The organism is Micromonospora sp. CA-249363 (genome assembly GCF_050950185.1).
Taxonomy (GTDB): Bacteria; Actinomycetota; Actinomycetes; order Mycobacteriales; family Micromonosporaceae; genus Micromonospora.
In genome coordinates this window covers 5,586,624-5,700,411 of sequence record NZ_CP192020.1, presented here as the reverse complement: position 1 = coordinate 5,700,411, position 113,788 = coordinate 5,586,624, and the positions used below count along the sequence as shown (strand labels likewise).

General features: G+C 71.6%; 99 protein-coding genes, 2 tRNA genes and 3 rRNA genes (2 of these 104 only partly in view). 72 read left to right on the top strand and 32 right to left on the bottom strand.

The window, feature by feature from the left end; translation table 11 throughout:
* Positions 1–407, top strand: partial view of an ATP-dependent DNA ligase gene (locus ACQPZK_RS25340; protein ID WP_433535352.1) — the end only. It extends 1,186 nt beyond the left edge of the window; only the last 407 of its 1,593 coding nucleotides appear in the window; its start codon lies off the left edge, out of view; it ends in the stop codon at positions 405–407.
* 55 nt (positions 408–462) lie between these two features.
* Here the strand turns inward: ACQPZK_RS25340 and ACQPZK_RS25335 are convergent, their stop codons facing one another.
* Positions 463–1,284, bottom strand: a complete 822-nt coding sequence (locus ACQPZK_RS25335) for an SURF1 family cytochrome oxidase biogenesis protein (protein ID WP_433535351.1) — start codon at positions 1,282–1,284, stop codon at positions 463–465.
* A 173-nt stretch (positions 1,285–1,457) separates the two neighbouring features.
* Here ACQPZK_RS25335 and ACQPZK_RS25330 point away from each other — a divergent pair, with 173 nt between their 5' ends.
* Positions 1,458–2,855: a cobyrinate a,c-diamide synthase gene (locus ACQPZK_RS25330; protein ID WP_433535350.1), complete on the top strand. Its 1,398-nt coding sequence runs from the start codon at positions 1,458–1,460 to the stop codon at positions 2,853–2,855.
* Positions 2,852–3,421, top strand: coding sequence for a GNAT family N-acetyltransferase (locus ACQPZK_RS25325; protein ID WP_433535349.1), 570 nt, complete (start codon positions 2,852–2,854; stop codon positions 3,419–3,421). The genes ACQPZK_RS25330 and ACQPZK_RS25325 overlap by 4 nt, the downstream gene beginning before the upstream one ends.
* A 64-nt stretch (positions 3,422–3,485) precedes the next feature.
* Here the strand turns inward: ACQPZK_RS25325 and ACQPZK_RS25320 are convergent, their stop codons facing one another.
* Positions 3,486–5,618 (bottom strand): transglycosylase domain-containing protein, encoded by a 2,133-nt coding sequence (locus ACQPZK_RS25320; RefSeq protein WP_433535348.1) that lies wholly within the window; start codon positions 5,616–5,618, stop codon positions 3,486–3,488.
* A 122-nt stretch (positions 5,619–5,740) separates the two neighbouring features.
* On the opposite strand from ACQPZK_RS25320, the gene cobC reads away from it, so the two are divergent.
* From cobC to cobA, 3 genes are read left to right on the top strand one after another with little or no spacing between them, the layout of a single operon-like run.
* Positions 5,741–6,823 (top strand): Rv2231c family pyridoxal phosphate-dependent protein CobC, encoded by a 1,083-nt coding sequence (gene cobC, locus ACQPZK_RS25315; RefSeq protein ID WP_433539311.1) that lies wholly within the window; start codon positions 5,741–5,743, stop codon positions 6,821–6,823.
* A complete protein-coding gene (gene cobT / locus ACQPZK_RS25310; protein WP_433539310.1) occupies positions 6,823–7,914 on the top strand; it encodes a nicotinate-nucleotide--dimethylbenzimidazole phosphoribosyltransferase in 1,092 nt (363 codons plus the stop codon). The genes cobC and cobT overlap by 1 nt, the downstream gene beginning before the upstream one ends.
* A 31-nt stretch (positions 7,915–7,945) precedes the next feature.
* A complete protein-coding gene (cobA, locus tag ACQPZK_RS25305) occupies positions 7,946–9,202 on the top strand; it encodes a uroporphyrinogen-III C-methyltransferase (RefSeq protein WP_433535347.1) in 1,257 nt (418 codons plus the stop codon).
* Positions 9,203–9,522: 320 nt separating this feature from the next.
* Here the strand turns inward: cobA and otsB are convergent, their stop codons facing one another.
* Both otsB and ACQPZK_RS25295 read right to left on the bottom strand, forming a co-directional pair.
* Positions 9,523–12,084: a trehalose-phosphatase gene (otsB, locus tag ACQPZK_RS25300; protein WP_433539309.1), complete on the bottom strand. Its 2,562-nt coding sequence runs from the start codon at positions 12,082–12,084 to the stop codon at positions 9,523–9,525.
* A gap of 41 nt (positions 12,085–12,125) precedes the next feature.
* Positions 12,126–13,526 (bottom strand): alpha,alpha-trehalose-phosphate synthase (UDP-forming), encoded by a 1,401-nt coding sequence (locus ACQPZK_RS25295; RefSeq protein WP_355052272.1) that lies wholly within the window; start codon positions 13,524–13,526, stop codon positions 12,126–12,128.
* A gap of 329 nt (positions 13,527–13,855) precedes the next feature.
* Here ACQPZK_RS25295 and ettA point away from each other — a divergent pair, with 329 nt between their 5' ends.
* The 4 genes from ettA (at position 13,856) to ACQPZK_RS25275 (ending at position 17,407) form a co-directional block, all read left to right on the top strand.
* Entirely contained in the window at positions 13,856–15,532 is a 1,677-nt protein-coding gene (ettA, locus tag ACQPZK_RS25290; protein ID WP_433535346.1) for an energy-dependent translational throttle protein EttA, read from the top strand.
* Positions 15,525–15,971: an acyl-CoA thioesterase gene (locus ACQPZK_RS25285; RefSeq protein WP_433535345.1), complete on the top strand. Its 447-nt coding sequence runs from the start codon at positions 15,525–15,527 to the stop codon at positions 15,969–15,971. The genes ettA and ACQPZK_RS25285 overlap by 8 nt, the downstream gene beginning before the upstream one ends.
* Complete coding sequence (locus ACQPZK_RS25280) at positions 15,968–16,690, top strand: hypothetical protein (protein WP_433535344.1); 723 nt, start codon at positions 15,968–15,970, stop codon at positions 16,688–16,690. The genes ACQPZK_RS25285 and ACQPZK_RS25280 overlap by 4 nt, the downstream gene beginning before the upstream one ends.
* Before the next feature lie 132 nt (positions 16,691–16,822).
* Complete coding sequence (locus tag ACQPZK_RS25275) at positions 16,823–17,407, top strand: YbjN domain-containing protein (RefSeq protein ID WP_422736531.1); 585 nt, start codon at positions 16,823–16,825, stop codon at positions 17,405–17,407.
* Positions 17,408–17,443: 36 nt separating this feature from the next.
* Here ACQPZK_RS25275 and ACQPZK_RS25270 read toward each other — a convergent pair whose 3' ends face one another.
* From ACQPZK_RS25270 to ACQPZK_RS25260, 3 genes are all read right to left on the bottom strand, one after another.
* On the bottom strand, positions 17,444–17,833 hold the full coding sequence (locus tag ACQPZK_RS25270) for a globin (protein ID WP_433539308.1): 390 nt from the start codon (positions 17,831–17,833) through the stop codon (positions 17,444–17,446).
* 108 nt (positions 17,834–17,941) lie between these two features.
* The gene (locus ACQPZK_RS25265) at positions 17,942–19,321 is read right to left on the bottom strand and encodes an MFS transporter (RefSeq protein ID WP_433535343.1); all 1,380 of its coding nucleotides are present in this window, start codon (positions 19,319–19,321) and stop codon (positions 17,942–17,944) included.
* Positions 19,322–19,556: 235 nt separating this feature from the next.
* Positions 19,557–20,615, bottom strand: a complete 1,059-nt coding sequence (locus ACQPZK_RS25260; RefSeq protein WP_433539307.1) for a mechanosensitive ion channel family protein — start codon at positions 20,613–20,615, stop codon at positions 19,557–19,559.
* 267 nt (positions 20,616–20,882) lie between these two features.
* Between ACQPZK_RS25260 and ACQPZK_RS25255 the strand changes: the two genes are divergently transcribed.
* Positions 20,883–21,419 carry an HNH endonuclease gene (locus ACQPZK_RS25255; protein ID WP_074313833.1) on the top strand — a complete coding sequence of 179 codons (537 nt, stop codon included), beginning with the start codon at positions 20,883–20,885 and terminating at the stop codon, positions 21,417–21,419.
* Positions 21,420–21,436: 17 nt separating this feature from the next.
* On the opposite strand, the gene ACQPZK_RS25250 is transcribed toward ACQPZK_RS25255, so the two are convergent.
* Positions 21,437–23,023 (bottom strand): DUF6194 family protein, encoded by a 1,587-nt coding sequence (locus tag ACQPZK_RS25250; RefSeq protein ID WP_433535342.1) that lies wholly within the window; start codon positions 23,021–23,023, stop codon positions 21,437–21,439.
* 54 nt (positions 23,024–23,077) lie between these two features.
* Between ACQPZK_RS25250 and ACQPZK_RS25245 the strand changes: the two genes are divergently transcribed.
* Positions 23,078–23,857, top strand: a complete 780-nt coding sequence (locus ACQPZK_RS25245; RefSeq protein WP_433535341.1) for a TioE family transcriptional regulator — start codon at positions 23,078–23,080, stop codon at positions 23,855–23,857.
* On the opposite strand, the gene ACQPZK_RS25240 is transcribed toward ACQPZK_RS25245, so the two are convergent.
* From ACQPZK_RS25240 to ACQPZK_RS25230, 3 genes are all read right to left on the bottom strand, one after another.
* Positions 23,803–24,579: a class F sortase gene (locus tag ACQPZK_RS25240; protein ID WP_433539306.1), complete on the bottom strand. Its 777-nt coding sequence runs from the start codon at positions 24,577–24,579 to the stop codon at positions 23,803–23,805. The two genes, ACQPZK_RS25245 and ACQPZK_RS25240, sit on opposite strands and share 55 nt — an antisense overlap.
* A gap of 183 nt (positions 24,580–24,762) precedes the next feature.
* Positions 24,763–25,284, bottom strand: coding sequence for a hypothetical protein (locus tag ACQPZK_RS25235; RefSeq protein WP_433535340.1), 522 nt, complete (start codon positions 25,282–25,284; stop codon positions 24,763–24,765).
* A 222-nt stretch (positions 25,285–25,506) separates the two neighbouring features.
* Positions 25,507–25,944, bottom strand: a complete 438-nt coding sequence (locus ACQPZK_RS25230) for an Lrp/AsnC family transcriptional regulator (RefSeq protein ID WP_433535339.1) — start codon at positions 25,942–25,944, stop codon at positions 25,507–25,509.
* A gap of 146 nt (positions 25,945–26,090) precedes the next feature.
* On the opposite strand from ACQPZK_RS25230, the gene ACQPZK_RS25225 reads away from it, so the two are divergent.
* The 14 genes from ACQPZK_RS25225 (at position 26,091) to ACQPZK_RS25160 (ending at position 39,051) form a co-directional block, all read left to right on the top strand.
* Positions 26,091–26,993 (top strand): tryptophan 2,3-dioxygenase, encoded by a 903-nt coding sequence (locus ACQPZK_RS25225; protein WP_433535338.1) that lies wholly within the window; start codon positions 26,091–26,093, stop codon positions 26,991–26,993.
* Positions 26,994–27,007: 14 nt separating this feature from the next.
* On the top strand, positions 27,008–28,288 hold the full coding sequence (gene kynU / locus ACQPZK_RS25220; protein ID WP_433535337.1) for a kynureninase: 1,281 nt from the start codon (positions 27,008–27,010) through the stop codon (positions 28,286–28,288).
* Entirely contained in the window at positions 28,285–29,622 is a 1,338-nt protein-coding gene (locus ACQPZK_RS25215; RefSeq protein ID WP_433535336.1) for an FAD-dependent oxidoreductase, read from the top strand. Before kynU ends, ACQPZK_RS25215 begins: the two co-directional genes overlap by 4 nt.
* Positions 29,623–29,645: 23 nt before the next feature.
* Positions 29,646–31,127, top strand: a complete 1,482-nt coding sequence (locus tag ACQPZK_RS25210) for a 2-hydroxymuconic semialdehyde dehydrogenase (RefSeq protein WP_433539305.1) — start codon at positions 29,646–29,648, stop codon at positions 31,125–31,127.
* 14 nt (positions 31,128–31,141) lie between these two features.
* Positions 31,142–31,939: a 2-keto-4-pentenoate hydratase gene (locus tag ACQPZK_RS25205; protein ID WP_433535335.1), complete on the top strand. Its 798-nt coding sequence runs from the start codon at positions 31,142–31,144 to the stop codon at positions 31,937–31,939.
* Positions 31,936–32,868: an acetaldehyde dehydrogenase (acetylating) gene (locus ACQPZK_RS25200; protein WP_433535334.1), complete on the top strand. Its 933-nt coding sequence runs from the start codon at positions 31,936–31,938 to the stop codon at positions 32,866–32,868. Before ACQPZK_RS25205 ends, ACQPZK_RS25200 begins: the two co-directional genes overlap by 4 nt.
* A complete protein-coding gene (gene dmpG / locus ACQPZK_RS25195) occupies positions 32,865–33,929 on the top strand; it encodes a 4-hydroxy-2-oxovalerate aldolase (RefSeq protein ID WP_433535333.1) in 1,065 nt (354 codons plus the stop codon). Before ACQPZK_RS25200 ends, dmpG begins: the two co-directional genes overlap by 4 nt.
* A complete protein-coding gene (locus tag ACQPZK_RS25190; protein WP_433535332.1) occupies positions 33,926–34,699 on the top strand; it encodes a 2-keto-4-pentenoate hydratase in 774 nt (257 codons plus the stop codon). The genes dmpG and ACQPZK_RS25190 overlap by 4 nt, the downstream gene beginning before the upstream one ends.
* Positions 34,696–35,118 carry a RidA family protein gene (locus ACQPZK_RS25185; RefSeq protein WP_433535331.1) on the top strand — a complete coding sequence of 141 codons (423 nt, stop codon included), beginning with the start codon at positions 34,696–34,698 and terminating at the stop codon, positions 35,116–35,118. Before ACQPZK_RS25190 ends, ACQPZK_RS25185 begins: the two co-directional genes overlap by 4 nt.
* On the top strand, positions 35,115–35,639 hold the full coding sequence (locus tag ACQPZK_RS25180) for a 3-hydroxyanthranilate 3,4-dioxygenase (protein ID WP_433535330.1): 525 nt from the start codon (positions 35,115–35,117) through the stop codon (positions 35,637–35,639). The genes ACQPZK_RS25185 and ACQPZK_RS25180 overlap by 4 nt, the downstream gene beginning before the upstream one ends.
* Complete coding sequence (locus ACQPZK_RS25175) at positions 35,639–36,646, top strand: amidohydrolase family protein (protein ID WP_433535329.1); 1,008 nt, start codon at positions 35,639–35,641, stop codon at positions 36,644–36,646. Before ACQPZK_RS25180 ends, ACQPZK_RS25175 begins: the two co-directional genes overlap by 1 nt.
* A 175-nt stretch (positions 36,647–36,821) precedes the next feature.
* A complete protein-coding gene (locus tag ACQPZK_RS25170) occupies positions 36,822–38,288 on the top strand; it encodes an amidase (RefSeq protein ID WP_433535328.1) in 1,467 nt (488 codons plus the stop codon).
* Positions 38,289–38,336: 48 nt separating this feature from the next.
* Complete coding sequence (ctaJ, locus tag ACQPZK_RS25165; RefSeq protein ID WP_433535327.1) at positions 38,337–38,657, top strand: aa3-type cytochrome oxidase subunit CtaJ; 321 nt, start codon at positions 38,337–38,339, stop codon at positions 38,655–38,657.
* Positions 38,644–39,051, top strand: coding sequence for a DUF5130 family protein (locus tag ACQPZK_RS25160; protein ID WP_421472756.1), 408 nt, complete (start codon positions 38,644–38,646; stop codon positions 39,049–39,051). The genes ctaJ and ACQPZK_RS25160 overlap by 14 nt, the downstream gene beginning before the upstream one ends.
* Before the next feature lie 69 nt (positions 39,052–39,120).
* Here the strand turns inward: ACQPZK_RS25160 and ACQPZK_RS25155 are convergent, their stop codons facing one another.
* Complete coding sequence (locus tag ACQPZK_RS25155) at positions 39,121–39,684, bottom strand: Uma2 family endonuclease (protein ID WP_433535326.1); 564 nt, start codon at positions 39,682–39,684, stop codon at positions 39,121–39,123.
* An 83-nt stretch (positions 39,685–39,767) separates the two neighbouring features.
* Positions 39,768–42,317 (bottom strand): aminopeptidase N, encoded by a 2,550-nt coding sequence (gene pepN, locus ACQPZK_RS25150; RefSeq protein WP_433535325.1) that lies wholly within the window; start codon positions 42,315–42,317, stop codon positions 39,768–39,770.
* A gap of 221 nt (positions 42,318–42,538) precedes the next feature.
* Between pepN (ACQPZK_RS25150) and ACQPZK_RS25145 the strand changes: the two genes are divergently transcribed.
* The 4 genes from ACQPZK_RS25145 (at position 42,539) to ACQPZK_RS25130 (ending at position 45,725) form a co-directional block, all read left to right on the top strand.
* Complete coding sequence (locus ACQPZK_RS25145; RefSeq protein WP_433535324.1) at positions 42,539–43,165, top strand: mycothiol-dependent nitroreductase Rv2466c family protein; 627 nt, start codon at positions 42,539–42,541, stop codon at positions 43,163–43,165.
* Positions 43,166–43,347: 182 nt separating this feature from the next.
* Positions 43,348–43,881 carry a hypothetical protein gene (locus tag ACQPZK_RS25140; RefSeq protein ID WP_433535323.1) on the top strand — a complete coding sequence of 178 codons (534 nt, stop codon included), beginning with the start codon at positions 43,348–43,350 and terminating at the stop codon, positions 43,879–43,881.
* 89 nt (positions 43,882–43,970) lie between these two features.
* Complete coding sequence (locus tag ACQPZK_RS25135; RefSeq protein ID WP_433535322.1) at positions 43,971–45,170, top strand: DUF1015 family protein; 1,200 nt, start codon at positions 43,971–43,973, stop codon at positions 45,168–45,170.
* An 87-nt stretch (positions 45,171–45,257) separates the two neighbouring features.
* Complete coding sequence (locus tag ACQPZK_RS25130) at positions 45,258–45,725, top strand: ribose-5-phosphate isomerase (protein WP_433535321.1); 468 nt, start codon at positions 45,258–45,260, stop codon at positions 45,723–45,725.
* Positions 45,726–45,753: 28 nt separating this feature from the next.
* Here the strand turns inward: ACQPZK_RS25130 and ACQPZK_RS25125 are convergent, their stop codons facing one another.
* Positions 45,754–46,095 (bottom strand): hypothetical protein, encoded by a 342-nt coding sequence (locus ACQPZK_RS25125; RefSeq protein ID WP_433535320.1) that lies wholly within the window; start codon positions 46,093–46,095, stop codon positions 45,754–45,756.
* A 265-nt stretch (positions 46,096–46,360) separates the two neighbouring features.
* Between ACQPZK_RS25125 and ACQPZK_RS25120 the strand changes: the two genes are divergently transcribed.
* Complete coding sequence (locus ACQPZK_RS25120; protein ID WP_433535319.1) at positions 46,361–46,909, top strand: hypothetical protein; 549 nt, start codon at positions 46,361–46,363, stop codon at positions 46,907–46,909.
* A gap of 147 nt (positions 46,910–47,056) precedes the next feature.
* Here ACQPZK_RS25120 and ACQPZK_RS25115 read toward each other — a convergent pair whose 3' ends face one another.
* The gene (locus tag ACQPZK_RS25115; protein ID WP_433535318.1) at positions 47,057–49,207 is read right to left on the bottom strand and encodes a M14 family zinc carboxypeptidase; all 2,151 of its coding nucleotides are present in this window, start codon (positions 49,205–49,207) and stop codon (positions 47,057–47,059) included.
* A 155-nt stretch (positions 49,208–49,362) separates the two neighbouring features.
* Between ACQPZK_RS25115 and ACQPZK_RS25110 the strand changes: the two genes are divergently transcribed.
* The 4 genes from ACQPZK_RS25110 to ACQPZK_RS25095 all read left to right on the top strand — a co-directional run bounded on the left by ACQPZK_RS25110 (position 49,363) and on the right by ACQPZK_RS25095 (position 53,686).
* Positions 49,363–50,484: a hypothetical protein gene (locus tag ACQPZK_RS25110; RefSeq protein ID WP_433535317.1), complete on the top strand. Its 1,122-nt coding sequence runs from the start codon at positions 49,363–49,365 to the stop codon at positions 50,482–50,484.
* A 203-nt stretch (positions 50,485–50,687) separates the two neighbouring features.
* Positions 50,688–51,194: a SigE family RNA polymerase sigma factor gene (locus ACQPZK_RS25105; RefSeq protein WP_433535316.1), complete on the top strand. Its 507-nt coding sequence runs from the start codon at positions 50,688–50,690 to the stop codon at positions 51,192–51,194.
* Entirely contained in the window at positions 51,194–52,036 is an 843-nt protein-coding gene (locus tag ACQPZK_RS25100) for a hypothetical protein (protein WP_433535315.1), read from the top strand. Before ACQPZK_RS25105 ends, ACQPZK_RS25100 begins: the two co-directional genes overlap by 1 nt.
* 78 nt (positions 52,037–52,114) lie before the next feature.
* Entirely contained in the window at positions 52,115–53,686 is a 1,572-nt protein-coding gene (locus tag ACQPZK_RS25095; RefSeq protein ID WP_433535314.1) for a hypothetical protein, read from the top strand.
* Positions 53,687–53,977: 291 nt separating this feature from the next.
* On the opposite strand, the gene ACQPZK_RS25090 is transcribed toward ACQPZK_RS25095, so the two are convergent.
* A tRNA-Gly gene (locus ACQPZK_RS25090) sits at positions 53,978–54,051 on the bottom strand.
* Between the two features lie 319 nt (positions 54,052–54,370).
* On the opposite strand from ACQPZK_RS25090, the gene ACQPZK_RS25085 reads away from it, so the two are divergent.
* From ACQPZK_RS25085 to clpX, 5 genes are all read left to right on the top strand, one after another.
* A tRNA-Pro gene (locus ACQPZK_RS25085) sits at positions 54,371–54,444 on the top strand.
* Positions 54,445–54,561: 117 nt separating this feature from the next.
* The gene (gene tig / locus ACQPZK_RS25080; RefSeq protein ID WP_433535313.1) at positions 54,562–55,908 is read left to right on the top strand and encodes a trigger factor; all 1,347 of its coding nucleotides are present in this window, start codon (positions 54,562–54,564) and stop codon (positions 55,906–55,908) included.
* A 194-nt stretch (positions 55,909–56,102) separates the two neighbouring features.
* Positions 56,103–56,744: an ATP-dependent Clp protease proteolytic subunit gene (locus tag ACQPZK_RS25075; RefSeq protein ID WP_088988027.1), complete on the top strand. Its 642-nt coding sequence runs from the start codon at positions 56,103–56,105 to the stop codon at positions 56,742–56,744.
* A gap of 10 nt (positions 56,745–56,754) precedes the next feature.
* On the top strand, positions 56,755–57,417 hold the full coding sequence (locus ACQPZK_RS25070; protein WP_357133539.1) for an ATP-dependent Clp protease proteolytic subunit: 663 nt from the start codon (positions 56,755–56,757) through the stop codon (positions 57,415–57,417).
* A gap of 211 nt (positions 57,418–57,628) precedes the next feature.
* Positions 57,629–58,924 carry an ATP-dependent Clp protease ATP-binding subunit ClpX gene (gene clpX / locus ACQPZK_RS25065; protein WP_421472742.1) on the top strand — a complete coding sequence of 432 codons (1,296 nt, stop codon included), beginning with the start codon at positions 57,629–57,631 and terminating at the stop codon, positions 58,922–58,924.
* 27 nt (positions 58,925–58,951) lie between these two features.
* Here the strand turns inward: clpX and ACQPZK_RS25060 are convergent, their stop codons facing one another.
* Complete coding sequence (locus ACQPZK_RS25060; RefSeq protein ID WP_433535312.1) at positions 58,952–59,572, bottom strand: helix-turn-helix domain-containing protein; 621 nt, start codon at positions 59,570–59,572, stop codon at positions 58,952–58,954.
* Between the two features lie 41 nt (positions 59,573–59,613).
* Between ACQPZK_RS25060 and ACQPZK_RS25055 the strand changes: the two genes are divergently transcribed.
* Both ACQPZK_RS25055 and ACQPZK_RS25050 read left to right on the top strand, forming a co-directional pair.
* Entirely contained in the window at positions 59,614–60,447 is an 834-nt protein-coding gene (locus ACQPZK_RS25055) for an EamA family transporter (RefSeq protein WP_433535311.1), read from the top strand.
* A gap of 39 nt (positions 60,448–60,486) precedes the next feature.
* On the top strand, positions 60,487–61,284 hold the full coding sequence (locus tag ACQPZK_RS25050) for a carbon-nitrogen hydrolase family protein (RefSeq protein WP_433535310.1): 798 nt from the start codon (positions 60,487–60,489) through the stop codon (positions 61,282–61,284).
* 3 nt (positions 61,285–61,287) lie between these two features.
* Here ACQPZK_RS25050 and ACQPZK_RS25045 read toward each other — a convergent pair whose 3' ends face one another.
* Positions 61,288–61,512 (bottom strand): hypothetical protein, encoded by a 225-nt coding sequence (locus ACQPZK_RS25045; protein ID WP_433535309.1) that lies wholly within the window; start codon positions 61,510–61,512, stop codon positions 61,288–61,290.
* Positions 61,513–62,139: 627 nt separating this feature from the next.
* On the opposite strand from ACQPZK_RS25045, the gene ACQPZK_RS25040 reads away from it, so the two are divergent.
* The 3 genes from ACQPZK_RS25040 to rrf all read left to right on the top strand — a co-directional run bounded on the left by ACQPZK_RS25040 (position 62,140) and on the right by rrf (position 67,348).
* Positions 62,140–63,654 (top strand): 16S ribosomal RNA (locus tag ACQPZK_RS25040).
* Positions 63,655–64,032: 378 nt separating this feature from the next.
* Positions 64,033–67,143, top strand: a 23S ribosomal RNA gene (locus tag ACQPZK_RS25035).
* Between the two features lie 88 nt (positions 67,144–67,231).
* A 5S ribosomal RNA gene (rrf, locus tag ACQPZK_RS25030) occupies positions 67,232–67,348 on the top strand.
* The 16S, 23S and 5S rRNA genes sit together here, the layout of an rRNA operon.
* A gap of 247 nt (positions 67,349–67,595) precedes the next feature.
* Here the strand turns inward: rrf and ACQPZK_RS25025 are convergent.
* Positions 67,596–68,282, bottom strand: coding sequence for a hypothetical protein (locus ACQPZK_RS25025; RefSeq protein ID WP_433535308.1), 687 nt, complete (start codon positions 68,280–68,282; stop codon positions 67,596–67,598).
* Between the two features lie 69 nt (positions 68,283–68,351).
* Between ACQPZK_RS25025 and ACQPZK_RS25020 the strand changes: the two genes are divergently transcribed.
* The 3 genes from ACQPZK_RS25020 to ACQPZK_RS25010 are packed head-to-tail and all read left to right on the top strand — an operon-like array spanning position 68,352 to position 72,774.
* Positions 68,352–70,970, top strand: a complete 2,619-nt coding sequence (locus ACQPZK_RS25020; protein ID WP_433535307.1) for a valine--tRNA ligase — start codon at positions 68,352–68,354, stop codon at positions 70,968–70,970.
* The gene (locus ACQPZK_RS25015; protein ID WP_433535306.1) at positions 70,967–72,301 is read left to right on the top strand and encodes a bifunctional folylpolyglutamate synthase/dihydrofolate synthase; all 1,335 of its coding nucleotides are present in this window, start codon (positions 70,967–70,969) and stop codon (positions 72,299–72,301) included. Before ACQPZK_RS25020 ends, ACQPZK_RS25015 begins: the two co-directional genes overlap by 4 nt.
* Positions 72,298–72,774, top strand: coding sequence for a DUF4233 domain-containing protein (locus ACQPZK_RS25010; RefSeq protein ID WP_433535305.1), 477 nt, complete (start codon positions 72,298–72,300; stop codon positions 72,772–72,774). Before ACQPZK_RS25015 ends, ACQPZK_RS25010 begins: the two co-directional genes overlap by 4 nt.
* 22 nt (positions 72,775–72,796) lie before the next feature.
* Here ACQPZK_RS25010 and ACQPZK_RS25005 read toward each other — a convergent pair whose 3' ends face one another.
* A complete protein-coding gene (locus ACQPZK_RS25005; protein WP_433535304.1) occupies positions 72,797–74,281 on the bottom strand; it encodes a VOC family protein in 1,485 nt (494 codons plus the stop codon).
* Positions 74,282–74,423: 142 nt separating this feature from the next.
* On the opposite strand from ACQPZK_RS25005, the gene ndk reads away from it, so the two are divergent.
* Positions 74,424–74,849: a nucleoside-diphosphate kinase gene (ndk, locus tag ACQPZK_RS25000; protein WP_355248259.1), complete on the top strand. Its 426-nt coding sequence runs from the start codon at positions 74,424–74,426 to the stop codon at positions 74,847–74,849.
* A 12-nt stretch (positions 74,850–74,861) separates the two neighbouring features.
* Here the strand turns inward: ndk and sigJ are convergent, their stop codons facing one another.
* The 3 genes from sigJ to ACQPZK_RS24985 form a co-directional block, all read right to left on the bottom strand.
* Positions 74,862–75,737, bottom strand: a complete 876-nt coding sequence (gene sigJ / locus ACQPZK_RS24995) for an RNA polymerase sigma factor SigJ (RefSeq protein WP_433535303.1) — start codon at positions 75,735–75,737, stop codon at positions 74,862–74,864.
* The gene (locus ACQPZK_RS24990; RefSeq protein ID WP_433535302.1) at positions 75,734–76,168 is read right to left on the bottom strand and encodes a carboxymuconolactone decarboxylase family protein; all 435 of its coding nucleotides are present in this window, start codon (positions 76,166–76,168) and stop codon (positions 75,734–75,736) included. Before ACQPZK_RS24990 ends, sigJ begins: the two co-directional genes overlap by 4 nt.
* Before the next feature lie 101 nt (positions 76,169–76,269).
* Positions 76,270–77,421: an acyltransferase family protein gene (locus ACQPZK_RS24985; protein WP_433535301.1), complete on the bottom strand. Its 1,152-nt coding sequence runs from the start codon at positions 77,419–77,421 to the stop codon at positions 76,270–76,272.
* Between the two features lie 160 nt (positions 77,422–77,581).
* On the opposite strand from ACQPZK_RS24985, the gene ACQPZK_RS24980 reads away from it, so the two are divergent.
* The 3 genes from ACQPZK_RS24980 (at position 77,582) to ACQPZK_RS24970 (ending at position 83,484) form a co-directional block, all read left to right on the top strand.
* Positions 77,582–79,132, top strand: coding sequence for an alkaline phosphatase D family protein (locus tag ACQPZK_RS24980; RefSeq protein WP_433535300.1), 1,551 nt, complete (start codon positions 77,582–77,584; stop codon positions 79,130–79,132).
* A gap of 391 nt (positions 79,133–79,523) precedes the next feature.
* The gene (ileS, locus tag ACQPZK_RS24975) at positions 79,524–82,697 is read left to right on the top strand and encodes an isoleucine--tRNA ligase (RefSeq protein WP_433535299.1); all 3,174 of its coding nucleotides are present in this window, start codon (positions 79,524–79,526) and stop codon (positions 82,695–82,697) included.
* Positions 82,698–82,794: 97 nt separating this feature from the next.
* The gene (locus tag ACQPZK_RS24970) at positions 82,795–83,484 is read left to right on the top strand and encodes a lysophospholipid acyltransferase family protein (RefSeq protein WP_433535298.1); all 690 of its coding nucleotides are present in this window, start codon (positions 82,795–82,797) and stop codon (positions 83,482–83,484) included.
* A 50-nt stretch (positions 83,485–83,534) separates the two neighbouring features.
* Here ACQPZK_RS24970 and ACQPZK_RS24965 read toward each other — a convergent pair whose 3' ends face one another.
* Positions 83,535–85,016, bottom strand: coding sequence for a hypothetical protein (locus ACQPZK_RS24965; RefSeq protein ID WP_433535297.1), 1,482 nt, complete (start codon positions 85,014–85,016; stop codon positions 83,535–83,537).
* Positions 85,017–85,167: 151 nt separating this feature from the next.
* Here ACQPZK_RS24965 and ACQPZK_RS24960 point away from each other — a divergent pair, with 151 nt between their 5' ends.
* From ACQPZK_RS24960 to ACQPZK_RS24925, 8 genes are all read left to right on the top strand, one after another.
* Complete coding sequence (locus tag ACQPZK_RS24960; RefSeq protein WP_433535296.1) at positions 85,168–87,198, top strand: TIGR03960 family B12-binding radical SAM protein; 2,031 nt, start codon at positions 85,168–85,170, stop codon at positions 87,196–87,198.
* Between the two features lie 126 nt (positions 87,199–87,324).
* Entirely contained in the window at positions 87,325–88,020 is a 696-nt protein-coding gene (locus ACQPZK_RS24955; protein ID WP_433539304.1) for a TIGR03936 family radical SAM-associated protein, read from the top strand.
* A gap of 131 nt (positions 88,021–88,151) precedes the next feature.
* Positions 88,152–91,193, top strand: a complete 3,042-nt coding sequence (locus ACQPZK_RS24950; protein WP_433535295.1) for an Rne/Rng family ribonuclease — start codon at positions 88,152–88,154, stop codon at positions 91,191–91,193.
* Between the two features lie 116 nt (positions 91,194–91,309).
* Positions 91,310–91,786: a hypothetical protein gene (locus tag ACQPZK_RS24945; RefSeq protein WP_433535294.1), complete on the top strand. Its 477-nt coding sequence runs from the start codon at positions 91,310–91,312 to the stop codon at positions 91,784–91,786.
* Positions 91,787–91,953: 167 nt separating this feature from the next.
* Positions 91,954–92,268 carry a 50S ribosomal protein L21 gene (rplU, locus tag ACQPZK_RS24940; RefSeq protein WP_007464063.1) on the top strand — a complete coding sequence of 105 codons (315 nt, stop codon included), beginning with the start codon at positions 91,954–91,956 and terminating at the stop codon, positions 92,266–92,268.
* A gap of 11 nt (positions 92,269–92,279) precedes the next feature.
* On the top strand, positions 92,280–92,534 hold the full coding sequence (gene rpmA / locus ACQPZK_RS24935) for a 50S ribosomal protein L27 (protein ID WP_043966727.1): 255 nt from the start codon (positions 92,280–92,282) through the stop codon (positions 92,532–92,534).
* A 93-nt stretch (positions 92,535–92,627) separates the two neighbouring features.
* Positions 92,628–94,103 carry a GTPase ObgE gene (obgE, locus tag ACQPZK_RS24930; RefSeq protein ID WP_433535293.1) on the top strand — a complete coding sequence of 492 codons (1,476 nt, stop codon included), beginning with the start codon at positions 92,628–92,630 and terminating at the stop codon, positions 94,101–94,103.
* Positions 94,104–94,173: 70 nt separating this feature from the next.
* A complete protein-coding gene (locus ACQPZK_RS24925; protein WP_433535292.1) occupies positions 94,174–94,623 on the top strand; it encodes a GNAT family N-acetyltransferase in 450 nt (149 codons plus the stop codon).
* Between the two features lie 54 nt (positions 94,624–94,677).
* On the opposite strand, the gene ACQPZK_RS24920 is transcribed toward ACQPZK_RS24925, so the two are convergent.
* Complete coding sequence (locus ACQPZK_RS24920; protein WP_433535291.1) at positions 94,678–95,340, bottom strand: DUF6766 family protein; 663 nt, start codon at positions 95,338–95,340, stop codon at positions 94,678–94,680.
* Positions 95,341–95,413: 73 nt separating this feature from the next.
* Positions 95,414–95,905 carry a DUF4383 domain-containing protein gene (locus ACQPZK_RS24915; RefSeq protein WP_433535290.1) on the bottom strand — a complete coding sequence of 164 codons (492 nt, stop codon included), beginning with the start codon at positions 95,903–95,905 and terminating at the stop codon, positions 95,414–95,416.
* Positions 95,906–96,136: 231 nt separating this feature from the next.
* Here ACQPZK_RS24915 and ACQPZK_RS24910 point away from each other — a divergent pair, with 231 nt between their 5' ends.
* From ACQPZK_RS24910 to ACQPZK_RS24900, 3 genes are read left to right on the top strand one after another with little or no spacing between them, the layout of a single operon-like run.
* A complete protein-coding gene (locus tag ACQPZK_RS24910; protein ID WP_433535289.1) occupies positions 96,137–96,961 on the top strand; it encodes a hypothetical protein in 825 nt (274 codons plus the stop codon).
* Between the two features lie 31 nt (positions 96,962–96,992).
* Positions 96,993–97,460 carry a phage holin family protein gene (locus ACQPZK_RS24905; RefSeq protein ID WP_433535288.1) on the top strand — a complete coding sequence of 156 codons (468 nt, stop codon included), beginning with the start codon at positions 96,993–96,995 and terminating at the stop codon, positions 97,458–97,460.
* The gene (locus ACQPZK_RS24900; protein WP_433535287.1) at positions 97,457–98,107 is read left to right on the top strand and encodes a DUF3618 domain-containing protein; all 651 of its coding nucleotides are present in this window, start codon (positions 97,457–97,459) and stop codon (positions 98,105–98,107) included. The genes ACQPZK_RS24905 and ACQPZK_RS24900 overlap by 4 nt, the downstream gene beginning before the upstream one ends.
* Before the next feature lie 99 nt (positions 98,108–98,206).
* Here ACQPZK_RS24900 and ACQPZK_RS24895 read toward each other — a convergent pair whose 3' ends face one another.
* Positions 98,207–99,241, bottom strand: coding sequence for a glycosyltransferase (locus ACQPZK_RS24895; RefSeq protein ID WP_433535286.1), 1,035 nt, complete (start codon positions 99,239–99,241; stop codon positions 98,207–98,209).
* A 191-nt stretch (positions 99,242–99,432) separates the two neighbouring features.
* A complete protein-coding gene (locus ACQPZK_RS24890) occupies positions 99,433–100,662 on the bottom strand; it encodes a cytochrome P450 (protein ID WP_433535285.1) in 1,230 nt (409 codons plus the stop codon).
* A 219-nt stretch (positions 100,663–100,881) separates the two neighbouring features.
* Between ACQPZK_RS24890 and ACQPZK_RS24885 the strand changes: the two genes are divergently transcribed.
* Complete coding sequence (locus ACQPZK_RS24885; protein WP_433535284.1) at positions 100,882–101,268, top strand: hypothetical protein; 387 nt, start codon at positions 100,882–100,884, stop codon at positions 101,266–101,268.
* A 99-nt stretch (positions 101,269–101,367) separates the two neighbouring features.
* Here ACQPZK_RS24885 and ACQPZK_RS24880 read toward each other — a convergent pair whose 3' ends face one another.
* Entirely contained in the window at positions 101,368–101,586 is a 219-nt protein-coding gene (locus ACQPZK_RS24880) for a DUF397 domain-containing protein (RefSeq protein WP_007464035.1), read from the bottom strand.
* 69 nt (positions 101,587–101,655) lie between these two features.
* On the opposite strand from ACQPZK_RS24880, the gene pepN (ACQPZK_RS24875) reads away from it, so the two are divergent.
* Entirely contained in the window at positions 101,656–104,172 is a 2,517-nt protein-coding gene (gene pepN / locus ACQPZK_RS24875) for an aminopeptidase N (protein ID WP_433535283.1), read from the top strand.
* A 99-nt stretch (positions 104,173–104,271) separates the two neighbouring features.
* Here the strand turns inward: pepN (ACQPZK_RS24875) and ACQPZK_RS24870 are convergent, their stop codons facing one another.
* Both ACQPZK_RS24870 and ACQPZK_RS24865 read right to left on the bottom strand, forming a co-directional pair.
* The gene (locus tag ACQPZK_RS24870; protein WP_433535282.1) at positions 104,272–105,486 is read right to left on the bottom strand and encodes an FAD-dependent monooxygenase; all 1,215 of its coding nucleotides are present in this window, start codon (positions 105,484–105,486) and stop codon (positions 104,272–104,274) included.
* A gap of 160 nt (positions 105,487–105,646) precedes the next feature.
* Entirely contained in the window at positions 105,647–106,306 is a 660-nt protein-coding gene (locus ACQPZK_RS24865; RefSeq protein ID WP_433535281.1) for a PadR family transcriptional regulator, read from the bottom strand.
* Between the two features lie 106 nt (positions 106,307–106,412).
* Here ACQPZK_RS24865 and nadD point away from each other — a divergent pair, with 106 nt between their 5' ends.
* From nadD to ACQPZK_RS24840, 5 genes are all read left to right on the top strand, one after another.
* A complete protein-coding gene (gene nadD / locus ACQPZK_RS24860) occupies positions 106,413–107,009 on the top strand; it encodes a nicotinate-nucleotide adenylyltransferase (RefSeq protein ID WP_433535280.1) in 597 nt (198 codons plus the stop codon).
* A gap of 110 nt (positions 107,010–107,119) precedes the next feature.
* Positions 107,120–107,527 carry a ribosome silencing factor gene (gene rsfS, locus ACQPZK_RS24855; RefSeq protein ID WP_328419394.1) on the top strand — a complete coding sequence of 136 codons (408 nt, stop codon included), beginning with the start codon at positions 107,120–107,122 and terminating at the stop codon, positions 107,525–107,527.
* Complete coding sequence (locus ACQPZK_RS24850; RefSeq protein ID WP_433535279.1) at positions 107,524–108,153, top strand: histidine phosphatase family protein; 630 nt, start codon at positions 107,524–107,526, stop codon at positions 108,151–108,153. The genes rsfS and ACQPZK_RS24850 overlap by 4 nt, the downstream gene beginning before the upstream one ends.
* A gap of 69 nt (positions 108,154–108,222) precedes the next feature.
* Positions 108,223–109,077, top strand: coding sequence for a DegV family protein (locus ACQPZK_RS24845; RefSeq protein ID WP_433535278.1), 855 nt, complete (start codon positions 108,223–108,225; stop codon positions 109,075–109,077).
* A gap of 5 nt (positions 109,078–109,082) precedes the next feature.
* Positions 109,083–109,856 (top strand): SDR family NAD(P)-dependent oxidoreductase, encoded by a 774-nt coding sequence (locus ACQPZK_RS24840; RefSeq protein ID WP_433535277.1) that lies wholly within the window; start codon positions 109,083–109,085, stop codon positions 109,854–109,856.
* Positions 109,857–109,907: 51 nt separating this feature from the next.
* Here the strand turns inward: ACQPZK_RS24840 and ACQPZK_RS24835 are convergent, their stop codons facing one another.
* Positions 109,908–111,386, bottom strand: a complete 1,479-nt coding sequence (locus tag ACQPZK_RS24835) for an arabinofuranosidase catalytic domain-containing protein (RefSeq protein ID WP_433535276.1) — start codon at positions 111,384–111,386, stop codon at positions 109,908–109,910.
* 204 nt (positions 111,387–111,590) lie between these two features.
* On the opposite strand from ACQPZK_RS24835, the gene ACQPZK_RS24830 reads away from it, so the two are divergent.
* Entirely contained in the window at positions 111,591–112,436 is an 846-nt protein-coding gene (locus ACQPZK_RS24830; RefSeq protein WP_433535275.1) for a helix-hairpin-helix domain-containing protein, read from the top strand.
* On the top strand, positions 112,433–113,788 hold the 5' portion of the coding sequence (locus ACQPZK_RS24825) for a ComEC/Rec2 family competence protein (protein WP_433535274.1). 1,029 nt of this gene lie beyond the right edge of the window; the window shows 1,356 of its 2,385 coding nt (coding positions 1–1,356); the start codon lies at positions 112,433–112,435; the stop codon falls past the right edge of the window. Before ACQPZK_RS24830 ends, ACQPZK_RS24825 begins: the two co-directional genes overlap by 4 nt.

The window sequence follows — 113,788 nt, the reverse complement described above, 5'->3', positions numbered from 1 at the left end:
AGGTCAAACCCCGACACACTCTCGACCTGGTGGTGCTCGCCGTCGAGTGGGGCAGCGGCCGGCGCAAGGGCTGGCTCTCCAACCTGCACCTCGGGGCCCGTGACCCGCGCACCGGCGACTTCGTGATGCTCGGCAAGACGTTCAAGGGGCTCACCGACGAGCTGTTGCGGTGGCAGACCGAGCGGTTCCTCGGCCTCGCCGTCGAGCGCGGGGACTGGGTGGTCCGGGTGCGCCCGGAGCAGGTCGTGGAGATCGCGTTCGACGGGGTGCAGACGAGCACCCGCTATCCGGGTGGGATGGCGCTGCGGTTCGCCCGCGTGGTGCGCTACCGGGAGGACAAGTCCGCGGCCGAAGCCGACACCATCGACGCCGTCCGCGCCATCCACGCGGGCCGGGCCACCGGCTGACACCGGTCGAGGCCAGCTTCACGGTTCGCGCCGGTCCCGGCCCGCAGGGCGGGGGTCAGGCGGACGCGCTGGGCTCCGGCTCGGCCGCCCGGTCCCGCGGGGCTGACGTGCCACCGAGGCCGGCGGCCCGATGTGCCTCGCGGCGGGCCACCCAGCCGTAGCCGAAGATCGCCATGGCGGCGAAGAGCCACCACTGCACGACGTAGCCGAAGTTCTGCCAGTTGTTGGTGTGCCCGACCGGCACGGCCTTGAAGGCCGGATCGGCGGCCGGGGTCTGCTCGTCCAGCAGCAGGTAGCCGCCGTAGACCGGGTAGGGCAGCTCGTGGGCCAGCCGCGGTACGGCGATCCGGCGCGTCTCCAGCCGCCCGTCGCGGCGGTCCACGGCGCCGGCGCCGCTCTCGGTCTCGTGTACCCGGCCGTTGACGGTGACGTCGCCGCCGGGCGGGGTGGGCACCGACGGCTGGGCGGTCGCGCCGCCCGGCGCGGGCGGGATCCAGCCCCGGTCCACCAGCAGCGCGGTGCCGTCGGCGAGCACGAGCGGGGTGAGGACCTCGAAGCCGACCCGGCTGTCGACCGTCCGGCCACGGACCAGGACGGTGTTCGACGTGTCGTACCGGCCGGTGGCGGTGACGCGGGTCCACACCCGGTCCTTCGCGGGGGCCGGACCGGCGGTGCCGGGACCACCGGTCGGCGGACGGAACGCGTCGGCCAGGGGCGCCGGGGCCATCCGCTCGCCCGCGTCGATCCGCTCGTTGATCTCGGTCCGGCCTCGGTAGCGGTCCAACTGCCAGTTGCCGAGCCACACCATGACGGCGGCGGCGACCAGCGTCAGCGCGAGGGCGCCCAACCAGCGTGGGCTCAGCAGGAACCGGTACACGGCACCGAGGCTACCCGTATGACCGGGGCCACTCACCGCGACCGGGCCGGGACGGTCCGCCGACCCCCGGTTGGCGGTGCTCGCCCGTCGGATCGGACGGGTATCGTCACGCCGACGGATCGACCCCCTCGGTTGTCCGTCGCGTACCCGCCGCCGCCCGCGAGGAGTCGATGATGACCGTCGTGCCGCGCCTGGTGCTCAGCGCGCCGTCCTCCGGGCACGGAAAGAACGCGCTGGCGATCGGGCTGCTCGCCGCCCTGGCCGAGCGGGGTGTCGACGTCGCCGGGTTCAAACTCGGCCCGGACCACGTCGACGCCGCCTACCTCGGTCTCGCCGCCGGCCGACCGGGCCGGGTGATCGACCCCCGGCTGGTGGGCGTCGACCGGCTCGCCCCGCTGGTCGCGCACGGCGCCGCCGGTGCCGGGCTCGCCGTCGTGCAGGGCAGCATGGGCCTGTACGACTCGGTGGGCGGCCGCCCCGAGCGGGAGTCGACCGCCGCCGCCGCGGCAGCGCTGCGCAGCCCGGTGGTGCTGGTGGTCGACGTGGCCGCGATGGGTCAGTCGGTGGCCGCGCTGGTGCACGGTTTCCGCTCGTACGACGAGCAGTTGTGGCTGGGCGGGGTGATCCTCAACCGGGTGGCGTCGTCGCGGCACGAGGGGATGCTGCGCGAGGCGCTGGACGACGTGGGTGTGCCCGTCTACGGGGCGCTGCGCCGCCAGGACCTGCCGGCCGTGCTGCCGTCCCGCCGACACGGGGTCGCACCGGTCGTCGACTCCTCGGCCGACGCCATGCGTGCGGTACGTCGCCTGGGTGAGGCCGTCGCCGCCACGGTCGACCTGGAACGCCTGCTCGGGCTGGCCCGTTCCGCGCCGCCCCTGCCGGCGGTGGCCTGGTCGCCGGGGGACGCGGTCGGTGAGCTGGTCGTGCCGGCGCAGCGTCCGCTGGTCGCGGTGGCGGGCGGTCCGGGTGGCAGCTTCAGCCACCCGGAGACCGCGGAGCTGCTGTCGGCGGCCGGCGCCGAGGTGGTCACGGTCGATCCGCTGCGCGACGAGGCGCTGCCCGTCGGCACCCGCGCGCTGATCGTCGGGGGCGCGCTGCCCGAGGCGTACGCCGAGCAGCTGTCGGCCAACCGTCGGCTCTGCATCGCGGTGGCCGAGTTGGCGCGTACCGGCCGGCCGGTGGTCGCCGAGGGCGCCGGCCTGCTCTGGTTGGCCCGGGAGCTGGACGGGCTGCCGATGTGCGGTGTGCTGGACGCGGTGGGCGCGAGCCGCGATGGCCTCGTGGTGGGCTACCGGGAGGCGACCGCCGCGACCGACAGCGTGGTCGCCGCGAGTGGCACGGTGGTCGTCGGGCACAAGGAGCACCGGGCGGTGCTCACCCCGCGCGCCGGTCAGCGGCCCGCGTGGAGTTGGGACGGCGGTACGCCGGAGGGGTTCGTCTGGCGCAACGTGCACGCCTCGCAGCTCACCCTGCACTGGGCCGGTCATCCGGCGACCGCGGCCCGGGTGGTGGCGGCGGCGGTGGGCGAGCCAGCAGCCGAGGCGGTGTCACCGCCGGTGGTGCCGGCGTGATCGGTCAGGTGGCGGTCCGCCGGTTTCCGGCGTTGACCGTCTCCACCCCGCGTACGGAGGTGCGCCGGCTCACCGCGGCCGACGCGGCGGCGGCCGGCGAGATCTTCGCCGACAAGCTGACCCGGCGTTGGCTGCCGCTGCCTGACGACTCCGGCCCGATCGACGGGCACGCCTGGTGCACCGACCTGGCCCGGCAGCGACGGGACAGCGGCGAGGGCGACCACTACGCGGTGGTCCGCCGGGAGGACCACGAGGTGGTCGGCTCCCTCTGGACCCGGCGTACCGACTGGGGCGCCCGCCTCACCGAGGTCTCCTACGCGATGGCCGCCCACGCCCGAGGCTTCGGCCTGGCCGCCGAGGCGGTGGACGCGGTGGCCATCGCGTTGATCCTGGAGCACGGTTTCCAACGGGTCGAGCTGCGGGTCGCTCCCGGCAACCTGGCGTCCCGTCGGGTCGCCGAGAAGGCCGGTTTCACCTACGAGGGCCTGCTGCGCAACGCCGGCTTCGTCGGCGGTGGCCGGGTCGACCTCGAACTCTGGTCGTTCGTGGCGGCGGACCTGCGCTGACCTCCGCCGTCAGGCGGACCGGCGCTGACCTCCGCCGCCAGGCGGACCTGCGCTGACCCCGCCGTCAGCCGACGATGGCGTCCGAGGGTGGTGTGAACTGGCGGGTCGGTGTGCCCTTGAGGCCGTCCCGCAGGGTCTGTGCCACCGCCGCGATCGGGATCTGGGACTGCCCGTCGCCGACCGCGTTGAATGGATTGTCCGGGTCGGAGATGAAGCTCGCCGCGGCCAGTTCCGGCGTGTACCCGACGAACCAGGCGGACCGGGTGCTGTCGGTGGTACCCGTCTTGCCGGCGACCGGGCGGCCGACCGTACCCCGGACGCTGTCCGCCGTCGACCAGCCGCCGCAGCCTCCGCGGGCCGGGGTGTCGCCGGTGGGGCAGCGGGCGGCGTCGGTGGCCGCGCGGGCGGCGTCGGCGCTGACCACCTGACGGCAGCGTGGCTTCGCCACCTCGCGCTGGATGCCGCCGGGCGTGGCGAACGTGGCCGGTGTGCCGTCCCGGTTCATGATCGCCTGGACGGGTATCGCCTCGCAGTAGCGGCCGTCGGCGGCGATGGCCGCGTACGCGTTCGCCATCTCCAGCGGGGTGGCGTCGGAGACGCCGAGCGTGAACGCGCCCCACTTGTTGGCCTTGCCCGGGGACGCCTGCTCCCGGTCGACGTCGGTGCGCCAGCGCAGGCCGAGCTGTTCGGCGAGCCGGACCGCCCGCTCCGCGCCGACCTTCTCCTCCAGCCACACGAAGTACGTGTTGACGGACTTGCCGAAGCCGGACCACATGGTCTGCTGGCCGGTCATCGCGCCGCTGGCGTTCGACGGCGCCCAGCCGTCGTAGACGGACGACTTGTAGCGGTACGGGGCGTTGAACGAGGTGGAGAGCGTCATTCCGGAGTCCAGCGCGGCCAGCATCGGGAACATTTTGAACGTCGATCCGGCCTGGTAGCCGGGCAGATCCCCGCCGCCGAGCAGCGGCGCCACCGTGTTCGGGTAGTTGGCCTTCACCTTCGGCCCGGCCTCGGGGTTGGAGCTCTGTGGGTTCTCGGCCAGGTCCAGGGAGTAGTTCCGGTTCACCGCCATCGCCTTGACCCGCCCGGTGCCCGGCTCGGAGACCACGATGCCGTTGGCGAACGGGCTGCCGGTGCCCTCCTTCGCGCCGACGTTCTTCTCGGCCGCCTCCTGGACCTTGGGGTCGAGGCTGAGGACGATCCGGTAGCCGCCCCGGCGTAGCTTGTCCATCCGTTCGAGGCGGTTGCTGCCGAACGCCGGTTGCGCGCTCCACCAGTTCTTCACGTAGTCGCAGGCGAAGCCCCAGCTCTGGTACTTCTCGATGATCGAGGCGCAGTCGCTCGGTGGTGTGGTGAGCTTCAGCCGGATCGGTTCGGCCTTGGCGGCGGCGGCCGAGTCGGGCGACATGTAACCGAGCTGGCTCATCCGGTCCAGCACGTAGTTGCGCCGCCCGGTGGCCTCCTTCTGGTCGGAGTCGGCCGGGTCGTACTCGGAGGGGGACTTCACGAGTCCGGCGAGGGTGGCCGCCTCGACCGGGGTGAGGTCCTTCGGGGTCTTGGAGAAGAAGATCTCGCTGGCCGCGTAGATGCCGTACGCCCGGTGACCGAAGTACGCCGAGTTCAGGTAGCGCTCCATGATGTCTTCCTTGCTCATCTCCTTCTCCAGGTCCAGCGCCATGCGCATCTCCTTGACCTTGCGCAGGCTGGTCTGCTGGGTGGCCTCCTGGACCTCCTTCGGGGAGCTGGCGCTGTCCCGCAGGGCCATCCGGACGTACTGCATCGTCAGCGTCGACGCGCCCTGGGACACCCCGCTGGAGTGGGCGTTGGCCACGAAGGCGCGGGCCACGCCCTTCGGGTCGACGCCGTGGTGCTGGTAGAAGCGGGAGTCCTCGGCGGCCACGATCGCCTGCTGGATGTTCGGCGACATGTCCGACAGCTTCGTGTACTGCCGGTACTCCTCGTAGAACATGGTCAGCACGGTCTTGCCGTCCGGGGCGTACAGGTAGGAGGTCTCGGCGGGCAGGGCTCTGGTCAGCAGCCGGGTCTTCTGCTCCGTGGCGTGGGCGGTGGCCTTCGCGCCGAGCCCGGTGAGGGCGACCAGCGGGTAGGCGGCGGCGGCGATCACGATGCCGGCGATGAGCCCGGCGCGCAGGAGAGGAACGAGTCGACCAGCGGCAGCAAGGGGTCGGTTGCTCACGTGGCCAAGTTATGACATTTCCGATTCATGCATGAGAAGAACTCATAAACCCGCGAGGTGGTGACATGGCTTACGTCGACATCGACTGTCCCGCCGGCCACCTTCCCGGCAGGATCGCGGACATGCGTGATCAGCCGTGCGGGGTGTCGCCGTTCGTCGACGCCGAGCCCGACCTGGCGCACCACGGCGACGCCGAGGCCAGCGCCGGGTTGGTCGACCTCGCCGTCAACGTCCGCCGGGCGCCGCTCCCGGCCTGGCTGGCCGATCCGATCGCCGCCACCCTCACCGACCTGGCCCGTTATCCGGACCCGGCCCCGGCGCGCGCCGCCGTCGCCGCCCGGCACCGGCGTCACCCGGACGAGGTACTGCTCACCGCCGGGGCCGCCGAGGGTTTCGTGCTCATCGCCCAGGCGCTGCGCGGTGTGCGCCGGCCCGTGGTGGTGCACCCGCAGTTCACCGAGCCGGAGGCGGCGCTGCGAGCCGCCGGGCACACGGTCGAGCGGGTCCTGCTGGACCCGGCCGACGGCTTCCGCCTCGACGAGTCCGCGGTACCCGCCGACGCGGACCTGGTCATGATCGGCAATCCGACGAACCCCACCTCGGTGCTGCACCCCGCGCGAACCATCGCCGCGCTCGCCCGTCCCGGCCGGGTCCTGGTGGTCGACGAGGCGTTCGCCGACACCACGGGCGACGCGGACACCGGCGAACCGGATTCGCTCGCCGAGCGGCGCGACCTGCCCGGGCTGCTCGTCCTGCGCAGCCTCACCAAGACCTGGGGTCTGGCCGGCCTGCGGATCGGCTACCTGCTCGGCGACCCGGCCCTGCTGTCCCGCCTGGCCGCCGTCCAGCCACTCTGGGCCGTCTCCACGCCCGCGCTGGCCGCCGCCGCGGCCTGCGCCACGCCCGTCGCGGTCCAGGCCGAACGCGCGATCGCCGCCGAACTCGCCGCCGACCGCGACCACCTGGTCGCCCGCGTGTCCGACCTGCCGGGGGTACGCGTCGCAGGCCGCCCCGCCAGCGCGTTCGTCCTGCTGCGCCTGCCCGACGCGACCCGGGTACGGGCCGCCCTGCGCGACCGGGGCTGGGCCGTGCGCCGGGGCGACACCTTCCCGGGGCTCGGCCCGGACTGGCTGCGGGTGGCGGTACGCGACCGAGACACCACCGACGCGTTCATCGCGGTGCTGCGCGAGATCATGGAGGCATGATGTTGGAGACCACGACGTCGGCGATCCGGCCCCCGGACGAGGCGGCGATGGCCGCCGCCCGCGAGCTGCACGGCCGGCTGACCAAGCCGGCGGGCTCGCTGGGCCTGCTGGAGGACCTGTCGGTACGCCTCGCCGGGCTGGCCGGGGTCTGCCCGCCGCCGCTGCCCGAGCCCGCCGCCGTGGCGATCTTCGCGGGCGACCACGGGGTGCACGCCCAGGGAGTCACCCCGTGGCCGCAGGAGGTCACCGCGCAGATGATCGGCAACTTCCTGGCCGGCGGCGCGGTCGTCAACGCGTTCGCCCGGCAGGCCGGCGCGTCGGTGACCGTGGTCGACGTCGGCGTGGCCCACCCACTGCCCGCCCCCGAGCCCGCCGGCTCAGCCGCGCCCGCGTCGGACCTGGATACGCCGCGCCTGATCGAGGCGTCCGTGCGGCGGGGGACCCGGGACCTGTCGGTGACCGCCGCGCTCACCCGGCACGAGGCGCTGGCGGCGGTTCTGACCGGCATCCGGGTCGCCGACGAGCTGATCGATGCCGGTGCCGGCATCCTGCTCACCGGGGACATGGGCATCGGCAACACCACCCCGGCCGCCGCGCTGATCGCCGCGTTCACCGGCGTCGACCCGCTCGACTGCACCGGTCGGGGCACCGGTGTGGACGACGAGACGTACGCCCACAAGGTGGCCGTGGTGCGGGCCGCGCTGGCCCGGCACACACCCGACCCGGCCGACCCGCTGGGTGTCCTCGCCGCCGTCGGTGGCCTGGAGCACGCCGCGCTGGCCGGGCTGATCCTGGGCGCCGCCGCCCGTCGAACGCCGGTCCTGCTGGACGGGGTGATCGCGGTGTCCGCCGCGCTCGCCGCGGCCGCGTTCGCGCCGGACGCGGTCGCCGCCATGGTGGCCGGACACCGTTCGGCCGAGCCCGGCGCGACGGTGGCGTTGCGGCACCTCGGTCTCGACCCGCTCGTCGACCTGGGACTGCGCCTCGGCGAGGGCACCGGCGCCCTGCTGGCGCTGCCCGTGGTCACCGGCGCGGTCCGGGTGCTGCACGAGGTGGCCACGTTCGACTCGGCCGGCGTGGCGGAGAAGTGACCGTGTCCAACGAGCGCTCTGGTGGTGCCGGATGAGCGCCAACCCGTACCCCCTTGGTCTGCTGCTCGACGGCCGGCGCGTGGTCGTGGTGGGTGGCGGCGCGGTCGCCACCCGGCGCGTGCCGGCGCTGCTGGACGCCGGCGCGGACGTCCTGCTGGTGGCACCCGAGCTGACCCCGGCATTGCAGGCCCGGGTCGACGCGGGCCGGCTGCGCTGGGCGCCGCGCCGCTTCGTGCCCGAGGACCTGGACGGAGCCTGGCTGGTCCAGGTGGCGATCGACGACCCGATCGCGGCGGCCGCGGTCAGCGCCGTCGCGGACGAGCGGCGGATCTTCTGCGTACGCGCCGACGACCGGGCGGCCGCCACCGCCTGGACTCCGGCGGTGACCCGGCAGGGGCCGGTCACCGTGGCGGTGCTCGGTGGTGGTGACCCTCGGCGGGCGATGAGCGTCCGCGACGCCATCCGTGACCTGCTCGCCGCGCGCCCGGCGTTCGACGAGAGTGCCCCGCCGCGGAGCCGGGCCGACGCCGCAACCGACACGACAGGCGCGGCCGGTACGACGGGCGGGCGGGTGGCTCTCGTCGGGTCCGGTCCGGGGGACCCGGAGCTGATCACCGTGAAGGGTTGGCGGCTGCTCACCGAGGCGGACGTGGTGGTCGCCGATCGGTTGGTGCCCGGCCTGCTCCTGGACGAGCTGCGCCCCGACGTCGAGCTGGTGGACGCCTCGAAGATCCCCTACGGCCCGTCGCGGGCCCAGGAGGAGATCAACCAGATCCTGGTCGACCGCGCGTTGGCGGGCAAGGTCGTGGTGCGGCTCAAGGGCGGCGACCCGTACGTCTTCGGTCGGGGCGGCGAGGAACTGCTGGCCTGCGCCGAGGCCGGCGTGCCGGTGACCGTGGTCCCCGGGGTCACCAGCTCGATCGCCGCGCCCGCCGCGGCCGGCATCCCGGTCACCCACCGGGGGGTGGCGCACGAGTTCACCGTGGTCTCCGGGCACGTGGCGCCCGACTCACCGGCGTCGCTGGTGCGCTGGGACGCCCTGGCGGGCCTGCGGGGCACCCTGGTGATCCTGATGGGCCTCAAGAACCTCGCCGCCATCACCGAGACGCTCATCGCGCACGGCCGACCGCCGGGAACGCCGGCCGCCGTCGTCCAGGAGGCCACGACGGGCGCCCAACGGGTGCTGCGCTCGACACTGGACGCGGTCGCCGCCGACGCATCGGCGGCCGACCTCCGTCCACCAGCCGTCGTGGTGGTTGGCGACGTGGTGGGCGCGCTCGACGTCTGACCGGTGGCACGGTCCACGCGCTCCGTGGGCGATGCGGACGCGGATGCTGCGGGCGCTGCGCTGCGCTGCGCTGCGCGGCGCGACGCGGCTCCGGCGGCTGCGGCGGTGCCTGCGGCGGGGACCGGCTGGTCCCTACGCGTCCTTTGCTCTGCTTCAACCCACGCAACACCGGGAAGGCGTTTGTGTTTCGCGGAGTGAAGCAGAGCAAAGGACGCGCAGAGGGCGAGAGCGAGGGGTGGCGACGGGCGGGTTGCCGGCATCTGCCGAATTGACGACGGGCCGGAGCGCGCAGCGCCCCGGCCCGTCGTTCGTGCTGTCGGTTACTGCTTGAGCATGTTGTCCAGCAGCAGGGCGCAGCGGATCAGCCCGAGGTGGCTGTACGCCTGCGGGTGGTTGCCCAGGCCGCGCTCGGCGAGCGGGTCGTACTGCTCGGGGAGCAGCCCGGTCGGGCCGGCGGTCAGCACCATCTGCGCGAACAGTTCCTCGGCGTCGGTGCGGCGGCCGGTGCGCAGGTACGCCTCGATCAGCCACGCCGTGCAGATGTGGAAGCCGCCCTCGCGCCCGGGCAGGCCGTCGTCCCAGTGGTACCGGTAGACGACCGGGCCGCTGCGCAGGTCCGCCTCGATCTTCAGGACCGTGGACAGGAAGCGCGGGTCGTCACCCGGGAGCAGGCCGGAGAGCCCGATCCAGAGCGACGAGGCGTCCATGTCCTCGTCCCCGTACGCGACGCTGTACGCCTCGACGTCGCCGTGCCAGCCGTGCTCCAGCACGTTGGCGCCGATCCGGTCGCGCAGGTCCGTCCACTCGGGCCGGTCCTCGCCGCCGTGCTGACGCATCACGTGCAGCGCCCGGTCGACGGTCATCCAGCACATCACCTTGGAGAACACGTGGTGCCGTGGGGGCAGCCGCGCCTCCCAGATGCCGTGGTCGGGCTCGTGCCAGCGGCGGCGGACCGCCTCGACCATGTTCTCCAGGACCCGCCACTCGTCGTCGCGGACCGAGCCGCGCGCGTCGGCGACGGCCGCGATCAGGTCGGCGATGGGGCCGAACACGTCGAGCTGGAGCTGGTGGTTGGCGAGGTTGCCGACCCGGACGGGCCGGGAGCCCGCGTACCCGGGCAGCGTGTCGATGACCGCCTCGGCACCCAGCTCGTACCCGTCGATGGTGTAGAGCGGGTGCAGCCGCTCCGGGTGGCCGCCGGTGCGCTCGATGCAGCCGTCCACCCAGCGCAGGAACGCCTCGGCCTCGTCGATGGAGCCGAGGTCGACGAGCGCGCGGGCGGTCAGCGCGGCGTCGCGCAGCCAGCAGTAGCGGTAGTCCCAGTTGCGGACGCCGCCCAGCTCCTCCGGTAGGGAGGTGGTGGCGGCGGCGAGGATCGAGCCGGTCGTCTCGTGGCAGAGCCCGCGCAGGGTGAGGGCGCTGCGCGCGACCAGGTCACGGGAGGTGGACGGCAGCCGCAGTGAGGCCACCCAGTCCTTCCACGGCTGCTCGGCGGCGGCCTGCCGCTCGTGGATGGGCACCCGGTGGTGCTCCAGGCTGTGCGTGCCGAAGCGCAGCTCCAGCACGACCTGCCCACCCGCGGCGGAGAGGTCGACGACCGCCTTGGCGGTTTCGTACCCACCGTCGTTGTTGACCTGCCACTCCACCCCGGGGGAGTAGAGGGCGACCGGTTCGTTCGAGCCGAGCACCAGCAGGCCGTCGCCGACGGGCTGCAACTGCACGGCCACCTGGCCGAACTCGGGGCGCGGAGCGAACTCCACCCGGACCCGGCCGTTGCCGCTGAGGACCCGGACCAGGGTCGAGTCGCCGGTGACCACGGCGGGGCCGTCCGGCGTCGTCTCGCGGGCCGGCTTGTCCAGCCAGTCGGTGACGGTGAGCCCGGACCACCGGGTCTCGACGGTCATGGTGCCGGAGCGGTAGCGCTGGCCCAGCGGGATGCCGCCACGCTCCGGGGCGATGCTGAAGTGACCGGCCGGGCTGCCGCCGACCAGGTCGGCGAAGATCGCCGCCGAGTCCGGCTTGGGGTGGCAGAGCCAGCTCACCTTCGCCTCGGGGGTGAGCAGGGCGACGGTACGGCCGTTGGCCAGCATGGAGTGCCGCTCGATGGGCACCGCCCGCTCGCCGAACAGCCAGTGCCGGCGGGTCTCCAGCAGCAGTCCGAGCGCGCGGGCGGCCTCGATGGGCTCGGCCACCCGGAAGCTGGCCTTGGTCTCGCCCGGACCGATCTTGATGCCGAGGTCGGGCCCGTGCAGGTTGCCGAAGGCGTTCTCGTCGGTGACGTCGTCGCCGATGAAGAGCACCGCGCTGGCCGAGAGCTGGGTCCGGAGCTGGTCGACGGCCGTGCCCTTGTGGGTGGCCACCACGGAGAGCTCGATGACCTCCTTGCCCTGCGTCACGGTGACGCCGTCGAAGCTGGCCGGGCCGTTGCGGACGGCCTCGATGGCGGCGGCGGCGACCTGCGGGTCGACGCCCCGGGTGTGCACCGCGACGCTGGCCGGCTTGCGTTCGAGCCGGATGCCCGGGTGCTCGGCGGCGATCTCGCGCAGCGCGTTGCGCACCTGGGTGCGGACCGCGACCAGCTCGGGGGAGAGTCGCTCGACGAAGCCGATGTCGAACTCGGAGCCGTGGCTGCCGACGAGGTGTACCTCGCTGGGCAGCCGGGAGAGCGCGGCCAGGTCGCGCAGAGCCCGGCCGGAGACCACGGCCACGCTCGTCTGCGGCAGGGCGGCGAGCGCGCGGATCGCGGCCACCGACTCGGGCAGCGGTACGGCGGTGCTGGGATCCTCGACGATCGGCGCGAGCGTGCCGTCGTAGTCGCAGGCGATCAGGAGCTGCGGAACCCGGGCGATCCGGCCGATGGCGGATCGCAGTTCGGGGTCCATCACCCCGGTGGCGATCGTCGTTCCGTCGTTGACGGCCGTGTTCACGCGGCCTCCGCCTCGGAAACTCCCAGTTCGGAGAGGAAAGACTTGGCCCAGTGCCCCACGTCGTGGGTACGCAGGTGACGTTGCATTGTCCGCATCCGGCGGCGTGCCTCGGTTTTCTCCACGTGCACTGCCCGGAGCAGGGCGTCCTTCACCGCGTCCGGGTCGTGCGGGTTACAAAGGAATGCCTGGCGCAGCTCCGTTGCGGCGCCAGCGAACTCGCTGAGCACGAGCGCACCGCCCTGGTCGGCACGGGATGCGACGTACTCCTTGGCCACGAGGTTCATGCCGTCTCGCAGCGGGGTCACCATCATCACGTCCGCAGCAACGTACATCGCGGCCAGTTCACTGCGACTGTACGACTGATGGAGGTAATGCACGGCAGGCACGCCGACTCGGCCGAATTCGCCATTAATCCGACCAACCTCGCGCTCGACCTTGACCCGAAGTGCCTGGTAGTGCTCGACGCGCTCGCGGCTCGGCGTGGCGACCTGCACCATAACGGCGTCCGGAACTGTCAACTTTCCGTCAGCCAGCAACTCGCGGAACGCCTTCAGGCGCAACTCGATGCCCTTGGTGTAGTCGAGCCGGTCCACGCCCAGGATGATCGTCTTCGGGTCGCCCAACTCGGCGCGGATCTGCTTGGCCCGCGCCTGGATCGCCGGGTCGGCCGCCATCCGCTCCATCTCCTGCGTGTCGATGGAGATGGGGAAGGCGCCCGCCTTCACCTGCCGACCGTCGACCTGGATCATCTGACCCTCGTAGCGGAGCCCGAGCAGGTGCCGGGCCAGCCGGACGAAGTTCTGCGCGGCCAGTCGCTGCTGGAAGCCGACCAGGTCCGCGCCGAGCAGACCGCGCAGCAGTTCCGTACGGAACGGCATCTGCATGAACAGCTCGATCGGCGGGAACGGGATGTGCAGGAAGAAGCCGATCCGCAGGTCCGGGCGTAGCTCACGGAGCATGGCCGGTACCAGCTGGAGCTGGTAGTCCTGCACCCAGACCGTCGCGCCCTCGGCCGCCACGTCGGCCGCGGCCTCCGCGAACCTGGCATTGACCAGCCGGTACGCCTCACGCCAGCGACGCTTGTACGCCGGTGTCTCCACCGCGTCGTGGTAGAGCGGCCAGATCGTCGCGTTGGACTGGCCCTCGTAGTAGCGCTCCAACTCCTCGGCGCTCAACGGGACCGGGTGCAGCCGGATGCCCTCCAGGTCGAACGGCTCGGGCGCGGCGCCGGTGCCGCCGGCCCAGCCGACCCAGGTGCCCTGGTGCTCGGCGAGTACGGGATGCAGCGCGGTGACGAGCCCGCCGGGGCTGCGTCGCCACTGCCGTCCCTCGGGTGTGCTCACCTCGTCGACCGGCAGGCGGTTCGCCACTACGACAAAGGAGCTACGGACGGTCACGATCGGCCACCTCCGGGTACTGACGGGTCCACCGCGATGAGCGTACTGAGCGTAGCTGCGGTGTCTGAGCCCCCGTGCCGGAGTCTCCTACCCGCCTCGCGTGCGGCGAATCCTGGGGGTGATCTTGTCGACAGCCCGACGGTCAGGGGCGGCGCGGCTCGCCGACGTACTCCTCGGGCGGGGTGATGTGGGCGAAGCGCGCCGTACCTGTCAGGATTGACGATGGCGTGCGCGCGGCCGGCTCCCGGCCGGCGGCGGCGGGCGGAGGTCTCAGCTCGCGCCGCGCCGCCCACTCAGGCGACAGCAAATCGACGGAGGTAGCCCGCACCGTGGCCCAGTTCATCTACGTCCTGGAAAAGGCGCGCAAGGCGCACGGCGACAAGGTCGTGCTGGACAACGTGACGCTGAACTTCCTGCCGGGCGCCAAGATCGGTGTGGTCGGCCCGAACGGCGCCGGTAAGTCCAGCCTCCTCAAGATCATGGCAGGCATGGACAAGCCGAGCAACGGCGAGGCCCGGCTCATGCCCGGCTACACCGTCGGCATGCTCGCGCAGGAGCCCCCGCTCAACGACGCCAAGACGGTGCTCGGCAACGTCGAGGAGGCGGTCGCCGAGACGAAGGCCAAGCTCGAGCGGTTCAACAAGATCGCCGAGCAGATGGCGACCGACTACTCCGACGAGCTCATGGAGGAGTTGGGCAAGCTCCAGGAGGAGCTGGACCACCTCGACGCGTGGGACATCGACTCCAAGCTCGAACTGGCGATGGACGCACTGCGCTGCCCGCCGCCGGACGCCGACGTGACCCAGCTCTCCGGTGGTGAGCGCCGCCGGGTCGCGCTCTGCAAGCTGCTGCTGGAGGCGCCCGACCTGCTGCTGCTCGACGAGCCCACCAACCACCTGGACGCGGAGAGCGTCTCCTGGCTGGAGCAGCACCTGGCCAAGTACGCCGGCACCGTGATGGCGATCACCCACGACCGGTACTTCCTCGACAACGTGGCCAACTGGATCCTCGAGCTGGACCGCGGCCGGACCTACCCGTACGAGGGCAACTACTCCACCTACCTGGAGAAGAAGGCCGCCCGCCTGGCCGTCGAGGGTCGCCGCGACGCCAAGATGAAAAAGCGCCTCACCGAGGAGCTGGAGTGGGTCCGCTCCAACGCCAAGGCCCGGCAGACCAAGTCCAAGGCCCGCCTCGACCGGTACGACGAGATGGCCGCCGAGGCGGAGAAGACCCGCAAGCTGGACTTCGAGGAGATCCAGATCCCGCCGGGCCCGCGCCTGGGCGGCACGGTCATCGAGGCGAACAACCTCAGCAAGGGCTTCGGTGACCGGCTGCTCATCGACAACCTGTCGTTCTCGCTGCCGCGCAACGGCATCGTCGGCATCATCGGCCCGAACGGCGTCGGCAAGACCACGCTCTTCAAGACCATCGTCGGGCTGGAGGAGCCGACCAGCGGCGAGGTGCGGGTCGGCCCGACCGTCTCGCTGTCGTACGTCGACCAGAACCGCGAGGGCCTCAACGGCGACAAGACCGTCTGGGAGGTCGTCTCGGACGGTCTGGACTACCTGATGGTGGGCAAGGTCGAGATGCCGTCGCGGGCGTACATCGCCGCGTTCGGCTTCAAGGGACCGGACCAGCAGAAGCCGACCAAGGTGCTCTCCGGCGGTGAGCGCAACCGGCTCAACCTGGCGCTGACCCTGAAGATCGGCGGCAACGTCATCCTGCTCGACGAGCCGACGAACGACCTGGACGTGGAGACGCTCTCCAGCCTGGAGAACGCCCTGCTGGAGTTCCCCGGCTGCGCCGTGGTCATCTCCCACGACCGGATGTTCCTGGACCGGGTCGCCACGCACATCCTCGCCTGGGAGGGTGACGACCAGAACCCGGCCAAGTGGTTCTGGTTCGAGGGCAACTTCGAGGCGTACGAGAAGAACAAGATCGACCGCCTCGGCGCGGAGGCCGCCCGACCGCACCGGGTGACCTACCGCAAGCTGACCCGTGACTGACCGTTTCGTCTACCACTGCACGCTGCGCTGGTCCGACCTGGACGCGTACGGCCACGTCAACAACTCGCGCTTCCTCACCCTGTACGAGGAGGCGCGGGTGGCGTTGATGTTCGCCGGCGGCCGGGCCTGGGGAGTGGGCTCGTTCGCCGACGGGGTGGTGATCCGCCGGCACGAGGTCGACTACCTGCGCCCGGTCGACTACGCGCTGGGGCGGGCCACCGCGGAGGCCGCGCCCACGGTCCGCATCGAGCTGTGGGTGGAGGAGATCAAGGCGTCGCGGTTCACCGTCGCCTACGAGCTGTACGACGGCGAGGTGCTCGCCAGTCGCGCCCGCTCGGTGCTGGTGCCGTTCGACCTGACCCGTCAGGTGCCCCGACGGATCACCGTCGAGGAGCGGGACTTCCTGCTGACGTACGCCCCGCAGGGCAGCGGCTCGTGACGCGGCCGGGAGCGGAACGGGTGGCGGCGTCGCCGTCCGGCCACGGCCTGGCCGGGGTGGCCGACGCGGGCGCCTTCCTGGCCCGGCTGGTCCGGCTGGACCCGGCGGCGCCGGTGCGGCTGCGGCCGGCCGGCGCTCCCGGGCGGGTCGCCCTGTGGGCCCGGCTGCCGTGGCAGGTGCTGGTCGTCTCCACGGTGGCCGGCGACGCCGCCGCAGACGTCACCGTGAGCGCGGCGGACCTGCTGGCCGAGCTGGGAAGCGGCGGTGCGGCGTTGCCGGAGCGCCGGGACGCGCAGTGGCGCTGGCCTCTGCCGCCGTCGCGCAGCGAGCCGGTCGAGGTGCTGCCCGGCGTCGAGGTGCGCCGGATCGCCGCCGCGGCGGCGGGCACCCTGCGCACCGCGAGCGCCGAGGGGGTGGCGGGCCGCGCGGTGGGTCAGCGGGCGCTGCGCGACGCGCTGCTCGACCACGTGGCCGTGGTGGTCACGCCGGACGATCCGCCGGGCCCGCCGGTGGAGGTGCCGCAGCGGCTGGTGCAGGGGCTGGTCCGGATGGGCTTTCTCGGCCCGGTCGACGACCCGGCTGCCCCCTCGGCGCGCGCCGAGGTGCGGGTACGGGTCGCCGGCCGGTGGGTGGGCCTGGTGGGACCGTACGGAGCGGCCTGGTTGCAGAAGGCCACCGACCTCGCCGTGACTCCTCTGACTACTCGTCCGAACGGATGACCCCCGTTCATTCTTCTGGGCCGGTGGGGTCGTTGGGGGGGTGCTTCAACCCGGCTGTCCGGGTACCGTCCATCCTCGGATCCAACGCACCGTAGGCGGCTGGATCCGCTGGGGAGTGAGGTGCGACGAGCGATGCCGTGGTGGTCATGGCGCCCCGGTCCCGCCGACGGCGGTGATCCGGAAACCCGAAGCGGGATCACAGTGGAGAGCGCGGTCCGGGTCGGGCCGCCGAGTCCTCGCCAGCCGGGGGACGACTGCCCGGGCAGCGACCGACCCGCACTGGCCGAGATGGCGGCCACCATCGAGCCGGTGAGCCTGCGCCGGGTCTGTGACGCGCTCGACCTGCTCGACGTGCGTTACCTGGCCGACGGCGACGGCAACCTGCTGGCCATGTGGGAGCGCCACGCCGTGCTGGTGACCCTTGAGGGCCCGGAGGACGAGATCCTGGTGATGCGGGCCCGCCCGCACGCCACGGTTCCGCCGGACTGGGCCGACCGGGCCTACCGCGTGGTCAACGAGTGGAACCACACCCGCCGCTTCTGCAAGGCGTACATCGGCGATCCGACCGAGCGCGGGCAGCTACCGATCTACGCGGAGTTGCAGGTGCCCCTCGGCGCCGGCACGCACGACGCGTTGCTGGTCGAGATGCTCGACTGCGGCGCGGCGGTCGCGACCAGCTTCGTCGACTGGCTGCACGACGAGGGCGCGCTGCTCTGAGAGGGGCCGCGGCCCGGGCGTCCGGTGCGCGCGCCGTCAGGCGCGCTCGGCCGGGTCCTCCATGGCGTTGACCATGAAGTACGCGGCCCGCTCCAGGTAGTCCCAGAGGGCGACGGCGAGTTGCGGTTCCAGGTCGAGGCGGTCCACCGCGTGGCGCATGTGCCGCAGCCAGGCGTCCCGCTCGGCCACGCCGATCCGGAACGGGGCGTGCCGCATCCGCAGCCGCGGGTGACCGCGCTGCGCGGAGTACGTGTTCGGTCCACCCCAGTACTGCATCAGGAACAGGGTCAACCGGTCAGCCGCCGGGCCCAGGTCCTCCTCCGGATACATCGGTCGCAGCAGCGGGTCGCTGGCGACGCCGACGTAGAACTCGTCCACCAGTCGGCGGAAGGTGGGTTCGCCGCCGACCGCTTCGAAGAGCGTCATCGACGCGTCGGGACGGTCGGATTCACCTGCGGGATTCACCGTTCCATCCTGCCAGGTACGTCGGCCGTGGAAGCGACCCGGAGGTCGTGCGTCAGCTCACGCCGCGGATCAGGTGACCGCGTGCCGGCGGTGACCGCCGGCCGCACGGGGATCGGCGAGCGGCGTCGTCTCGCTGAGAGGGACGTCGCCCGCCGCGCGGGCCTGTGCGACGTTGACGGCCGTGGCTGCCGCCACCGCCGCCTCCACCGTCTGCCGGTCCGGCCAGCGCAGGCTGGCGACAGCCATCAGCAGCACCCCGGCGGCGCTCCAGACGCCGACCACCACCGGGAGGGGGAACTGTTCGGCGAGCAGCCCGGTGACCAGCACGGCGATCCCCTGGATGACCTGCACGCCGGTGGCCATCACGCCGAACGCGCGAGCCCGGAACCCGTTCGGCAACGCCTGGACGAACAGCCCGTTGGCCATCGGGAGCATGCCGGCGACCGCGAACCCGCACCCGGCGGCCAGCAGCGCCACCACCAGCGGTGGCGGGTCGAACAGCGCCGGCACCAGCGTCAGCGGGGCGAGCACCGCGAGCGGGCGCATGAGGGCCAGCCGCCGGGCGGGACCGAACAACCGGCTCACCAGGAGTCCGCCGAGGATGAAGCCCACCGGACTGGCGACCATGATGACGGCCTGCGCCGTACCGGCGGCCATGCCGCTCCGGGCGTCCTCGTTCGCCCAGGCGGCGGCCAGACCCTCTGGAACGACCGAGAAGAGCATCGCGCTGAACACCAGCACCGCGATGGCCCGCAACACCGGCGTACGGAAGACGATCCCGAAGCCTTCGGCGGTCTCCCGCAGCAGGTGGCCCCGGTGGGCGGTGGTCATCGTGGCCGGGCGGTCCCGGACGCCGAAGCGCAGCAGCAGCGCCGAGAAGCCGAAGGTGGCGGCGTTGAACAGCAGCGCGACCGTCGGGTTGATCGAGGCGACGGCGGCGCCGAACAGGTAGCCGACGACCTGCGCGGCCTGCCCGATGCTGCTGTTCAACGACAACCCGACCACCAGTCGGTCACCCGTGAGGATCTGCGCCAGCAGCGCGGACTTCGCCGCCTGGCTGGGCGGATTCGCCAGCGTGGCGGTGAAGAGGAGCACCAGCACCACCGGGACCGGCAGACCGGGGAGGGCGATGAGCACCATCAGCACCATCCGGATGACGTCACACGCCACCATCACCCGCCGGTACGGGTGCCGCTCGGCCAGCGTGGCGAGCAGCGGACCACCGAGCAGCCACGGCAGGTAGCTCACCGCGAAGGCGGCGGCGGAGAGCGCGACGGACCTGGTCTGCTGGTAAACGAGGAGGGTTGCGGCGGCCTTGGCGACGTAGTCACCGACCCAGGACAGCGATCCGGCCGTGAAGACAGCCCGGAACTCACGTTGGGCGAACACCTCGCGAAAAGTGGCCGGACCTTCCATGGAAGGTCGCTCGTCGGGCACCGTCGCCTCCATCGGCCCCCGGATGCGGCTGCTTGTGGCCGCCGGGCCGGGAACGCTCGTCAGATCTGCGGATCAGCGAGGATGTGACCGCGCTCCAGCGGGAACGCGTGCTTCGGGATTCTGCCCGATCGTCTGACAACTAGCTAGGGCGAACGGTTCGTTCGTCGCATCCCCGACTGAACGAACGGACGATACTCCAGGGGCCGGGTGGACCGGAACCCCTGGATTGCCGGTCAGTGTCACCGGGTCAGGTGGCGCCGCCCTGACCGGTCTCGCCGTCCGACAGGGGCCGGCTCGGCACGCCGGGGTAGATGCGGGCGGCGGCGATCTGTGCGGTGATGCCGGAGTTCTCCAATGCCTCCGCGAGCCTGCGCCGCAACTCCCGGCCCACCGCGAACTGGCCGTCGGCAGTCGTCTTGACCACCGTGCGGATCACGGCGCCGTCCACCGTCATCTGCTCGACGCCCAGCACCTCCGGCGCCTCCACGATCTCCGGCGACAGCTCCGGGTCCACCGCCACCGAGGCGGCGGCCGTACGCAGCACCGCGCTGGCCTCCTCCGTACCGCTGAAGCCGATCGGCAGGTCCACCACGACCAGCGCCCAGCCCTGGCTCTTGTTGCCCACCCGGATGATCTCGCCGTTGCGGATGTACCAGAGCACGCCGCGTCCGTCCCGGACCGTGGTGACGCGAAGCCCCACCGACTCCACGACGCCCGTCGCCTCGCCGAGGTCGACGTTGTCACCCACGCCGTACTGGTCCTCGATGAGCATGAAGAGCCCGGCGATCAGGTCCTTGACGAGGCTCTGCGCGCCGAAGCCCAGCGCGACGCCGGCGATGCCGGCGCTGGCCAGCAGCGGCGCCAGGTCGAAGCTGAACTCGCGCAGGATCATCAACAGCGCGATGCCGAAGACGAACGCCGTGGTCAGGCTGCGCAGCACCGAACCGATCGCCTCGGCCCGCTGCCGCCGCCGTTCCGGCACGAACTCGGCCGGGTCGACCGCCGCCGTCGGCACGCGCTCGCGCAGCGGCCGCAGCATCGTCGGCACCGCGCCGTCGGTGGTCGTCCGGACCAGCCGGTTGATCGTCCGGTGCAGCGCCCAGCGGGCCACCATCGCCAGCGCCAGGATCAGCAGCACCCGCAGTGGCTTGAGCAGGATCCAGTAGCTGCCCTCGGCGAACCACGCCGAGCGGGTGATCCCGTAGATCCACTCGCAGGAGGTGCTGCCCTGGCAGTTCACCGATACGACGTCGGGCAGGGCAAGGGGCGTCACGCTGGCGGCACTCACCCTGTCTTCGTACCGCAACACCTCGGACCGGCCGTCGCCGACCCACCAGCCGGGTGAGATGCGCCGGAGCGCCGGGTCGGACCGGGGCGAACCGGCCATCGTGACAGGTGCGGAAAAGAGCTTCACATCCGACCCCGGATTAGTACGTGCAATCCGTGGTCCGATCAGGGACTATTGGCGCAACGGACGTCGGTGATCGAACGGGCGTCGACGGTGCGGGCCCTTGTGCCCGTCTCCGGTCGGCGGCGGGTTCGCAGCAGCCGCTGAACCGGGAGGGTGAGCGCGATGCCTGACATACGACCCACGGTGGGCTCCGGCGCGCTGGTTCTCAACGCCACCTACGAGCCCCTGTGTGTTGTGTCCGTGCGTCGCGCCGCGATCCTCGTCCTCTCCGCCAAGGCCGTCTGTGTCGCCGACGGCGACGGCATCCTGCACAGCGCCCGGGACGCCCTGCCGGTGCCGTCGGTCGTGCGGCTGACCCGCTTCGTCCGGGTGCCCTACCGTACGCACGTCGGGCTGTCCCGCCGCGCGATCTTCGCCCGGGACGGATGGCGGTGCGCGTACTGCCGGGGTCCGGCGGAGACGATCGACCACGTCTTCCCGCGCAGCCGGGGCGGCCGGCACGCCTGGGAGAACGTGGTCGCCGCCTGCGCGCGGTGCAACCACACCAAGGGCGACAAGACCCCGGCCGAGCTGGGTTGGCGGCTGCACGCCCTGCCGGCCGCGCCGAAGGGCACGGCATGGCGGGTCCTCGGGCACCGCGCTCCGGACCCGCGCTGGGCCGACTGGCTCGACCTGCGCGAGCCCGAAGCGGCAGCCTGACCCTGAGCTCGGGCCAGTCAGCCCCGCTCGTCGGCCGCCCGACGCGTCGCGCGCTCGCTGCGGTCGACCGCCCGGGCGTGCGCGATCGCGAGGAGCCGGTCGACCTCGGGCAGCATCTGCGGACCCGGCATCACGATGCTGGCGAAGCCGTACAGCGCATAGCCCGGGTGCGGCGTGAGAGTGTCCAGCCGGGCGTAGTCGAAGTCGTCCCGGTGCTCCTCGAAGGCCCCCGGCGCGAAGCCGAACGCCTTGGCGAACTCGGCCCGGCCCAGGTCCAGGTTGAGGCGGAAGACGCCGGGACGGTCGAGCTGCCCGGCCTCGTCGAACCCCGGCACGTCGTGCTCGACGATGGTGGCGAAGGGTTGACGGCGGTCCGGCCCGACGTGGAAGAAGCGATCGCCCCACGCGCCCTCCGGTGAACCGTTCTCCGCGCTCGCCACCACCTGTTCGACGCCGGGCAGCGCGGCGATCCGGTCGGCGAGGACGGCCGCGTCGACGCCGCTCGGGATGTGCAGCACCGCGTCGGCGCTGTCGACGATCGCCTGGTCCAGCGGGAAGTAGCGATAGTCGTGCTCGCGGCGCTCGGCCGGCTCGATGTCGGCCGTCGGGACGTACCCGGGAAGGTCGCCCCGCTGCTGGAGCCGACCCTCGTAGGTCGATGCGGCGGGCGCGTCGATGCCGAGCGCGGGACTCGCGCCGAGGCTGCCGACGACCACCGCGTACCGCTCACCGAGCAGCGCGCCGACGATCGCGCCGGCGCCGGCCCAGGACACCGTCGCGCCACCGATCGTCATGGTGGTCGGATGGCGCTGGAGGTGCCCGTTGTGCGCGAAGACCAGCGTCGGTCCCCGGTCGGCCTCGACCGCCCGGATCGCGAGCAGGTTCTCGGCCATCAGCGCGTCCCGGACCCCGGCCAGGCGCGGGAAGCGCTCCTCCGGCGGGAGGTCGGCCGCGGCGGCGGCGTGGTACCGCAGCAACGCGACCGCGGACGTGGCGTGCACGTGTGCCTCCCGCCAGCCCGCGGCCCGGCGGTGTGCCTGGAGGTACAGCTCGGTCAGCAGGTCGTCGGCGAGGACCCGCAGCCGCTGGGCCTCCGGCGAGCGTCCGACCGACCGGCCCGGCTCCCAGACGGCGGCCGAGTCGCTCCACCGGGCCTCGTCCCCGACCAGGTCGTCGATCTCCGCCGACCGGTCCAGGCCGAGGAAGTCGCAGACGAGCGTCAGGTGCCGGCGCGGGCTCGGGGCGCCCTCGATCTCCAGCGGCGCGTCGAAACCGTGGAACCGCAGGCGCTGCCCGGCGGGCCGTCCGGCGTTCCACTCCCGCATCCGCAGCAGCAGGTCACGGTTGGCCGGGGCGGCGCCGAAGCCGTGACTGAACCCCTCGGCGAGCGCGCGGTCGAGCGGCACGGGCGCGCCGCCCACGAACTCGTCGACGAGCAGCCCGGCGGCCCGGTCGCTCTCCAGCGCGATGGAGCGGTAGCCGTGCTCGGCCAGCGTCAGGAAGGTGTCGTTGCGGATCTGGAGGAACGCCGACTCACCATGCGTCGGCTCGCCGAGCGCGAGCAGGGTCGGTGGGTCGGCGAGCAGGTCGAGAAGAGTGGTCATTGCATCGACCGTATCGTTGAACCAGCGGTTGAGACTTGAGCGCAAGGGAGCACGGTGGCCACCGCAGAACCCTCAAACCCGGGGGTACGTCGACCGATCGACCTCGCGCGGCGGCACGGGCTGTCGGCGCAGGCCGTCCGCAACTACGAACGCGACGGCGTGCTGCCGCCGGCCGAGCGCACCGCCGCCGGGTACCGCCGGTTCACCGAGACGCACGCCCGGGCACTGGACGCCTACCTGGCCCTCGTCGCGGGCCATGGTCACGCGGCCGGCGGGGACATCATGCGCGCCGTCAACCGGGGCGACATCGACACGGCGTTGCGGGCCATCGACCACGGCCATGGCCTGCTGCGACGTGACCGGGAGACCCTGGACGCGGTCGAGGCGGCGGTCACCACCCTCACCGCCACGAAGCCCGCGCCGCAGACCCGGCGGAACGTACCGATCAGCGTGCTCGCGCACCGGCTCGGCGTACGACCGGCGACGCTGCGCAAGTGGGAGTCGGCCGGGATCCTGCGTCCGGAGCGCGATCGGGTCACCCGCCACCGTGTCTACTCGCCCGACGACGTGCGGGACGCCGAACTCGCCCACCTGCTGCGCCGGGGCGGCTACCGGTTGGGTCACATCGCCGACGTGGCGCGTCGGGTACGGGACGCCGGCGGCGCCGAACCACTGGCCGCGTCGCTCGCCCAGTGGCGCGGACGGCTCACCCAGCGCGGCCGGGCCATGCTCACCGGGGCGGCCCGGCTCGCCGCCTACCTCGAGGACGGCGCGGGAGGTCACCCGCCACGGGCCTCGACCAGCGAGGCGAAGACCACGAGATTGTCCGAGTAGCCGGTCTCCCCACCCACCCACCGGCCGCCACACGTGATCAGCCGCAGGCTGGGGCGGCTGAAGTCGCCGTACACCTCGTCCACCGGCAGCCGTTCCTTGTTGAACCGCTCCACCGAGTCCACCTCGAAGACCGCCACCCGACCGTCGGCGCGGGTGATGTCGACCTGGTCGCCGGAGCGCAGTTCCCGCAGCCGGTGGAAGACGGCCGGTCCGGTGGTGGTGTCCACGTGCCCGACGATCACCGCCGGGCCGTACTGCCCCGGGGTGGGGCCCTGGTCGTACCAGCCGGCCTCCTGCGCGCGGGCCACGTCGGGCACGGCGATGGTGCCGTCCGGGGCGATGCCCACGTCGTGCAGCGGCGCCCGCAGGTCGATCGTGTCGATGGCGAGATCGGTCGGCCGGCTGGCCGGCAGCACCGGGAACTTCTTCGGCGGCGGCCGCAGGCCCGCGCTGACCCGGTCCGGCAGCAGACTCACACCGGTCACCCGTTCGACGCCGAGCATCGCCACGATCAGCACCATCAGCGTGGCGATCACCAGGACCGGTAGCCCCGGCCCGTCACCGCCCAGCCGACGCCGGGCCAGCGGCGGCCCGCCGGGTCGGCGTGGCGGCAGCGGACGCGCGTCCGGGTCGGTGGTGGCGACGCTGGCGGAAACCGCCTGCCCGGCGACCCGCCGCAGTCGGCCCGAGGCCCGGGCCACCAGCCGTCCGGTGGCGCGCAGCGTCCTCGCGACCCGGACGCGGGCAGTACGGTCCCCCCGCGCGGAGCGGCCCGAGCCATCCCGCCGCGTGGTGCGGGCCGAGCCATCCCCCCGCGTGGTGCGGGCAGGACCGTCCGGCCGCGTGGTGCGGGCAGGGCCATCCGGCCGCGTGCGCGCGGATCTGCGGTTCATGGCAGCTCCGGGTCAGGAGCCGGCTCCGGGCCGACGCCGACCACCCACCATGCCGAGCGCGACCGCGGCGGCCACCAGCGCCACGCCGCCGAGGACCAGGACCGAGCCGGTTCCCCGGCCGCCGGCGGTGCCGCCGCCCCCGGTCGCCGGCCCCTTGCTGGGCGAGGCCATGTTGAGCACGGTCAGCATGGTCTGGGCGGTCTGGTTGTTCTGGCAGCGCAGGTCGACCTGGTAGTCACCGGGCTCCTTGTTGCCCGGAACGGTGACCTCCCCCTTGAGGAAGCCGTTGTCCGGCCTGAGCATGACGTGCCCGAACGCGTCGGAGCGCACGTTGGCCTGCCGGTCGTTGTTGTTGTCGCAGCTCGCGCGGATCGTGACCCGGCTGCCCGCCGGGACGCTGTTCGGTGTCACCTCGACGAAGGTGTTCTCGCCCGCGTGGGCCGGCGCGACCGACAGTAGGACGAACGCCCCGACCAGTCCGAGCAGTGTCAGAACGGACGAGAGCGCGCGGTTGATCGTGCGAAGACCCTGCATGATTTCCCCCCAACCGGCGACGACCGCCGGAACCCTCCCCTGGGCAACGCCTGCTTTCCCCCCACCCCCCCGACAAACCCCCGACCCCCGCTCCTGACCGTCGCCTGGGCTCCCGCGATCTTGCACTTGCTGTGGCGACAAAACGGGACGTGAGGGGGTTTTCGGCAACACAAAGTGCAAGATCGGCGGGGGGAAGGGGCGGGGGTTTGGCGCGGGGAGGGGTTAGGGGTGGGGGGTTAGGGGGTGCCAGGGGAGGGGGGAGGAGAGGACCATGGTGCTCGAGGGTTGGCCGTAGGGGGCCAGGCGGTCGATGACCGTCTCGAAGTCGCCGATCGAGGCGGCGGCCACCTTGAGCATGCTGCACGCGTCACCGGTGATCCGGTGGATCTCCAGGATCTCCGGCCAGGTGGACACCTCCGGGTCGTGCAGGATGCAGCGAGCCCCGTAGCAGGACATCCGGATCAGGGCGACCACCGTACGGCCGGCCCGGGTCAGGTCGACATGAGCGTGGTAGCCGGTGATCACTCCGGTCTCCTCGAGCCGGCGCACCCGCTCGGCGACCGCCGGTGGGGACAGGTGCACCCGGCGGGACAACTCGCTGAAGGAGAGCCGGGCGTCGGCCTGCAACTCGCGCAGCAGCGCCCAGTCCATGTCGTCCACGCTCGCACCTTACTTTCGTGAACTGGATTCGCCCAGCTGCCTTTCGTTCGTCAGGTCAGGACGGCAAGTCCCGTTGATCCGGCATTCCGTCGGCCGATCTCACCGCGAGATCATGACGTCGGTAGTCCGGGGAAGGGAGACGACTGGTGGAATCGACGGAGCGGCGGGCTTCGAACCGCGTCGCCACGGTGCGACCGGTGACCCCGCGACAACGGGCGGCCCGCGCCGCACGCAACGGCGGTGAGCCGACCCTGGAGTTCGCCGACCTGGTGCCGTACGACGCGTACGTGCGGGCCAGTGCGCTGCACCAGTTGCAGCAGCCTCTCAGCGACGACCCCGGTGAGATGTCGTTCCTCATGGTCAGCCAGATCATGGAGCTGTACTTCGGGCTGACCTGCCACGAACTGCGCGAAACCCAGCGCCTGCTGCGCGCCGACCGGATCTGGGACGCGTTGGCCCCGCTGCGCCGCGCCACCCTGCACCTGGAAGGGCTCAACGCCGCCTGGCAGGGCCTGCGCTGGATGACCCCGGCCGACTTCAACCGGTTCCGCAACCTGCTCGGCGAGGGCAGCGGTTTCCAGTCCGCCATGTACCGGCACCTCGAGTTCCTGCTCGGGCTGCGCGACCCGGCGCTGATCCGGCCGTTCCGCCGGCAGACCGAGGTGCACGCCGCACTCACGGACGCGCTGGCCGCCCCGAGTCTCTGGGACGACGTCGTCGCGCTGCTGGCCCGGCGTGGCTTCGACATCCCCGCCGATCTGCTGGGCCGGGACGTGGCGGTCGAGCACGACCCCCAACCGGAGGTCGAGGCCGCCTGGGTACGGATCTACGCCGACAGTGGCCCGGACAACCACCTGCGGCTGCTCGGTGAGGCGCTCAGCGGTGTCGCCGAGGAGTTCGGCGACTGGCGCTGGAACCACGTCAAGGCGGTGCAGCGGACGATGGGCGCCAAGGTCGGCAGCGGCGGCTCCGCCGGCCTGGCGTGGCTGCAACGGAGCATGGCCCGGGTGGTCTTCCCCGAGCTGTGGTCGGCCCGCACCGCGATGTGACCGGAGAGCGAGACATGCACATTCCTGTTGACGAGGCGTACCGCCTCGACGAGGCCGATCCGGGTCACCGGCACCTCTTCCACGTGCCGCCCGCCGACGGTGGCGACCACGCCGAGTCGGCGTACCTGGCCGGCAACTCGCTCGGTCTGCAACCCCGGGCCACCCGCGACGAACTCCTCGCCGACCTGGACGCCTGGGGGCGGCTCGGCGTCGAGGGGCACCTGGAGGCCGAGCGCGCCTGGCTGCCGTACCACGAGCTGTTGACCGGCCCGGCCGCCCGACTGGTCGGCGCCCGGCCCGCGGAGGCCGTGGTGATGAACTCGCTCACCGTCAACCTGCATCTGTTGATGGTCAGCTTCTACCGTCCGGCCGGGGCACGTACCCACATCGTCATCGAGGACAGCGCCTTCCCCTCGGACAGTTACGCGGTGCGCAGCCAGGCGAGGTTCCACGGCCTGGACCCGGACGACACCGTGGTCCGGCTGCGCCCGCGTCCCGGTGAGGACGCGTTGCGTACCGAGGACGTCACCGACTACCTGGCTGCCGAGGGCGACCGGGTGGCGCTGGTGCTCCTCGGCGGCGTCAACTACCTGACCGGTGAGCTGCTGGACATCCCGGCGATCACCGCCGCCGGCCGGGCGGCCGGTGCGGTGGTCGGCTGGGACCTCGCCCATGCCGTCGGCAACGTGCCCCTCGCGCTGCACGACTGGGATGTCGACTTCGCGGCCTGGTGCTCCTACAAGTACCTGAACGCCGGGCCCGGCGCGCTGGCCGGCGTCTTCGTGCACGAGCGGCACCTCGGCGATGAGGACCTGCCGCGCTTCGAGGGCTGGTGGAGCACCGCGGCGGCCACCCGGTTCGAGATGACGCCGGTGTCCCGCCCACCGTCCACCGTGGAGGCGTGGCAGATCTCCAACCCGCCGATCTTCGCGATGGGTCCGGTGCGTACCTCGCTGGAGCTGTTCGACACGGTCGGCATGCCGGCGCTGCGCGCCCGCAGCCTGCGCCTCACCGGCTGGCTGGAGTCGCTGCTCGACGAGGTCACCGCCGACCGGCCGCTGCGGGTGGTCACCCCGCGCGACCCGGCCCGCCGGGGCTGCCAGCTCTCGGTCCGCGTCGGCGCCGGCAACGCCGCCGAGCTGACCAAACGCCTACGGTACGAACATGGCGTCATCGCCGACGCCCGGGAGCCGGACGTGGTCCGCTTCGCCCCCGTGCCGCTCTACTCGACGTACCTCGACTGTTGGCGGGCGGCCGCCGCGCTGGCCGCGACCGTGGGGCAGGTGAACCTGTGACGGCCCGGCGTGACGAGGTCGCGATCATCGGCGCCGGCCTGGCCGGGTGCCTGGCCGCCTGCTTCCTGGCCCGCCGGGGGTACCCGGTGGCCCTGTACGAGCGGCGGCCGGACCCGCGCGTCGGCACGGCCGAACGTGGGCGTTCCATCAACCTGGCGCTCTCCGAGCGCGGGCTGGACGCGCTGCGCCGGATCGGCCTGGCCGAGCAGGTGATGGCCGACGCGCTGCCGATGCGCGGCCGGATGATCCACCCGGTCGAGGGCGAGCCGCAGTTCCAGTCGTACAGCGCGGCCGGCGACCGGGCGATCAACTCGATCAGTCGGGGCGCGTTGAACAACGCCCTGCTGGACGCCGCGGCCGCGCTGCCCGGGGTACGGGTCGTGTTCGACCACCGCCTCGTGGGGCTCGACCCGACCGACGGCTCGCTGAGCTTCGACACCCCGCAGGGACTCCTCGCCGCCAAGGCGTCCGTGGTGCTGGGCGCAGACGGTGCGGGCTCCGCCGTACGCGGGCAGCTCCTGGCGCACGGTCTGCTGCGCGAGAGCGTGGACTTCCTCGACTACGGCTACAAGGAGCTGACGATCCCGCCGCTGGGCGGGGACTTCGCCCTCGAAGAGGACGCCCTGCACATCTGGCCGCGCGGCACGTCGATGATGATCGCGCTGCCGAACCCGGACCGCTCCTTCACCTGCACGCTGTTCTGGCCCAACGAGGGCGTCGGCAGCTTCGCCTCCCTGGACAATCCGGCCGCGATCAGGGCGCACTTCGCCGAGCGGTACCCGGACCTGGTTCCGCTGGCTCCGACCCTCGTCGACGACTACCAGCACAACCCGGTGGGTGTGCTGGGCACGGTCCGCAGCACGCCCTGGCAGGTCAACGGCACGGTCGGCCTGATCGGCGACGCCGCGCACGCCATCGTGCCGTTCTACGGCCAGGGCGCGAACTGCGCCTTCGAGGACGTCGTCGAGCTGGACCGCTGCCTGGACGAGTGCGGCGACGAGTGGATGGCGGCGCTGCCGTTGTTCCAGCGTCGCCGCCAGGAGAACACCGAGGCCATCGCGCAGATGGCGCTCACCAACTTCGTGGAGATGCGCGACCGGGTCGCGTCCCCCGTGTTCCAGGCACGACGGCGGGTGGAGCACGCACTGGAACGGGCCCTGCCCGGCCGGTACGTTTCGCAGTACGAGCTGGTGTCCTTCTCCACCACCCCGTACGCCGAGGTGCGCCGCCGGGTGCGCCGGCAGCACCGGGTGCTCGGCGCGCTCGCCGGTGGGGCGGCGCTGCTGCTGGCCGGCGCGATCACGGCGGTGCTCAACCGAGGGAGGCGCGCGTGAACCACCTCTGGGACCCGTCGCTGATGACCGGCCGCGCGCCGGCCGGGCCGCCGCGGCTACGCAACTTCGTGGGCGGCGAGTTCGTCGACGCGGGGTCGACGTTCACCAAGGTCAGCCCGGTGACCGGGGAGCCGGTCTTTGAGGTGGCCGAGGCTTCACGCTCCACGGTGCACGATGCGGTCGCCGCCGCCCGCGCGGCCCTGCGCGGGCCGTGGGGCCGGATGGGCGAGCGCGAGCGCGCCGAGGTGCTGCGTCGGGTCGCCGACGAGCTGGAGCGTCGCTTCGACGACCTGGTGACCGCCGAGGTCACCGACACCGGCAAGTCCATCGCCCAGGCGCGCACGCTGGACATCCCCCGTGGCGCGGCGAACTTCCGGGCGTTCGCCGAGATCGTGGCGACGGCGCCCACCGAGTCGTTCACGACGGTCACCCCGACCGGCGGCCGGGCCCTCAACTACGCGGTCCGCAAGCCCGTCGGCGTGGTCGCCGTCATCGTGCCGTGGAACCTGCCGCTGCTGCTGCTCACCTGGAAGGTCGCCCCGGCACTGGCCTGCGGCAACGCCGTGGTGGTCAAGCCCAGCGAGGAGACGCCCGCCTCGGCGACGGTGCTGGCCGAGGTGATGGCCGCCGCCGGCGTACCCGAGGGGGTGTTCAACCTCGTGCACGGCTTCGGTCCGGACTCGGCGGGGGAGTTCCTGACCCGCCACCCGGGCGTGGACGCGATCACCTTCACGGGCGAGTCGGCGACCGGCGGCGCGATCATGCGGGCCGCCGCCGACGGCGTGAAGGCGGTCAGCTTCGAGCTGGGCGGCAAGAACGCCGGCTTGGTCTTCGCCGACGCCGACCTGGACGCGGCGGTTGCCGGCTCGGTGCGGTCCAGCTTCACCAACGGCGGGCAGGTGTGCCTCTGCACCGAACGCATCTACGTGCAGCGGCCGGTCTTCGAGGAGTTCACCGCCCGGCTGGCGAAGCGGGCCGGCGAGTTGGCGTACGGCTGGCCGACCGACGAGGCCACGGCCACCATGCCGCTGATCTCCCCGCAGCACCGGGCCAAGGTGCTCGGGGCGTACGAGCTGGCCCGGTCCGAGGGCGCCGAGGTGCTGACCGGGGGCGGTACGCCCACCTTCGGCGACGCCCGGGACGGCGGCTCCTACGTGCAGCCCACGGTGCTCGCCGGCCTCGGCGCGGACGCCCGCACCAACCGGGAGGAGATCTTCGGTCCGGTGGTGCACGTCGCGCCGTTCGACACCGAGGACGAGGCGTACGCCCTGGCCAACGGCACCGACTACGGCCTGGCGGCGACGGTGTGGACCCGCGATGTCGGGGTGGCGCACCGGGCCGGGGCGCGGTTGGACGCGGGCATCGTCTGGGTCAACACGTGGTTCCTGCGGGACCTGCGGACCCCGTTCGGTGGGGTGAAGGCGTCCGGCATCGGCCGCGAGGGCGGCGTGCACTCGCTCGACTTCTACTCCGAACTCACAAACGTCTGCGTGGACCTGTCGTGACCGAGGGAGTGAGCGTGGAAGCCGACATCGAGGCCGCGAACCGGGAGCTGGCCGACGCGCGCAGCAGCGGCAAGCCCTGCCCGCCGCTGCGCGGCCGGTTGCTGCCGGAGGGGGACGTCGAGTCCGCGTACCGCGTGCAGCAGTTGCAGACGCGGGCCTGGCAGGGCCGGGGCGAGCGTCGTGTGGGCGCGAAGATCGGGCTGACGTCCCGGGCGGTGCAGGAGACCTTCGGGGTGTTCCAGCCGGACTTCGGGATGCTGACCGACGAGATGGCCGTCGGCGACGGGGTCGAGGTGCCGATCGGCCGGCTGCTCCAGCCGCGGGTCGAGGCGGAGATCGCGTTCGTGCTCGGCGGCGACCTCGCCGAGCAGCGGATCACCACGGTCGACCTGATCCGCGCGGTCGACCACGTGCTGCCCGCCATCGAGATCGTCGACTCACGGGTCGCCGGCTGGGACATCTCCATCGTGGACACGATCGCCGACAACGCGTCCAGCGGGCTGTTCGTGCTGGGCACCACGCCCCGCCGGCTCGCCGACGTCGACCTGCGGCTCTGCGGGATGGTGCTGGAGCACGCCGGTGAGCCGGTCTCGGTCGGGGCGGGCGCGGCCTGCCTGGGCAACCCGCTGCACGCCCTGCACTGGCTGGCCACCACTCTCGCCCGCGCCGGCGATCCGCTGCGCGCCGGGGACGTGGTGCTCTCCGGGGCGCTCGGCCCGATGGTGCCGGTCACCCCCGGGGCCGCGTACGAGGCGCGGATCTCCGGCCTCGGCTCGGTCCGCACCTGCTTCAGCAAGGAGGTCTCGTCATGACCACCGGTGTGGCGGTGCTGGGATCGGGAAACATCGGCACCGATCTGATGATCAAGGTGTTGCGGCTCAGTAGCGAGCTGCGGATGGTGGCGATGGCCGGCATCGACCCGGCCTCCGACGGCCTGGCCCGGGCCCGTCGGCTCGGTGTCGTCACCACGGCCGGCGGCGTCGACGGGCTGGTCGCGCTGCCCGAGTTCGCCGACGTCGAGCTGGTCTTCGACGCGACCTCGGCCGGCGCGCACCGCCGCCACGACGAGGTGCTGCGGTCGCACGGTCGTACGGTGGTCGACCTGACCCCGGCCGCGATCGGCCCGTACGTGGTGCCGCCGGTCAACCTCGACGAGCACCTGCACGAGCCCAACGTCAACATGGTGACCTGCGGCGGCCAGGCGACCGTGCCGATCGTCGCCGCCGTCGGTCGGGTCACCCCGGTGGCGTACGGCGAGATCGTCGCGTCGATCGCCTCGAAGTCCGCCGGACCGGGCACCCGGGCCAACATCGACGAGTTCACCGAGACCACGGCCCGCGCCATCGAGGTGGTGGGTGGGGCCGAGCGGGGCAAGGCGATCATCGTGCTGAACCCGGCGGACCCGCCGCTGCTCATGCGGGACACCGTCTACTGCCTCTGCCCGGACGCGGACGCCGACCGCGCCGCCATCGCGGCCTCGATCGGCGACATGGTGGCGAGCGTCCAGGAGTACGTCCCCGGCTACCGGCTCAAGCAGGACGTGCAGTTCGACCGGGTGCAGGCGTACCTGCCGTCGCTCGGACGTCGGCTCACCGCCCTGCAGGTGTCGGTGTTCCTGGAGGTCTCCGGCGCCGGTCACTACCTCCCGGCGTACGCCGGCAACCTGGACATCATGACGTCGGCCGCGCTGCGGACCGCCGAGCGGCTGGTGGCCCTGCGTGCGACGGGAGCGGTGGCATGACCGACCTGTACATCCAGGACGTGACCCTGCGCGACGGCATGCACGCCATCGCCCACCGCTACACCGTCGACCAGGTGCGTACGATCGCCGCCGCGCTGGACGCCGCCGGGGTGGCCGCCATCGAGGTCGCGCACGGTGACGGGCTCGCCGGGTCCAGCGTCAACTACGGGCACGGCGCGGCCAGCGACGCCGAGTGGATCTCCGCGGCCGCCGAGGTGTTGACCACGGCGAAGCTGACCACGCTGCTGCTGCCCGGCATCGGCACCATCGCCGATCTCAGGGCCGCCAAGGCGCTCGGGGTGACGAGCGTCCGCATCGCCACCCACTGCACCGAGGCGGACATCTCGGCCCAGCACATCTCCTGGGCTCGAGAGAACGGCATGGACGTGGCCGGGTTCCTGATGATGTCGCACATGAACGACGCCGCCGGGTTGGCGGGGCAGGCCAAGCTCATGGAGTCGTACGGGGCGCACTGCGTCTACGTGACCGACTCCGGCGGCCGGCTGCTGATGTCCGACGTGGCGCAGCGCGTCGACGCGTACCGGCAGGTCCTCGACCCGGAGACGCAGATCGGCATCCACGCGCACCACAACCTGTCCCTCGGTGTGGCCAACAGCGTGCTCGCCGTCGAGCACGGACGGGTCCTCGGGTCCGCGCCGGTCGGCCCCGACGCTCCACACGGCCGGACCGTCCGGGTCGACGCGTCGCTCGCCGGCATGGGCGCGGGCGCTGGCAACGCGCCGCTGGAGGTCTTCGTGGCGGTCGCCGAACTCCACGGCTGGAAGCACGGCTGCGACGTGTTCGCGCTGATGGACGCTGCCGACGACATCGTTCGCCCGTTGCAGGACCGGCCCGTCCAGGTGGACCGGGAGACGCTCTCCCTGGGGTATGCCGGGGTCTACTCCAGCTTCCTGCGGCACGCCGAGCGGGCCTCGGCGAAGTACGGCGTGGATGTGCGCTCGATCCTCGTCGAGCTGGGCCGGCGTCGGATGGTCGGCGGCCAGGAGGACATGATCGTCGACGTGGCACTCGACCTGGCCGGCAAGGAGGAGCACGCATGATCGGACCGGACATCGCGGGGATCGCCGAGAAGCTGGGCGCGGCGGCCGCCACGGCCACCGCGATCCCACAGCTCGCCGCCGAGACCGGCCTCGACGTGGACACCGCGTACGCCGTGCAGGCCGCGCTGGCGCAGCGCCGGGTCGACGCCGGCGAGCGGCTGGTCGGGCTGAAGATGGGGCTCACCAGCAAGGCGAAGATGGCCCAGGTCGGCGTCGACGAGGTGATCTGGGGACGGCTCACCGACACGATGCGGGTGCCCGACGGCGGGGTGGTCGATCCGTCCGCGTACATCCATCCCCGGGTCGAGCCGGAGGTGGCGTTCCTGCTGGACCGGCTGCCCGAGCCGGGGGAGCCGGTCGGCGACTTCGCCACGGCGGTCCGCGCGGTCGCCCCGGCCATCGAGCTGATCGACTCCCGGTACGCGGACTTCCGCTTCTCGCTGCCGGACGTCATCGCGGACAACACCTCGGCCGCCGCGTTCGTGATCGGCCCGTGGTCCCCGGTGCCGGCGGGGCTGGACAACCTGGGCGTGCTGCTGGAGGTCGACGGCCGGGTGGCCCAGGTCGGCTCGACGGCGGCGATCCTCGGCGACCCGCGCCGCGCGCTCGACGAGGGCATCCGACTGGCGGGCCGGCACGGCGTACGACTGGAGTCGGGCTGGGTGTTCCTGGCCGGCGCGGCCACCGCCGCCGTTCCGCTGCGCCCCGGCGCGCACGTCCGTGCGGTCGTCGAGAAGCTCGGCACCGCCTCGCTGCGGGCGTCGTCGTGAGCGGGGTCGTCGTCGCCGGCAAGGCCGTCCCACGAGGTGCCTTTCCGCACGTCAAGGTGGCGGGTGGGTTCGTCTTCGTCTCCGGTACGTCGTCCCGGCGGCCGGACAACAGCTTCGCCGGTGTCGAGGTGGACGAGTTCGGCACCACGAACCTCGACGTCCGGGCACAGACCCGGGCCGTCATCGAGAACATCCGGGACCTGCTGCGTTCGGTCGGCGCGGACCTCACCGACCTCGTCCAGGTGACGTCGTACCTCGTCAACATGAACGACTTCGGTGGTTACAACGAGGTCTGGGCGGAGTTCTTCGACACGTCCGGGCCGACCCGCACCACCGTGGCGGTGCACCAGTTGCCGCACCCGCACCTGCTCATCGAGATCCAGGCCGTGGCCCTTCTTCCCTCGGGAGGTCAGTCGTGAGTGAGATCGCCGAGCCGTTCAGCTTCCCGGGCTGGATCGCTGACAACCAGCACCTGTTGAAGCCTCCGGTGGGCAACAAGGAGATGTTCCCCGGCGGGGACGACTTCATCGTGATGGTGGTGGGCGGCCCCAACCAGCGCACCGACTTCCACGTGGACCCGTACGAGGAGTTCTTCTACCAGGTCAAGGGCAACATGCACATCAACCTGATGACCCCCCAGGGGCCGCGTACGGTGCACGTGCGCGAGGGTCAGATGTGGATGCTGCCGCGCAACACCCCGCACTCGCCGCAGCGACCGGAGGCCGGCTCGATCGGTGTGGTCGTGGAGCGGGTCCGCGAGGAGGGCACGCTGGAGACGTTCCAGTGGTACTGCCCGGAGTGCGGGCACAAGGTGCACGAGGTGGAGTTGCAGGTCCGTGACATCGCGGCCGACCTGCCGCCGGTGTTCCAGGCGTTCTACGGCGACGAGTCGGCGCGTACCTGCGCGAACTGCGGCACCCTGCACCCGGGCAAGGGCTGATGCCCGCTGGTGTGGTCGACGTGCACACGCACGTCGTACCCCAGGGGTGGCCGGATCTCGGCGCGGCGTGCGGCGGCTCCGGCTGGCCGTGGTTGCGGGTGGACTCCGAGCGCGCCGCCATGATCATGGTGGGGGAGACGGAGTTCCGGCCGATCGGCGCGGAGTGCTGGGACGCGTCCCGCCGGCTCGCCGACATGGACGCCGACGGTGTGGCCGTGCAGGTGGTGTCGCCGACTCCGGTCTTCTTCAGCTACGACCGTCCAGCCGACCAGGCCGTGAAGGTCGCCCGGATCTTCAACGACCTGACCCTGGAGATCACCGCGGCCGGCGGCGACCGGCTGGTGCCGTTCTGCCAGGTACCCCTCCAGGACCCGGACGCCGCCTGCGCCGAGCTGGACCGCAGCCTGGCGGCCGGGCACGTGGGCGTCGAGATCGGCAACCACGTGGGGGACCGGGACCTGGACGACGCCGGCGTGGTGACCTTCCTCCAGCACTGTGCCGAGGTGGGCGCCCCGGTCTTCGTCCACCCGTGGGACATGCCGGGCAGCCCTCGACTGGACCGCTGGATGGCCCGCTGGCTCACCGGCATGCCCGCCGAGACGCACCTGTCGGTGCTGGCGATGATCCTGGGCGGGGTCTTCGACCGGGTGCCTAAGGCGCTGCGGATCTGCTTCGCGCACGGCGGGGGCAGCTTCCCGTTCTGGCTCGGCCGCGCCGACAACGCCTGGCACCGCCGGGGTGACCTGGTCCGGGGTGCGTCCGCCGCCCCGCCGAGCAGCTACGTCGACCGGTTCAGCGTCGACTCGGTGGTCTTCGCGCCGCCGGCTCTGCGGCTGCTGGTCGACACGCTCGGGGAGGACCGGGTGCTGGTCGGCAGCGACTACCCGTACCCGCTGGGGGAGCGGCCCGTCGGCGCGGTCGTCGACGCGGCCGACTTCCTCACCGACGCCCAACGCGACAAGCTCCGCTCCACCAACGCCCTGCGCTTCCTGCACGGGCGGGGCTGAGGGCGTACCCCTGTTCTGTTGCCTTTGCTCTGCTTCACCCCACGCAACACCGCGTGTCCGGTAATCGGACGTCAGCCGTTGCCTATGGTGAAGCAGAGCAAAGGACGCGAAGGACACGGTGGGGAGCTGCGGTCGGCGGCGCCGTCCGAGGCAGCGGATCGGGCAGGATGAGGGCATGGCCGAGCCGCACGACCTGACCGCGCTGGAACAGGCCGCCGCCGTCGCACGCGGCGAGCTGTCCAGCGTCGAGCTGGTCGAGCACTCGCTGAGCCGGGTCGCGGCGCTCGGCGATACCGTGGGCGCGTTCGTCACGGTCACCCCCGAGCTGGCCCACGCCGCCGCCCGCGCCGCCGACGCCGCGCCGGCGCAGGGGCGCGGCCCACTGCACGGGGTGCCGACCGCCATCAAGGACCTCACCCTCACCGCCGGGGTACGCACCACCTTCGGCTCGGCCGCCTTCGCGGACTTCGTCCCGCCGGTCGACGCCGACGTGGTCCGGTTCATCAAGGCCGCCGGCCTCGTCAGCCTCGGCAAGACGACCACCTCGGAGCTGGGCTGCTCGCTCTACTCGGAGGGCCGGGTCGCGCCGCCGGCCCGCAATCCGTGGCAGTTGGCGTACACCGCCGGTGGTTCCAGCGGCGGCGCGGCGGCGGCGGTCGCGGCCGGCCTCGTGCCGGTCGCCCAGGGGTCCGACGGTGGGGGCTCGCTGCGCATCCCGGCGTCCCTCTGCGGCCTGGTCGGCTACAAACCCAGCCGCGGCCTGGTCTCCGGCGGGCCGCTCGGCTCCGGCGCGTTCGGTCTGCCCACCAGCGGGCCGATCGGGCGGACGGTGGCCGACGTCGCCGCGCTGCTCGACGTCATGGCCGTCCCGGTGCCCGGCGAGCCCTACCTGTCGCCGCCCGCGCCGCCGGGCGGGTACCTGGCCGCCGCCCGCCGAGCCGAGCCCGGCCGCCTGCGGATCGGCCGGTTCACCACGCCGATGCTCGCCGACGAGCCGGTGCACCCGGACTGCGTCGCGGCCGTCGACTCGGCCGCCGCGCTGCTCACCGCCGCCGGCCACGAGGTGGTCGAGGTGCCGCCGCCGCTCACGCCGGCGGTGTGGCCGCTGTTCGAGATCATCTGGTACGTCCTGGCGCTCGCCCCGGTCCCGGCGCACCGCGAGCCGGAGCTGCTCCCGCTGACCCGGCTGCTCCGCGCCCGGGGCGCCGAGGTGTCCGCGGGGACGCTGTCCGCGACCCTCGGTGAACTACAGGCACAGGTACGCCTCGGCGCGGCCCGCACCGCCGGCTGCGACCTCCTGCTCTGCCCCACTCTGGCCGCCCCGCAGGCGCCCGTCGGCTGGTTCACCGCCGACGGTGACCCGGCGGCCGATTTCGACCGGCAGCGCCGCTTCTCGCCCTACTGCGCCATCTTCAACGTCACCGGCGACCCCTCGGTCTCCCTGCCCCTGGCCACCACGACCACCGACGGGCTGCCCGTCGGGGTGCTGCTCACCGGCCGGTACGGCGACGACGCGCGGCTCATCGCTACCGCTGCGCAACTGGAGCACGCCAGTGACGGATGGGATCGGCACCCCGCAATCTGGCGGGCTGTCGACTCCGCTAACGTGAATGGCGACGGAGTTGGCCGGTCGCCATCATGATCGTCCATCCGACCCGCTTGTTCGAGGTCCTTCTTCCGCCTGGGGGCGTTGGGATTGTCTGTTACCGAGACGGTGCTGGTCTTCGTCGGCATCCCGTTGGCGGCAGTGCTGGTGATCGCCGGTCTGTCGTACGCCGGTAGCCGTGGGGGTGCCACCGGCGGTGGTGGTGGCGCCAAGCGCTACCGGCCGGGCCGGCCCTTCGACTTCACTCCGGTCTGGTTCCTGGGCCGCCCGGAGCAGCTGGCCGACTCGGCCGGCACCGCGCTGACGGCGGGTGCGCAGGCGCCCGCGCTGACCAGCCACAAGCTAGAGCAGGCCAGCGTCGAGGCGCCGGCCGGTGGAACCGGAGGCGCAAGTGACCGTTGGTGAGAAGCAGACCGGGACGGAGAATCCGCCCGAGGTGCTGGACGGGCCCTTCTCGACCCGTCAGCTGCTGCGCATCGACGAGGCCCTGCGCCTGGCCGACCAGGGCACCGGCCTGGTCTTCTCGGTGTTCGTCGGCGGCCTCGACGAGCCGATCCGCGAACACGCCCAGCGGCTGCACCGTCAGCTCGCCGACCCGGACAAGTCGGTGCTGATCGCCGTGTCGCCCAACCAGCGGCAGCTGGAGATCGTCACCGGGCGGCACGCGCGCAAGCGCATCCCCGACACGTACGCCAAGCTGGCCGCACTCTCGATGGCGGGCGCGTTCAGCGGCGGCGACCTGGCCGGCGGCATCATCAACGGGCTCGACCAGCTCGCCAGCCACGCCGGCAAGGGCTGAGCCCACCCCCTTACGACGAAGCCCGACCCGCCGCACGGCGGGTCGGGCTTCGTCGTGTCAGGGATTGTCTCAGCGTGGCCAGGAGGACGGGTCCAACCGCATCTGCCACGGCTCGTCCACGGTCACCGCGTCGTCCGGTCCGATGGTGCCGACCAGGTCGTAGTGCACGTCCTTGACGAGGCGGTAACGGTAGACGACCGGGCCGAAGTCACCACGCTCCACCCGCCAGTAGTGCGCGATACCCGCCTCGGCGTAGAGGGCCGGCTTGGTGAAGCGATCGTGACGACGACTGCCCGTGGACTCGACTTCCAGGACGAGCGCGATGTCCACCGGCTCGGCCCACATCCGCTCGCGCGGTGCATTCGGCCGCAACACCGTCAGATCGGGGATGAGGTTGCCGCCAGGGACCCGTACTCCGATCTCCCGGATCACCCGCCAGCCGTTGGGCGCCGTCTGGCGGATCGCCATCCGGATGTCATCCGCCAGCTCATGGTGCTCGGGCCCGGCCGGAGGGGTCACGTGCAGGCTCCCGTCGATGATCTCGTAGCGGTTCCCATCCTCAGGCAGGTTGGATAGGTCCTGCTCGCGCCACGCGCGCGCGGGGGGCCGCCACTCGTAGGTCGGCTGTGCCATCGCGTCCACCTCCTTCCGCAACCATAATGGCCCGGGCCGGCGTCGGTTCGCACCCACGCCGGCCCGGGCCGCGTACCTGCTGCTCAGCTCTGCTCGGCGTCCTTCGCGCGGGCCTTGAGCGCCCGCAGCACGCCGTCACGGCCCTCGGCGACCAGGCGACGCAGCGGGCCCGGGTTGCCGTCCTGCGCCAGCCACGTGTCGGTGGCGGCCACCGTGTCGTCGTCCACCAGGTACGTCGGGTACGCGAGCTGGGCGAACTCCTGCGCCGGCTCGCTGTCCCGGCTGGCCCACACCTGACCGACCGTCGCGAAGTACCGCTCCCGGTACGGGGTGACCAGCTCCACCTGCGCCGGGTGGGCCAGGCCCTGCAACAGCGCCCGGTTGCGCCAGTTCGGCAGCGCGTCCGGGCCGGTCAGCAGCGCCCACACGGCAGCCTTGTTCTCGGCCGTCGGCACGAGCGCGTGCGCGTACGCGGCCTCCCGCTCGCCGCTGGCCGTCCGGTCGCCGGCCAGCTCCGCCTCAATCTCCGGCGCGCCGGCCGCGCCGTTGGCCACCAGCGCGCCGAGCACCGTCCAGCGCAGCTCGGTGTCCACGGTCAGGCCCTCCGGCGCGCCGGTGCCGTCCAGCCAGCCGCGCAGCGTGGCCAGGTCCTCCTCGGAGCGGGCGGCCGAGGTGAACGCCCGGGCCCAGGCGAGCTGGAAGCCGCTGCCCGGCTCGGCGGCGGCGAGCGCGTCCTTGGCCGTGCGGGCCAGCCCCGCCCAGCCGGTGGCCGCCCACGCCGGGTCGGCGTAGAGGGTCAGCGCGGTCGTCACCTGACGCAGGGTGGCGGTGACCAGGTTGATGTCGGTCTCGGCGGGCAGCCCGGCCAGGACCAGCGCCACGTAGTCGCGGGTCGCCAGCTCGGCGTCGCGGGTCATGTCCCACGCGGCCGTCCAGCACAGCGCGCGCGCCAGCGACGAGTCGAAGCCGCCGATGTGCTGCACCACCGTCGCCATCGACCGGTCGTCCAGGCGCAGCTTGGTGTAGCTGAGGTCGTCGTCGTTGAGCAGCAGCACGTCGGCCGCCCGGACTCCGCGCAGCTCGGCGAGGTCGGTCCGCTCACCGGTCACGTCCACCTCGTACCGTTCGCGGCGGACCAGCCGACCATCGGCCAGGTCGTACAGGCCAACGCCGATCCGGTGCGTGCGCAGCGTCGGGTACGCCGTCGGCGCCTCCTGCCGGACGACCACCTGCTCGTACGTGCCGTCGGCGCCGATGGTCACCTCCGGGCGCAGCGTGTTCACCTGCGCGGTCTCCAGCCACTGCGCCGCGAACTTGCGCAGCTCCCGACCCGAGGCCGCCTCCAGCTCGGTGAGCAGGTCGTCGAAGGTGGCGTTGCCCCACGCGTGCTTACCGAAGTACGCCCGCAGCCCGGCCACGAACGGCTCCTCGCCCACGTACGCGACGAGCTGCTTGAGCACGCTCGCGCCCTTGGCGTAGGTGATGCCGTCGAAGTTGACCTCGACGGCCTCCATGTCCGGCATCTCGGTGTAGACCGGGTGGGTGGAGGAGAGCTGGTCCTGCCGGTAACCCCAGTTCTTGCGGATCGACAGGAACGTGGTCCACGCCTCGGTGAACCGGGTGGCGTTGGTGTTGCACCAGTGGCTGGCCCACTCGGCGAACGACTCGTTCAGCCACAGGTCGTTCCACCAGCGCATGGTGACCAGGTCACCGAACCACATGTGCGCCAGCTCGTGCAGGATCGTGTTGGCCCGCTGCTCGTACTCGAAGTCGGTGACCTGCGAGCGGTACAGGTAGTGCGACTCGGCGTGCGTCACGCAGCCGAAGTTCTCCATCGCGCCGGCGTTGAAGTCGGGCACCCAGAGCTGGTCGTACTTCGGCAGCGGGTAGCGCACCCCGAACTTCTCGTGGAAGAAGTCGAAGCCCTGCTTGGTGATGAGGAACAGGTCGTCGGAGTCGAGGTAGCGCGACATGGACGCCCGGCAGAACACCCCCAGGTCGATGCCGTCGTGGGTGTCGCGCACCTCGTGGTACGGGCCGGCGCACAGCGCGGTGATGTACGTGCTCATTCGGGCCGACTCGGCGAAGTGGACGGTCTTGAGGTCCTCGCCGGCCGGCTCCTCGCTCTGCACCGGCATGTTGGACACGACCCGCCAGTGCGCCGGAACCGTCGCGTGCCAGGTGTAGACGCTCTTGAGGTCGGGCTGGTCGAAGCAGGCGAACACCCGCTGCGCGTCGGCCGTCTCGAACTGGCTGTAGAGGTACGTCTCGCCGTCGACCGGGTCGACCGTGCGGTGCAGCCCCTGCCCGCTGTTGGAGTAGGCGAAGTCCGCGTCGACGACCAGGGTGTTGTCGCCGGCCAGCCCGGACAGGGTCAGGCCCTGCTCGGCCGACCAGTCGGACAGGTCCACCGGTGCGCCGTTCAGCGTGGCGGACCGCACCGACTCGGCGGCCAACTCGATGAACGTGCTCGCCCCCGGCTCGGCGCAGCGGAACCTGACCTCGGTCGTCGACCGGAAGGTGCGGCCGTCGGCGGCCAGCACGGCGGTCGCCAGGTCCAGCCTGATGTCGTACCCGGTCACCTCGAGCAGGCGGGCCCGCTCGGTCGCCTCGACCTGCGTCAGGTTACGCACTCCCGGCACTGTTCGTCTCCATCCCACGTCTCGCCGTACGCCCGGCGGCGCCCGTCTGCCGACCGCTCGTGACGTCCGGCCCGGTCCGAGTCTTCCACGTGCGGCCTGCCATCGGTGGTCGAGGTCACGCTCTCATTCAGGTGCCGGTCGGCGAAGCCCGGGGAGAGGATTTCTCGAGACGCCGGAACACCGGCGCCACCCTGTCGCGAAGGGACCGCACCGTGTCCGAACGTGTCGCCGTAGACATGTGGTTCGACCCGGCCTGCCCGTGGGCGTGGATCACGTCCCGCTGGCTGCTCGAGGTCGAGCAGATCCGGGACGTCGACGTCCGTTTCCACGTGATGAGCCTGTCCGTGCTCAACGACGGTCGGGACCACCTGTCCGAGGACTACAAGACCTTCCTGAGCACCGCCTGGGGCCCGGTGCGGATCTGCATCGCCGCCGAGCAGCGGTATGGCAACGAGGTGCTGCGCAAGCTCTACACCGCGCTCGGCACCCGGATCCACCTGGGCAAGCAGGAGCGGAACCACGAGCTGTACGTGGCTGCGCTGACCGAGGCCGGCCTCGACCCGGCGCTTGCCGCCGCCGCCGACAGCACCGAGTACGACGAGGCGCTGCGTGCCAGCCACGAGGCCGGGATGCGGCCGGTCGGCCAGGACGTCGGCACCCCGGTGATCCACGCGCCCGGCCCGGACGGCGCCCAGGTCGCCTTCTTCGGCCCGGTGATCACGCCCGCGCCCAAGGGCGAGGCGGCGGGTCGCCTGTGGGACGGCGTGCTGCTGGTCGCCGGCACCCCTGGCTTCTACGAGCTCAAGCGCACCCGCGAGCAGGACCCGATCTTCGACTGAGCAGCGGCGCACGCGCCCCCGTCCGACCACCGTTTCCGTGGGCCGGGCGGGGGCGCGCCGCGCCGGACGGTGGAGACGCCTTCCGGTCGTCGCGTCACCGGTGGGCGGGCGGCGTCGTTTCCCTCGGTGTCCGCGCAGCGGCCCCGCAGGGCCGCACACCGCAGCTCGTGGAGGCAGTCCCGATGGCCAAGCACCGTGCGTCCGGTGACGATCAGTCGACCCGGCAGGGGGTGAACGAGTCTCCCGGCGCGGCGTACTGGTCGGTCGACGGTTCCCGCTGGCCGACTGTCCGCCCCGACCTTCCCGCCGACGTGGCGGACCTGCTCGCGCCGCCCATCGTGGTCGGGGTGGCCCGGGTGCCGGTCACCTCGCGCCTGACACCCGCGCGGGTCACGCCGCTGGCACCCGTACCCGCGTCGGTGACGCCCGTACCCGTCGTGGCGGTTCCGGAGCTGGTCGGGGTGTCGGCCGCCGCGCCGGCCGAGCCCGCTCCGCCCCCGCCGGCGCCGACCGCGCCGCGCCCCGTGCCGACCCCGCCGCTGAACCCGCGTCCCGTTCCGGCGCCGCCGCCCGAGCGTCCCGTACCGGGGCCGCCCGCCGCGCCGCGCCGCAACGCGGTCACCGGACCCGTCGGGGGCGGCCGGCGCAGCAACGCCGGACCGGTCGTCGCCGGGCGACACCGCCGCCACAACGGCGCGTCCGGCCGCGCCGGCTGACCACACGTCGTCGTGCGGGCACTTTCATCTGGTGGACGCCGCGCGGGTCCCCGTCGTCCCGACCGTGGACGCCGGTAGCGTCAGTGGGCATGACGGTCGTGCATCCGATCGCCCGGGCCTGGATCACCACTGGCGGCACCGGCGCGCAGAACTACGACGAGTTCGCCGACGACGCGGAGATCACCGCGATCATCGAGGCGAACCCGCACAGTGCCCTCGGCATCGAGATGCCGCACCGTGCTCCGGACAGCCTGGGGACGTCGTTCCTCGACGCGCTGCCGGCCTCGGTGGCCCGGCTCGCCGAGGCCAAGGCCGACGGCAGCTACACACCCGCCGAGCAGGTGATCGTGCTGTACCGGATCAGCGCCCCGGGTGAGGAGCCCGCGTACGGGCTGTTCGCGATGGTGGACACCGACCAGATCTCCACCAGCGCCGACGAGCCGGGCCTGGTCATCCGCAACGAGGACGTGTTCATCGCCAAGGTGCGCGAGCGCGTCGCCCTGGCCGAGGCGCTGGGTCACCTGCTCTCACCCGTACTCCTGCTGCAGACCGGACGTGGTGACGAGCTGCACGCCGCGCTCGCGGCGGCGACCGACGCGGCCGGTGCGCCGGCCGCGACCGACACCGACCAGGCGGGCCGCACCCACGCCATCTGGCTGCTCGGCCCGGGCGCCGAGCAGGACGCGCTGACCGCCCTGGCGGGCGGCGGCGAGCTGGTCGTCGCCGACGGCAACCACCGCAGCCTGGCCGCCCAGACCGGCGGGTTGTCGCGCTTCCTGGCCGTGGTGACCACCCCGGCGTCGGTGGCCATCCAGCCCTACAACAGGCTGGTCAGCGAGCTGACCACCACGCCGGACGAGCTGCTCGACCGGTTGCGCGCCGCGGGCGCCGAGGTCGAGCCGATCGACGGCCCGGTCGAGGTCCCGGCGGCCGGCGGCACCGTCCACCTCCGGCTCTCCGACCAGGGGTACGCGGTACGCCTGCCCGCCACGGCCGACGCCCGCCTGGACAACCTGGACCACGCCCTGGTCGAGCGGCTGCTGCTGCGCGACGCCCTCGGGCTGGACCCGGGCGACAAGCGGATCACCTACGTGGGCGGGGACTATCCGGCGAGCTGGCTCACCGGGGAGGTCGACGCCGGCCGTGCCGAGCTGGCCATCCTCATCGCGCCGGTGACCGTGGCGGACTTCGTCGCGGTGAACCTGGCCCGGGAGAAGATGCCCCGCAAGAGCACCTGGTTCACCCCGAAGGCGCGCGGTGGCCTGGTGGTCGCCGAGCTGCCGCGCTGACCGCGTACCGCCCGACCGTGTGACGTACCCGCCTCCAGAGCGCCGCCCCTGCGACGCTCTGGAGCGCGGCCTGACAGACTGCCCGGTATGCGCGTCTACCTGGGATCCGACCACGCCGGTTTCGAGTTGAAGGTGCACCTGGCCAACCACCTGGCCAAGCAGGGGTACGACGTGGTCGACGTCGGCCCGCACAGCTACGACCCGGACGACGACTACCCGACGTTCTGCCTGCACACCGGTGACCGGGTGGTCGCCGACGAGACCTCCCTGGGGGTCGTCATCGGCGGGTCCGGCAACGGCGAGCAGATCGCCGCGAACAAGATCGCGGGAGTGCGTGCCGCCCTGGCCTGGAGTGTCGAGACCGCTCAGCTCGCCCGGCAGCACAACGACGCGAACGTCGTCGCGGTGGGCGCTCGCCAGCACACGCTGGACGAGGCCACCGGCATCGTCGAGGCCTTCCTGAACACGCCGTTCTCGGGGAACGAGCGGCACGCCCGCCGGATCACGCAGGTCGCCGAGTACGAGCAGACCCGGGAGCTGCCCGACCTCCCCTGACCGCGTCGGCCCAGCGGCCCGTCCGCCGTCAGCGCGGCGGGCGGGGCAGGTCCTCGCGGGGCACCCAGTTGCGGCGTACGACCACCACCCGGGCCTCCGCCTCGGCGAGGTCGTCGTCGCTCGGCCGGGCGGCGTCGCGGGCCCGCAGCGCCGCGCTCAGCCCCACCTGGGACGAGCCGGAGCCGACCAGCCCACGTAGCCCCCGCTCGCCGTCCCGGTCGTCGCCGCCGGCCCCTCGACGTCGCGGCGGTGGATCTCCACCGTCGTGGACGCCGGCCGTGCTGGCCGCCGAGCCGTCGGCGCTGCGCGTGACCGCGTCGGAGTCGGAGTGGTGGCGCAGCCGTCGCCGGCGTCGGTCCGGGTCACCCATCAGCCGACCGTACCTCCCTACGCACTCAAGATCCGCACAACATCAGGGATGTTGCTGCTTCCCGAGCGTCGGAGGCAGCAACATCTGGGAAGTTGTGCGGATCTTGACCGTCAAATCGCAGGCGGGCGGGCCGGCACGCCACCAGGGGTGTGGGATTCGGCACGGTCGTGCCGGGATCGTGCCGGACGACGGTCGGCGACCGATTTGCCGGCTGGCTACCCTCGGATTCGGGCGGTGCTGACGCCGCCCGTCAGGGGAGGACGAGATGGCAGACCAGACGCAGCCGTGGGCGGAGCGCACCGTGGAGGTCCCACCGCAGGCAGGCGTCGATGTGCCGGCGCAGCGCGACGGCTTCCGCCGCGGTGTGGCACCGGTGGGTCAACCGCGTACTCCGCGGACCGAACCGTTTCCCGTGGTCGAGCAGGAGCCGACCGGTACGGGTTGGCCGGGTGAGCCGGCACCGCGCCGGCCGCTGAGCTGGCGTCTGGCGCAGTTGCGTCGGGGCGGCGAGTGGAGCACGGCGGGTGGCCTGTTCGCCTTCGTCTGCTGGGGGATCTGGGCGCTCTCCGGCGGCGGGGACCTGTCCGGCCCGTTGCTGGTGCTCGTGTTGAGTCTGCTGGTGGCGGTCGGCCTGTTCGCGCTGGCCCGGGCGGTCGGCCGCCTGGTGTTGGAGCGGCAGCTCGGGCGGGTCCGGCGCGGCGCGCGGGGCGCTCACCTGGCCACCGGGGTCTTCCTCGTCGGCCTGGGCGTGGCCTGGCTCCAGCAGACCGAGTGGGTCGTCTCGGCCTGGAACTGGATCAGCTCGAACGTGTGACGAGGTGTGCACGGACGGGCCGGCAGGTTGCCGCCCGTCCGTGCACCCGGTCGTCTCCCCACCAGGCAAGGCCGCTGCTTACCCGGCCGGCAACGGTTCATCCGTGGCCGGCCGGCGCGTCCGTCGTTCGGGTCCGCCGCCGGTGGGTCAGCCGGCGGCGGCCTCGGCAGCGGCGTGGTCGCGGGCCACCCGGACCAGTTCCACCAGCCCGCCCGCGTACTCCTGGGACTCGCCGTGCGCCTCGTCGAACGGCGGCTGGAAGCCGACGCCCTCCCACTCGCCGGTGGCCGCATTCCAGCGGTCGTTGCCGACCTCGAAGTCCCAGGCGAAGATGCCCAGCTCGTAGTAGAGCTGGTCGGCCGAGTTGCCGGCGGCGGAGTAGAGCACGTCGGCGACCGGGCCGGTCTGCGACGGCCAGGTGACCGTGCCGCGCTCCTGCGCGATCGCGCCGACGATCCGCCGGGCGCTGTCGAGGAACAGCGTCGACTCGTCGATCGACGGCCGGGGCAGGGTGATCCGTCCGTCGGCCCGGTACGCGCCCGGCGGCCACATGAAGTACCCGCCGTAGGAGTGCACGTTCATCGCGAACCTGATGTTGGGATGGGCCTTGGCCAGCGCGATGACGTTGCCGCTCTCCGCCTCGGACAGCTCCGCCGTGCCGGCGTAGGTGCCGGAGAGGCAGTTGGCGCTGGCGCCCACGTAGCCGTCGAAGTACGAGCCGACGGTGTAGTTCCGGTTGAGGTCGACGCCCCAGGAGGTGCGGTACTTCGGGTCCCGTGCCGATCCTTCGCAGTGGTTGACCAGGTTCTTGCGCTGGAAGTTGTAGTCGTTGAACGAGTAGTTCGCGCCGTCCGGGTTGACCGTCGGGATGACGAACACGTCGACCTGTTCCAGCAGCTCGCGGGTGGCCGGGTCGGTACGGGCGTTGGCCAGCATCCGCTCGGCGAACTCCAGCGTCACCAGCGGCGTGGCCCACTCGCGGGCGTGTTCCTGGGAGTACGCCAGCACGCCGATCCGGGAGCCGTCCCGGTGCACGCCGAGACGCAGGGCCTGCACGGTCCACGGTTTCGCCGGAACCTCGGTGCCCTGGAGCCCGTCGTCGAGGCGGGCCGGGCCGGCGACGGGCATCGGCAGCCCGGTCGAGCCGTCCTCGACGGTGGCCCGGAACCGGTTCCCCGCTCGGGCGTTGATGGCCGCCGCGACCTCGTCGGTGGTGCTCACCGTCTTGCCGGCGGCGTCGGTGGCGAGCGTGACCGTGAGGACGCGGTCGCGGTAGCCGACGGCCAGCGGTCGGTTGGGTCGGGCGGGGTCGACCGTGCGCACCTGCACGCCGTTCATCCCCTGGTCACCGAAGCGGATCGACTCCACGACCACGGCGGCGACCGCCGGGTCGCCCAGGTACGCGACGGCGTTGCGGCGGTACCCCTGGGTCCTGTTCGGCAGGTCGATGACGTCGACCAGGTCCCGGTACTGGCGGGCCAGCCGCTTGATCCTCGCCTGGATGTCCACCGGCGTCAGGTACGCGTCGATGAAGTCCTTCTGGTAGCCGGCCGGCAGGGGCGGCGGGGTGGCGTTCGGCCACAGCGCCGGGCTGACGGCCCGGCTGACTCCGCCGAGGCTGGAGGTGGCGGTCAACTGGACCGGCCGGCTCGGCACCGGCTGGGGGACGTTGTAGTGGTACTGGTACTCGCCCGAGTCCTCGAACCGGTAGAGCGGGAATGACCCGGTGACACCGTCCGCGGTCCGCCAGCTGACGGTGATCTCCACGTCCGGGTCGTCGGTGGCGGTGGTGGCCACCTGCGCCTGGAGGAACGTCTGCCCGCCGGTGGTCCACCAGTACGCCTGCTGCACCGCGAGGGTGTCGACGGCGGCGGCTGTGCTGCTGGTCCGCTGACCGGCGGCCGGTGCGCCGAGCCCGGCGGCGGTACGCGCCCGTGCCGCCCGGACACTGTCGGCGAAGTGCCGGCTGCCGTCGCCGGCCCGCTGTACGACCTGCGTGGCGGTGGCGCCCTGGGCCGTCAGGCCGGCGAGCTGCGCGCCGGTCAGGACCAGGTCGGCGAGGATCCGGCCGTCCCGCGCTCGGGGCCGGTTGGCGAGGTCGACGCCGGTGGCGACCAACGTGTCGAGCTGGGCCTGATCGCGCAACTGCACCCGGACCAGAGCGGTCTCGGTGGCGGCCAGGGTGATCGGGGCGGGGTCGGCGACGGGTGCCGCCGTCGCGGGGCCGGAATGGGACAGCGCCGCGCTGATCAGGATCGCTGTGGTGGCGGCAGCCGTCCACCGTCGTCGGACGATCATGTGCCCTCCTGTGACGGACGTCGATGCGTGTGGTCCTTACACCAGTGCACGGATCGACACATGTCAAGAAAGTTGATCGGTAAGGGCGACGTAAGGTCATCCGGCCACGTCGACCGACATCATTCCCCCATCCGTTGCCAACGAGGGGACCGTCGATGAGTCGACTACGGAGAAGTCTGGCCTTCCTGATCGTGCTGACCACCGGTCTGACGACCGCACCGGGCGTCGCGACGGCAGCCACGGCGCTGCCCACGTACACCTTCGTGGACCTGGGAACGCTCGGCGTGCCGAGTACGGGGGAGCCGCCCACCAGTGACGGCTACGCCCTCAACAACGCCCGTACCGTGGTGGGCGTCTCGACGATCGACGGTGTCTACAACTTCCACGCGTTCGCCTCGGCCGGCGGGGTGATGAGCGACCTGGGTGTCCTGTACACCGGACCGTACGGCGCGAGTTCCGCGACGGGCATCAACGAGCGGGGCGTCGTCGTCGGAGCCACCCACGTCAACGGAACCGAGCCTCCGCACGCCTTCCGCTACGCCGGCGGGGTCATGACCGACCTCGGCACCGGCTACGGCGCGGGCAGCGGAAGCTCGGCGAACGACGTCAACGACGACGGCGTGGTGGTGGGCAGCCGGTTCGAGAAGCAGGGAGCGCCGACCCGGGCGGTCGTCTGGCGCAACGGCAAGGTCGTCGACCTGGGCACGCTCGGCGGCCAGGCGGGCCCCTGGGGCACCGACAGCATCGCGTACGGCGTGAACTCCGCCGGACACGTCGTGGGCGGCGCCGCCGTGCCCGGTGGCGGCCTGCACGCCTTCCTCTACAAGGGTGGGGCACTGACAGACCTCGGCACCCTCGGCGGTGCCACGGAGTCCACGTACGCCCGGGACATCAACGACCGGGGTCACGTCGTCGGTGTCTCGCAGAACACCACCGGGCAGCTGCGCGCGACGCTCTGGCGTGACGGCGCCATCCGCGACCTCGGTTCCCTCGGTGGCAACTACTCCGAGGCGCGGGCCGTGAACGAGACCGGCCAGGTGGTGGGCATCGCCCGGACCAGCAGCCCCGACCTCTACAACGAGCGGGCGTTCCTGTGGCAGGGCGGCCGGATGGTCGACCTGAACACGCGGGTCCGGAACCTCCCACCGACGGTGACGCTCCGCTCCGCCGAGGACGTCAACGACGACGGCGTCATCGTGGGTCTCGCCTGCCCGACCGACTGCGCCCAGGGCGGTGATCGCGCGCGCCGGGCCTACCTGCTGGTGCCGACGAACTGACCCGGAACAGGGGAGACCGGCGTCCGTCCTGCCCGCGCGGGACGGGCGCCGGTCATCGTGCGGCCGTCCCGCTGTCGTACGCCCCACGGGCGTCGCCCGTCAACGCGCAACGCACCGCAGGTTCACGGAGTTGTCCCTTTCGCGGTGCAACCCCCTGGGCCGGAAGGGGCGTGACTATCTCGAATCGGGGATCGGAGGCCTGAATGAGCGATCGCGACGCGGCGTTCGCCGACTACTTCGCCGCGAGGTCGGACGCGATGCGCGGCACCGCGTACCTGCTGTGTGGCGACTGGCATCGGGCGGAGGACCTGGTCCAGACCGCGTTCGTGAAGCTCTACCTGGTCTGGAACCGGGTCTCCCGGCACGAGGTGCTCGACAACTACGTGCGGCAGATCCTGATCCGCACGTTCCTCGACGAGCGCCGCCGCGGCTGGTGGCGGCGTGAACGGGTGGGCGGCGACAACGCCGAGCAGGCGGCACCGTCCGACTCGCCGGAGACCCGTCTGGTGCTGCTGCGGGCGCTCGCCTCGGTGGCGCCGCGCCAACGGGCGGTGCTGGTTCTCCGTTACTGGGAGGACCTTTCGGTCGAGGACGTCGCGGCGCTGCTGGACTGTTCGCCGGGGACGGTGAAGAGCCAGGCGGCGCGCGGGCTGGACACGCTGCGCGGTCTCCTGGCAACCACACACAGCGGGATCGAGATGGGGAAGTGATGAACGGAGAAGACCTGCGTGAGGCACTGCGCCGCGAGATGGCGGACGCCACCTCGCCACCACCGTTGAGTACGGCGGCCGCGCTCGACGCGGGACGACGCGCCCGCAGTCGCCGCCGTACCGCCTGGGCGTGTGCCGGATCGGCGGCCGTGGTGCTGGCGATCGCCGGTCTCGCCGCCGTGGGCACACCCAAGGGCGACGTCTACCAGCCGGCAGGGGGTCCGCAGGCCATTCCGAACCCGTCGGCGTCAGACACCAAGAAGCCGTGGCCGGCCGGGCCGGACGGTCAACCTCAGGAGGACCGGACCGCGCGGGCAGGGTCGAAATACGACCAGGGGATACGGCTGCTCGACGAGGTCGTCTCCGTCGTGCCCGCCGGCTACACCGCGCCGGAGGACCCGGCGAACCAGCCCGCCGACCAGAGGACGCTGCGGACCCACCAGGCGCAGTTCGAGGACACGGTGAACGGCGTCGACCTGTGGAGCTACCTGACCTCGGTTGCCGTTGCCCAGGGGCAGGGCACCGGGCGTGTGGTCGTCGAGGTGCACGACGCTGGCAACCAACTACCCACTGAACCCTGCGCGCTGGCCCGCCGGTTCTGGGGCATGCAGGGCGAGTGTCAGGTCGAGGCCGTCGGGGCGGCGAAGGTGGGCGTGGTGGTTCGGCCGGGTGACGACGACCGGCTCGACCAGTGGGCGGCCTACCGGCACCCGGACGGTGTGGTGGTGTTCGTCGCGCAGGGCACGAAAATCGACGAGACCCGGCCGGAGTTGACGGAACTGCCGTTCTCCGTGCCGCAGTTGGCGGCCCTCGCGGTCGACGACCGGTTCCACCTGAGGTGACACGGTGACCCGGCCCTCTCGGGCCACCCGCCGGTAACTCGGAGGCGGGCCGGGCCGCTGGTCCGGCACCATGATCACATGACGTGGACGCCGAGGCGCCGGGAACAAGCCAGCGCCGAGATGAAGCCGGCGCTGGGGGAGGCAATCGCGGCGGCCGCCCAGCGTTCCGCCGCCGGCAGGAAAACCGTGGAGCACCTCGCCTTCCTGCTGGCCGATGTCGGCGCCGACGCCGACCACGACCTGGGCCGGGCGGCACTGCGGGCGCTGGCTCGATCTCCGAAAATGGTGGCCCGGCTCGACGAACGCGCCCGCCAGGTGCTGTGGTGCCTGCCGGAGCAGCCGACACCGCTCGTTCGGCTGGTGGCCGGTCTGTCCCAGCCCACTGTCAACCCGCTCGCCGTGGCGATGGCCAGCACCCACCGCGACGGACGCGTCCGCGAGCGCGCGGTCCGGTCCATGGTGGACGATCCCCGCCCGGATCTGGTGCCGTTTCTGGTGCTGCGCACCGGCGACTGGGCCCGGCAGGTGCGGGACCGGGCCCGAGCGGGCCTCGCGCTGCTGCTGGCCGACGACCCGGCCACGTACCTTCCGGCGGCGATGCCGATGGCACTGCTGGTGGACGCCCGGTCGCGCGGCGGCTTCGCCGCCGACCAGGTCACGGCCGCGCTGCTCAGCGCGTCGCCGGCCGTACGCCGGGTGGTCGGCGCCTCCGGCTCCGCGGCCCAGCGGCGGCTGGTCTTCGAGGTCGAGGTGGCGCAGCGCTGGCTGCGGGTCGACGACCTGGTCGCCGTCGCGGAGTCCGACACCGATGTACGCATCCGCTCGCTGGCGGCCGAGGCCGCCTGTCGGGAGGCGGTGTGGACCGGGCGGCTTCCGATCCTGCGGCGGCTGGCCGGCAACCGCCGGCCGGACGTACGGGCGATCGCCCTGACCGGACTGCTGCGCCTCGGAGAGCAGGCCGAGGTTGCCGCCCGGCTCGATGACACGGCGCCGCTCGTGCGGGCCATCGCCAGGGAGGCCGCTCGGCGCGTCGGCACCGATGCTCGGGCGCACTACCGGGCGGCCGTCACCGGCCCCGCGCCCACACCGGGTGCCGTCCACGGGTTCGCCGAGAGCGCTTCGGAGGCTGACGCGCCGCTGCTGAACCGGCTCCTCACCCACCCGGCCGCGACGATCCGCGCCGCAGCCGTACACGGCCTCCGCCAGCTCGACGTCGTCGACACCGGCCGGGTCATGCCGTTGCTGACCGATCCCGCACCGTCGGTCGTCCGCGAGGCCACTACGGCGCTACGCCCCGTCGCGGCAACCCTGCCGGCGGAGCTGCCCTGGCAGTTGCTCGCCGGAGCGCGGGTGGAACTGCGGCGCGCAGGGTACCGGCTGCTCGGCACGGCACCCGCAGCCGTGCGGTTACGTGCCGCCCTGCTCCTGGCCGTCGACCCCGATCCAGGGCTGTCCCGACGCGGTCGTGCCGACGTGACCGGGCTCGTGCGAGACGCCAGCCGCACGGCCTGGCGTCGCACGCCGCTGCCCTCTCTTGACGTGACGACCGACCACCGTGCGGACCTCCTCGTGCTGGCCCGGCGTGCGGCGCCCGCCCTCGGGGAGGAGGTCAGTGATCTGCTCTCCGCATGGCTCAGGCGGTCTCCTTAGGGCGCGCCGCGGCAGGCGGTGGAGGTCGGACCTACTGAAGCGTGCTCGCATCCACATGGGCGCGCTTCAACCAGCCACGGTCGGGCGTGGGGTGCTGAATCGTTCCCATGCATCCAGTCTGCGTCGCTGTGCAGGCCCAATGCGGTGGGAGCGCGTGATCGCCCAGGCGATGGACCGTCGTATCGCCAGCGGTGGTCGACGCCGGCCGTGAATGGCACGCAAGATCCAACATGGCGGAGAAGCGAACGGCCCAGGTGCCGCGATCATGCGGTCGACCTGGGCCTTCGTGGTTGGAGCGGGCGACGGGAATCGAACCCGCACCGTCAGTTTGGAAGACTGAAGCTCTGCCATTGAGCTACGCCCGCGCTCGGCCCCGCCGAAACGGGGCGCGCCGACAGCGTACCCAATGGCGGTTGTGGGCGCGCGACCGCGCCTCCGCGCCCGCGGCGTCGTGTCGTCGGGACGCCGCGGGCGCCCCCCAAGATCCGCACAACAACACCGAAGTTGTGGCATCCGCGCGCCGGAAAGCCGCAGTTTCCCCGATGTTGCGCGGATCTTGAGCCGATGTTGCGCGGATCTTGAGGGGCCGCAAGGGGTGGAAGGGGCGAGATGGGTGATCTGTCCGGGTGGCGGACGCCCCGGCACTGCCTGAGGCGCGGCGACGGCATAGACTGCACGTCGCCACGGGGTGTGGCGCAGCTTGGTAGCGCACTCGCTTTGGGAGCGAGGGGCCGTGGGTTCAAATCCCGCCACCCCGACTGTCGTCCGCGTCCGGGTCTCCCCGGGCGCTGCGAGCCGGCCCTGCCGGCTCGCCTACACTCGATGGGCCAATCGAAGGCCCAGAATCAAACCCAGATCCGTCAAGGAGTACGCCTGTGAAGAGCACCGTCGAGACTCTGAGCCCGACGCGCGTGCGGCTCGCCATCGAGGTGCCGTTCGTCGAGCTCGAGCCGAGCCTCAAGAAGGCGTACCGGGAGATCGGTTCGCAGGTCCAGGTCCCGGGCTTCCGCCGGGGCAAGGTGCCGACCGCGGTGATCGACCAGCGGGTGGGCCGGGGCACCGTCCTCAACGAGGCGGTCCAGGAGGCCATCCCGGAGAACATCATGGCCGCGGTGCGCGAGCACGACCTGAAGACGCTGGGGCGTCCCGAGGTCGAGATCACCGAGTTCAACGACGGTGACTCGCTGAACTTCACGGCCGAGGTCGACGTCCGTCCGGAGATCACCATTCCGGACGCCTCCACCATCGAGGTGACCGTCGACGAGCTCCAGATCGACGACAGCGAGATCGACGAGCAGGTGAAGAACCTGCGGGAGCGGTTCGCCACCCTCAAGACGGTCGAGCGGGCCGCCGCCGAGGGCGACTACGTGCAGATCGACCTGAACGCGACGGTCGACGGTGAGGACGTGCCGGGCGGCCAGGCCAGCAACATCTCCCACGAGGTGGGCAGCAAGCAGCTCCTGCCGGGCCTGGACGAGGCCGTGGTCGGCCTCGCCGCCGGCGACAGCACCACCTTCACCACCCAGCTCGTGGGCGGCGACTTCGCCGGGCGCGACGCCGAGGTGGCGGTGACCGTGCGCACGGTCAAGGAGAAGGAGCTGCCGGAGCTGAACGACGAGTTCGCGCAGATGGCCAGCGAGTTCGACACGATCGAGGAGCTGCGCGGCGACCTGCGGTCCCGGGTCACCCAGGGCAAGCAGGTCGAGCAGATCTACGCCGCCCGTGACAAGGCGCTGGCGCAGCTGGTCGAGACCGCCGAGGTGCCGGCGCCGGAGGGCGTCGTGCGCGAGGAGGTCGCCAGCCGCAAGCAGGCCATGATCGACCAGCTCGAGCGGATCGGCGCCTCGCTGGAGGAGTACCTCGCGGCCGAGGAGAAGACCGAGGAGCAGGTCGACGCCGAGCTGACCGAGGCGGCCACCGAGGGCGTCAAGGTGCAGCTCCTGCTCGACACGCTGGCCGACGCGGAGGACGTGCAGGTCTCCGACGACGAGTTCGGGCACGAGATCGTGCACCGGGCGCAGCGCGCCGGGATGGCCCCGCAGCAGTACTACGACCAGTTGGTGCGCTCCGGCGCCGCCGCCGCGGTCTTCGGTGACGTGCGGCGGGGCAAGGCGCTCGCGGCCGTCATGGAGCGCATCACGATCAAGGACTCGGCCGGCAACCCGGTCACCCTGGACGCGCTGCGCGCCGCCAACGAGGCCGAGCACAACCACGAGCACTGATCGTCGGGTGCGGCCGCCGTCCGCCGCTGCGCGGTGCACGGCGGCCAAACCCTTTCCGGGGGTACGCCCGGAAGGCCCGCGCCGCGGGTGCCCGACACAGCTGCGCTGAGAGCGAACAGTGCCCCGACCGGGACTCTGCCGCCCCGCACAGCGGTTAGTGTCGGGAAAGACGGTACGGAGAGCGAAGGGCTGCCATGACCGACATGCACATCCCCAAGAAGTCGCTCCGGGCGATTGACGCGCGCGGTGGCGACTCCATTGGCAACCTCGACGACTCGGTCTACAACCGGTTGCTCAAGGAGCGCATCATCTTCCTGGGCAGTGAGGTGACCGACCAGGTCGCCAACCGCATCTGCGCGCAGCTGCTGCTGCTCGCCGCGGAGGACCCGGACCGCGACATCAACCTGTGGATCAACTCGCCGGGTGGCTCGGTCTACTCGGGCATGGCGATCTACGACACCATGCAGTTCATCGACAACGACGTGTCGACCGTGGCGATGGGCATGGCGGCCTCGATGGGTCAGCTGCTGCTCTGCGCGGGCACCAAGGGCAAGCGTTACGCCCTGCCGCACGCCCGGATCATGATGCACCAGCCGTCCGGTGGCCTGGGCGGCACGGCGTCCGACATCGCCATCCAGGCGGAGCAGATGCTCTACACGAAGCGGATGTTCCAGGAGCGGGTCGCGCACCACACCGGCCAAGACCAGTCGCAGATCGAGGCGGACTCGGACCGGGACCGTTGGTTCACCGCCCAGGAGGCCATGGACTACGGCTTCATCGACAAGGTGATCATCGGGGCCGCTCAGGTTCCGGATGGCGCCGGGACCCTGAGCTGAGGAGCTGACGATGACCGACCTGAGCCTGCCGCCCCAGTTCGCGGCCGTGCACAACCGTTACGTGTTGCCGTCGTTCGTCGAGCGCACGTCGTACGGGGTCAAGGAGTCGAACCCGTACAACAAGCTCTTCGAGGACCGGATCATCTTCCTCGGCGTCCAGGTGGACGACGCGTCGGCCAACGACGTGATGGCCCAGCTGCTGACGCTGGAGGGCACCGACCCGGACCGCGACATCATCATGTACATCAACTCGCCGGGTGGCTCGTTCACCGCGATGACGGCGATCTACGACACCATGCAGTACGTCCGTCCCGACATCCAGACGGTCTGCCTCGGGCAGGCGGCCAGCGCCGCGGCAGTGCTGCTGTCGGCGGGCACGCCGGGTAAGCGGATGGCGCTTCCGAACTCGCGGATCATCATCCACCAGCCGGCCACCGAGGGCGGCTACGGGCAGGGCTCGGACATCGAGATCCAGGCCCGGGAGATTCTGCGGATGCGGACGCAGTTGGAGGACATGCTGTCCCGCCACTGCAACCGTCCGATCGAGCAGGTCCGCAAGGACATCGACCGCGACAAGATCATGACGGCCGAGGAGTCCAAGGAGTATGGGCTGGTCGACACGATTCTGACCAGCCGCAAGAAGGGTCTGCTGGCGACCCACTCCGCCAGCTGAGCTGTATCGGGTCAGAGGTTGGCCGGGGCGTGAAGTTCCCGGCCGGCCTCTGACACACCCGTTTTGGGGGTCGGAGAATGCCCCGCCAGCGGGTAACGTCGGGTCCGTACCGCTTCGCCGGTCGGGCCAGCGAAGCGAACCAAACCGGGCGGCGCGCAGCGTCCGCAGGTCAGGGCCGGGTCTCCGGCCGATGAGTGCAGGGAGAACGTAGGTGGCACGGATCGGTGACGGCGGCGACCTACTGAAATGCTCCTTCTGCGGTAAGTCGCAGAAGCAGGTCAAGAAGCTCATCGCGGGCCCTGGGGTCTACATCTGCGACGAGTGCATCGATCTCTGCAACGAGATCATCGAAGAGGAGCTGGCCGAGTCCGGCGAGGTGAAGTGGGAAGAGCTTCCCAAGCCGATGGAGATCTGCCAGTTCCTCGACAACTACGTCGTGGGGCAGGACCAGGCCAAGAAGGCGCTCGCCGTCGCGGTCTACAACCACTACAAGCGCATCCAGGCCGAAGCGGCCGGCGCGCCGGGCTCCGGCAGTGACGCCGTCGAGCTGGCGAAGTCCAACATCCTGCTGCTCGGTCCGACCGGGTGCGGCAAGACCCACCTGGCGCAGACCCTCGCCCGGATGCTGAACGTCCCGTTCGCGATCGCCGACGCCACGGCGTTGACCGAGGCGGGCTACGTGGGCGAGGACGTGGAGAACATCCTCCTCAAGCTGATCCAGGCCGCCGACTACGACATCAAGCGCGCCGAGACCGGCATCATCTACATCGACGAGGTCGACAAGATCGCCCGTAAGTCGGAGAATCCGTCGATCACGCGGGACGTCTCCGGCGAGGGTGTGCAGCAGGCCCTGCTCAAGATGCTCGAGGGCACGGTCGCCAACGTCCCGCCGCAGGGCGGTCGCAAGCACCCGCACCAGGAGTTCATCCAGATCGACACCACAAACGTGCTGTTCATCTGCGGTGGCGCCTTCGCCGGCCTCGACCAGATCATCGAGTCCCGCACCGGGCAGGGCGGCACCGGCTTCGGCGCCCGGCTGCGGTCGGTGTCCGAGCGGTCGACCGACGACATCTTCAGCCAGGTCATGCCGGAGGACATGCTCAAGTTCGGGCTGATCCCGGAGTTCGTCGGCCGGCTTCCCGTGATCACCAACGTGCGCAGCCTGGACCGCAGCGCCCTGGTGCGCATCCTCACCGAGCCGCGCAACGCCCTGGTCCGGCAGTACCAGCGCCTGTTCGAGCTGGACGGCGTCGAGCTGGAGTTCGATGAGGCGGCACTGGAGGCCATCGCCGACCAGGCCATGCTGCGGGGCACCGGCGCCCGTGGTCTCCGGGCCATCATCGAAGAGGTCCTGCTCTCCGCGATGTACGAGGTGCCGAGCAACCCGGACGCCGCCCGGGTGCTGATCACCCGCGAGGTCGTCCTGGAGAACGTCAACCCGACGATCGTTCCGCGCGAGTTCACCGGGCGTCGGGCCCGGCGGGACCGCGAGGAGAAGTCGGCCTGATCCGTCCCGCCTCACGCCGGCCGTTCGTCACTGACGCGGCCGGCGTGACCGTGTTCGGCGGTCCCACTCGCCCGACGGAGTGACCGTCACCATCATCAGCCGAGCCGGGGTTTCGGCGTCGTTGCGGTAGCCGTGCTCCCGGTCGGCGTGGAACTCGATCGTGTCCCCGGCCCGTACGGTGTGATCCTGCCCGTCCACGTGGACGACCACCGCCCCGGCGAGGACGTGCAGGACCTCCCGGGTACCCCGGGGGTGGTCGGAGGAGCGGTGTCGCTCTCCGGGTTCGAGCCGCCAGTCCCACAGCTCGACGAGGTCGGGTTCGCCGAGCCCGCTGAGCAGGTGGGCGGTGCCGCCGTGCTCGCCCTGCCACAGCACGGGCGCGTCGGCCGTGGAGCTGATCCGCACGGTCTGCTCCTCGTCGGGCTCGAGCAGTCGGGCGATGTTGACGCCGAACGCGTCGGCGACCCGGCACAGTGTGCCGACGCTGGGGTTGGTGCGTGCGCTCTCGATCTGCACGAGCATCGCCTTGCTCACGCCCGATCGGCCGGCCAACTCCTCGAAGGACCAGCCGCGGGCGGCGCGCAGCTCCCGTACCTGCCGGGCCACCGCGGCTGTCACCGCACCGACCCGGCCACCTGCGTCGGTCATCAAACTATCCTTCACGGTTACTATTGTGGTACGACAGTGGCATGTTCCCCATTCTCCTGGCAGCGGTTTCCGCAGTCGCGTTCGGCACCGCCGACTTCTCCGGCGGCAAGGCGTCCCGCCGCGCCGACCCCATCGCGGTGACCGTGATCTCCCAGCTGCTGAGCGTCCCGCTGCTTGTCGCTCTGGTGCTCGTGGTGCCGGGGTCACCGAAGGTCGCCGACATCGCCTGGGGACTGCTGGCGGGGACGGCGGGCGCGGGCGGCGTCGTCCTGCTCTACCGGGCGCTCGCTGGCGGAATGATGGCCGTGGTGGCACCGGTCACCGCGATCACCGCGGCGGTGGTGCCGATCGTCGCCGGCCTCTTCACCGCCACGTTCCCCGGTGCCCCGGCGCTCACCGGCGCCGGCCTCGCGGTGGTGGCCATCGCCCTGGTCAGCCTCGGTGAGGGCGGTGGTCGCCCGACAATTCCCGTCCGACTGGTGGGGCTCGCCCTCGCGGCCGGCGCGCTCTTCGGCGTCTTCTTCACGCTGCTCGGCCAGGCCAGCGAGAGCGCGGGCATGTGGCCGGTGGCAGCGGTACGGGCCAGCTCGATCGCGTTCGGCCTGCTCCTCGCGGCCGGCACCGGTGTGCGATTGCGGCTCGGGCGGCGGGTGCTCGGCTGGGCGGCCGTCGCCGGACTGCTCGACAGCGCCGCCAACGCCCTCTTCCTGGCCGCTGCCGCCCGAGGGCACCTCAGCATCGTGGCGGCGATCGCCGCGCTCTATCCCGCCAGCACGGTACTGCTCGCGCTCGCCGTCGACCGCGAGCGGCTGCGGCCGGTCCAGGTCGCCGGCCTCGGGTTCGCGGCGGGGGCCCTGGTGCTGGCCAGCATCTGAGGCTGTCCACACCGGCCGGTCCGGTCGTACTCTTCTCTCATGCGTGTCGCCGTCTGCCAGCTCAACGCCCGGGACGACCGCAAGGCCAACCTGGCCGCCGCGGAGCTGCTGCTGGAACGCGCCGCCGGCGGCGGCGCGGACCTGGCCATCCTTCCCGAGTACGTCGACTATCTCGGCCCCGAGGCCGGTCTGCCCGAGCCGGAGCCGGTCGACGGCGAGGTGGGCAGCTTCTTCGCCGGGGTCGCACGGCGGCTGGGCATGTGGGTGCTGGCCGGGTCGTTCCACGAGGCGGGCCCGGACCCGGCGCACACCTGGAACACCTCGCTGGTCTTCGACCGCGCCGGCAACCTGGCAGCGAGCTACCGCAAAATCCATCTGTACGACGTGGAAATCCCCGGCCGCGTCTCCTACCGGGAGTCGGAGACCGTCGCGCCCGGCGCCCAACCGGTCGTGGTGGACGTGGAAGGCCTCCGGGTCGGGCTGTCGATCTGCTACGACCTGCGCTTCCCGGAGCTGTACCGGCGGCTCGCCACCGAGGGCGGCGCCCAGCTCCTGGTGGTGCCGGCGGCGTTCATGATGCACACCGGGCGGGACCACTGGGAGGTCCTGCTCCGGGCCCGGGCCATCGAGAACCAGTGTTTCGTGGCGGCGGCCGGTCAGACCGGTGACCACGAGCCGGGCCGCACCTGCTTCGGCCGCAGCATGGTGATCGACCCCTGGGGGACGATCCTGACCCAACTGCCCGACGGGCCGGGGGTGGCCGTCGCCGACCTGGACCTTGACCGGCTCTCCGTGATCCGGGCCGAGCTGCCGAGCCTCGCCAACCGCCGGCTCTGAGACTCAGCCCTCCAGCAGGACGCCGATCGTCGCAAGTCCGGCGATCACCGCGGCGGTGACCAGCAGGGCGGTGGTCATCCGGGACCTGCCGCGGCGAGCCAGTCGTCCGACCGAGAAGACCAGGACCACCAGCACGACCGCGCCGATCACGAGTTGCCAGAACGGCAGGAGGATGCCGAGCAGTGCTTCCTCGGCGACCACCGTGGTTTCCAGCCCGGACTCATCCATGACTGACACTCTGGCACGCCGATGGGTGCCGCGTCGCCGACCACGTCGGTCGACGCGACCCGAACCAGTGATGAACCCTGATTTGCCTTCTCCCGGTCGTCCGCGTAACTTTCTCTCTGCACGAGGGAGGCCGGACAAACTGGCCGAGAACGGGCGCCAGGCTCGTGGCGGAGACGCCGAGCGAGACTGAGATCGGGCGGTGCGAAACACCTCGGAGACGGGGTTGCGGACGCGAAGCCGACCGGGTAGAGTTCTGAAGCCGGCAGGAGCCGGGCGGAGAGCCGCGCAGCGGCGATCGGCCGGTCTGCGGCTTCCCACGAGAGTTACGACCGCCGGATATGGCGTGCGTCATCGTGGGTCCGGACGAACCAGATTTATCACCTCGAATACGAGGTTGACAATGAAAGTTCGACCAAGTAGGTTTGAGCGGTTGCCCCGAAACGGGGTTCCACAGATGTGGAGCTTCTGATCGGTGTGTGGTTGTTCTTTGAGAACTCAACAGGGTGCTTGTAAAGCCAGTGCCAATTATGATTTATACCCCGGACTGGCAGCCTGCTTTTGGGTGGGTTGTTGGTTGGGATTCCTTTGGCAACATTTTGTTGCCGGGATAGCTGTTCGACAAAGTTTTTGTTGGAGAGTTTGATCCTGGCTCAGGACGAACGCTGGCGGCGTGCTTAACACATGCAAGTCGAGCGGAAAGGCCCTTCGGGGTACTCGAGCGGCGAACGGGTGAGTAACACGTGAGCAACCTGCCCCAAGCTTTGGGATAACCCTCGGAAACGGGGGCTAATACCGAATATTACTTCTGGCCGCATGGCTGGGGGTGGAAAGTTTTTCGGCTTGGGATGGGCTCGCGGCCTATCAGCTTGTTGGTGGGGTGATGGCCTACCAAGGCGACGACGGGTAGCCGGCCTGAGAGGGCGACCGGCCACACTGGGACTGAGACACGGCCCAGACTCCTACGGGAGGCAGCAGTGGGGAATATTGCACAATGGGCGGAAGCCTGATGCAGCGACGCCGCGTGAGGGATGACGGCCTTCGGGTTGTAAACCTCTTTCAGCAGGGACGAAGCGTAAGTGACGGTACCTGCAGAAGAAGCGCCGGCCAACTACGTGCCAGCAGCCGCGGTAAGACGTAGGGCGCGAGCGTTGTCCGGATTTATTGGGCGTAAAGAGCTCGTAGGCGGCTTGTCGCGTCGACCGTGAAAACTTGGGGCTCAACCCCAAGCCTGCGGTCGATACGGGCAGGCTAGAGTTCGGTAGGGGAGACTGGAATTCCTGGTGTAGCGGTGAAATGCGCAGATATCAGGAGGAACACCGGTGGCGAAGGCGGGTCTCTGGGCCGATACTGACGCTGAGGAGCGAAAGCGTGGGGAGCGAACAGGATTAGATACCCTGGTAGTCCACGCTGTAAACGTTGGGCGCTAGGTGTGGGGGGCCTCTCCGGTTCCCTGTGCCGCAGCTAACGCATTAAGCGCCCCGCCTGGGGAGTACGGCCGCAAGGCTAAAACTCAAAGGAATTGACGGGGGCCCGCACAAGCGGCGGAGCATGCGGATTAATTCGATGCAACGCGAAGAACCTTACCTGGGTTTGACATGGCCGCAAAACCTCCAGAGATGGGGGGTCCTTCGGGGGCGGTCACAGGTGGTGCATGGCTGTCGTCAGCTCGTGTCGTGAGATGTTGGGTTAAGTCCCGCAACGAGCGCAACCCTCGTTCGATGTTGCCAGCGCGTTATGGCGGGGACTCATCGAAGACTGCCGGGGTCAACTCGGAGGAAGGTGGGGATGACGTCAAGTCATCATGCCCCTTATGTCCAGGGCTTCACGCATGCTACAATGGCCGGTACAATGGGCTGCGATACCGTGAGGTGGAGCGAATCCCAAAAAGCCGGTCTCAGTTCGGATCGGGGTCTGCAACTCGACCCCGTGAAGTCGGAGTCGCTAGTAATCGCAGATCAGCAACGCTGCGGTGAATACGTTCCCGGGCCTTGTACACACCGCCCGTCACGTCACGAAAGTCGGCAACACCCGAAGCCGGTGGCCCAACCCTTGTGGAGGGAGCCGTCGAAGGTGGGGCTGGCGATTGGGACGAAGTCGTAACAAGGTAGCCGTACCGGAAGGTGCGGCTGGATCACCTCCTTTCTAAGGAGCACCATCCGGCGAAAGCCGGTATGGAGCCCGCGACCTGCGAATGTCGGGTCGGGGTGCTCAATGGCGGAGACACTGGCAAGTTTTCCCTCGGCAACGGCCGGGATCACCTAGTACAGCCACCTTCGGGTGGTGGGAACGGATGCTTCTGGTGCGGCTGAGGAAGAATGTGAGCACCCTGTTGGGTCCTGAAAGAACAACCCATGGTGGTTGTCTTTCAGAGCCTTGTGTGTGGCGTGAGCGCTGCACGAGGTTGCCAGGCATGGCCTGGCCCCACATACCGGCGGTCTGAGGATCGGGTTTGGTGTGGGGCTGTGGGGTTGTGGGTTGGTTGTTTGTTGAGAATTGCACAGTGGACGCGAGCATCTTTGTGGTCAAGTTGTCAAGGGCGAACGGTGGATGCCTTGGCACCAGGAGCCGATGAAGGACGTGGGAGGCCGCGATAGGCCTGGGGGAGCTGTCAACCGAGCTGTGATCCCAGGGTGTCCGAATGGGGAAACCTGGCACCAGTCATGTGGTGTCACCTACACCTGAACACATAGGGTGTGTGGAGGGAACGCGGGGAAGTGAAACATCTCAGTACCCGTAGGAAGAGAAAACAAATAGTGATTCCGTGAGTAGTGGCGAGCGAAAGCGGATTGAGGCTAAACCGGCTGCGTGTGATACCTGTCAGGGGTTGCGTGGTCGGGGTTGTGGGACCCTGCTGAGTGTGCTGACACGCGCTCGAGAAGTTACAAAGCCAGTTGCTAGCCGAATGGTGTGGAAAAGCCAACCGTAGGCGGTGATAGTCCGGTAGGTGAAAGCTGCTGGTCTTCTGTGGGTGTTCCCGAGTAGCGGCGGACCCCTGAAATCTGCCGTGAATCTGCCAGGACCACCTGGTAAGCCTAAATACTTCCTGGTGACCGATAGCGGACGAGTACCGTGAGGGAATGGTGAAAAGTACCCCGGGAGGGGAGTGAAATAGTACCTGAAACCGTTCGCCTACAATCCGTCGGAGCCTTGCGGGGTGACGGCGTGCCTTTTGAAGAATGAGCCTGCGAGTTAGTGGCATGTGGCGAGGTTAACCCGTGTGGGGGAGCCGTAGCGAAAGCGAGTCTGAATAGGGCGTTTTTAGTCGCATGCTCTAGACCCGAAGCGGAGTGATCTAGCCATGGGCAGGCTGAAGCGCGGGTAAGACCGCGTGGAGGGCCGAACCCACCAACGTTGAAAAGTTGGGGGATGACCTGTGGTTAGGGGTGAAAGGCCAATCAAACTCCGTGATAGCTGGTTCTCCCCGAAATGCATTTAGGTGCAGCGTCGCGTGTTTCTTGCCGGAGGTAGAGCACTGGATGGTCTAGGGGGCCCACAAGCTTACCGAAATCAGCCAAACTCCGAATGCCGGTAAGTGAGAGCGCGGCAGTGAGACTGCGGGGGATAAGCTTCGTAGTCGAGAGGGAAACAGCCCAGATCACCAGCTAAGGCCCCTAAGCGTGTGCTAAGTGGAAAAGGATGTGGGGTCGCATAGACAACCAGGAGGTTGGCTTAGAAGCAGCCACCCTTTAAAGAGTGCGTAATAGCTCACTGGTCAAGTGGTTCCGCGCCGACAATGTAGCGGGGCTCAAGCACACCGCCGAAGCTGTGGCATTCACATTTTAACCCCGCGGAGACTTGATTCTCCGTGCAGGTGTGTGGATGGGTAGGGGAGCGTCGTGCCGGGGGTGAAGCAGCGGGGTGACCCAGTTGTGGACGCGGCACGAGTGAGAATGCAGGCATGAGTAGCGAAAGAAGGGTGAGAAACCCTTCCGCCGGATGACCAAGGGTTCCAGGGCCAGGCTAATCCGCCCTGGGTGAGTCGGGACCTAAGGCGAGGCCGAGAGGCGTAGTCGATGGACAACGGGTTGATATTCCCGTACCCGCGAAAGAGCGTCCCTGATGAACCTCGTTGTGCTAACCACCCGAGCTTGGTGAGGTCTTCGGACTGATCTGAGGGAGCGTGGGAACCTGGCGGGTAGTAGTCAAGCGATGGGGTGACGCAGGAAGGTAGCTGAGCCCGGCCGGTGGTTGTGCCGGGGTAAGCGTGTAGGCCGTGCCATAGGCAAATCCGTGGCGCATGTAGGCTGAGACGTGATGCCGAGCCGATTCAGGTGAAGTCAGTGATCCTATGCTGCCGAGAAAAGCCTCTAGCGAGTTCTTAGCGGCCCGTACCCCAAACCGACACAGGTGGTCAGGTAGAGAATACCGAGGCGATCGGGCGAACTGTGGTTAAGGAACTCGGCAAATTGCCCCCGTAACTTAGGGAGAAGGGGGGCCGGAGACGTGAAGCCCCGCGCGGGTGGAGCGTTGTATGGCCGCAGAGAGCAGGGGGAAGCGACTGTTTACTAAAAACACAGGTCCATGCGAAGAAGTAATTCGATGTATATGGACTGACGCCTGCCCGGTGCTGGAACGTTAAGGGGACCTGTTAGCTCTTCGGGGCGAAGCGGAGAACTTAAGCGCCAGTAAACGGCGGTGGTAACTATAACCATCCTAAGGTAGCGAAATTCCTTGTCGGGTAAGTTCCGACCTGCACGAATGGCGTAACGACTTCCCCACTGTCTCAACCACAGGCCCGGCGAAATTGCAGTACGAGTAAAGATGCTCGTTACGCGCGGCAGGACGGAAAGACCCCGGGACCTTTACTATAGCTTGACATTGGTACTTGAGTTAGCTTGTGTAGGATAGGTGGGAGCCGGTGAAGCTCATACGCCAGTATGGGTGGAGGCAATCTTGAAATACCACTCTGGTTGATTTGGGTATCTAACTTCGGACCGTTATCCGGTTCAGGGACAGTGTCTGGTGGGTAGTTTAACTGGGGCGGTTGCCTCCTAAAGGGTAACGGAGGCGCCCAAAGGTTCCCTCAGCCTGGTTGGCAATCAGGTGTTGAGTGCAAGTACACAAGGGAGCTTGACTGTGAGACTGACAGGTCGAGCAGGGACGAAAGTCGGGACTAGTGATCCGGCACTTGCGAGTGGAAGCGGTGTCGCTCAACGGATAAAAGGTACCCCGGGGATAACAGGCTGATCTTCCCCAAGAGTCCATATCGACGGGATGGTTTGGCACCTCGATGTCGGCTCGTCGCATCCTGGGGCTGTAGCAGGTCCCAAGGGTTGGGCTGTTCGCCCATTAAAGCGGTACGCGAGCTGGGTTTAGAACGTCGTGAGACAGTTCGGTCCCTATCCGCCGTGCGCGTAGGATACTTGAGAAGGGCTGTCCCTAGTACGAGAGGACCGGGACGGACGAACCTCTGGTGTGCCAGTTGTCCCGCCAGGGGCACGGCTGGTTAGCTACGTTCGGAAGGGATAACCGCTGAAAGCATCTAAGCGGGAAGCCTGCTTCAAGATGAGGTATCCCACCCCACTTTGTGGGGGTAAGGCCCCCAGCTAGACGACTGGGTTGATAGGCCGGAAATGTAAGCCCGGTAACGGGTTCAGTTGACCGGTACTAATAGGCCGAGGACTTGACTACTAAGCTGCTACGCGTCCACTGTGCAACTCTGAACAAACACCCACCCGCGTGTGTGTGCCCGGGGTTGTGGTTGATATGTTCATAGAGTTACGGCGGTCATGGCGGAGGGGAAACGCCCGGTCACATTCCGAACCCGGAAGCTAAGCCCTCCAGCGCCGATGGTACTGCACTCGTGAGGGTGTGGGAGAGTAGGACACCGCCGGACAATCTTTCAGTTAGGGCCACCCCCGATCGGGGGTGGCCCTAACTGCATATCCCCCTATCCACCCCGCCCCACCCTCTGCCCGTGCCTGCCTTATCCGCGCCTGCCCCGCGATCGGCGGGGTGATCATGGAGTTATTGCTGTGACACGCCGAGGTCAGTGGCAATAACTTCATGATCACCGGGGCGGGGCGGGGCGGGGCGGGGCGGGGCGGGGCGGGGCGGGGCGGGGCAGGGCGGGGGCAGGCGGGTCAGATTCGGGTTTGCATTTCGGTGCGGAGGTCGGCCAGGAGGGCGCCGGCGTCGGTTACCGACCTGCCGGGGAACATCGCCATCACGACGCTGCCGTGATCGGCCCAACCGCACACCGCGAAGTCGCCGCCCTCACCACTGGTACTGCCGCACTTCATGACACCACCCAGCTTGCCGGCGGGTACCTCACGCAGCCCGGTCACCGCGCCGGTCTCGTCGGACATCAGGCCGAAGAGACTGTCCAGGTCGCGCTCGGGTTGCCAGAGCAGGGTCGTGCCGCCGAAGACCAGCACCGAGCGCTTGTCGTCGGCGGGGTCGCGGTAGACGGTGCCGAAGCTCCGGTCCAGGTCGATGTCGGCGGCCAGGCCGCTGCGCAGGTAGTCCGCCGTGCTCTTGGCCCGCTCGCTGTCGTCCCGCGTCAACCCCGCCGCCTGGTCGGGCGAGGTCAGCCGGGTGTCCTTCTGCTGCGCCACACGCCACCCACCGACCCCCAGCACGCCCGCGCCCGCAAGACCGACGACCAGGGCGACCGTCCAGCCGATCTTGCGGCGGCGGGACCAGCCCGCAGACCGCTCGTCGGGGTCGCCGCCGGTGTCCCGAGTGCTCAGCTGGATCGGCTCCTCGGTCAGTTCGACCGGCTCGCGGCCGTGGTCGAGCGACCGGTCGGTGAGATGTGCGTCGGACATAGCCGACACCGTACGCGAACGAGAGGTGGCGCACGTCAGGTCCGCGGAAGCCCTTCGTAGACTTGTCGGGTGACCGAGAGACTGGATGCCCGACGCCCCGACGCCCCGACGCTTGCCGGCCAGTACCAGCCCGGCGAGGTAGAGCAGCGACGGTACGAGCAGTGGGTAGCCGCCGGGCACTTCCGGGCCTCCGCCGACAGCGACAAGCCCCCCTTCACCATCGTCATCCCGCCGCCGAACGTCACCGGCTCGCTGCACATGGGCCACGCGTTCGAGCACACGCTCATGGACGCCCTGACGCGGCGCAAGCGGATGCAGGGCTTCGAGGCGCTGTGGCTGCCCGGCATGGACCACGCCGGCATCGCCACCCAGAACCTGGTCGAGCGTCAGCTCGCCGCCGAGGGGCTGTCCCGGCACGACCTCGGCCGGGAGAAGTTCGTCGAGCGGGTCTGGCAGTGGAAGGCCGAGTCCGGTGGCAAGATCCTCGGCCAGATGCGCCGCCTCGGCGACTCCGTGGACTGGGACCGGGAGCGCTTCACCATGGACGCCGGCCTGAGCCGAACGGTCCAGACGATCTTCAAGAAGCTCTTCGACGACGGCCTCATCTACCGCGCCAACCGGATCATCAACTGGTGTCCGCGCTGCCTGACCGCTCTGTCGGACATCGAGGTCGAGCACACCGACGACGACGGTGAGCTGATCTCCATCCGCTACAGCGACGAGGTCGTGGTGGCCACCACCCGGGCCGAGACGATGCTCGGCGACACCGCCGTGGCAGTGCACCCCGACGACGAGCGCTACCAGCACCTGATCGGCACCGAGGTCGAGCTGCCGCTCACCGGCCGACGAATCCCGATCGTCGCCGACGCGCACGTCGACCCGTCCTTCGGCACCGGCATGGTCAAGGTGACCCCCGCCCACGACCCGAACGACTTCGAGATCGGCCAGCGGCACGACCTGCCGGCGCTGACCGTGATGGACGAGCGTGGCGTCATCACCGTGCCCGGCCCGTTCGAGGGGCTGGACCGGTTCGAGGCGCGGCCGGCGATCGTGGCCGCGCTGCGCGAGCAGGGCCGGATCGTCGCCGAGAAGCGCCCGTACGTGCACGCCGTCGGCCACTGTTCGCGCTGCAAGACGACCGTCGAGCCGCGGCTGTCGCTGCAGTGGTTCGTCAACACCGCTCCGCTCGCGCAGGCGGCCGGTGACGCGGTGCGCGACGGTCGGGTCCGGATCGAGCCGGCCGAGCTGGCGAAGCGTTACTTCGCCTGGGTCGACAACATGCACGACTGGTGCATCTCCCGCCAGCTCTGGTGGGGGCACCGCATCCCGGTCTGGTACGGCCCGGCCGGCGAGATCGTGTGCGTCGGCCCGGACGAGACGCCGCCGACCGGCGAGGGTTGGCACCAGGACGAGGACGTCCTCGACACCTGGTTCTCCAGCGGCCTGTGGCCGTTCTCCACGCTGGGCTGGCCGGAGGAGACCCCGGACCTGGCGAAGTTCTATCCGACGAGCGTGCTGGTCACCGGGTACGACATTCTGTTCTTCTGGGTCGCCCGGATGATGATGTTCGGCCTCTACGCGATGGATGGCCGGCCGCCCTTCGACGTGGTCGCGTTGCACGGCATGGTGCGCGACCAGTTCGGCAAGAAGATGTCGAAGTCGTTCGGCAACGTGGTCGACCCGCTGGACTGGATCGACAGGTACGGCGCCGACGCCACCCGGTTCACCCTGGCCCGGGGCGCGAACCCCGGCCAGGACGTGCCGGTCAGCGAGGAGTGGTGCCAGGGCTCGCGCAACTTCTGCAACAAGCTCTGGAACGCGACCCGGTTCGCCCTGATGAACGGCGCGCACACGACCGGCGACCTGCCGCCCGTCGAGCAGCTCTCCACCGTCGACCGGTGGGTCCTGTCCCGGCTGGCGCACGTCACCGCCGAGGTCGACGAGCAGTTCGAGGCGTACGAGTTCGCCAAGGTGTGCGACCTGCTGTACCACTTCGCCTGGGACGACGTCTGCGACTGGTACGTCGAGCTGAGCAAGCCGGTGCTCACCGAGGGCGGTGAGCGGGCCGAGGTGACCCGCCGGGTGCTCGGCCACATCCTCGACCAGTTGCTGCGGTTGCTGCACCCGGTCATCCCGTTCGTCACCGAGGAGCTGTGGCTCGCGCTGACCGGCGGTGAGACGGTGCAGGCCGCCGCCTGGCCGGTCGCCGACCGGTCGCTGATCGACGACGCCGCCGAGGTCGAGCTGGCCGCCGTGCAGCGGGTCGTCACCGAGATCCGCCGGTTCCGCTCGGACCAGGGGCTGCGTCCGACGCAGCGGGTCGCGGCCCGCCTGGACGGGCTGACGGGGGCCGGCATCGCGGCCCACGAGCCGCTGATCCGGTCGCTGGTGCGCCTCGACCCCGCCGGTGACGACTTCCAGGCCAGCGCGACGTTGGCCATGCCCGGCGCGGTCGGTGTCGCGTTGGACACCCGGGGGTCGATCGACGTGGCCGCCGAGCGGGCCCGGCTGACCAAGGACCGCGCGGCCGCCGAGAAGGAGGTCGCGCAGGCCCGGGGGAAGCTCGACAACCCGGCCTTCGTCGGTAAGGCCCCCGAGCCGGTCGTCGCGAAGATCCGCGACCGGCTCGCCACCGCCGAGGCCGACCTGGTCCGGATCGACGCCGCTCTGGAGACGCTTACCTCGTGACCGACCGTACCGATTTCGCCGCCGCCGAAGCCGAGCTGAACGCCCGCGGGTTCACCCGCATGGTGTTCGAGCTGGACCGCATCGAGTCGCTGCTCGACCTGCTCGGCAGTCCGCAGCGGGCGTACCCGTCGATCCACCTCACCGGCACCAACGGCAAGACATCCACCGCGCGGATGATCGACTCGCTGCTGCGGGCGTTCGGGCTGCACACCGGCAGGTACACGAGCCCGCACCTGGAGACCGTCCGGGAGCGGATCAGCCTGGACGGCGAGCCGGTGAGCGAGGAGCGCTTCGCCGCGGTGTACGGCGAGATCAAGCCCCTGGCGGAGCTGGTCGACGCGCGCGCGGCCGAGCCGCTGACGTACTTCGACATGACGACCGCGTTGGCGTTCGCCACGTTCGCCGACGCGCCCGTCGACATCGCCGTGGTCGAGGTGGGGCTCGGTGGCGCCGAGGACGCCACGAACGTCATCCAGGCCGGAGTCTGCGTGATCACGCCGATCGGTCTGGACCACACCGAGTGGCTCGGCGACACGCTCCAGGACATCGCGCTGGCCAAGGCGGGCATCATCCACCCGGGCGCCACCGTGATCTCCGCCGCGCAGGAGGAGGAGGCCGCTCGTCCCCTGCTCGAACGCTGCGCCGAGGTGGGGGCCACCATCGCCCGCGAAGGCGCCGAGTTCGGGGTGCTGAGCCGGGCGGTCGCCGTCGGTGGGCAGGTGCTCAAGCTGCAGGGGCTCGGCGGCGTCTACGACGACGTGTTCATTCCGCTGCACGGCGCACACCAGGCGCAGAACGCTGCGGTGGCGCTCGCCGCCGTGGAGGCGTTCCTCGGGGCCGGCACCCGCCGCCAGTTGGACGTCGAGGCCGTCCGGGAGGGGTTCGCCACGGCCAGCTCCCCGGGCCGGTTGGAGCGGGTCCGCAGCGCCCCGACCGTCCTGCTGGACGGCGCGCACAACCCGCACGGCATGGCCGCGACGGTGACCGCCCTGCAGGAGGAGTTCGCGTTCAGCAAGCTGGTGGCGCTGGTGGGTGTCCTCGCCGACAAGGACGCGAGCAGCCTGCTGGAGCTGCTGGAGCCGGTGGCCGACGTGGTGGTGGTCACCCGCAACAGCTCGCCCCGGGCGATGCCGACGAAGGAACTCGCCGCCCTGGCCAGCGAGATCTTCGGCGAGGAACGCGTCGAGGTGGCCGAGGAGATGCCGGACGCCATCGAGCTGGCGGTCGCGCTGGCCGAGGAGGACGTACCGGGTGAGCTCAGCGGCGTCGGTGTCCTGGTGACGGGTTCGGTGGTCACCGTCGCCGACGCCCGCCGGCTGCTGAAGCGATGACCGGCCCGCAGCGCGACCCCCGCGCCACCGACGATGCGACCGACCCGTCGCCCGCCGACAGGGGCGCCCCGGCGGGCGAGCCCGACCAGGGCGGCCTCGGGTCGGACGCGGGGGCACCGGAGGCCGGTCAGGTACGGCGCTCCGGCCTGCGGAACCCGCAGGCGGCCGTACGGGGTCTCGGCGCGGGAACGCTCGGCCTGGAGGCGCTGGTGCTGTTGCTGGCCATCCAGCCGATCCGGGTGGTCGGCGGTGACCTCGGCGGCGCCGCGATCGGCGTGGTGGTGGCTCTGGCGGTGGCGGCCATTCTGCTGGCCGGCATGATGCGCCGTCCCTGGGCCTGGCACGCCGGCACCGTGTTGCAGGGGTTGTTGATGCTGGCCGGGCTGCTGCACTGGTCGCTGCTCGCGCTGGGCGTCATCTTCGCGCTGGTGTGGGCGTACGCGCTGCACGTCCGCCGGGTCATCCTCGGCTGACGCCCGACGCGGCCCGATCGGGTCAGGCGTCGGCGCGTTCGCGCCACTGGGTCAGGGCGATGCCGTGGCCGTCCGGGTCCCGGAAGGCGGCCGCCCACACCTCCAGCCTGCTGCCGCGGTTCACCACGCGTGGGGCGTACGTGAAGCGGACACCGGAGTCGCGCAGTCGCCCGTACGCCGCCTCGATGTCGTCGACCTCGAGGTTGACGTGCACGAGCCGGCGGCTGATGGGCGCCGCCCCGGTCACCTCGCGCAGCACCAGTCGGGTCGCGCCGAAGGCGAGCACCGCGTTGCCGGTGCCCTGGTCGACCTCGGTGAAGCCGAGCATGTCGCGGTAGAAGCCGAGCGACCGGGCCAGGTCGGTGACGAGCAGGGTCAGGCCGACGCCACTGATCGGGCCGGCCGGGTCCGCCGCCGACGCTCCGTCGTACCCGAAGATCGCCTCGTCCAGGGCCTCGGCGGTGACGGTCTCGCGGGCCGCTCCCGCCGGGGTCGGATCGTCGAGCGGCAGGTCCAGCGGGTCCAGCGGGTCCGCGACGACCGGGCCGGTCCGCTGCGCCGGCGGGGCGTCGGTCGCCCGGTCCGCGCTGGGCGCGGACCGGGCCTGCGCCGCCGCGTCGACGTGGTCGTCGTCGGACCCGGCGACGCGGTCGTCCGGGTCGGCAGGGTCGACGCCGGGCTGGTCGAAGCGCTCCTCGGCCGGAGAACGGGGTGCGGGGGTGGCCCGCCGGGGCAGTCCCGCACCGGGCTGTTGCTCGACGACGACGCCTTCGAGGACCACCGGGCCGCCCGGGGTCTGGCTCACCACCACCGGCTCGCGCTCGTCCGGGCCGACGGTCCGGTCGTCGCGCAGTGGATCCGGGCCGCGCGGGTCGCGGAACGGGTCGCCGCCGCGCGGGTCGCGGAACGGATCGGGGCCGCGTGGGTCGCCGAACGGGTCGCCGCCGCGTGCGTCCCGGAAGTCGTCGTCGGGCGCGCGGTCCGCCCACGGCGGGGCGTCCTGCTGGATGAGCACCTCGTCCACGGGGTCGATGTCGCCGAACTCGGGCGGAAGATCCGCGACGGCCGCGGCGGTCTCGGCGTGGGTGGGCACCTCGTCCCAGAGGACCTTGACGTGCCGCTGGTCGTCGAGCGCGACCCGGATGGGCAGGGTCTGGCCCAACGACGGCCACTTGGAGACCGGCACCCGTGGCTCGATGATCTTCTTGGATCGGGGCGGCAGGCCGGGCGCGTCGATGACGAGTTGCAGCTCGCATCGGCCGAACGCGTACTGGGTGGGCGGTTCGGAGGCGCTGTGCACGTGCGCCACGCCGACCACCCAGGTGCGTCCGCCGCCCTTGACGGTGGCCAGCGCGATCGCCAGCACCAGCAGGGCGACGCCGAGCGCGACGATGGCCCAGCTGGTCATGCCCAGCCCGAAGAGGACGACGAAGGTGGCCACGGTGCCGAGCACCGTGCCGATCAGCTTGCGTACCGGCGCGATGGGCCGGTTCCCGCCATTCGCCACAGTGGACCTCCCGGGGGTCAGGGCCAGGCTAGGCCGGATCGGCCACCGGAGGAAAGACCGGCCGCCGCGCCGGCGCCGGGACCGGGTCGCTAGGCTGACCGTACCGATCCCAAGCGTTCCGCGCGTACAGGAGGAACCCAGCGTGTCCAGCAACAGCCCGGAAGAGCGCAGCCTCGTGCTGATCAAGCCCGACGCGGTTCGCCGCGGTCTGGTCGGCGAGGTCCTCTCCCGCTTCGAGCGCAAGGGGCTGCGGATCGACGCGATGGTGCACCGGACGATGGACGCCGCGCTCGCGGACGCGCACTACGCCGAGCACGTCGACAAGGCGTTCTACCCGCCGCTGAAGGACTTCATGACCGGCGGCCCGCTGGTCGCCCTCGTCCTCTCCGGCGACCAGGTGATCGACGTGGTCCGTGGGCTGGTCGGCGCGACCGACGGCCGCAAGGCCGCCGCCGGCACCATCCGGGGCGACCTGTCCCTCTCCAACCGGGAGAACCTGGTGCACGCCTCGGACTCGCCGGACAGCGCCAAGCGCGAGATCGCGCTCTGGTTCCCCGAGCTGGGCTGACGGCCTCCGGGTTCAGTCGACCGGCGGAATCTTCTCCGGGTTGCCCATCACGTAGATCCCGGTGATCCGACCGGCGGCGGCGGTGACGGTCATCGTGTAGCGGCCGCCGTCGCCGCGGGTGAGCAGCAGGGCCGGTTCGCCGTTCAACTCGACCCGACGCGCCGTCCACTCGCGGTGCGGGCCGTAGATCCCGGCGTAGAACCGGGCGACCCGGTCCGCGCCCCGGACCGGGTTGCGCGCGGAGCGGACGCGACCGCCGCCGTCGTTCCACGCCGTGACGTCCTCGGCCATCAGGCGGGTGAGCGTCGCCAGGTCCCCGTCGCGGGCGGCGGCGAGGAACGCGTCCAGCAACCGTTCACGTTCCGACCGGCTGGCGGTGAAACGGTTGTCCTCCTGACGTACGCGCGTCATCGCCCGGTGGTACAGCTGACGACAGTCCTGCGGGGTCCGGTCCAGGATCTCCGCGATCTCGGCGTACGGCAGGTCGAACGCGGTGCGCAGGACGTACACGGCACGCTCCGGCGGCGTGAGCCGTTCCAGCACGTGCAGCAGCGCGGTGGACAGCGAGTCACGCAGCTCCACGCGGTCCAGCGGACCGAACGGCGAGGGCTCGGTCGGCACCGGCTCGGGAAGCCACGGCCCGACGTACGTCTCGCGGGCCGCCTGCCGGGTCCGCAGCTTGTCCAGCGCGAGCCGGGTCACCACCCGCGACAGGTAGCGGCGGGGCTCGGCCACCGTCGAGCGGTCCACGCCCAACCAGCGCAGGTACGCCTCCTGGAGCACGTCCTCGGCGTCGTGCCGGCTGCCGAGCAGGCGGTAGGCGAGCCCGAGCAGCATCGGCCGGTGCGCCTGGAGCGCACCGGCCGCCTCTGCCGCCTCGGTCGTCACACCTGCGCCGGGGGCTCCGTGTGCGTCGTCACGGCGATGCGATTCCACACGTTGATTGTGGCGATCGCGAGGACCAGGTCGGCCAACTCCTTCTCCGACCAGACCTTCGCGGCGGCGTCCCACACCTCGTCCGAAACTCCGTGCTCGCCGAGCCGGGTCACCGCGTCGGTGAGCGCCAGCGCGGTCTGCTCCCGCTCGTCGAAGAACGACAGCGCCTCCCGCCAGGCGGCCACCGCGAACAACCGTCGACTCGACTCGCCGGCGGCGAGGGCGTCGCGGCTGTGCATGTCCACGCAGTACGCGCAGCCGTTCAGCATCGACGCCCGCAGCTTGACCAGCTCCAACACGGTGTGATCGACGTTCGCCTGGACGTACTTCTCCAGACCCGACACGGCCTGGTATCCCTGCGGCGCGACCTCGAAAAGCTCCATCCGTTGCACGGCAACCTCCCTGATCGGTTCGACACCGCTACGACGGTCGGGCCGGTCGCGCTGTGACAACCGGGGCTATGAGCCCGGTCACGTCGAGCGGGTCAGCCGCGGGTCGCGGGCACGGCGTCCGGGAGCACCTCGCGGGGGCGGGGGATCCGGACGACGCCGTCGACGTCGCCGGGCGGGCGGTCCCGGTCGCGGGGTGCGGGTCGCGACACCCCTGCGGCCAGCTCGCGACCCACCTTGATCATCGGTAGCTCGACCCAGCGGTAGAGCACGTCCGCGAGGACCAACGCCACCACCACGGCGGCCACGAAGATGCCGGTGCCGTGACGACCCAGGGCGGGCAGCAACCCGACCGCCGCGTGCGCGGCGATGGACTGGACCAGGTACATCGAGTACGACCGTTCGCCCACGAACACCAGCGGCCGCAGTCCCAGCACGCGGGCCAGGACGCTGCGCGACAGCAGGGCCGGCAGCAGCAGCGCGGCCGCCGCCGCGTAGCTCCCGATCAGCGCCTCCTGGCCGAAGCGGGCCGGCCAGTACCGCACGGCCACCTGCACCGCGGCGAAGGCCACGATCACCACGCTGGCGGTGACCGGATGGGTGAGCGGCCGGAACAGGGCGAAGCCGCGCGGGTGGTGCATCAGCACGGCCGTCAGGCAGCCGAGCAGGATCGCCACGTAGTGGATGGGCCAGCTCAGCCAGGCGATCTGCGGGGGAATCAGCGCGACGAGGAGCACGAGGAGCCCGAGGGTGACGGCGAGCCGGCGACGGAAGGCGCCGATCACCAGCACGAAGGCGATCGCCGGCCAGAGCAGGTAGAACTTCTGCTCGATCCCGATCGTCCAGGAGTGCAGGTAGGGGGCGTTCGCCGGCAGGAAGTCGTTGAGCAGCAGCAGGTAGTAGCCCAGCGAGCGTTCGACCGCGTCGGCGGTGCCGTTGAGCCGGGCCAGGGCCCAGGTCAGGAACAGCACGAGCAGGTACACCGGCATGATCCGGAAGAACCGCCGCAGGTAGAAGGCGCGCAGCGAGACCCGGCCGTAGCGGTGCTCCTCCCGCAGCAGCAGCGTCGTGATCAGAAAGCCGGAGAGCACGAAGAACAGGTGTACGCCGATCCAACCGGTCAACCAGGCCCAGGACGGGCCGCCGAAGTGGAAGGCGAAGACCATCACGGCCGCCACGGCCCGCAGGCCGTCCAATGCGGGGAACCGACGCATGGCCTGGAACTCGTCGTGGTTGAGCGGACGCACCGGCGAAGTCTGCGCGAGGCCGTTCCCGGGGTCAAGCCGCGCCGGCCGCCCGTTCGTGCCCTACGGACAACAGGCGTTCCGGCGGCCGTCACCCGGATCGCCGGCCGCGGTCATCTGCGCCCGGTAGACCCACGGGGTCAACCCATGACCGGGAGGAAGCATGACCGAGCTTGATCGACGTACCCTGCTGCGGGCCGGCCTGGTGGCCGGGGCCGGAGTCGCCGGCGGCGCTCTGTTGGGCGGCGCCGGCGCGAACGCCGCTCCGGCCTGGCGTCCGGCGGGACGCCCCGTGCTCACCCACGGGGTGCAGAGCGGCGACGTGACCGCGGACTCGGCGCTGGTCTGGACGCGGGCCGACCGCCCGGGCCGGATGCTGGTCGAGGTGAGCCGGCGACCCGACTTCCGGGGCGCGCGGCAGCTGCGCGGCCCGGTGCTGGGCGCCAACGCGGACTTCACGGGCAAGGTCCGGCTGCGGGGCCTGCCCGACGCCGAGCGGCTGCACTACCGGGTGCGGGTGGAGAGCCTGGACCGGCACGGGGTGGTCAGCGAGCCGTTGACCGGGTCGTTCACCACCGCGCCGGGCCGGCACCGCCGCCGGGACGTGCGCTTCGTCTGGACCGGGGACATCGTCGGGCAGGGCTGGGGGATCGATCCCACCTTCGGCGGGCTGTCGATCTTCCGGGCGATGCGCGCGGTCCGCCCGGACTTCTACCTGTGCAGCGGCGACACGGTGTACGCGGACGGTCCGCTCGTCGAGTCGGTCACGCTGCCCGACGGGCGGATCTGGCGCAACCTGGTCACCCCGGAGAAGAGCAAGGTCGCCGAGACGCTGACCGAGTACCGGGGACAGTTCGCCTACAACCTGCTCGACGAGCACCTGCGGGAGTTCGCGGCGGCGGTGCCGCAGATCAACCAGTGGGACGACCACGAGGTGCTCAACAACTGGTACCCGGGGGAGATCCTGGACGACCCGCGCTACACCGAGCGGCGGGTCGACGTGCTCGCCGCACGGGCCAGCCAGGCGTTCCACGAGTGGCTGCCGGTGCCGGACGACGGGCCGCTGTACCGGCGGATCTCGTACGGGCCGCTGCTGGACGTCTTCGTGCTGGACATGCGGACGCACAAGGACCCCAACGACGGCAACACGTACGCCGACCCGAAGCGCGGTCTGCTCGGCCGCGAGCAGCGGGAGTGGCTGATCCGGGAGCTGAAGCGGTCCACGGCGACCTGGAAGGTGATCGCCAACGACCTGCCGATCGGCGTCGTGGTGCCGGACGGTCCGGGCGCGCAGGAGGGTGTGGCGCAGGGCGACCCGGGCGCGCCGGCCGGGCGTGAGCTGGAGTTCGCCGAGGTGCTGCGGGCGACCCACCGGGCCGGGGTGACCGGCATGGTGTTCCTGACCGCCGACGTGCACTACTCCGCCGCGCACCACTACGACCCGGCGCGCGCGGCGGTCGGTGACTTCACGCCGTTCTGGGAGTTCGTCTCCGGCCCGGCGCACGCCGGCGCGTTCGGCCCGAACGCCCTCGACGGCACGTTCGGACCGCAGGCGGTCTTCGTGCACGCCCCGCCGCGGGCGAACACCTCTCCGGCGGAGGGCTTCCAGCACTTCGGCGAGGTGCAGATCGACGGCGAATCCGGTGCCCTGACGGTGAACCTGCGCGACCGCGACGGCGCCTCCCTCTGGACCACCACCCTCCCCACCCCCTGACCCCCGCCCGGCCTCGGTTGATCGAGAGGTTCGCGTCAGGATTCGGCCCGAATCTGACGCGAACCTCTTGATCACCGGGAGCATCCGAGCCGGGTCAGCCGGGGCCTGGCTTTACTCGGGGGCGGGGGAGCGGGCGGGTCTTGTATCGTTGGTCGTTGTAAGGCGATGACCCGGCCATCACCGGCGAGCCTCCGGAAGAACAGCCGGGTGACCGGCCCAGTAGAACCGGACGGGTCCGGCCCGTCACAGCCGGCCAATGAGCGGGCGGTCGATCCTGACCGCCAAGCGGGGTGGTACCGCGGGCCACCCGGGGAGCGTCGTTCGAGGCGTACCCCGGAGGGTTCGTCCTCGCAGACCCACGTTGAGTGAGCTGCGAGGAGAGCGACAGGCGATGGCCTATCCGTTGCACGACGCGACCGCCGCCGGTGTCCCGGCTAGCCCGGACCTGCCCGCGGTCGAGCGCCGGGTGCTGGAGCACTGGACGGCCGACAAGACCTTCGAGGCGTCGGTCGAGGCCCGTCCCGCGGGGACCGACGGCAAGAACGAGTACGTCTTCTACGACGGCCCGCCGTTCGCCAACGGCCTGCCGCACTACGGTCACCTGTTCACTGGGTACGTCAAGGACGTGGTGCCGCGCTACCAGACCATGCGCGGGCGGCACGTGGAGCGGCGCTTCGGCTGGGACTGCCACGGCCTGCCCGCCGAGGTGGTGGCGGAGAAGCAGCTCGGCATCACCAGCAAGGCGGAGATCATCGACCTGGGTGTGGCCCGGTTCAACGAGGCCTGCCGCACGTCGGTGCTCGAGTTCACCCAGGACTGGGAGCGGTACATCAACCGCCAGGCCCGCTGGGTCGACTTCACCAACGACTACAAGACCCTCGACCTGGACTACATGGAAAGCGTCATGTGGGCCTTCCGGACCCTGCACGACAAGGGTCTGATCTACGAGGGTTTCCGGGTGCTGGCGTACTGCTGGCGCTGTGAGACGCCGCTGTCGAACACCGAGACCCGGATGGACGACGTCTACCGGGACCGGCACGACCCCACGCTGACCGTGTGGTTCGGGCTGACCGCCGACGAGTCCGCCCCGGAGCTGCTGCGCGGGCCGGTCAAGCTGGGCGTCTGGACCACCACGCCGTGGACCCTGCCGTCGAACCTGGCGCTCGCCGTCGGCCCGGACATCGAGTACGCGGTGCTGGACCGCGACGGCGAGCGGTTCGTGGTGGGCGCGGCGCGGCTGGCCGCGTACGCCAAGGAGCTGGACGGCTACGAGCAGGTCGGCACGGTGTACGGCCGGGACCTGGTCGGACGCCGCTACACGCCGCTGTTCGACTTCCTCGTCGAGCAGGCCGGCGAGAACGCGTACCAGGTGCTCGGCGCCGAGTTCGTCACCACCGAGGACGGCACCGGGATCGTGCACCTCGCGCCGGCGTTCGGTGAGGACGACCAGAACGTCTGCAACGCCGCCGGCATCCCCACCATCGTCACCGTGGACGACCACACGCGGTTCACCGCGCTGGTCCCGCCGTACCAGGGTGAGCAGGTCTTCGACGTCAACAAGCCGGTGATCCGGGAGCTGAAGGAGCGGGGGGTGGTGCTGCGGCAGGACACCTACACCCACTCGTACCCGCACTGCTGGCGCTGCGACACCCCGCTGGTCTACAAGGCGGTGTCGTCGTGGTTCGTCGCGGTCACCCAGTTCCGGGACCGGATGGTCGAGCTGAACCAGGAGATCAACTGGACGCCCGGGCACATCAAGGACGGCTCGTTCGGCAAGTGGCTGGCCAATGCCCGGGACTGGTCGATCAGCCGGAACCGGTTCTGGGGCTCGCCGATCCCGGTGTGGAAGTCGGACGACCCGAACTACCCACGCCTGGACGTCTACGGCTCGCTCGCCGACATCGAGCGGGACTTCGGCGTACGCCTGACCGACCTGCACCGGCCGGCGGTGGACGACCTGGTCCGCCCCAACCCGGACGACCCGACCGGTCAGTCGATGATGCGCCGGGTGCCGGAGGTGCTGGACTGCTGGTTCGAGTCCGGGTCGATGCCGTTCGCCCAGGTGCACTACCCGTTCGAGAACGCGGACTGGTTCGAGCACCACTACCCGGGTGACTTCATCGTCGAGTACATCGGGCAGACCCGCGGCTGGTTCTACACGATGCACGTGCTGGCCACCGCGCTGTTCGACCGGCCGGCGTTCCGCAACTGCCTGAGCCACGGCATCCTGCTCGGCTCGGACGGGCGCAAGATGTCCAAGAGCCTGCGCAACTACCCGGACGTCTACCACGTCTTCGACTCGTACGGGTCGGACGCGATGCGCTGGATGCTGATGTCCTCGCCGGTGCTGCGCGGCGGAGACATGGCGGTCACCGAGACGCTGATCCGCGACGCCGTCCGGCAGGTGCTGCTGCCGCTGTGGAACGTCTGGTACTTCTTCTCGCTCTACGCCAACGCCGACGGCTACCGGGCCAAGCGGAGGACCGACGCTGAGCCGACCGGCGGCGGAGACGCCGCGGGCACCCTGCTCGACAGGTACATCCTGGCGAAGACCAACGAGCTGGTGTCGACGGTCGGCGCGCAGATGGACGCGTACGACATCTCCGGCGCGTGCGCCACCGTCCGGTCCTACCTGGACGCGCTGACCAACTGGTACGTGCGCCGTTCCCGGGACCGGTTCTGGTCCGGTGACGCCAACGCCTTCGACACGCTGTCGACGGTGCTGGAGACGCTCTGCCGGGTGGTGGCGCCGCTCGCGCCGCTGACCGCGGAGGAGATCTGGCGTGGCCTGACGGGCGAGCGGTCGGTGCACCTGACCGACTGGCCGTCCGCCGAGGAGTTCCCGGCCGACCACGACCTGGTGGCGGCCATGGACAACGTACGGGCGGTCGCCTCGGCGGCACTGTCGCTGCGCAAGGCCAAGGGGCTGCGCGTACGGCTGCCCCTGTCGACGTTGACCGTGGCGTCCCCGGCGGCGGAGCAACTGCGCCCGTTCGCCGACCTGATCGCCGACGAGGTCAACGTGAAGGCGGTGGAGTTCAGCGCCGAACTGGCCGCGTACTGCGAGCAGGTGTTGACCGTGGTGCCCCGGGCGCTCGGCCCGCGCGTCGGCAAGCAGGTCCAGCAGGTGATCAAGGCGGTCAAGGCGGGCGACTGGGAGCTCGTCGACGGCGCGCCGGTGGCGGCCGGCATCACCCTGGCCGAGGGCGAATACGAGCTTCGTCTCGTGGCCGCCGACGCCGAGCACTCCGCGCCGCTGCCCGGCGGCGAGGGCGTGGTCGTCCTCGACACCGAGGTCACCCCGGAGCTGGCCGCCGAGGGCCTGGCCCGCGACGTGGTGCGGGTGGTGCAGCAGGCCCGCCGCGACGCCGACCTGGACGTCTCGGACCGGATCGTGGTGTCGGTCTCGGCGTCCGAGGAGGTGCGCGCCGCGGTGGGGGCGTACCTGGAGTTCGTGTCGGGTGAGGTGCTGGCCGACTCGGTCGACTTCGCCGAGGGCCTCGACGGTTTCGCCGGTGAGGTCGGCGAGGGCGAGCGGGTGACGGTCACCGTCCGTCGGTCCTAGCGCACGCACGCGGACGCCTCCGCACCTCCGTCTGCGGGGTGTGGAGGCGTCCGCTACCGTGACACCGCCTGTTCGCACCTCATCTGCCGGAGGACCAGTGCCCCTGCTCTACACCATCGGCAAGCTCACCGTGGCGCCCGCGCTGCGGTTGGCGTTCCGCCCGGCCGTGGAGGGCCTGGAACACGTGCCGGAGACCGGCGGCGCGATCTTCGCCGGCAACCATCTCTCGGTGGCGGACGAGCTGTTCCTCGGCACGGTGGTGCCCCGGCACCTGGCGTTCTGGGCCAAGTCCGAGTACTTCACCGGCACCGGGGCGAAGGGCGCGTTCTCGAAGTTCGTCCTCACCGGTCTGGGTGCGATCCCGGTCGAACGGGCCGGCGGGCGTGCCGCGCTGTCCGCGTTCGACGCCGCCATCCCGGCGTTGCGGGGCGGTGACCTGGTGGTGGTCTACCCGGAGGGCACCCGCTCCCCGGACGGCAAGCTCTACCGGGGTCGGACCGGGGCGGCCCGGCTGGCGATCGCCGCCGGTGTGCCGATCATCCCGGTGGGCACGATCGGCACGGACAAGGCGCAGCCGATCGGTGCGCGGGTGCCGCGCCCCGGCACCGCCAAGATCACCGTGAAGTTCGGCAAGCCGCTGGACTTCACCGGCCGCCCGGACGACCGCGCCTCGCTCCGGCAGATGACCGACGAGGTGATGAGCGAGATCCAGAAGCTCACCGGCCAGGAGTACGTCCCGCGCTACGCCCCGAAGCGCGCCGACACCGACCCGGTCGCCGACGCCTGACCCAGGTGGCGAGCCGCCCTCGTGACCTTACGGAGCGTCACGGGAGCGGCTCAGCCCTGCTTGGGCTGGACGATCTGCGTGCGCAGGGTGTCCAGCAACGTGGCGCTGTCGGAGACGGAGAGCCGGGTGAACACCCCGGTGGCGATGCTGCCGTGGTCCACCGAGGTGCACACCACCACGTCGCCCCCGGCGGGTCGGCCGATCGCGCAGCGCTCGTGCCGGCCCCGTACGCCCGTCCGCACCGTCTCGGGCGCCTCCAACGCGTAGCGCTCACCGAGCCGCGTGATCTCCTCGTCCGCGTCCGCCTCGGGAGTCAGCCGGAAGCCGGTGCCGCCGAAGACCGTCACCTGCTTGCCGTCCGACGTCCGGTAGACGCCGGCGAAGGTGTCCTCGGCCAGCAGGTGCTCCTGGCGTACCTCCTTCTCCAGCTGCTTGGCCGTCTCGGAGCTGCTGTCGTCCTGCCGCAGGCTCAGGTCGGCGACCTGCTCGGGCAGCGCGGCGCTGGCCGGGTACTGGGACGAGATCGGCAGGCCGTAGTAGGCGGGACAGCCGCAGCAGCAGGCCAGGGAGAGCAGCAGCAGCCACGGCCAGCGCCGCCGCCGGCGGCGTGGTCGAGGGGGCGGGGCCTCCCGGCCCGGCGGTGGCGTGGCCGGACCCCGCCCCCGGCGCTGTTTCGGCACCGGAGCCGGCGGCGCCGGCCGGACCGGCGCGGCGGTCGGTGGGGGCGGCGGGGCAGGCCGGGCGTGCGGTGGCGGATAGGCGACCGGCGGCAGGTGGGCCGGCGGCGGCTGGTGGGCGGCGGGTTGGTGGTAAGCCGGCGGCGACACCGGGTGCGTGCCGACCGGCGGCGGTGAGACGGGGTGCGCGCCCATCGGCGGCCACTGCCGGGTGGCCGGCGGGACCGGGTAGTCCAGCGTCGGCGGCAGCGAAGGCAGTTCCGCAGACGGCAGGTCCCAGCCGCCGGTGTCCACCCCGGCCCACGGGTCGACCGGGGTGCGGTGCTCGGGCGGCTGCTCCGGCAGCGGCGGCGGGGTCGGCTCGGCCGACTCCCCCCAGGCGCGCCGACGCGGCAGCGGAGGCGGAACCGGCGCGGATCCGCTCCAGCGGGGCGCGGGCGGCGCAGGCTCGGGTGGCGCGGCGGGGGAGTCGGGGCTGTCACCCACGCGCTCGCGAGCGGTGGGCTCCGGCCCGGCGGCCGCCCCGGTCTCGGCTGCGGGCTTCTCGGCCGACGTCGCCGCAGGCTTCCCGGCCGGCTCGGGCTCGGCCGCGGGCTCCTGAGCCGTCGGGGCCGGCTCGGGCGCGGGCTCGGACAGCGTCGGGTCCGGCGTGGCCGCCGCAGGCTCGGCCGTCGCGGCCTCCGCCGGGGTCGCGGCGGTCGGTGCGGCCGCAGGTTCCGGCTGGTCGGGGGCGGCCGGCTGGTCCGGGGGTACGGGTGGGGAGGTCGACTCGTCGGCGACCGCCGGAGCGTCGTCCGGCTCCGGGCCAGGGGTGCGCCCGTCGGCCGGCCGAGCTCCCGGCTGGGGCTCCGGCATCGCGGCAATCTCCTCTCGCGCCGGTCCGAGGTTAGTACCGTGCCGCCACCACCGCCGCCCGGGCACCGGGGCGCGGGGCCCGAGGCGACCCGTCGGCGGCATCGTGGCGTGCGCGCGGCCACCTGCGGGCGGGCGCGTACCCTTGGGCATCATGAGTGCCCCGTCCACGACGCCGAGTGCGACCGCGACCAATTCGGGCGACGACTCCAGCTCGGAGAGTCTGACGCCGCGCCGCGACCTGGAGCTGTCGGTCTGGCCCCGGCTCGAGCCGTTGCTCCCGCAGATCTCCAAGCCGATCCAGTACGTCGGCGGTGAGCTGGGCGCGGTGGTCAAGGAGTGGGACGCGGCCACGGTGCGCTGGGCGCTGATGTACCCGGACGCGTACGAGGTGGGCCTGCCCAACCAGGGCGTGCAGATCCTCTACGAGGTGCTCAACGAGCTGCCCGACACCCTCGCCGAGCGGACGTACGCGGTCTGGCCCGACCTGGAGAGCCTGATGCGCACGCACGGCGTGCCGCAGTTCACCGTCGATGCGCACCGGCCGGTGCGCGAGTTCGACGTGTTCGGCATCTCCTTCTCCACCGAGCTGGGCTACACCAACATGCTCACGGCGATCGACCTGGCCGGCATTCCGCTGCTGGCCGCCGACCGCACCGACGCCGACCCGGTGATCGTGGCCGGCGGGCACGCCGCGTTCAACCCGGAGCCGATCGCCGATTTCATCGACGCCGCGGTGCTCGGCGACGGCGAGGAGGCCGTCCTGGAGATCACCGCGATCGTCCGGGAGTGGAAGGGCGAGGGCTCCCCGGGTGGCCGCGACGAGCTGCTGCTGCGGCTGGCGCGCACCGAGAGCGTCTACGTGCCGCGTTTCTACGACGTCGACTACCTCCCGGACGGCCGGATCCAGCGGGTCGTGCCGAACCGGGCGGACGTGCCGTTCCGGGTGCACAAGCGCACGACGATGGACCTGGACGCGTGGCCGTACCCGAAGAAGCCTCTCGTGCCGCTCGCCGAGACGGTGCACGAGCGCTACGCCGTGGAAATCTTCCGGGGCTGCACCCGGGGCTGCCGCTTCTGCCAGGCGGGCATGATCACCCGTCCGGTGCGGGAACGGTCGATCACCACCGTGGGGCAGATGGTGCGGGAGGGCCTGGAGTTCTCCGGTTTCTCCGAGGTGGGCCTGTTGTCGCTCTCCTCGGCCGACCACTCCGAGATCGGCGACATGTGCTCGGGCCTCGCCCAGCAGTACGAGGGCACGAACGTCTCGCTGTCGCTGCCGTCGACCCGGGTCGACGCCTTCAACATCGACCTCGCACAGGAGCTGTCCCGCAACGGGCGGCGTACCGGTCTGACCTTCGCCCCGGAGGGCGGGTCGGAGCGGATCCGCAAGGTCATCAACAAGATGGTGTCGAAGGAAGACCTGATCCGTACGGTCGTCACCGCGTACAGCAACGGCTGGCGGCAGGTGAAGCTCTACTTCATGTGCGGCCTGCCCACCGAGACCGACGAGGACGTCCTCGAGATCGCGGAGATGGCCCACGAGGTGATCCGGGCCGGTCGCGCCGCGACGGGCTCCAAGGACATCCGCTGCACGGTCTCCATCGGCGGGTTCGTGCCGAAGCCGCACACCCCGTTCCAGTGGGCCTCCATGGAGCGCCCGGAGGTGATCGACGGCCGGCTCAAGATGCTCAAGCAGGCCATCAACGCCGACCGTTCGCTGGGTCGGGCGATCGGCTTCCGCTACCACGACGGCGAGCCGTCGCTGATCGAGGGCCTGCTCTCCCGCGGAGACCGCCGGGTCGGCTCGGTGATCCGCAAGGTCTGGGAGAACGGCGGCCGGTTCGACGGGTGGAGCGAGCACTTCTCGTACCAGCGCTGGGTCGACGCGGCGGCCGAGACGCTGCCCGCGTTCGGGGTGGACCTCGACTGGTACACCACCCGCCAGCGCGACGAGCTGGAGGTCCTGCCCTGGGACCACCTGGACTCGGGCCTGGACAAGGACTGGCTGTGGCAGGACTGGCAGGATTCGCTGAGCGAGTTCGAGCAGGACGACTGCCGGTGGACTCCGTGCTTCGACTGCGGCGTCTGCCCCTCCATGGACACCGAGATCCAGATCGGCCCGACCGGCAAGAAACTGCTGCCCCTGACGCCGATCACCCCGCTGAAGACCCCCGCCCCCTGACCCGACCCCGGGGGTTTGCGGTGCTGAGTTTCGAGGAGCGAGACGATCAGTAAGAGAAACCAGCCGGAGGGTGGGCAGGCGCCGGTCGTCCAGCGCGCCCGCATCCGGTACGCCAAGCGCGGGCCGCTGCGGTTCACCTCGCACCGGGACTTCGCCCGGGCCTTCGAGCGCGCGCTGCGCCGTGCCGCCGTACCGATCGCGTTCTCCCAGGGCTTCACCCCGCACCCGAAGATCTCCTACGCCAGCGCCGCCCCGACCGGGGTGGCGAGCGAGGCGGAGTACCTGGAGATCGGCCTTCAGGCGCCGGTCGACCCGGAGGCGCTGCGCGCCGCGCTCGACGCCGCGCTCTCGCCCGGGCTGGACGTGCTGGAGGTGGTGATCGCCGAGGGGGGCAGCCTGGCCGACCGGATCGAGGCGTCGCACTGGCGCATCGAGCTGCCCGAGGTCGACGCGACGACGCTGCGCGCCGCCGTGGACGCGTTCACCGCCGCCGACGAGGTGTTGGTCGAGCGGATGACCAAGCAGGGACGACGGACCTTCGACGCTCGCGCGGCAGTCATGTTGATCGATGTGCTCCCCCCGACGCCGACGCCTTCCGGGGTACCGGCCGTACCGTGTGCGATACTCGAACTGGTCGTGCGGCAGGTCACCCCGTCCGTGCGGCCCGATGACGTCCTTTCCGGCCTCCGCGTGGTGGCCGACCTGGAGCCGCCGGTCTCGCCGAGGGTGACCCGGCTGGCTCAGGGCACGCTGACCGCGCAGGGTGCGATCGTGGATCCGTTGGATGCGGACCGCGGCGGGGCAGCCATCGTTGGGCACTGACCGACGGTCAGCGCTCTTGCAGGCAGACTTCGGCGGTCGCGCACCACGCGCGCCCGGCGGAAACACTTTTGCGGCGACCCTGCGTGGCAGCGCTCACCCGCGCCCGGGGCAGCCAGAACTGGAGAACGTCCATGCTCGAGAACGAGCCCGAGGGCGGCGAACGGACCGGTTCACAGCCGGCCCCCGACACCGCTGAGCAGAACAGCACCACCGGCGCGGAGCAGACCGCGGCCGAGAGCGCCGAGCCCGCCGCGCCGCCGCGACGGGCGCGGGCGACCCGGCGTCGAGCCGCCCCGCTCAACCAGCCGGAGCAGGCCGAGGCGCCCGTCGAGGCGTCCACCGGTGGGGTCGGCGCCGTCGAGTCGCCGCAGGCGGAGGTCTTCGCCCCGATCTCCGGTGACCTCGACGTCCCCCCGAAGACCCCCCGCCGCCGTCGCAAGGCCGCTCCGGTCGAGACGACCGCCGAGGAGCCGCTGGTCGCCGCCAGCGCGGAGCTTGCGTCCCCCGAGGTCGTCCCTCCGGTCAAGGTGACCCGCACCCGGCGCAAGAAGGCGACGCCCGCCGTCACCCAGCCCGAGCCCGCCGCCGCCGTCGAGCCGGAGACGGCCGCCGAGGAGCCGGCCGCGGTCACCGAGCCCGAGCCCACCCCGGCCGACGAGTCCGCCGCCGAGACGCCGGCGGAGTCCGACCTGCGGGAGGCCGAAGCCGAGCTGAACGAGGCGCAGACCCCGCCGGGCGCGGCCGAGCAGGCGTTCGGCGACGTCGAGCCCGGTGTCGCCGTGGCGAATGTCACCGACGAGCCGATCGAGCCGGCCGAGGCCGTCGAGCCCGAGCCGCCGAAGACCCGCCGTCGTCGCGCCGCGCTCTCCGCGCCCACCGTGTTGTTCATGGCGCCGCAGCCGGACGCCGTGCCAGTGGTGAGTCGCCCGGCGGAGCCCGCCCCCGTCGCCGAGGAGCCGGCCGTCGAGGCCGAGCCGTCCCGCCGCCGTCGGCGCGGCCGCCGCGACGCGGAGCCGGTGGAGCCGGTCGAGGCCGTCGAGGCCGAGGAGGAGCCGACCGAGGAGACCGACGAGGTCGCCGAGGTGGACGAGGACGACGAGGACAGCGCCGCCGCGCGCCGTCGCCGTCGCCGTGGTCGCCGTGGTCGGGGCCGGGGCAAGGGCGGCGCCGACGAGTCCGAGGACGAGGAGTCCGACGAGGCGGCGCAGGCCGAGGAGGAGACCGCCGAGGCCGAGTCCGAGGGCGAGGCCGACGAGGACGAGGAGTCCGAGGGCGGGGACGGGATGACCCGCCGTCGCCGTCGCCGTCGCCGCCGGGGCGCGGGTGACACCGAGGGTGCCGCCGACGACGGTGTGCCGACCGTGGTCAAGATCCGCGAACCTCGTCGTACCGTGGACGAGGTCCAGGGCGTGTCCGGCTCGACCCGGCTGGAGGCCAAGCGCCAGCGTCGCCGGGACGGCCGGGAGCAGCGGCGTACGCGGCCGCCGATCCTCAGCGAGTCGGAGTTCCTCGCCCGCCGGGAGGCGGTGGACCGGGTGATGGCGGTCCGGCAGCGCGGTGACCGTACCCAGATCGCGGTTCTCGAGGACGGCGTGCTGGTCGAGCACTACGTCACCCGCAACTCCTCCGGCACCATGGCCGGCAACGTCTACCTGGGCAAGGTCCAGAACGTGCTGCCCAGCATGGAGGCGGCGTTCGTCGACGTCGGGCGGGGCCGCAACGCGGTGCTCTACGCCGGCGAGGTCAACTGGGACACCTCCGGGCTGGAGGGGCGGGCCCGCTCGATCGAGCAGGCGCTGCGCTCCGGCGACTCGGTGCTGGTCCAGGTCACCAAGGACCCGATCGGGCACAAGGGCGCGCGGCTGACCAGTCACATCGCGCTCTCCGGCCGGCACCTGGTCTACGTGCCCAACGGCAACGCGTCCGGGATCAGCCGCAAGCTGCCGGACACCGAGCGCAAGCGGCTGCGGGACGTGCTCAAGAAGCTGGTCCCGGACGGCGCCGGCGTGATCGTCCGGACGGCCGCCGAGGGCGCCAGCGAGGACGAGCTGGCCCGCGACGTCAAGCGGTTGCAGGCGCAGTGGGAGGACATCCAGGCCAAGGCCGCCGAGGGTGGCGCGCCGGTGCTGCTCTACGAGGAGCCCGACCTGGTCATCCGGGTGGTCCGGGACCTGTTCAACGAGGACTTCCGCGAGCTGGTCATCGAGGGCGAGCAGTCGTACGGCATGGTCGAGTCGTACCTGTCGCACGTCTCCCCGGACCTGGTCGACCGGGTCCGCCGGCACGTCGGCACGAACGACGTGTTCGCCGAGTACCGGATCGACGAGCAGATCATCAAGGGTCTGGACCGCAAGGTGTTCCTGCCGTCCGGTGGCTCGCTGGTGATCGACAAGACCGAGGCCATGACGGTCGTCGACGTGAACACCGGCAAGTACACCGGCTCCGGCGGCAACCTGGAGGAGACGGTCACCCGCAACAACCTGGAGGCGGCGGAGGAGATCGTCCGCCAGCTCCGGCTGCGGGACATCGGCGGCATCGTGGTGATCGACTTCATCGACATGGTGCTCGAGTCGAACCGGGAGCTGGTGCTGCGCCGGCTCACCGAGTGCCTGGGCCGGGACCGCACCAAGCACCAGGTCACCGAGATCACCTCGCTCGGCCTGGTGCAGATGACCCGCAAGCGGATCGGCGCGGGCCTGCTGGAGGCGTTCAGCGAGACCTGCGACTGCTGCAAGGGTCGGGGTGTCATCATCCACACCGAGCCGGTGCCGGAGAAGCCGCGCAACGGCGGGACCGCGGAGAAGGTCAAGGCCGTCGCGTCGTCGGCGCCGGCCGCCCCGGCCGCGGAGAACGGCACGCCGTCCTCCCGCCGCCGGGCGCGCAAGAGCGCCCCGGCCGAGCGCGCGGTGGTCGAGGTCGTCGACACGGACAACCACGCCGAACCGAACGACGACTACCAGGACACCATGGGGTACGACCTGTCCCGGTACGAGACGGAGACGGAGGCCGCTCCGGCGGTGTCCGACAGCCTGCGGGGTGAGTCGGCCCGGCTGGCCGCGGCGGACGACCCGGACGCTCTCGCTGACGCCGACGGCGACGAGGAGGCCGCCGAGGGTGGCACCGGGCGCCGTCGTTCCCGCCGGGGTGGCGCCCGTCGGCGGACCCGCCCCTGACGCCTGACCGGCCCGGTGTTTGACGAGGTCCCCTTCCCGGCAATGTGACGGGGGAGGGACCTCGTCGCTCGGGTCAGCCCGACGCGGGAACGTCCGGTCCCGGTCAGGAGAAGAAGATGCGTCGCCTGCTCGCCCGTACCCTGCTGGTAGCCGTACTCCTGGCCGGAGCGGGCTGCTCCGACGACCGCTCGGCTGGTGCGGGCCCGACCGCGGGTTCCGGGCCGACGGGTCCGGTCGTCACGCCGCTGGGCGGTGGCGCGGCGGGCGGTGACGCCCGGGTCTGCGCCGAGGCGCGGCGGGCCGGGGCCACCGCCGTCCGGGAGTACGTCGAGGAGCTGGGCCGGATGGTCGCGGCGGCGGGCGCGGGTGACACCGCGACGGCCGACGCGGCCCGGACCCGGGCGCAGGCGGCGCTGGCCGCCTGGCGGGCCGCGCTGCGCGAGCAGGGGGCCCTGGCCACCGACGCGCAGCTCAGGACGCTGCTCAGTGACCTCGGCACGGAGGTCGCCGCCCTCGGCGTCGACGTCGAGTCGATCGACGAGACCGAGCTGGACCGGCTCCAACAGCGGCTCGACCAGCTCTGCGCCCGGTGACCGGGGCGGGCCGGTTTGGGGTCCACACCCGCGATGGCGTACTCTTGCCTACGGCCCACCTTTGGTGTGCCGAGTTCCCGCGTGCCCGCGCCGCCGTGCACTGCTACCCGGCGAGCCGCCGCGGGGACGACCAGTCAGCAGCCTCAACGACAGGGAGTCCGCCTCCGATGTACGCGATCGTCAAGACCGGCGGCAAGCAGTACAAGGTCGCCGAGGGCGACGTGATCGAGGTCGAGAAGCTCACCGGTGCCCCCGGTGACGCGGTGAAGCTCACCGCGGTGCTCCTCGTCGACGGTGACGACCTGGTGACCGACGCGGCGAAGCTTGCCGAGGTCGCGGTGTCCGGCGAGATCGCCGCGCACACCAAGGGCCCGAAGATCCGGATCCACAAGTTCAAGAACAAGACCGGCTACCACAAGCGCCAGGGTCACCGCCAGCCGTTGACCCAGGTCAAGGTGACCGGCATCTCCAGCGGGAAGTAGGTCGTCCTCCAATGGCTCACAAAAAGGGTGCGTCCAGCTCGCGTAACGGTCGTGACTCCGCGGCCCAGCGACTCGGCGTGAAGCGCTTCGGTGGTCAGGTCGTCAGCGCCGGTGAGATCCTCATCCGGCAGCGTGGCACCAAGTTCCACCCCGGTGACCTGGTCGGCCGTGGCGGCGACGACACGCTGTTCGCCCTGGCCGCCGGCTCGGTCCTGTTCGGTACCAAGCGCGGTCGCAAGACCGTCAGCATTGTTCCGCAGCAGTAGTTCTCTTCGCTGAGCGGGCCGCGGACCTCCGGGTCCCGGCCCGCTCGGCTTTTTTCAAGTGCGGGGTCGACCCTCGCTGGAAGGATTGACGCCGTGGCGACGTTCGTTGACCGGGTCGTCCTGCATCTGCAGGCCGGCGATGGTGGGCACGGTTGTGTCTCGATCCACCGCGAGAAGTTCAAGCCCTTCGGCGGGCCGGACGGCGGCAACGGCGGCCACGGCGGCAGCGTGTCGCTGGTGGTCGACCCGCAGGTGACCACGCTGCTCGACTTCCACTTCCACCCGCACGTCAAGGCCGACAACGGCAAGGGCGGCGCCGGGTCGAACCGGGACGGGGCCAACGGTCGCAACCTGGTGCTCAAGGTGCCCAACGGCACGGTCGTGCAGACCACCGACGGCACCGTGCTGGCCGACATGGTCGGCGCCGGCACCACCTTCGAGGTGGCCCGGGGCGGGCGTGGTGGGCGCGGCAACGCCTCCCTGGCCAACGCCCGGCGCAAGGCGCCCGGCTTCGCCGAACTGGGGGAGCCCGGCGACCAGCTCGACATCGTGCTGGAGCTCAAGAGTGTCGCCGACGTGGGCCTGGTGGGTTTCCCGTCGGCCGGCAAGTCGTCGCTGATCTCGGTCATCTCCGCCGCGAAGCCGAAGATCGCCGACTACCCGTTCACCACCCTCGTGCCCAACCTCGGCGTGGTCCGGCTGGACAACCACACCTTCACCGTCGCCGACGTGCCGGGCCTGATCCCCGGCGCGGCCACCGGCAAGGGCCTGGGCCTGGAGTTCCTGCGGCACATCGAGCGTTGCGCGGTCCTGGTGCACGTGATCGACTCGGCGACCCTCGAGCCGGGTCGCGATCCGGTCGCCGACATCGACGCGATCGAGGCCGAGCTGAGCCAGTACGGCGGGCTGACCGACCGCCCCCGACTGGTGGCCGTGAACAAGGTCGACGTGCCGGACGGCCGGGACCTTGCCGAGATCGTCCGCCCCGACCTCGAGGAGCGCGGCTACCGCGTGTTCGAGGTCTCGGCGGCCACCCGGGAAGGGCTCAAGGAGCTGACGTACGCGATGGCCGAGCTGGTCGAGGCCGAGCGTAAGGCCGCGCCGCCGGCCGAGCCGACCCGGATCGTGATCCGGCCGATGGCCGTGGACGACGCCGGCTTCACCATCACGGCCGAGGCGGACGGGTCGTTCACCGTGCGCGGCGTACGCCCGGAGCGGTGGGTCAAGCAGACCAACTTCGACAACGACGAGGCCGTGGGCTACCTCGCCGACCGGCTGGCCCGGCTCGGCGTGGAGGACAAGCTCGCCAAGGCCGGCGCCGAGCCCGGTGACCTGGTCCGGATCGGTGAGCGCGAGTTCGACTGGCAGCCGACGCTCTACGCGGGTGTGGAGTTCGTGCCCGGTAACCGGGGCACCGACGTACGCCTGGAGGACAAGTCGACCCGGGCGTCGGCGGCGGAGCGGCTCGCCGCGCGCAAGGCCCGCCGGGTGCGCCCGGAGGACGAGATCGGCGCGGACGAGGTCGACGCGGACGCGGGCGACGACGACATCGAGGATGACGCCGAGTAGCCGGTTGCGCTCCGTGATCGGGTTGATTGCCGGAAACCTCCGCGAAATCCAGCCCGCTTAGCGTCGGGTGATGCTGATCGAGTCGCGGCCCGCCATCGATCCCGAGATCGCCGCCCTGGTCGTCGCCCAGCAGCGTGAGCTGCGCGAGGCCGACGGCGGGTTGGACGGGCAGGTCACCGTCACCCACGACGACATCCGCTACCTGGCGGTGGTGGTCCGCGGTCGGGCGGTCGCCTGTGGCGGGCTCCAGTCGCTCGACGCCGTCACCGGCGAGATCAAGCGGATGTACGTGCGGCCGTCGTACCGGGGCAGGGGTATCGCCCGGCAACTGCTCGCCGCTCTCGAGGAGTGCGCGTTCCGGCAGGGGCACACGGTGGTCTGCCTGGAGACCGGCACGTACCTGCCGGCGGCCATCGGCCTGTACACGTCCTGCGGGTACGAACCGATCCCGGTGTACGGCGAGTACGTGGGCAACCCGTACAGCGTCTGCTTCGCCAAGCGGCTCCCGGTCGCGGCCTGACGGCTGGCGGCGAACCCGGCGGCCGGCGGCGGTCCGGCCGGCCGCGCGGCGGCCTCAGGCGCCGGTCTCGGCGTGGGCGACGGTGACCGGCTTCGACTCCGGCGACGCGTGCTGGCGCAGCACGATGCTCAGCAGGATCAGCGCGCCGACCGCCAGGAACTCGCTCTGCCAGTTCTGCATGGACTGGAACCAGAAGTCGCTCGTGCCGAGGAAGTCCCACGCGCTGATCGGCGGCGCTCCGCTCTGCAACGCCTGCTCCTCGTTGTACGCGGCGGTGCCGCCGAGCAGGTGCCCGACGAACGAGCCGGCGAAGATCAGCAGCAGCGCGATGGAGAGGCTGTTGCGGTAGACCACCAGCGGCAGACCGCCGGCGCGGACCGGCCACGGCGACCGCGCGGTGGCGTGCCGCACTTCGTCCTCCGGGCGGTCGGTCTGGTCGACCGGCTTCGACTCGGCCGAGCCGCGCTGCACCAGGTACGCGGTGAGCAGCACGTACCCGCCCATCTGGAGGAACTCCGACTCCCAGTTCTCGAAGACGGCCTCGGCGAAGTGACCGCTGGCCAGGTACGAGGGCCAGCTCAGCGGGGCCGCGCCGAACTCGACCAGCTCCTCGTTGTGGGTCTGCCAGCCGAAGACGCTCTGCAGGACCAGGAACACCACGAAGGCGCCCAGCATCGCGGCGGCGAGCGCGTTGTCACGTATCCAGCGAGGCATCATCGACCCCCTCCACGGATCACCACCCGTGACGTACCCCGCCCTCCGTCGCTCTCAAACTCTGCGAAGCGGCAGCTCAGGGCCGGTCGATCGGGTTGTCGAGGCGTCCGCCGGTCCCGGCCTCGTTCGACAGCAGCAGGCCGAGCGCCAGCATGCCGAAGCCGAGCGCGAGGTGCAGCCAGTTGTCGGCGCCGTTGACGGGCAGGATGTTCGCGCCCCCCTCCTCGTCGATCGCCTCGATCGCCAGCCCGTACAGCCAGAGGGCGAGGTAGATCGCCCCGCCCCCGGCCAGGAAGACCCGCGCGCCGGCCACGCTGCGGGCCAGCACCAGACCCACCAACCCGAACAGCAGGTGTACGGCGTTGTGCAGGATCGAGACCTGGAACACGCCGAGCAGCTTGGCGTCCGAGTGGTGCCCGGCGAAGGTCAGCTCGCCGTAGTCGGTGGTGATGCCGGGGATGTAGCCGAGGACACCGATCAGCAGGAAGATTCCGGCCACGACCAGCGCGGCGACCTGCACCCGCGGTCGGGGCGCGGCCGGTCGGCCACCCCGCGCGTCTCGTGCCATCGGTGCCCCTTTCGTGGATCTGCCCGGTCCCGCGAACGTCGCTGTCCGCAGCGGCGACGTGACGCAGCCCGACGATCCTCCATTTTGAAGTCCGTCCCGACGCTCGCGCAGAGAAATGCACGAACAGGTATGGAAGCCAAAACGCCGGGTAGGTGAGTTGTCAGCGGCCACGGCGACACGGCCGCACCCCCCAGCACAACCGCGACGACACTTCCGAGCGGAAGGGAAACCATGACTTACGATCTGTCACCCACGTCTTCCACGTACGGTCACGAGTCCACCAACGGCGGCGGCGTCCGCGAGCAGGCCCGCCACGTCGGGTCCGAGGCGGCGCACGCCGGTGGCGCGGTCGCCCAGACCGCCAAGGAGCAGGGCACCGAGGTCGGCCGTGAGGCCGTTCGGCAGGCCCGCAACCTCTACGGCGAGGCGCGCAGCCAGCTCGCCAGCCAGACCGGTGAGCAGCAGCGCCGCGCGGCCGGTGGACTGCGGTCGATCGCCGACGAGATGCGTTCGATGGCCGAGCAGGGTGGTCAGGCCGGTCCGGTGAGCGAGCTGGCCCGTCAGGCCGCCGACCGGGTGCACGGCGTGGCCGGCTGGCTCGAGGAGCGCCAGCCCGGCGACCTGATCAACGAGGTACGCGACTACGCGCGACGCAACCCGGGCACCTTCCTGGTCGGCGCGGCGGTGCTGGGTGTGCTGGCCGGTCGACTGACCAAGGGCATCTCGGCCTCCGGTGACGACTCCGGCAACGGTTCCGCGGGTTACCGCGGCGCGGGGGCGTACGACCCCGAGCGCACCGCCGTGATCCCCACGCCGCCGCCGGCGCCCCGTACGGCCGCGGACGCCACCCCGGCCGGCGGCTACCTCGACCCGACCCCGGGCACCTACACCGAGCCGACCCCCGGCGGTTACGCCGACCCGGCCCCGGGCGGCTACAGCGACCCGGCCCGTCAGGGCGACTACACCGAGCCGGCCGGCACCGGTCAGCCGCTGCCGCCGGTGACCCAGACCGACCCGCTGCCGGGCGTGCCGTCCAGCGGCAGCCCCCGCCCGTGAGGCGCCGAGTCATCCGAAGGGAGGCGGCGGCATGACCATGCCGACGCAGGGGTCCGGACTGGACTCCGGATACCGCCCCGACGCGGGTGCCCCGCACACCGCGGCCGAGGTGAAGGGCAGCTCGATCGGCGACCTGATGCGTCAGGTCACCACCGACCTGTCGACGTTGATGCGCCAGGAGGTCGAGCTGGCCAAGGCCGAGATCCGCCAGGAGGGCAAGAAGGCCGGCAAGGCCGCGGGCCTCTTCGGCGGCGCCGGCTTCGGCGGCTACATGGTGGCCCTTTTCGTGTCGATCGCCATCTGGCAGTTCCTGGACAACGTCATGGACTCCGGCCTCGCCGCGCTGATCGTGGCCGTGATCTGGGCCGTGGTCGCCGCCGTCCTCTACTCGGCGGCCAAGAAGAACGCCCAGCACGTACGCGGGCTCAGGCAGACCAACGACAGCGTGCAGCGGATCCCCGACGCGCTCAAGCCCCACCCGGAGGGAGTCACCCGATGAGCACCGACCCCGACCAGATCCGCCGGGAGATCGAAGCCACCCGCAACAGCCTCAGCTCCGATGTGGACGCGCTGGCGTACAAGGTCAGCCCCAGCCGCATCGTCGACGACCGCAAGCAGCGGGCTCGCTCCGCGCTGCAGAATGTGAGGGACAAGGTCATGGGAACCGCTTCCGACCTCGGCCACGGCACCGGCCACGCCGCCCACTCGGTGGGCGACCGCGCGTCGTCGGCGGCGTCCAGCGTCAGCGACGCCGCGCACTCGGCGGCCTCCTCGGTCAGCGACGCCGCCCACAGCGCGCCTCGCGTGATCCGGCAGAAGTCGCAGGGTAACCCCCTCGCCGCCGGCCTGATCGCCTTCGGCGTGGGCTGGCTGGCCTCCTCGCTGATCCCCGCCTCTCGCCGGGAGCAGCAGGCGGCCGCCCAGGTCAAGGAGAAGGTCGGCGAGCACAGCGCCGTCGTCAAGGAGAAGCTGGGCGAGGTGGCCAGTGAACTCAAGGACGAGCTGCGCGAGCCGGCCCAGCACGCTGCGGACTCGGTGAAGGCCACCGCCCAGGACGCGGTGCACGCGGTCAAGGACGACGGCCGCTCGGCCGCTCAGGACGTCAAGGACCAGGCACAGCAGGCCCGCCAGCAGGTCAGTTCCTAAGGACAGCAACGCGAACGACGGCTCGCAGCCACCCCGGGTGGTTGCGAGCCGTCGCCGTATCTCCCCGCGATCTTGCACTTTGTGTTGTCGTTCTGTCGGCTAGAGCGGCTTTTGTCGCAGCAGAAAGTGCAAGATCGCGGGAGTCTCGTGGCGGTGGGCTGGTGTGCGGATTCTGGTGTTGCCGTAGCGGACTCCGCCTTTCAGCAGGCGCTGGGTCACCGCCAGCCAGCTGCAGAATCCGCGTTCGAGGAGCCAGAGCGGGGCGGCCAGCGTGGTGGTCGGTGGAAAGACGGTGATGCCTGCGGCGCGGCGGCGACCCGCCTCGGCCAGGGCGACGACGCCGGCCGTCATGCCGAGCAGCAGCCGAGGCCGGCGGGCTGCGACCACCGTGGCCAGCGCGGGAAGGACCGCCAGCGCGGTCAGCAGGCGGGCCGGCTGGGCCAGGTCGTCGTACGCCTGGCGGACCCGCTGGCCCCGAAAGTGCGCCGCGTCCGGCGGCAGTCGGCGTACGTACAGCCAGGGTGGCGCGGCCTCGACACCGCCGTGGGCGCGCACGGTACGGATCAGCTCCAGGTTCTCGAAGAGCACATCGGGGTCGTACCCGCCCATGGCGAGGAACGTACTGCGCCGTACCGCGAGGGTGCCGGGGTAGTCGTTGCCGAGGGCACGGTTCAGCAGCGTCCGCCCGGTGTCCCACCAGGCGTGCCACGGCAGCGGGTCGAAGTAGTTCTGCGGCCGGACCAGGTCGACCCGGTCCAGGAGCCGGTGCACCGCGTGGAGCCCGGCCTCGTCGTACCGGACGTCGTCGTCGGCGATCACCACGTGCTCGTGGCACGCCGCGCCGACCCCGGTGTGCACACCCACCACCTTGCCGTTGAGCCCTCGCCGGGCGCGGTCGGGCCGAAGGTGCCGCACCAGCGGGCGCCAGGCCGCCGCGTGCCGGGCGAACAGCTCCGGTGGTGACCCGTCGACCACGATCACGTCGACGAGACCGCTCAGTCGGCGCAGGTAGCCGGTCAGCTCGTCCAGGCCGGCGTCGGTGTGCCAGCGCAGCGGCAGGACGTACGCCATCGGCAGGGCCGCCGCCGGCGGGCCAGGTTCGCGCCGGGCGTCACCGGGGACCGGAGAGGGCATCGGCGCCTCCTGGGCGGGTGGGTACGGTGCGTGGCCGCCCGCTGCACCTGCCCCTCGGGCAGCTCCGCAAACCCGGACAAGCCGTCAACGCCCGGACATAGCCTCAACGCCCGGACAAGCTGTCAACGCTCAGACAAGCCGTCAACACCCGGACAAGGCGTCAACACCCGGACATGCCGGTCCGGACGGACTCAGGCGCGGCGGACGTTGGTGACGGTCATCCGGCTGGGCGGCAGAACGGGCATGCGGCGCAGGTCCAGGCGGAGATCCTGGGGCGGCACGTCGTAGCGCATGCCGCCGGTCAGGTGGCTGACCGCCCGCTTCATCAGGTCGATGGTGATCCACTCGCCGGCGCAGCGGTGCCCGGTGGTGTGGTCACCGCCGCCCTGCGCGATCAGCGCGAACGGGTCCACACGGCGGTCGGCGAACCGCTCGGGGCGGAACAGTTCCGGTTCGGGCCAGAGCGCCGGGTGGTGGTTCGTGCCGTAGAGGTCGAGCAGCACCCGCCGGCCCTGCGGAAAGTGGTGGCCCTGCCAGTCGAAGGAGCGCCGGACCCGGGCCGCGGCCATCGGAAAGAACGGGTAGTAGCGGCGTACCTCCTGGACGAACTGCTCGGTGGCCTCGTCGTCGCCGCGGACCCGTTGCCGCCAGCCCGGATGGTCGCGCAGGGCGAGCGCGGCGAAGACGATGTACCGGTCCACGGCAACCGTGGGACGCAGCAGGTTGAGCAGTTCGACGGCGGCGGTCCGGCGGGGGAGCAGCGCCCCGCGCGTGTCGCGGTGCTCGGCGACGACCCGTAGCGGGCTGTCGGCCGGGGCCGGGTGGATGCCGACGCGGGTCTGTTCGACGAGGTCGCCGATCCAACGTTCGGCGCGGCGGCGGGCGAGCAGGCCCCGCCAGTGCCGTGGGCCGACGACCGCCGGGCCCTCGATCATGGCGTGCAGGTCGACGGCCCGGCGGTTGACCTGCGCCGTGGCCAGCGGCACGCCCGCCCAGGCGCAGACCACCCGGGTCAGCAGCCGGCCCAGCTCGTCGTAGAGCGGCACGGCTCCGGCCGCCTCCCAGGCGGGAATCCGTGCCTGCCACTCGGCGTCGAAGAGGCGCCCGAGCCGCCCGATCGCCGGCGGCGTCATGATCGACATGAACATCGCCTTGCGGTCGGTGTGCGCCGCGCCGTCCAGCCCCTGCACGCCGCCCCGACCGGTGAGCGTCCGCTGGATCCGCAGCGGCATGGCGCTCTCGCGCTGGAAGCGTTCGTTGTCGTAGAACAGGACGGCGGCCGGCCGACCCCGCAGGCAGATGGTCGGCGCGAGCAGGATCCGGGTCGAGAAGACGTCGCTGCCGAGGCGGTCGCAGCGTTCTCCGATGAACCGGTAGCCGGCGCGCAGCAGGGCGAGGGTGCTGTCCGGCATGGTCGCCATCGGGCCTCCTGGAGGTTCCGGCGGCGGCCCGTGTCGCCGCCGGGGCACGTCTACCCGAGTGACCGCCGCGCAATCCCCGCGTCGACAGCGCGTCCGCTGGCCCCTCCCACGGGCGGCGGAACCTGGTTTGCTGACCGGTGGGGCCGTCGCCGGCCGGCATGGCCGGTCGACGGGGGCGACCCCGGCGGGCCGAGGTGTCCACGACCACGGGGAGGACGAATGCACGACAACAGGTCGCCGCGGTGGCGGCAGCGGCGGGCGGTCGAGGCGCCGGGCGCGGGCCGGGCCGCGCGTCCGCTGATCGGTCCGCCCGGTCGGCCGGCACGACCCCGCCGGTTCTTCACCGTGCACCTGGGCTTCACCGCGCCGGGCGCGGCCGACGCGCGTGAACAGGCCGTGGCGTACGCGGAGGCGCTGAGCCTGCTCCGCCCGGAGTTGGCGCTCGGGGCGGCGGCCCTGTCACCGGCCGACGCCTGGCACCGGGCCGAGCGGCTGTTCTGCGGCGCGGTCGGTCCGGACGGCGAGCGCTGCGTCGACGTCGCCGACCACCCCGGCTTCCACCACGCGCCCGGCCCGGGTGGTCTGGGCTGGGGCGACGGCGACTAGGGCGGGTGACAAGTCGCACCGCGCGCCCGCACCCGACGGCGCGACCCGTGCCGGTGTCCTCTCCCGAGGACGCCGGCACGGGCGACGACCGACGGCCGATCAGTCGAGGTCGAACTCGCCGTCCTGCGCGCCGGCCACGAACGCGTCCCACTCGGCCTGCGTGAAGACCAGCACCGGGCCCTCCGGCTCGGCGGAGTTGCGCATCCCGATCAGGTCGTCGACGAAGGCGACCTCGACCGCGCTCTCGGAGGTGTCCCCCTCGGCCCGTTGCCAGACCGCGCGGGAGAGGTCGAAATCGCCCTTGGGGTGCTGCGCCATGGTTCTTTCCTCCACTGCAGGGGGCCAGGTGGGGACCGCCTGCCGATCCCCATCGGGCAGGATAAGCGGATGCCGAGCCTGACCCGTGTAGAGGCGACCGCGCGTGGCGCGGCGATTACTGTCGAGTCCTATCACGTGGACCTCGATCTGACCGGCGACGGCGATCTGTTCCGATCCCGCGTCGAGATCAGGTTCCGGGCGACCGCCGGGGCCGCCACCTTCGCCGAGGTCAAGCCGGCGAACCTCCTCGGGGTACGCCTCAACGACCGCGCCGTGGATCCCGCCACGTTGACCGACAACCGACTGCCGCTCGCCGATCTCGACACGACGAACACGCTCGTCGTCGAGGCGGAGATGGCGTACTCCAATGCCGGGGAGGGGCTGCACCGCTTCGTCGACCCGGCGGACGGCGAGACCTACCTCTACGCGATGTCGTTCCTCGACAACGCCCAGCGCATCTTCGCCGCGTTCGACCAGCCCGACCTGAAGGCCCCGTTCACCCTCACGGTCACCGCGCCGCCGCAGTGGACGGTCTCCGGCAACGCGGAGGTGGTCGCCACTCCGGCCCCGGGACGCTGGGAGTTCGCCCCGACCGCGCCGCTGGCAACGTACTTCTTCTCGCTGATCGCGGGGCCGTACCACGTCCGTCGGTCCGAGCACGACGGCATCCCGCTGGCGCTCTACTGTCGACGGTCCGTCGCCGAGCACCTGGACGCCGACGCCGAGGAGATCTTCGACATCACCGGGCGCTGCCTGGACCGGTTCCACCAACTCTTCGCCGAGCGCTACCCGTTCGGTAAGTACGACCAGGCGTTCGTGCCCGAGTTCAACGCCGGCGCGATGGAGAACCCGGGCATCGTCACCTTCCGCGACGACTACGTGTTCCGTTCGGCGGTCACCGACACCCAGCGCGAGGTGCGGGCCACCACCATCGCGCACGAGATGGCGCACATGTGGTTCGGTGACCTGGTCACCATGCGCTGGTGGGACGACCTGTGGCTCAACGAGTCCTTCGCCGAGTACCTGGGCACCCGGGTCACCGTCGAGGCCACCCGCTTCGACCAGGCGTGGACCACGTTCGCCATGCGCCGCAAGGCCTGGGGGTACGCGGCCGACCAGCGTCCCTCCACCCACCCGGTCGCGCCCCCGGAGGTGGCCGACGCCGACGAGGGCCTGCTCAACTTCGACGGCATCTCGTACGCCAAGGGCGCCGCCGTCCTGCGGCAACTCGTCGCGTGGCTCGGCGACGAGGCCTTCCTCGCCGGCCTGAACGCGCACTTCGCCGCGCACCGCTTCGGCAACGCCACGCTGGCGGACCTGCTGACCAGCCTCTCCGCCGCCAGCGGCCGGGACCTGTCCGGTTGGGCCGAGCTGTGGTTGCGCCGACCGCAGGTCAACACGTTGCGCGCTGAGGTCGACGTCGACGCCGACGGCCGCTACACCGAGGTCGCCGTGGTGCAGACCGCCCCCGCGTCCCATCCGGTGCTGCGTCCGCACCGCATCGGCGTGGGGCGGTACGCGGCGGACGGCACCGTGCGGCGCGACGAGGTGGATCTCGACCCGGCCGTCGACGGCGGCCGGACCGTGCTCGGCGCGTTGACCGGCGAGCCGGCGGCCCGGGTGCTGCTGCTCAACGACGGTGACCTCACCTACGCCAAGGTGCGCCTCGACGAGACGTCCGCGGACGCCGTCGCGCTGGTGCTGCCGGGCCTCGCCGATCCGCTCGCCCGGGCGGTGCTCTGGGGCGAGGCGCTGGACGCGGCGACCGACGGTGAGCGTCCGGTCGGCGGCCTGGTCGACCTGATGGTCGCGGCGCTGCCCGCCGAGACCGAAGTGATCATCGCGGAGGACGTGCTCCTTCTCAGCCGGTCGCTGGTGGACCGCTACCTCGACCCGCTGGCCCGTACGACGGCGCTGGCCCGGGTCGCCGAGGCGTGCCGGCAGCTGCTCGACGGGGCGCCGGCGGGGGAGTCGTTGCAGCTCGCCGCCGCCCGAGGCTGGATCGCCGCGACCACCGACAGCGATCTGCTCGTCGGCTGGCTCGCCGGCCGGGACGTGCCGCCCGGGCTGGCCGTCGACACGGAACTGCGGTGGGCGGTGCTGCGCCGGCTCGTGGTGCTGGGCGCGGCGGGCGAGGCGGAGATCGCCGAAGAGGCGCGGGTCGACGTCAGCGCCGCCGGCGCGGAGCAGGCCGCGTACTGCCGGGCCGCCCTGCCCGACCCGGGCGCGAAGCAGGCGGCGTGGGAGACCATCGCGCACGACACCGAGCTGTCCAACCGACTGCTCGAGGCCACGGCGGAGGGGTTCTGGCAGCCCGAGCAGGCCGAACTGACCGCCGCGTACGTCGAGCGGTACTTCGCCGACATGCCGGCCGCCGCTCGTCGGCGTACCCCCTGGACGGCCGACCGGGTGGCGAAGCTGGCCTTCCCCCGCTACGCCGTGGCGCAGCCGACCCGGGAGGCGGCCGCGGCGTTGCTGGCCCGCGACGACCTGACGGCGGGCCTGCGGCGGGTCGTCACCGACGCCGACGACGACCTGCGGCGGGCGCTGGTGGCGCGCACGGCGGTGGCCGCCGCCTCGGCCTGAGGCCGACGGGGTGGCGTGGCCGGCTCGGTCCGAGGCCGAGCCGGCCACCCCGGGAGCGGTCGGACGCGGGGTGGCTCGGCGGCCACCCCGCGCCCCCGTCTACCGCAGGGCGGGTTCCGCCGTGACCGGCGCGTCGAAGTCGATGACGTAGCGCTGCTCGTGGGCGATCGTGCGCTCCGGGTCCATGGCGGTCCGCACCAGCAGCGGCATCAGCAGGGGCATCAGCGTCCGCGCGACCGGCCCGGGCGCCTTGGCGTGGTTGATCCGTGCCGCGCGGGCGGCGACCTTCTCGACCCGGGCACGGCGCAGCCGCACGTACGCCTCGAACGCCGACGTCACGTCGGGCAGGTCCCGCAGGCAGCGGGCGAGCTGCACCGCGCTCTCGATGGCGAGCGAGGCGCCCTGTCCGGAGCTGTTCGACGGCGCGTGCGCCGCGTCGCCGACCAGCACCATGCGGTCCCGGTGCCAGTTCGGGACGGGCGGCATGATCTGCAACGCGCCGACCACCTGGAGGTCGTCGGCCGAGCTGGTGGCCATCAGCTCCCGGCCCGGGTCGTCGTCACCGTAGGTGGCACGCAACGTGTCCAGCCACTGCCGCGCCGGCACCGCGCGGGCCTCGACGAGGCTCATCGGTCGTTGCCCCGGCAGGTTGGCGCCCCAGCGGGTGCCGCCACCCGGCTCCGGCCAGTACAGGTAGTAGCCGCGCCGCCCGAAGGCGAACGTCATGGTGCCCGCCTCGGCGTCCACCTCGTGTCGGGCGACCGCCTCGAAGCCGAGCAGTCCGGTGAACCGGGGGCCGGGCGCGGCCGGGTCGATGAGGCCACGGACCGTGGACCGGATGCCGTCCGCGCCGACCAGGACGTCGGCGGTCGCCGTGGTGCCGTCCTCGAAACGCGCGGTCACGCCGTCGTCGGTGTGCGTGACGTCGACCAGTCGTCTGCCGTAGGCGAAGGTGATGCCCTCGGCGACCGCCCGGTCGTGCAGCACCCGGTGCAGCTCGGCTCGGTGCACCACGCGCAGCGGCGGCACCCCGGCCAGCATCGGCAGGTCGATCCGGCGGGCACCGACGGCCATGACGCTGCGGTGGACGGGTGTGGCGATCGCCGTCACCGCCTCGTCCGCGCCGACCGCCCGTAGGGCTGCCACGCCGTTGGGCGCGAGCGCGAGGGTGCCACCGATGCCGCCCGCCCCACTGGCGGTCGCCGGGTACGCCTCGGCGACGGTGGCGGTGATGCCGGCGCGGTGCAGCGCGAGGGCCGCCACCGGTCCGGCGATGCCGCCGCCGATGACGAGCGCGGTTCGTACCGTTGTCATGCTCTTTCTCCCTGGTGTCGTCGCATGGGTGCGGACGAACCGTCCTGGGAGGGAACCCGGTTATCCTCGTGGTTGCCGCTTCGGGCCGGGTGCCTGCTCAGGTGTCGGTTCGAGGTAGGGCTCCGGCGGGGTGTTGGCGCACCCCGCCGGAGCTGTCTTCTCAGTCGGCGGTGTCGGGGTCGCTGCTGGTCCTTCCGGCCAGCTCGGTCAGCTCGGCCGGCATCTCGCCGGTCTCGTGGAAGGCCCGCCAGGTGTCCAGCCCCGGGTAGCTTCCCGAGGTCAGCTCCGCCAGCAGGGTCCGCAGCCAGGTGGCCTCGGCGGCCCGGATGGCCAGGTCGTACTCGCTCTCCACGAGAAACAGGCGCGGGATCTCACGCAGGTGGGCGTCGAGCGTCTCGCGGTCACGGCGGAGCGCGTCGTCCAGTCGGTCGAGCCGCTGCCGGAGCAGGTCGATCGCCTCGTCGGGGTGCAGGGCGGCGAGCACGGAGAGGCCGGCCCGGAAGCGGGGATGCTCCGGCATGGGCGTGCCGACCAGCTCCCGCGCCCAGTCGACCAGCTCGGCCCGGCCCGCCTCGGTGATCCGGTAGACGGTCCGTTCCGGGCGTCGGCCCTCGCGGACGCTCTCCACGGCGGCGATCAACTGGTGTTTGTCCAGATTGCGGATCACCGTGTAGAAGGAGCCCCACTTGAACTCCATGTCCTGGTCCTTGCCCCAGGCGCGCAGGGTGCTGGCCATCTCGTAGGGGTGCATGGGCCGCTGGACGAGGGCGGAGAGCACGGCCAGCGCCATCAGGTTGCCGACCTTGCGTCGCTTCGGCATGACGCACCTCCCGGATAATCGTCGACGAGTATACGCAGACGAGTATCCGTGTGACCAGGTATCGGGCCGTCACGACCGGCTCCGACGCGCGGCCTACGATCACGGGGTGGAGGAAGATATCCGGCGGATCGGGATCATGGGTGGCACCTTCGACCCGATCCACCACGGGCACCTCGTCGCGGCCAGCGAGGTGGCGGACCGGTTCGGCCTGGACGAGGTGGTCTTCGTCCCCACCGGGCAGCCGTGGCAGAAGGCTGACGAACCGGTCAGCCCCGCCGAGGACCGGTACCTCATGACGGTCATCGCCACCGCCTCCAACCCCCGCTTCCAGGTCAGCCGCGTCGACATCGACCGCAGCGGCCCGACCTACACGGTCGACACGTTGCGCGACCTCCAGGCCGAGTACGGCCCCAAGGTCCAGCTCTTCTTCATCACCGGAGCGGACGCGCTGCAACGCATCCTCTCCTGGAAGGACCTGGACGAGATCTTCGAGCTGGCCCACTTCATCGGTGTGACCCGGCCCGGTTTCCCGCTGACCGACAAACACCTCCCGGCGGACACGGTCAGCCTGGTCCAGGTGCCCGCGATGTCCATCTCGTCGACCGACTGCCGTGCCCGGGTCGCCCGGGGCGAACCGGTCTGGTACCTGGTGCCCGACGGTGTGGTGCAGTACATCGCCAAGCGGCGCCTCTATCAGCCGTGATCACGTCCGGTATGCGCCGGTTGGTACGTCTAACCGACCAGAACTGACGGGTCGGGACCTCGCCGGGTGTGAGACGCTTGGTGCATCGCACGCCTGATCGAAGGAGAACGGTGACAGTTTCCGAACGCGCGCACGAGCTGGCAATCGCCGCCGCCCAGGCCGCCGCCGACAAGAAGGCGCAGGACATCGCGATCATCGACGTCGGCGACCAGCTCGCCATCACCGACGCGTTCCTGCTCGCCGCCGCCCCCAACGAGCGCCAGGTGCTCGCCATCGTCGACGCCATCGAGGAGCGCCTGCTGGAGCTTCCGGAGAAGGCCAAGCCGATCCGGCGCGAGGGCGAGCGGGGTGGCCGCTGGGTGCTGCTCGACTACGTCGACATCGTGGTGCACGTGCAGCACACCGAGGAGCGCGAGTTCTACGGGCTCGACCGCCTCTGGAAGGACTGCCCCACCATCCCGTTCGTCGACCGCGACCTGGTCGAGGCCGACGCCGGCGGGTCCGCCGCAGCCGAATGACCCGACTGATCGTCTGGCGGCACGGCAACACCGACTGGAACGCCGCCAACCGCGTCCAGGGGCAGACCGACGTACCCCTCAACGAGCTGGGCCGCGACCAGGCCCGCGCCGCCGCGCCGCTGCTCGCGTCGCTGCGGCCGGACGCCATCGTGTCCAGCGACCTGGGCCGCGCCGCGGAGACCGCCGCGGCGCTGGCCGCGCTCACCGGGCTCGGGGTACGCACCGACGCCCGGCTCCGCGAGCGGCACTTCGGCCAGTGGCAGGGCCTGCACCTCACCGAGGTCGCCGAACGCTTCCCGGGCGAGTACGCGCGCTGGCGGGCCGGCGACCCGGCGCCCGGCGCGGATCTGGAACCGCTGCACGAACTCGGTGAGCGGGTCGCCGCCGCGTTCCTGGCGGCAGCCGACGCGACTCCCGGCGGGACGGTGGTCATCGCCACCCACGGCGGCGCGTCCCGCCAGGGCGTCGGTCATCTCCTCGGTTGGCCCTCCGACGTGCTGCGCACCATCGGCTCACTGGCCAACTGCCACTGGACCGAACTGCGGCACGACGACGTCCGGGGCTGGCAGCTCCGCGGCCACAACGTCGGCCTCGTCACCGCCCCGGCCGTCGTCGACGCGGTCTGAGCGCCGAACCGGCCCGGGTCGGCGCTCGCACCTCGGCGCGGCACGTCGTGATCGGCTAGCGTGCCGGGCATGCCCGTCGCGGTCGTCACCGACTCCACCGCCTACCTCCCACCCGAGCTGGTGCTGCGGCACCGGCTGACCATCGTCCCGCTGACCGTCGTGCTCAACGGCGCGGAGGGGTTGGAGGGGGTGGAGACCCAACCCGCCGACGCCACCCGAGCGCTGGGCGAGCGGCGGGTGTCGGCCAGCACGTCCCGCCCGGCGCCCGAACAGTTCGCCCGGACGTACCGCCGCCTCCTCGACGACGGCGCCGACGGTGTCGTCTCGGTGCATCTCTCCGCCGGCCTGTCCGGCACCGTCGAGGCGGCCCGACTGGCCGCCGTCGACCTCGGTGGTCGGGTCGAGGTCGTCGACAGCCGCTCCACCGGCATGGGGCTCGGTTTCCCGGCCATCGCCGCCGCCATCGCCGCCGAGGAAGGGGCGGACCTGGCCGGCGTACGGGACGCGGCGCTCGCCGCGGTCGCCCGGACCACCATGTGGTTCTACGTCGACACCCTGGAGTTCCTCCGCCGGGGCGGCCGGATCAACGCCGCCGAGGCGCTGCTCGGCACCGCCCTGTCGGTCAAGCCGATCATGCACATGCCGGACGGCGCGATCGTGCTGCGCGAGAAGGTGCGTACCGCCAGCCGGGGAATTGCCCGGCTCGTCGACCTGGCTGTCGAGGCGGCCGGCGACGACGAGGTCGACCTCGGCGTCCACCATCTGGCCGCGCCGCAGCGCGCCGAGGCGCTGCGCGCCGCGCTCACCGCACGCCTGGGCGAACGCGTGCACGACACGTACGTCTCCGAGGCGGGCGCGGTGGTCGCCGCGCACGCCGGGCCGGGTCTGGCGTGCGTGGTCGTCCACCGTCGGCCTCGGGGTTGACCGCGGTGGCCGGCACGTGCGTGGTGACCGGCGGCGGCCGTGGCGTCGGCCGGGCCGTGACGCAACGGCTGGTGACGACCGGCGTCACCGTCGTCGTCGTGGAGCGCGACGCCGAGGCGGTGGACTGGCTCGCCGGGCATCCGGCCGCGGATCGCCTGCTGGCGGTCGTCGGCGAGGCCGGGGACGAGCGGGTGGCCGCGCACGCCGCCGAGGTGGCCGAACGCGTCGCCCCGCTCACCGGCTGGGTCAACAACGCGGCGGTCTTTCGCGACGCGGCCCTGCACACGGCGTCGGCCGACACCGTGCTGGACCTGATCGGGCTCAACCTGCGCCCGGCCGTGGTGGGCGCCGCCGTGGCGGTACGCCGCTTCCTGGCCGCCGGCACGAGCGGCGCGATCGTGAACGTCTCGTCGCACCAGGCCCGCCGGCCGGTGCCGGGCGCTCTGCCGTACGCCACGGCCAAGGCCGCCGTCGAGGGGCTGACCCGGGCGCTGGCCGTCGAGTACGGGCGGCACGGCATCCGCGCCAACGCCGTCGCGCTCGGCTCGATCGCCACCGAGCGGCACGCCGAGTTCCTGGCCGCGCAGGAGCCCGCCCGGGCCGAGCAGATCGACGCCGAGCTGACCCGGCTGCACCCGGTGGGCCGGATCGGGCGTGCCGACGAGGTGGCGGAGGCGGTCGCGTACCTGCTGTCGCCGGCCGCGAGCTTCGTCAACGGGGTGACCCTGCCGGTGGACGGGGGACGGGCGGTCCTCGGCCTCGACCCGGAGGCCCGCTGACCCGGTGTTGTCGGGCCGCCTCCGTCCGGAGGCGGCCCGACGGCTGCCCGCTCAGCTACGCAGGGACCACTGCTGGTTCTGTTGCCCGTTGCAGGCCCAGAGGATGAGTTTCGTGCCGTTGGCGGTGGCGGCGCCGTTGGCGTCCAGGCAGAGCCCGGACTGGACGCCGGTGAGGGTGCCGTTGGCGTTGACGTTCCACTGCTGGTTCGCGCCGCCGTGGCAGTCCCAGATGATCACCTGAGTGCCGTTCGCGGTGCCCTGGCCGTTGGCGTCGAGGCACTTGTTGCCGTACACCTGGATCTGCTTGCCGGCCGTCCAGGTCCAGCGTTGCGCGGTGCTGTTGCTGATGCAGTCCCACAGTTGCACCTGGGTGCCGTTGGTGCTGGTGCCGTTCGGCACGTCGACGCAGCGACCGGACTGCGCGCCCACGATCTGGGCGTTCTGCTGCGGGTTGCCCCCGGCGGCCGGGGTGTAGGCGGCGGCGGTGATGTTGGCCTGCACGGCGTTCTCGGTGGCGGCCGACGGGAAGCCGGAGGTCAGCACGCCCTCGAAGAAGGTGCCGCGACCGGTGATGCTGTTGTCGCCGCCGATGCCGAGGAGGATCGCTCCCTCCTTCTTCATCGGGTGGTAGCCGGCGGGACGCGGGCCGTCGAAGTAGGTCGTCAGGCTGCCCGACTGCGCGCTTCCACCGCGGATCGCCCAGTGGTTCGACTCGCCCTTGACCATGGCCGTCACGAAGCGGTGGTTGATGGACGGGATGTTGTTGTAGCCCGCGTTCACGCCGGAGAACAGGCCCCACTCCAGGTCGGCCATGATCCAGGGGCCCGCGCCCGCTCCGTAGCCCCACTGCTTGTTCGCGCCGAAGTAGACCGTCTCCATGATCGCGCGCTCGTCGGCGAGGACGTTGGTCTGCGCGTTGCCGTAGTCGAAGCAGCACCACTGGTTGTAGTGCGTGCCGTCGACGATGGCGTAGATGCCCTCGGGCTGGTCGCCGGTCGCGACGCCGTTGGTGTTGTTGTTGCGGTAGCCGGTGCCGGGGGCGATGTAGACGCCGTACGCCTTCTGGCCGCCGATGGTGACCGGTGCCGCCTTCGCGTCGGCGAGGTTGTCGTACCCGCCGGGCGCCGGGCCGGTGAACCCACCCGGAGGGGCCTGGGTGAGCCGGTTGTTGCGGCCGGACTGGTCGTAGATGATCGTGATGACGCAGCTCGTGTTGGCGCAGAACGTGTCCTGGGTGGCGGCGTTGGCCACGCCACCGGCGCTGAGTACGCCGACGTCGCGGGTGGTGTTGTCCGACGATCGGCGAACCTGGTAGAGCGGACCGTCGTACGCGCCGTACAGGGCCCGGGTCGTGCTGTGCGCGGCGACGCACGGCGTGCCGCCGGAGGCGTAGATGTCGCACGGGCCGGTGCCGGCCGCACGGGCGACGCCGGGCGTCTCCGTGACCAGGTAGACGCCGGTGCCGGCGACGAGGACCAACAGGGTCCCCGCTGCGGCCAGCAGGCGGTGCAGCCTTCTCTTCACGTCCATGGTTCCCCTCAGGTGGCGGTGGTGGTGGGGGGCGATGATAGCGCTAACATTAATCCTCATCCATGAATGCGCGCTACCTCCGAGCGGCCCCAGGGCCGTACCAGACGCGAGCATGATCAGGGCGTTGTCCACAGAGGCGTCGGCTGTCCACAGGCCGGTCCGGGAGGCACCCGTCGTGGCGTCCGGGCGTCCTAGCGTCGTCGCGTGTCAGAGGACGAGGAGACAGAGGTACGCCAGCGTCTGCGCCGGCTGACGGCTCCGGCGGGTGATGCGCTGTCGGCTGCGTCCGGCGCAGAGCCCCTTTCCTGGGCGGGATCGTCCGAGGTGTCGGTGTCCGGCTCCTCCGGTGTGCCGACCTCCGGGGCCGGTGGATCGACGGCGGCGGCGGACGGGTCGACCGGCCTCGGCGGCGGCGCGGCACGCCTGCCCGGCCCGGGGGCGTTCGACCCGGGGCGGCGCGGGGTACGGGCGTTGGCGGCCGTGGCCCTCGTGGTGGTGCTGGCCGCCGCCGGCTGGGCCTGGCGGTCCCGGCCGCACGCCGAACCGGTTGCTCCGCCGGTCGCCGAGGCCACTCCAGGCGGCGCGGCGGGGGCCGTCAGCCCGTCGGCGTCCGGCGAGCTGGTGGTGGCGGTCGCGGGCAAGGTACGCAAACCGGGGCTGGTACGCGTACCGGCCGGTGCCCGGCTCGCCGACGCCCTGCGGGAAGCCGGCGGCCCGCTGCCCGGCGTCGACGTGGCGCTGCTCAATCCCGCCCGCAAGGTGACCGACGGTGAGTTGATCGTCGTCGGGGTGACGCCGCCGCCACCACCGCCAGCGGGCGCGGCCGGCCCCGCTGCCGGTGGTGCGCCGGCCCCCGGCGGAGTGTTGAACCTCAACACCGCCACCCTCGCCCAACTCGACGCGCTGCCCGGGGTGGGGCCGGTGCTCGCCCAGCGCATCCTCGCCTACCGGGACCAGCACGGCGGGTTCACGGCCGTCGGCGACCTGCGCCAGGTCGAGGGCATCGGGGACGCGCGCTACGAGCAGCTCAAGGATCTGGTGACGGTGTGAACGGTCCACCCGTCGTCGGTGACCCGCCGCCACCGGATCTCCGGCTCGCCGGACTGGCCGTGGCCGCCTGGCTCACCGCGCTCGCCGGCCTGCACCTCGGCCCCCGGCCAATGCTCCTGGTGGCCGGCGGGGCAGCCGTGTCGACGGCGCTGAGCGCCCTGCACCTGCTCGGTCGGCTCGGTCGCCCCGGGCCTCTCGCCCGCCGTCACGGCTGGATCGTCGTCGCGGTCGGCCTCGGCGTGCTCTGCGGCGCGGCGGCGACCTCGGCCCGGCTGGTCGTCCGGGACGCGCCGCCGGTTCGTGCCCTGGCCGAGAAGCGTGCCCCGGTGACCGCCGACCTCGTCGTCCGTGACGATCCGCGCCCGATCCGCTCCGCCGGGCGTCCCGGGATGCTGCTGGTGTCGGCCGAGCTGATCCGGCTGACCGCTCCCGACGGTGAACGGCTCCGGGCGTCGGTACGGGTGCTGGTCCTCGCCACCGACCCGGCCTGGCGAGGGCTGTTGCCGGGGCAGCGGCTGACCGCCGAGGGGCGGCTCGGCGTGCCGCGCGGTGGTGACCTCACCGCGGCGGTCCTCGCCACCACCGGTCCACCCGAACGACGCGGTAGGCCGTCGTGGGCGCAGCGCGCCGCCGGCACCCTGCGCGCGGGTCTGCAACGGGCCTGCGCGCCGCTGCCCGACGACCCGGGTGGCCTGCTGCCGGGGCTGGTGGTGGGGGACACCAGCCGCCTGCCGCCCGCCGTCGAGGAGGACTTCCGGGCGACCGGCATGACGCACCTCAATGCCGTCTCGGGCAGCAACGTCGCGATCGTGGTGGGTGCGGTGCTGCTGGTGGCGCGCTGGGCACGTGCCGGCCCGTGGCTCGCCGGTGTGCTCTGCGGAGTGGCGCTGGTGGGCTTCGTCATCCTGGTGCGTCCGTCGCCGAGCGTCGTACGGGCCGCCACGATGGGGGCGATCGGGCTCGTCGCGCTGGCCGCCGGCCGACCCCGGGCCGCGCTGCCCGCCCTGGCCGCCGCCGTCACCGTGCTGGTGCTCGTCGACCCCGAGTTGGCCGGCGACGCCGGGTTCGCGCTGTCCGTACTGGCCACCGGAGGTCTGCTGCTGCTCGCGCCGCGCTGGCGGGACGGGCTGCGCCGCCGGGGCGTACCGGCCGGGTTGGCCGAGGCGTTGGCGGTTCCGGCGGCCGCGCAGGTGGCCTGCGGGCCGGTCGTCGCCGGGATCTCCGGCACGGTCAGCCTGGTGGCGGTGCCGGCCAACCTGCTGGCGGTGCCGGCCATCGCGCCGGCGACGGTGCTGGGCGTGACGGCCGCCGTGCTGTCACCGGTCTGGCCGGCCGGGGCCGGGTTCGTCGCC

Excerpts from the sequence above, each read along its gene's own strand:
- ACQPZK_RS25330 (WP_433535350.1), top strand. The coding sequence starts at position 1,458 with ATGACCGTCGTGCCGCGCCTGGTGCTCAGCGCGCCGTCCTCCGGGCAC.
- cobC (WP_433539311.1), top strand. The coding sequence starts at position 5,741 with ATGCGTGATCAGCCGTGCGGGGTGTCGCCGTTCGTCGACGCCGAGCCC.
- cobT (WP_433539310.1), top strand. The coding sequence starts at position 6,823 with ATGTTGGAGACCACGACGTCGGCGATCCGGCCCCCGGACGAGGCGGCG.
- cobA (WP_433535347.1), top strand. The coding sequence starts at position 7,946 with ATGAGCGCCAACCCGTACCCCCTTGGTCTGCTGCTCGACGGCCGGCGC.
- otsB (WP_433539309.1), bottom strand. The coding sequence starts at position 12,084 with ATGGACCCCGAACTGCGATCCGCCATCGGCCGGATCGCCCGGGTTCCG.
- ACQPZK_RS25275 (WP_422736531.1), top strand. The coding sequence starts at position 16,823 with ATGCCGTGGTGGTCATGGCGCCCCGGTCCCGCCGACGGCGGTGATCCG.
- ACQPZK_RS25270 (WP_433539308.1), bottom strand. The coding sequence starts at position 17,833 with ATGACGCTCTTCGAAGCGGTCGGCGGCGAACCCACCTTCCGCCGACTG.
- ACQPZK_RS25265 (WP_433535343.1), bottom strand. The coding sequence starts at position 19,321 with ATGGAGGCGACGGTGCCCGACGAGCGACCTTCCATGGAAGGTCCGGCC.
- ACQPZK_RS25255 (WP_074313833.1), top strand. The coding sequence starts at position 20,883 with ATGCCTGACATACGACCCACGGTGGGCTCCGGCGCGCTGGTTCTCAAC.
- ACQPZK_RS25250 (WP_433535342.1), bottom strand. The coding sequence starts at position 23,023 with ATGACCACTCTTCTCGACCTGCTCGCCGACCCACCGACCCTGCTCGCG.
- ACQPZK_RS25235 (WP_433535340.1), bottom strand. The coding sequence starts at position 25,284 with ATGCAGGGTCTTCGCACGATCAACCGCGCGCTCTCGTCCGTTCTGACA.
- kynU (WP_433535337.1), top strand. The coding sequence starts at position 27,008 with ATGCACATTCCTGTTGACGAGGCGTACCGCCTCGACGAGGCCGATCCG.
- ACQPZK_RS25210 (WP_433539305.1), top strand. The coding sequence starts at position 29,646 with ATGACCGGCCGCGCGCCGGCCGGGCCGCCGCGGCTACGCAACTTCGTG.
- ACQPZK_RS25200 (WP_433535334.1), top strand. The coding sequence starts at position 31,936 with ATGACCACCGGTGTGGCGGTGCTGGGATCGGGAAACATCGGCACCGAT.
- dmpG (WP_433535333.1), top strand. The coding sequence starts at position 32,865 with ATGACCGACCTGTACATCCAGGACGTGACCCTGCGCGACGGCATGCAC.
- ACQPZK_RS25190 (WP_433535332.1), top strand. The coding sequence starts at position 33,926 with ATGATCGGACCGGACATCGCGGGGATCGCCGAGAAGCTGGGCGCGGCG.
- ACQPZK_RS25175 (WP_433535329.1), top strand. The coding sequence starts at position 35,639 with ATGCCCGCTGGTGTGGTCGACGTGCACACGCACGTCGTACCCCAGGGG.
- ACQPZK_RS25170 (WP_433535328.1), top strand. The coding sequence starts at position 36,822 with ATGGCCGAGCCGCACGACCTGACCGCGCTGGAACAGGCCGCCGCCGTC.
- ACQPZK_RS25155 (WP_433535326.1), bottom strand. The coding sequence starts at position 39,684 with ATGGCACAGCCGACCTACGAGTGGCGGCCCCCCGCGCGCGCGTGGCGC.
- ACQPZK_RS25140 (WP_433535323.1), top strand. The coding sequence starts at position 43,348 with ATGGCCAAGCACCGTGCGTCCGGTGACGATCAGTCGACCCGGCAGGGG.
- ACQPZK_RS25135 (WP_433535322.1), top strand. The coding sequence starts at position 43,971 with ATGACGGTCGTGCATCCGATCGCCCGGGCCTGGATCACCACTGGCGGC.
- ACQPZK_RS25130 (WP_433535321.1), top strand. The coding sequence starts at position 45,258 with ATGCGCGTCTACCTGGGATCCGACCACGCCGGTTTCGAGTTGAAGGTG.
- ACQPZK_RS25125 (WP_433535320.1), bottom strand. The coding sequence starts at position 46,095 with ATGGGTGACCCGGACCGACGCCGGCGACGGCTGCGCCACCACTCCGAC.
- ACQPZK_RS25120 (WP_433535319.1), top strand. The coding sequence starts at position 46,361 with ATGGCAGACCAGACGCAGCCGTGGGCGGAGCGCACCGTGGAGGTCCCA.
- ACQPZK_RS25115 (WP_433535318.1), bottom strand. The coding sequence starts at position 49,207 with ATGATCGTCCGACGACGGTGGACGGCTGCCGCCACCACAGCGATCCTG.
- ACQPZK_RS25110 (WP_433535317.1), top strand. The coding sequence starts at position 49,363 with ATGAGTCGACTACGGAGAAGTCTGGCCTTCCTGATCGTGCTGACCACC.
- ACQPZK_RS25105 (WP_433535316.1), top strand. The coding sequence starts at position 50,688 with ATGAGCGATCGCGACGCGGCGTTCGCCGACTACTTCGCCGCGAGGTCG.
- ACQPZK_RS25100 (WP_433535315.1), top strand. The coding sequence starts at position 51,194 with ATGAACGGAGAAGACCTGCGTGAGGCACTGCGCCGCGAGATGGCGGAC.
- ACQPZK_RS25095 (WP_433535314.1), top strand. The coding sequence starts at position 52,115 with ATGACGTGGACGCCGAGGCGCCGGGAACAAGCCAGCGCCGAGATGAAG.
- ACQPZK_RS25075 (WP_088988027.1), top strand. The coding sequence starts at position 56,103 with ATGACCGACATGCACATCCCCAAGAAGTCGCTCCGGGCGATTGACGCG.
- ACQPZK_RS25070 (WP_357133539.1), top strand. The coding sequence starts at position 56,755 with ATGACCGACCTGAGCCTGCCGCCCCAGTTCGCGGCCGTGCACAACCGT.
- ACQPZK_RS25060 (WP_433535312.1), bottom strand. The coding sequence starts at position 59,572 with ATGACCGACGCAGGTGGCCGGGTCGGTGCGGTGACAGCCGCGGTGGCC.
- ACQPZK_RS25055 (WP_433535311.1), top strand. The coding sequence starts at position 59,614 with ATGTTCCCCATTCTCCTGGCAGCGGTTTCCGCAGTCGCGTTCGGCACC.
- ACQPZK_RS25050 (WP_433535310.1), top strand. The coding sequence starts at position 60,487 with ATGCGTGTCGCCGTCTGCCAGCTCAACGCCCGGGACGACCGCAAGGCC.
- ACQPZK_RS25045 (WP_433535309.1), bottom strand. The coding sequence starts at position 61,512 with ATGGATGAGTCCGGGCTGGAAACCACGGTGGTCGCCGAGGAAGCACTG.
- ACQPZK_RS25025 (WP_433535308.1), bottom strand. The coding sequence starts at position 68,282 with ATGTCCGACGCACATCTCACCGACCGGTCGCTCGACCACGGCCGCGAG.
- ACQPZK_RS25010 (WP_433535305.1), top strand. The coding sequence starts at position 72,298 with ATGACCGGCCCGCAGCGCGACCCCCGCGCCACCGACGATGCGACCGAC.
- ACQPZK_RS24990 (WP_433535302.1), bottom strand. The coding sequence starts at position 76,168 with ATGGAGCTTTTCGAGGTCGCGCCGCAGGGATACCAGGCCGTGTCGGGT.
- ACQPZK_RS24980 (WP_433535300.1), top strand. The coding sequence starts at position 77,582 with ATGACCGAGCTTGATCGACGTACCCTGCTGCGGGCCGGCCTGGTGGCC.
- ileS (WP_433535299.1), top strand. The coding sequence starts at position 79,524 with ATGGCCTATCCGTTGCACGACGCGACCGCCGCCGGTGTCCCGGCTAGC.
- ACQPZK_RS24965 (WP_433535297.1), bottom strand. The coding sequence starts at position 85,016 with ATGCCGGAGCCCCAGCCGGGAGCTCGGCCGGCCGACGGGCGCACCCCT.
- ACQPZK_RS24960 (WP_433535296.1), top strand. The coding sequence starts at position 85,168 with ATGAGTGCCCCGTCCACGACGCCGAGTGCGACCGCGACCAATTCGGGC.
- ACQPZK_RS24950 (WP_433535295.1), top strand. The coding sequence starts at position 88,152 with ATGCTCGAGAACGAGCCCGAGGGCGGCGAACGGACCGGTTCACAGCCG.
- ACQPZK_RS24945 (WP_433535294.1), top strand. The coding sequence starts at position 91,310 with ATGCGTCGCCTGCTCGCCCGTACCCTGCTGGTAGCCGTACTCCTGGCC.
- rplU (WP_007464063.1), top strand. The coding sequence starts at position 91,954 with ATGTACGCGATCGTCAAGACCGGCGGCAAGCAGTACAAGGTCGCCGAG.
- rpmA (WP_043966727.1), top strand. The coding sequence starts at position 92,280 with ATGGCTCACAAAAAGGGTGCGTCCAGCTCGCGTAACGGTCGTGACTCC.
- ACQPZK_RS24925 (WP_433535292.1), top strand. The coding sequence starts at position 94,174 with ATGCTGATCGAGTCGCGGCCCGCCATCGATCCCGAGATCGCCGCCCTG.
- ACQPZK_RS24920 (WP_433535291.1), bottom strand. The coding sequence starts at position 95,340 with ATGATGCCTCGCTGGATACGTGACAACGCGCTCGCCGCCGCGATGCTG.
- ACQPZK_RS24915 (WP_433535290.1), bottom strand. The coding sequence starts at position 95,905 with ATGGCACGAGACGCGCGGGGTGGCCGACCGGCCGCGCCCCGACCGCGG.
- ACQPZK_RS24910 (WP_433535289.1), top strand. The coding sequence starts at position 96,137 with ATGACTTACGATCTGTCACCCACGTCTTCCACGTACGGTCACGAGTCC.
- ACQPZK_RS24905 (WP_433535288.1), top strand. The coding sequence starts at position 96,993 with ATGACCATGCCGACGCAGGGGTCCGGACTGGACTCCGGATACCGCCCC.
- ACQPZK_RS24900 (WP_433535287.1), top strand. The coding sequence starts at position 97,457 with ATGAGCACCGACCCCGACCAGATCCGCCGGGAGATCGAAGCCACCCGC.
- ACQPZK_RS24895 (WP_433535286.1), bottom strand. The coding sequence starts at position 99,241 with ATGCCCTCTCCGGTCCCCGGTGACGCCCGGCGCGAACCTGGCCCGCCG.
- ACQPZK_RS24890 (WP_433535285.1), bottom strand. The coding sequence starts at position 100,662 with ATGGCGACCATGCCGGACAGCACCCTCGCCCTGCTGCGCGCCGGCTAC.
- ACQPZK_RS24885 (WP_433535284.1), top strand. The coding sequence starts at position 100,882 with ATGCACGACAACAGGTCGCCGCGGTGGCGGCAGCGGCGGGCGGTCGAG.
- ACQPZK_RS24880 (WP_007464035.1), bottom strand. The coding sequence starts at position 101,586 with ATGGCGCAGCACCCCAAGGGCGATTTCGACCTCTCCCGCGCGGTCTGG.
- pepN (WP_433535283.1), top strand. The coding sequence starts at position 101,656 with ATGCCGAGCCTGACCCGTGTAGAGGCGACCGCGCGTGGCGCGGCGATT.
- ACQPZK_RS24870 (WP_433535282.1), bottom strand. The coding sequence starts at position 105,486 with ATGACAACGGTACGAACCGCGCTCGTCATCGGCGGCGGCATCGCCGGA.
- ACQPZK_RS24865 (WP_433535281.1), bottom strand. The coding sequence starts at position 106,306 with ATGCCGAAGCGACGCAAGGTCGGCAACCTGATGGCGCTGGCCGTGCTC.
- ACQPZK_RS24850 (WP_433535279.1), top strand. The coding sequence starts at position 107,524 with ATGACCCGACTGATCGTCTGGCGGCACGGCAACACCGACTGGAACGCC.
- ACQPZK_RS24845 (WP_433535278.1), top strand. The coding sequence starts at position 108,223 with ATGCCCGTCGCGGTCGTCACCGACTCCACCGCCTACCTCCCACCCGAG.
- ACQPZK_RS24835 (WP_433535276.1), bottom strand. The coding sequence starts at position 111,386 with ATGGACGTGAAGAGAAGGCTGCACCGCCTGCTGGCCGCAGCGGGGACC.